103 protein-coding genes and 2 tRNA genes (1 of these 105 only partly in view) are annotated in these 115,343 nt (G+C 54.0%); 56 read left to right on the plus strand and 49 right to left on the minus strand.

All coding sequences use genetic code 11. The features are described 5' to 3' along the window. The 6 genes from vorB to HY913_16370 all read left to right on the plus strand — a co-directional run. On the plus strand, window positions 1-362 hold the 3' end of the coding sequence (gene vorB / locus HY913_16345; protein MBI4964846.1) for a 3-methyl-2-oxobutanoate dehydrogenase subunit VorB. It extends 769 nt beyond the left edge of the window; the window shows 362 of its 1,131 coding nt (coding positions 770-1,131); its start codon lies beyond the left edge, outside the window; its stop codon occupies window positions 360-362. A gap of 136 nt (window positions 363-498) precedes the next feature. Further along, window positions 499-1,236, plus strand: a complete 738-nt coding sequence (locus HY913_16350; GenBank protein ID MBI4964847.1) for a 2-oxoglutarate oxidoreductase — start codon at window positions 499-501, stop codon at window positions 1,234-1,236. Then, entirely contained in the window at window positions 1,226-1,771 is a 546-nt protein-coding gene (locus HY913_16355) for a 2-oxoacid:acceptor oxidoreductase family protein (GenBank protein ID MBI4964848.1), read from the plus strand. Before HY913_16350 ends, HY913_16355 begins: the two co-directional genes overlap by 11 nt. 71 nt (window positions 1,772-1,842) lie before the next feature. Next, window positions 1,843-2,280 carry an ACT domain-containing protein gene (locus tag HY913_16360; protein MBI4964849.1) on the plus strand — a complete coding sequence of 146 codons (438 nt, stop codon included), beginning with the start codon at window positions 1,843-1,845 and terminating at the stop codon, window positions 2,278-2,280. A gap of 225 nt (window positions 2,281-2,505) precedes the next feature. Further along, window positions 2,506-3,201, plus strand: a complete 696-nt coding sequence (locus HY913_16365; protein ID MBI4964850.1) for an amino acid racemase — start codon at window positions 2,506-2,508, stop codon at window positions 3,199-3,201. A 187-nt stretch (window positions 3,202-3,388) separates the two neighbouring features. Beyond that, a complete protein-coding gene (locus tag HY913_16370) occupies window positions 3,389-4,192 on the plus strand; it encodes an HNH endonuclease (GenBank protein MBI4964851.1) in 804 nt (267 codons plus the stop codon). A 454-nt stretch (window positions 4,193-4,646) separates the two neighbouring features. On the opposite strand, the gene HY913_16375 is transcribed toward HY913_16370, so the two are convergent. The 3 genes from HY913_16375 to HY913_16385 all read right to left on the minus strand — a co-directional run bounded on the left by HY913_16375 (window position 4,647) and on the right by HY913_16385 (window position 6,803). Then, complete coding sequence (locus tag HY913_16375; GenBank protein MBI4964852.1) at window positions 4,647-5,513, minus strand: dienelactone hydrolase family protein; 867 nt, start codon at window positions 5,511-5,513, stop codon at window positions 4,647-4,649. A gap of 76 nt (window positions 5,514-5,589) precedes the next feature. Then, complete coding sequence (locus HY913_16380) at window positions 5,590-6,429, minus strand: PIG-L family deacetylase (GenBank protein ID MBI4964853.1); 840 nt, start codon at window positions 6,427-6,429, stop codon at window positions 5,590-5,592. Window positions 6,430-6,524: 95 nt separating this feature from the next. After that, window positions 6,525-6,803, minus strand: coding sequence for a hypothetical protein (locus HY913_16385; protein MBI4964854.1), 279 nt, complete (start codon window positions 6,801-6,803; stop codon window positions 6,525-6,527). Window positions 6,804-6,913: 110 nt separating this feature from the next. Between HY913_16385 and hemB the strand changes: the two genes are divergently transcribed. From hemB to HY913_16400, 3 genes are read left to right on the plus strand one after another with little or no spacing between them, the layout of a single operon-like run. Beyond that, window positions 6,914-7,909, plus strand: coding sequence for a porphobilinogen synthase (gene hemB / locus HY913_16390; protein MBI4964855.1), 996 nt, complete (start codon window positions 6,914-6,916; stop codon window positions 7,907-7,909). Next, window positions 7,906-8,964 (plus strand): heme b synthase, encoded by a 1,059-nt coding sequence (ahbD, locus tag HY913_16395; protein ID MBI4964856.1) that lies wholly within the window; start codon window positions 7,906-7,908, stop codon window positions 8,962-8,964. The genes hemB and ahbD overlap by 4 nt, the downstream gene beginning before the upstream one ends. 60 nt (window positions 8,965-9,024) lie before the next feature. Then, window positions 9,025-9,654, plus strand: a complete 630-nt coding sequence (locus HY913_16400) for an MBL fold metallo-hydrolase (protein ID MBI4964857.1) — start codon at window positions 9,025-9,027, stop codon at window positions 9,652-9,654. A gap of 200 nt (window positions 9,655-9,854) precedes the next feature. Here HY913_16400 and murJ read toward each other — a convergent pair whose 3' ends face one another. Then, window positions 9,855-11,468 (minus strand): murein biosynthesis integral membrane protein MurJ, encoded by a 1,614-nt coding sequence (gene murJ, locus HY913_16405; GenBank protein MBI4964858.1) that lies wholly within the window; start codon window positions 11,466-11,468, stop codon window positions 9,855-9,857. A gap of 126 nt (window positions 11,469-11,594) precedes the next feature. Here murJ and rpsT point away from each other — a divergent pair, with 126 nt between their 5' ends. Then, window positions 11,595-11,852: a 30S ribosomal protein S20 gene (rpsT, locus tag HY913_16410; GenBank protein ID MBI4964859.1), complete on the plus strand. Its 258-nt coding sequence runs from the start codon at window positions 11,595-11,597 to the stop codon at window positions 11,850-11,852. Window positions 11,853-11,954: 102 nt separating this feature from the next. On the opposite strand, the gene HY913_16415 is transcribed toward rpsT, so the two are convergent. Next, window positions 11,955-13,946 carry a CHAT domain-containing protein gene (locus tag HY913_16415; protein ID MBI4964860.1) on the minus strand — a complete coding sequence of 664 codons (1,992 nt, stop codon included), beginning with the start codon at window positions 13,944-13,946 and terminating at the stop codon, window positions 11,955-11,957. Window positions 13,947-14,169: 223 nt separating this feature from the next. Then, entirely contained in the window at window positions 14,170-14,727 is a 558-nt protein-coding gene (locus HY913_16420) for an HD domain-containing protein (protein MBI4964861.1), read from the minus strand. A 767-nt stretch (window positions 14,728-15,494) separates the two neighbouring features. Between HY913_16420 and HY913_16425 the strand changes: the two genes are divergently transcribed. Further along, window positions 15,495-16,166 (plus strand): class I SAM-dependent methyltransferase, encoded by a 672-nt coding sequence (locus HY913_16425; GenBank protein ID MBI4964862.1) that lies wholly within the window; start codon window positions 15,495-15,497, stop codon window positions 16,164-16,166. A 95-nt stretch (window positions 16,167-16,261) separates the two neighbouring features. On the opposite strand, the gene HY913_16430 is transcribed toward HY913_16425, so the two are convergent. Continuing rightward, complete coding sequence (locus tag HY913_16430; GenBank protein ID MBI4964863.1) at window positions 16,262-17,200, minus strand: PilZ domain-containing protein; 939 nt, start codon at window positions 17,198-17,200, stop codon at window positions 16,262-16,264. A 546-nt stretch (window positions 17,201-17,746) separates the two neighbouring features. Between HY913_16430 and argB the strand changes: the two genes are divergently transcribed. The 15 genes from argB (at window position 17,747) to pgsA (ending at window position 32,413) form a co-directional block, all read left to right on the plus strand. After that, the gene (argB, locus tag HY913_16435) at window positions 17,747-18,655 is read left to right on the plus strand and encodes an acetylglutamate kinase (protein MBI4964864.1); all 909 of its coding nucleotides are present in this window, start codon (window positions 17,747-17,749) and stop codon (window positions 18,653-18,655) included. Between the two features lie 98 nt (window positions 18,656-18,753). Further along, window positions 18,754-19,953 (plus strand): acetylornithine transaminase, encoded by a 1,200-nt coding sequence (locus HY913_16440; protein MBI4964865.1) that lies wholly within the window; start codon window positions 18,754-18,756, stop codon window positions 19,951-19,953. A gap of 2 nt (window positions 19,954-19,955) precedes the next feature. After that, window positions 19,956-20,852: an ornithine carbamoyltransferase gene (argF, locus tag HY913_16445; GenBank protein ID MBI4964866.1), complete on the plus strand. Its 897-nt coding sequence runs from the start codon at window positions 19,956-19,958 to the stop codon at window positions 20,850-20,852. Between the two features lie 303 nt (window positions 20,853-21,155). Continuing rightward, window positions 21,156-22,370: an argininosuccinate synthase gene (locus tag HY913_16450; protein MBI4964867.1), complete on the plus strand. Its 1,215-nt coding sequence runs from the start codon at window positions 21,156-21,158 to the stop codon at window positions 22,368-22,370. A gap of 66 nt (window positions 22,371-22,436) precedes the next feature. Then, complete coding sequence (argH, locus tag HY913_16455) at window positions 22,437-23,870, plus strand: argininosuccinate lyase (protein ID MBI4964868.1); 1,434 nt, start codon at window positions 22,437-22,439, stop codon at window positions 23,868-23,870. Beyond that, window positions 23,867-24,910, plus strand: a complete 1,044-nt coding sequence (locus tag HY913_16460; GenBank protein MBI4964869.1) for a hypothetical protein — start codon at window positions 23,867-23,869, stop codon at window positions 24,908-24,910. The genes argH and HY913_16460 overlap by 4 nt, the downstream gene beginning before the upstream one ends. Window positions 24,911-24,922: 12 nt before the next feature. After that, window positions 24,923-26,194 carry a diaminopimelate decarboxylase gene (gene lysA / locus HY913_16465; protein ID MBI4964870.1) on the plus strand — a complete coding sequence of 424 codons (1,272 nt, stop codon included), beginning with the start codon at window positions 24,923-24,925 and terminating at the stop codon, window positions 26,192-26,194. A gap of 20 nt (window positions 26,195-26,214) precedes the next feature. Further along, complete coding sequence (locus tag HY913_16470; GenBank protein ID MBI4964871.1) at window positions 26,215-27,087, plus strand: 4-hydroxy-tetrahydrodipicolinate synthase; 873 nt, start codon at window positions 26,215-26,217, stop codon at window positions 27,085-27,087. A gap of 13 nt (window positions 27,088-27,100) precedes the next feature. Beyond that, on the plus strand, window positions 27,101-27,910 hold the full coding sequence (locus HY913_16475) for a 4-hydroxy-tetrahydrodipicolinate reductase (protein ID MBI4964872.1): 810 nt from the start codon (window positions 27,101-27,103) through the stop codon (window positions 27,908-27,910). Further along, on the plus strand, window positions 27,907-28,641 hold the full coding sequence (locus tag HY913_16480; protein ID MBI4964873.1) for a fumarylacetoacetate hydrolase family protein: 735 nt from the start codon (window positions 27,907-27,909) through the stop codon (window positions 28,639-28,641). The genes HY913_16475 and HY913_16480 overlap by 4 nt, the downstream gene beginning before the upstream one ends. Before the next feature lie 17 nt (window positions 28,642-28,658). Beyond that, window positions 28,659-29,183, plus strand: coding sequence for a 2-amino-4-hydroxy-6-hydroxymethyldihydropteridine diphosphokinase (folK, locus tag HY913_16485; GenBank protein MBI4964874.1), 525 nt, complete (start codon window positions 28,659-28,661; stop codon window positions 29,181-29,183). After that, a complete protein-coding gene (locus HY913_16490; protein MBI4964875.1) occupies window positions 29,180-29,446 on the plus strand; it encodes a hypothetical protein in 267 nt (88 codons plus the stop codon). Before folK ends, HY913_16490 begins: the two co-directional genes overlap by 4 nt. A 7-nt stretch (window positions 29,447-29,453) precedes the next feature. Then, window positions 29,454-30,986 (plus strand): response regulator, encoded by a 1,533-nt coding sequence (locus HY913_16495; protein ID MBI4964876.1) that lies wholly within the window; start codon window positions 29,454-29,456, stop codon window positions 30,984-30,986. Between the two features lie 371 nt (window positions 30,987-31,357). Then, window positions 31,358-31,819 (plus strand): lytic transglycosylase domain-containing protein, encoded by a 462-nt coding sequence (locus HY913_16500; GenBank protein ID MBI4964877.1) that lies wholly within the window; start codon window positions 31,358-31,360, stop codon window positions 31,817-31,819. A gap of 21 nt (window positions 31,820-31,840) precedes the next feature. Continuing rightward, window positions 31,841-32,413 (plus strand): CDP-diacylglycerol--glycerol-3-phosphate 3-phosphatidyltransferase, encoded by a 573-nt coding sequence (gene pgsA / locus HY913_16505; protein MBI4964878.1) that lies wholly within the window; start codon window positions 31,841-31,843, stop codon window positions 32,411-32,413. Window positions 32,414-32,908: 495 nt separating this feature from the next. On the opposite strand, the gene HY913_16510 is transcribed toward pgsA, so the two are convergent. The 4 genes from HY913_16510 to HY913_16525 all read right to left on the minus strand — a co-directional run bounded on the left by HY913_16510 (window position 32,909) and on the right by HY913_16525 (window position 34,968). After that, window positions 32,909-33,112 carry a type II toxin-antitoxin system Phd/YefM family antitoxin gene (locus HY913_16510; protein ID MBI4964879.1) on the minus strand — a complete coding sequence of 68 codons (204 nt, stop codon included), beginning with the start codon at window positions 33,110-33,112 and terminating at the stop codon, window positions 32,909-32,911. A gap of 8 nt (window positions 33,113-33,120) precedes the next feature. Further along, the gene (locus HY913_16515; GenBank protein MBI4964880.1) at window positions 33,121-33,369 is read right to left on the minus strand and encodes a type II toxin-antitoxin system RelE/ParE family toxin; all 249 of its coding nucleotides are present in this window, start codon (window positions 33,367-33,369) and stop codon (window positions 33,121-33,123) included. Window positions 33,370-33,675: 306 nt separating this feature from the next. Beyond that, window positions 33,676-34,338: a DUF4145 domain-containing protein gene (locus HY913_16520; GenBank protein ID MBI4964881.1), complete on the minus strand. Its 663-nt coding sequence runs from the start codon at window positions 34,336-34,338 to the stop codon at window positions 33,676-33,678. A 114-nt stretch (window positions 34,339-34,452) separates the two neighbouring features. Further along, window positions 34,453-34,968, minus strand: a complete 516-nt coding sequence (locus HY913_16525; GenBank protein MBI4964882.1) for a hypothetical protein — start codon at window positions 34,966-34,968, stop codon at window positions 34,453-34,455. Window positions 34,969-35,862: 894 nt separating this feature from the next. Here HY913_16525 and HY913_16530 point away from each other — a divergent pair. From HY913_16530 to HY913_16545, 4 genes are all read left to right on the plus strand, one after another. After that, window positions 35,863-37,263 carry a CoA-binding protein gene (locus HY913_16530; GenBank protein ID MBI4964883.1) on the plus strand — a complete coding sequence of 467 codons (1,401 nt, stop codon included), beginning with the start codon at window positions 35,863-35,865 and terminating at the stop codon, window positions 37,261-37,263. Window positions 37,264-37,513: 250 nt separating this feature from the next. Beyond that, window positions 37,514-38,551 (plus strand): (Fe-S)-binding protein, encoded by a 1,038-nt coding sequence (locus tag HY913_16535; protein MBI4964884.1) that lies wholly within the window; start codon window positions 37,514-37,516, stop codon window positions 38,549-38,551. Then, window positions 38,551-39,930, plus strand: a complete 1,380-nt coding sequence (locus HY913_16540; GenBank protein ID MBI4964885.1) for an FAD-binding oxidoreductase — start codon at window positions 38,551-38,553, stop codon at window positions 39,928-39,930. The genes HY913_16535 and HY913_16540 overlap by 1 nt, the downstream gene beginning before the upstream one ends. Next, window positions 39,930-41,093 (plus strand): (Fe-S)-binding protein, encoded by a 1,164-nt coding sequence (locus HY913_16545; GenBank protein ID MBI4964886.1) that lies wholly within the window; start codon window positions 39,930-39,932, stop codon window positions 41,091-41,093. Before HY913_16540 ends, HY913_16545 begins: the two co-directional genes overlap by 1 nt. 640 nt (window positions 41,094-41,733) lie before the next feature. Here HY913_16545 and HY913_16550 read toward each other — a convergent pair. From HY913_16550 to HY913_16560, 3 genes are read right to left on the minus strand one after another with little or no spacing between them, the layout of a single operon-like run. After that, complete coding sequence (locus HY913_16550; GenBank protein MBI4964887.1) at window positions 41,734-42,648, minus strand: hypothetical protein; 915 nt, start codon at window positions 42,646-42,648, stop codon at window positions 41,734-41,736. Then, the gene (locus tag HY913_16555) at window positions 42,645-43,361 is read right to left on the minus strand and encodes a hypothetical protein (GenBank protein MBI4964888.1); all 717 of its coding nucleotides are present in this window, start codon (window positions 43,359-43,361) and stop codon (window positions 42,645-42,647) included. Before HY913_16555 ends, HY913_16550 begins: the two co-directional genes overlap by 4 nt. Before the next feature lie 37 nt (window positions 43,362-43,398). Then, window positions 43,399-43,782, minus strand: a complete 384-nt coding sequence (locus HY913_16560) for a hypothetical protein (GenBank protein MBI4964889.1) — start codon at window positions 43,780-43,782, stop codon at window positions 43,399-43,401. Between the two features lie 448 nt (window positions 43,783-44,230). Here HY913_16560 and HY913_16565 point away from each other — a divergent pair, with 448 nt between their 5' ends. Genes HY913_16565 through HY913_16575 form a run of 3 tightly spaced genes read left to right on the plus strand, consistent with a single transcriptional unit; the run spans window position 44,231 to window position 46,336 of the window. Beyond that, window positions 44,231-45,160, plus strand: coding sequence for an AAA family ATPase (locus tag HY913_16565; protein MBI4964890.1), 930 nt, complete (start codon window positions 44,231-44,233; stop codon window positions 45,158-45,160). After that, window positions 45,157-45,855 (plus strand): hypothetical protein, encoded by a 699-nt coding sequence (locus tag HY913_16570; protein ID MBI4964891.1) that lies wholly within the window; start codon window positions 45,157-45,159, stop codon window positions 45,853-45,855. The genes HY913_16565 and HY913_16570 overlap by 4 nt, the downstream gene beginning before the upstream one ends. Window positions 45,856-45,868: 13 nt before the next feature. Continuing rightward, a complete protein-coding gene (locus HY913_16575) occupies window positions 45,869-46,336 on the plus strand; it encodes a hypothetical protein (GenBank protein MBI4964892.1) in 468 nt (155 codons plus the stop codon). Window positions 46,337-46,584: 248 nt separating this feature from the next. Here the strand turns inward: HY913_16575 and HY913_16580 are convergent. The 8 genes from HY913_16580 to HY913_16615 form a co-directional block, all read right to left on the minus strand. Next, a tRNA-Ser gene (locus HY913_16580) sits at window positions 46,585-46,670 on the minus strand. 243 nt (window positions 46,671-46,913) lie between these two features. Further along, window positions 46,914-48,710, minus strand: a complete 1,797-nt coding sequence (locus HY913_16585) for a PAS domain S-box protein (protein ID MBI4964893.1) — start codon at window positions 48,708-48,710, stop codon at window positions 46,914-46,916. Window positions 48,711-49,108: 398 nt separating this feature from the next. Then, entirely contained in the window at window positions 49,109-49,579 is a 471-nt protein-coding gene (locus HY913_16590; protein ID MBI4964894.1) for a DoxX family membrane protein, read from the minus strand. Window positions 49,580-49,688: 109 nt separating this feature from the next. Further along, window positions 49,689-50,297, minus strand: a complete 609-nt coding sequence (locus HY913_16595; GenBank protein ID MBI4964895.1) for an ankyrin repeat domain-containing protein — start codon at window positions 50,295-50,297, stop codon at window positions 49,689-49,691. A gap of 433 nt (window positions 50,298-50,730) precedes the next feature. Next, window positions 50,731-51,654 (minus strand): AMIN domain-containing protein, encoded by a 924-nt coding sequence (locus HY913_16600; GenBank protein MBI4964896.1) that lies wholly within the window; start codon window positions 51,652-51,654, stop codon window positions 50,731-50,733. A gap of 506 nt (window positions 51,655-52,160) precedes the next feature. After that, on the minus strand, window positions 52,161-52,556 hold the full coding sequence (locus tag HY913_16605; protein ID MBI4964897.1) for a class II SORL domain-containing protein: 396 nt from the start codon (window positions 52,554-52,556) through the stop codon (window positions 52,161-52,163). 419 nt (window positions 52,557-52,975) lie between these two features. Next, window positions 52,976-53,182: a hypothetical protein gene (locus tag HY913_16610; GenBank protein MBI4964898.1), complete on the minus strand. Its 207-nt coding sequence runs from the start codon at window positions 53,180-53,182 to the stop codon at window positions 52,976-52,978. Window positions 53,183-53,297: 115 nt separating this feature from the next. Next, window positions 53,298-53,936 (minus strand): methyltransferase domain-containing protein, encoded by a 639-nt coding sequence (locus HY913_16615; protein MBI4964899.1) that lies wholly within the window; start codon window positions 53,934-53,936, stop codon window positions 53,298-53,300. 82 nt (window positions 53,937-54,018) lie between these two features. Here HY913_16615 and ispE point away from each other — a divergent pair, with 82 nt between their 5' ends. Beyond that, window positions 54,019-54,876, plus strand: coding sequence for a 4-(cytidine 5'-diphospho)-2-C-methyl-D-erythritol kinase (gene ispE / locus HY913_16620; protein MBI4964900.1), 858 nt, complete (start codon window positions 54,019-54,021; stop codon window positions 54,874-54,876). A 44-nt stretch (window positions 54,877-54,920) separates the two neighbouring features. After that, window positions 54,921-54,995: transfer RNA gene (locus HY913_16625), tRNA-Gln, on the plus strand. Window positions 54,996-55,114: 119 nt separating this feature from the next. Here HY913_16625 and HY913_16630 read toward each other — a convergent pair. Then, a complete protein-coding gene (locus tag HY913_16630) occupies window positions 55,115-56,017 on the minus strand; it encodes a hypothetical protein (GenBank protein ID MBI4964901.1) in 903 nt (300 codons plus the stop codon). Window positions 56,018-56,083: 66 nt separating this feature from the next. After that, window positions 56,084-56,659, minus strand: a complete 576-nt coding sequence (locus tag HY913_16635) for a hypothetical protein (protein ID MBI4964902.1) — start codon at window positions 56,657-56,659, stop codon at window positions 56,084-56,086. 1,770 nt (window positions 56,660-58,429) lie between these two features. On the opposite strand from HY913_16635, the gene HY913_16640 reads away from it, so the two are divergent. The 3 genes from HY913_16640 to HY913_16650 all read left to right on the plus strand — a co-directional run bounded on the left by HY913_16640 (window position 58,430) and on the right by HY913_16650 (window position 60,565). Further along, a complete protein-coding gene (locus HY913_16640; protein MBI4964903.1) occupies window positions 58,430-58,825 on the plus strand; it encodes a hypothetical protein in 396 nt (131 codons plus the stop codon). A gap of 295 nt (window positions 58,826-59,120) precedes the next feature. After that, complete coding sequence (locus HY913_16645; protein ID MBI4964904.1) at window positions 59,121-59,780, plus strand: site-2 protease family protein; 660 nt, start codon at window positions 59,121-59,123, stop codon at window positions 59,778-59,780. A gap of 5 nt (window positions 59,781-59,785) precedes the next feature. Then, complete coding sequence (locus HY913_16650) at window positions 59,786-60,565, plus strand: segregation/condensation protein A (protein MBI4964905.1); 780 nt, start codon at window positions 59,786-59,788, stop codon at window positions 60,563-60,565. 347 nt (window positions 60,566-60,912) lie between these two features. Here HY913_16650 and HY913_16655 read toward each other — a convergent pair whose 3' ends face one another. Further along, the gene (locus tag HY913_16655) at window positions 60,913-61,098 is read right to left on the minus strand and encodes a 4Fe-4S binding protein (GenBank protein ID MBI4964906.1); all 186 of its coding nucleotides are present in this window, start codon (window positions 61,096-61,098) and stop codon (window positions 60,913-60,915) included. Window positions 61,099-61,455: 357 nt separating this feature from the next. Between HY913_16655 and HY913_16660 the strand changes: the two genes are divergently transcribed. The 7 genes from HY913_16660 to HY913_16690 all read left to right on the plus strand — a co-directional run bounded on the left by HY913_16660 (window position 61,456) and on the right by HY913_16690 (window position 69,519). Beyond that, window positions 61,456-61,989, plus strand: coding sequence for a bifunctional nuclease family protein (locus tag HY913_16660; GenBank protein MBI4964907.1), 534 nt, complete (start codon window positions 61,456-61,458; stop codon window positions 61,987-61,989). 343 nt (window positions 61,990-62,332) lie between these two features. Beyond that, entirely contained in the window at window positions 62,333-63,760 is a 1,428-nt protein-coding gene (locus tag HY913_16665; GenBank protein MBI4964908.1) for a hypothetical protein, read from the plus strand. A gap of 34 nt (window positions 63,761-63,794) precedes the next feature. Next, complete coding sequence (locus HY913_16670; GenBank protein ID MBI4964909.1) at window positions 63,795-65,156, plus strand: sigma-54-dependent Fis family transcriptional regulator; 1,362 nt, start codon at window positions 63,795-63,797, stop codon at window positions 65,154-65,156. Between the two features lie 236 nt (window positions 65,157-65,392). Beyond that, window positions 65,393-66,412 carry a L,D-transpeptidase gene (locus HY913_16675; GenBank protein MBI4964910.1) on the plus strand — a complete coding sequence of 340 codons (1,020 nt, stop codon included), beginning with the start codon at window positions 65,393-65,395 and terminating at the stop codon, window positions 66,410-66,412. Between the two features lie 67 nt (window positions 66,413-66,479). Continuing rightward, window positions 66,480-66,902, plus strand: a complete 423-nt coding sequence (locus HY913_16680) for a hypothetical protein (GenBank protein ID MBI4964911.1) — start codon at window positions 66,480-66,482, stop codon at window positions 66,900-66,902. 115 nt (window positions 66,903-67,017) lie between these two features. After that, entirely contained in the window at window positions 67,018-67,764 is a 747-nt protein-coding gene (locus tag HY913_16685) for a DUF3108 domain-containing protein (protein MBI4964912.1), read from the plus strand. A gap of 261 nt (window positions 67,765-68,025) precedes the next feature. Next, window positions 68,026-69,519, plus strand: coding sequence for a CCA tRNA nucleotidyltransferase (locus HY913_16690; protein MBI4964913.1), 1,494 nt, complete (start codon window positions 68,026-68,028; stop codon window positions 69,517-69,519). A gap of 43 nt (window positions 69,520-69,562) precedes the next feature. Here the strand turns inward: HY913_16690 and HY913_16695 are convergent, their stop codons facing one another. The 3 genes from HY913_16695 to HY913_16705 all read right to left on the minus strand — a co-directional run bounded on the left by HY913_16695 (window position 69,563) and on the right by HY913_16705 (window position 73,399). After that, complete coding sequence (locus HY913_16695) at window positions 69,563-71,302, minus strand: 30S ribosomal protein S1 (GenBank protein ID MBI4964914.1); 1,740 nt, start codon at window positions 71,300-71,302, stop codon at window positions 69,563-69,565. A 178-nt stretch (window positions 71,303-71,480) separates the two neighbouring features. Further along, window positions 71,481-72,218, minus strand: coding sequence for a (d)CMP kinase (locus HY913_16700; protein MBI4964915.1), 738 nt, complete (start codon window positions 72,216-72,218; stop codon window positions 71,481-71,483). A gap of 56 nt (window positions 72,219-72,274) precedes the next feature. Next, a complete protein-coding gene (locus tag HY913_16705; GenBank protein ID MBI4964916.1) occupies window positions 72,275-73,399 on the minus strand; it encodes a histidinol-phosphate transaminase in 1,125 nt (374 codons plus the stop codon). Between the two features lie 571 nt (window positions 73,400-73,970). On the opposite strand from HY913_16705, the gene HY913_16710 reads away from it, so the two are divergent. Next, entirely contained in the window at window positions 73,971-74,255 is a 285-nt protein-coding gene (locus HY913_16710) for a type II toxin-antitoxin system HicB family antitoxin (protein ID MBI4964917.1), read from the plus strand. 445 nt (window positions 74,256-74,700) lie between these two features. Here the strand turns inward: HY913_16710 and HY913_16715 are convergent, their stop codons facing one another. Continuing rightward, a complete protein-coding gene (locus HY913_16715; GenBank protein MBI4964918.1) occupies window positions 74,701-74,946 on the minus strand; it encodes a hypothetical protein in 246 nt (81 codons plus the stop codon). Window positions 74,947-75,104: 158 nt separating this feature from the next. On the opposite strand from HY913_16715, the gene HY913_16720 reads away from it, so the two are divergent. Beyond that, window positions 75,105-76,406 carry an inverse autotransporter beta domain-containing protein gene (locus HY913_16720; protein MBI4964919.1) on the plus strand — a complete coding sequence of 434 codons (1,302 nt, stop codon included), beginning with the start codon at window positions 75,105-75,107 and terminating at the stop codon, window positions 76,404-76,406. Between the two features lie 83 nt (window positions 76,407-76,489). On the opposite strand, the gene HY913_16725 is transcribed toward HY913_16720, so the two are convergent. The 5 genes from HY913_16725 to HY913_16745 form a co-directional block, all read right to left on the minus strand. Then, entirely contained in the window at window positions 76,490-77,779 is a 1,290-nt protein-coding gene (locus HY913_16725; protein MBI4964920.1) for a TRAP transporter large permease, read from the minus strand. Then, entirely contained in the window at window positions 77,780-78,265 is a 486-nt protein-coding gene (locus HY913_16730) for a TRAP transporter small permease (protein MBI4964921.1), read from the minus strand. Window positions 78,266-78,336: 71 nt separating this feature from the next. Next, complete coding sequence (dctP, locus tag HY913_16735) at window positions 78,337-79,371, minus strand: TRAP transporter substrate-binding protein DctP (GenBank protein ID MBI4964922.1); 1,035 nt, start codon at window positions 79,369-79,371, stop codon at window positions 78,337-78,339. 457 nt (window positions 79,372-79,828) lie between these two features. Beyond that, window positions 79,829-83,107 (minus strand): methylmalonyl-CoA mutase family protein, encoded by a 3,279-nt coding sequence (locus HY913_16740; GenBank protein MBI4964923.1) that lies wholly within the window; start codon window positions 83,105-83,107, stop codon window positions 79,829-79,831. A 15-nt stretch (window positions 83,108-83,122) separates the two neighbouring features. Then, on the minus strand, window positions 83,123-83,533 hold the full coding sequence (locus HY913_16745; protein MBI4964924.1) for a cobalamin B12-binding domain-containing protein: 411 nt from the start codon (window positions 83,531-83,533) through the stop codon (window positions 83,123-83,125). A gap of 390 nt (window positions 83,534-83,923) precedes the next feature. Here HY913_16745 and HY913_16750 point away from each other — a divergent pair, with 390 nt between their 5' ends. Further along, entirely contained in the window at window positions 83,924-84,811 is an 888-nt protein-coding gene (locus tag HY913_16750; GenBank protein MBI4964925.1) for a hypothetical protein, read from the plus strand. Between the two features lie 54 nt (window positions 84,812-84,865). Here the strand turns inward: HY913_16750 and HY913_16755 are convergent, their stop codons facing one another. From HY913_16755 to HY913_16815, 13 genes are all read right to left on the minus strand, one after another. Next, complete coding sequence (locus HY913_16755; protein ID MBI4964926.1) at window positions 84,866-87,529, minus strand: glutamate synthase; 2,664 nt, start codon at window positions 87,527-87,529, stop codon at window positions 84,866-84,868. Window positions 87,530-87,537: 8 nt separating this feature from the next. Further along, the gene (locus HY913_16760) at window positions 87,538-89,073 is read right to left on the minus strand and encodes an alpha-hydroxy-acid oxidizing protein (protein ID MBI4964927.1); all 1,536 of its coding nucleotides are present in this window, start codon (window positions 89,071-89,073) and stop codon (window positions 87,538-87,540) included. A gap of 15 nt (window positions 89,074-89,088) precedes the next feature. Further along, window positions 89,089-90,477 (minus strand): hypothetical protein, encoded by a 1,389-nt coding sequence (locus HY913_16765; GenBank protein ID MBI4964928.1) that lies wholly within the window; start codon window positions 90,475-90,477, stop codon window positions 89,089-89,091. Between the two features lie 77 nt (window positions 90,478-90,554). Next, window positions 90,555-91,478 (minus strand): methylenetetrahydrofolate reductase, encoded by a 924-nt coding sequence (locus HY913_16770; protein ID MBI4964929.1) that lies wholly within the window; start codon window positions 91,476-91,478, stop codon window positions 90,555-90,557. Further along, window positions 91,475-92,143: a methylenetetrahydrofolate reductase C-terminal domain-containing protein gene (locus HY913_16775; protein ID MBI4964930.1), complete on the minus strand. Its 669-nt coding sequence runs from the start codon at window positions 92,141-92,143 to the stop codon at window positions 91,475-91,477. The genes HY913_16770 and HY913_16775 overlap by 4 nt, the downstream gene beginning before the upstream one ends. Window positions 92,144-92,244: 101 nt before the next feature. Beyond that, a complete protein-coding gene (locus HY913_16780) occupies window positions 92,245-92,667 on the minus strand; it encodes a hydrogenase iron-sulfur subunit (GenBank protein ID MBI4964931.1) in 423 nt (140 codons plus the stop codon). Window positions 92,668-93,427: 760 nt separating this feature from the next. After that, the gene (gene gatB, locus HY913_16785) at window positions 93,428-94,864 is read right to left on the minus strand and encodes an Asp-tRNA(Asn)/Glu-tRNA(Gln) amidotransferase subunit GatB (GenBank protein ID MBI4964932.1); all 1,437 of its coding nucleotides are present in this window, start codon (window positions 94,862-94,864) and stop codon (window positions 93,428-93,430) included. A gap of 10 nt (window positions 94,865-94,874) precedes the next feature. Next, entirely contained in the window at window positions 94,875-96,335 is a 1,461-nt protein-coding gene (gatA, locus tag HY913_16790) for an Asp-tRNA(Asn)/Glu-tRNA(Gln) amidotransferase subunit GatA (protein MBI4964933.1), read from the minus strand. 39 nt (window positions 96,336-96,374) lie between these two features. Beyond that, complete coding sequence (gene gatC, locus HY913_16795) at window positions 96,375-96,662, minus strand: Asp-tRNA(Asn)/Glu-tRNA(Gln) amidotransferase subunit GatC (GenBank protein ID MBI4964934.1); 288 nt, start codon at window positions 96,660-96,662, stop codon at window positions 96,375-96,377. A gap of 87 nt (window positions 96,663-96,749) precedes the next feature. Then, window positions 96,750-98,600, minus strand: a complete 1,851-nt coding sequence (locus HY913_16800; protein MBI4964935.1) for a hypothetical protein — start codon at window positions 98,598-98,600, stop codon at window positions 96,750-96,752. A gap of 367 nt (window positions 98,601-98,967) precedes the next feature. Then, window positions 98,968-99,552: a hypothetical protein gene (locus tag HY913_16805; protein ID MBI4964936.1), complete on the minus strand. Its 585-nt coding sequence runs from the start codon at window positions 99,550-99,552 to the stop codon at window positions 98,968-98,970. A 207-nt stretch (window positions 99,553-99,759) separates the two neighbouring features. Further along, window positions 99,760-103,149 carry a PAS domain S-box protein gene (locus HY913_16810; GenBank protein ID MBI4964937.1) on the minus strand — a complete coding sequence of 1,130 codons (3,390 nt, stop codon included), beginning with the start codon at window positions 103,147-103,149 and terminating at the stop codon, window positions 99,760-99,762. 447 nt (window positions 103,150-103,596) lie between these two features. Then, window positions 103,597-104,391, minus strand: a complete 795-nt coding sequence (locus HY913_16815) for a hypothetical protein (protein ID MBI4964938.1) — start codon at window positions 104,389-104,391, stop codon at window positions 103,597-103,599. Window positions 104,392-104,776: 385 nt separating this feature from the next. On the opposite strand from HY913_16815, the gene HY913_16820 reads away from it, so the two are divergent. Beyond that, the gene (locus tag HY913_16820; GenBank protein ID MBI4964939.1) at window positions 104,777-106,582 is read left to right on the plus strand and encodes a phosphoenolpyruvate carboxykinase (GTP); all 1,806 of its coding nucleotides are present in this window, start codon (window positions 104,777-104,779) and stop codon (window positions 106,580-106,582) included. 405 nt (window positions 106,583-106,987) lie between these two features. Here the strand turns inward: HY913_16820 and HY913_16825 are convergent, their stop codons facing one another. Further along, window positions 106,988-107,470 carry a hypothetical protein gene (locus tag HY913_16825; protein ID MBI4964940.1) on the minus strand — a complete coding sequence of 161 codons (483 nt, stop codon included), beginning with the start codon at window positions 107,468-107,470 and terminating at the stop codon, window positions 106,988-106,990. Between the two features lie 71 nt (window positions 107,471-107,541). Continuing rightward, window positions 107,542-109,071 carry a signal recognition particle protein gene (ffh, locus tag HY913_16830; GenBank protein MBI4964941.1) on the minus strand — a complete coding sequence of 510 codons (1,530 nt, stop codon included), beginning with the start codon at window positions 109,069-109,071 and terminating at the stop codon, window positions 107,542-107,544. A 402-nt stretch (window positions 109,072-109,473) separates the two neighbouring features. On the opposite strand from ffh, the gene HY913_16835 reads away from it, so the two are divergent. The 7 genes from HY913_16835 to HY913_16865 all read left to right on the plus strand — a co-directional run bounded on the left by HY913_16835 (window position 109,474) and on the right by HY913_16865 (window position 115,288). Next, window positions 109,474-110,637, plus strand: coding sequence for an iron-containing alcohol dehydrogenase (locus HY913_16835; GenBank protein ID MBI4964942.1), 1,164 nt, complete (start codon window positions 109,474-109,476; stop codon window positions 110,635-110,637). A 74-nt stretch (window positions 110,638-110,711) separates the two neighbouring features. Then, a complete protein-coding gene (locus HY913_16840; GenBank protein MBI4964943.1) occupies window positions 110,712-111,917 on the plus strand; it encodes a DegT/DnrJ/EryC1/StrS family aminotransferase in 1,206 nt (401 codons plus the stop codon). Between the two features lie 28 nt (window positions 111,918-111,945). Continuing rightward, window positions 111,946-112,686, plus strand: a complete 741-nt coding sequence (gene kdsB, locus HY913_16845; protein MBI4964944.1) for a 3-deoxy-manno-octulosonate cytidylyltransferase — start codon at window positions 111,946-111,948, stop codon at window positions 112,684-112,686. Window positions 112,687-112,828: 142 nt separating this feature from the next. After that, window positions 112,829-113,047, plus strand: coding sequence for a translation initiation factor IF-1 (gene infA / locus HY913_16850; protein MBI4964945.1), 219 nt, complete (start codon window positions 112,829-112,831; stop codon window positions 113,045-113,047). Between the two features lie 326 nt (window positions 113,048-113,373). Then, window positions 113,374-114,303 carry an MBL fold metallo-hydrolase gene (locus tag HY913_16855; GenBank protein ID MBI4964946.1) on the plus strand — a complete coding sequence of 310 codons (930 nt, stop codon included), beginning with the start codon at window positions 113,374-113,376 and terminating at the stop codon, window positions 114,301-114,303. Between the two features lie 29 nt (window positions 114,304-114,332). Then, window positions 114,333-114,857, plus strand: a complete 525-nt coding sequence (locus HY913_16860) for a gamma carbonic anhydrase family protein (GenBank protein MBI4964947.1) — start codon at window positions 114,333-114,335, stop codon at window positions 114,855-114,857. A 29-nt stretch (window positions 114,858-114,886) separates the two neighbouring features. Beyond that, entirely contained in the window at window positions 114,887-115,288 is a 402-nt protein-coding gene (locus HY913_16865; GenBank protein MBI4964948.1) for a carboxymuconolactone decarboxylase family protein, read from the plus strand. Window positions 115,289-115,343 lie beyond the last annotated feature (55 nt).

The following is a 115,343-nucleotide window of genomic DNA, read 5'->3' on the forward strand; positions in this document are numbered from 1 at the left end:
GCACAGCGGCTCGTGTAGCCAAGGGCGGTGTTCATCGCGCACGGGAAATGGGCCTGAAGGTCGGACTTTACAGACCCAAGACACTCTGGCCTTTTCCGTCCGGACCTCTTGCCAGACTCAGTCGAACCCTTGAACACATAGTGGTTTTTGAAATGAGTACGGGCCAAATGGTGGAAGACGTGCGCCTGGCTGTTGAAGGCAGATGTAACGTGTCGTTTTATGGCCGGCCGGGTGGATCGGTTGCCACCCCGGAGGAGATCGCAAGGGTCCTTTCAAGCACGTACCATCGAATGGGCTCCCGGAATCACAAGGGGAGTGAGGCGCACGCAGTTCGAGACCTTTCTCGAAGGGCCGCCGGTTAAGTACAGCATTGCCACGTGAGGTGGGACGGGCATCTTGCCCGTCATTCATGGACAGGCTGAAGCCTGTCCCACGGTCTCACCAAAGATCGCGAAATATGTCGCCGAACCTCATAATTCCCATACGGAGTGGATCAAAGTGAAAAAGATCTTTTCCAGACCTGAATCCCTCAAAGACGCACCATTTCATTACTGCCCCGGCTGCGGCCACAGTATCATTCATAGGCTGGTTGCCGAGGTCATAGATGAGCTGGGTATCAGGGAGCAGACTGTCGGTGTCCCACCGGCCGGGTGCGCGGTGCTTGCGTATAACTATTTTGATGTCGACATGGCGGAGGCGCCGCACGGTCGAGCAGCCGCGGTTGCAACAGGAATAAAAAGGATTCTCCCTGATAGAGTGGTCTTCACGTACCAGGGAGACGGCGACATTGCGGCTATAGGCACAGCCGAGACGATACACGCGGCCAACAGAGGGGAGAGAATAACCGCTATTTTCGTCAATAACGCGGTTTACGGGATGACCGGCGGACAAATGGCCCCCACCACCGTGCTTGGCCAGGTCACCACGACTTCTCCGGGCGGGAGAGTTCCCCTGAGAGACGGCCATCCCCTGGATCTGAGCGAAATGCTCGGTGTGGCTGCCGGGAGCGTGTACATAGAAAGGACCACCGTTTCCAATCCCAAAGGAATCATGCGCACCAAGAAAGCCATAAAGAAGGCTTTCATGGCCCAGCTTGAAAACCGCGGGTTCGCCCTGGTTGAGATCCTCTCGCCTTGCCCGACCAACTGGAAAATGACCCCTGAACAGGCTACCAAGTGGGTCGACGAAACCATGACCAAGTTTTTCCCTTTAAAGGTGATTAAGGATGTTGCTTAAAATAGTTTTCTCTGGCTTCGGCGGCCAGGGAGTTCTGATGATGGGTTATGTTCTGGCTGTTGCCGGAATGCAGGAGGATAAGCACGTCACCTTTCTCCCCGCGTATGGCGCTGAAGTCCGGGGAGGAACCGCCAATTGCACGGTCGTCATTTCGGATGAGGAAATAGCATCGCCTATTGCATCTTCTCCGGAGTATGTGGTCGCGATGAACTACCCGTCCATGATGAAGTATCAGAACATGGTCAAAAGCGGCGGAACGATGTTTCTAAACAGCGATTTGATTTCTGAAGTTCCGGCCAGGTCGGATCTGAAAGTGGTCAACGTGCCTGCCAATACCCTCGCTCACGACATGGGGAACGATAGGGTATTGAATATGATCATGTTGGGTGCGGTGGCCAGGGTGACGGGCATCGTCTCCGATAAGGCCCTTGCCCAGGCAGTGGAGACCGTGTTGGAGGGCAAGAAGCGATCGCTTATCGATTTCAACCAAAAAGCCTTGTCAAAGGGCTCTCGTTTCATGTCACCCAAAAAATGAGGTTGGTCTTTTTTTGATCCCGATGCAATAGCAGTCTACGCAATACTGCGAGGACGCTCTGGAGGCTTTTGATGAAAACCGTTCAAGAGGTCTCGGTAAAGCTGGAAAACAAGCCTGGCAAACTCTCGGAGGTAAGCGACCTCCTGGCGGCCAATGGCATTAACATTCTAGGGTTGACTGTAAGAACTGACCGCACCACCGGAAAGCTCAACTTAGTAGCAACAGACCCTGCCCGTGTGGTCAATATACTGGAGAGCGCAGGGTATTCCACCAAAACTCAGGACATTCTCGCGGCTGAAGTCCCGCATCATCCGGGGGGATTGAACGCAGTCTTGAAGCCTCTCAAGCTCGCCGGAGTCAACGTCGAGTATCTGTATACGTGCATAAGCTGCCACGGCGCGGGTGACGCACATATAGTCCTCCTGGCGGTCGACAACGTTTCCGCTGCCTATGATGCCCTCTCGAAGGAATGGATCAAGCTATACGGCGAAGAGCTTTACGATTTTTGAGTTCCGACGAACAAGCACAATTATTGGAAAAACCGTCAGTTGCGGGCAGGGTTTTCGCGGGGCCGAAAGGTAGGCCGCCAGTCTGTCTACAATTCTGTGCCAGCCCTTGCCTCCCCAGGGGCAAGGGCTGCAAATCATAGGAGTTTTTGGGGTGGGGTCCGGGGAGGCCGAACAAAAAGGGCCCTCCCCGGCCACTCTTCAACAAACTCATAGGTTTTGCCGACCATGCCGAAACATGTGGGAATAGTCGCTTGCAGCGCGGAGGGAGCGGCTCTCTGCTATCGGACGTTGTGCGCGGAAGCCCCCGCAATCATGGGTGAACACATGCACCCGGAAGTTTCTATGCACACTCATCCGTTGGGCGAGTATATGAAGCACATTCGGCCGGGCAATTGGGAAGGCGTGGCCGAATTGATGCTATCGTCCGTGCGGAAACTGGCTCAAATCGGAGCACAATTCGCGATCTGTCCTGACAACACGATTCACGAGGCATTCGACATCGTGGTGTCAAAATCCCCGATACCTTGGCTTCACATAGCGGAGTGCGTGGCAAAGGAGGCGAAAAGGCAGGGATTCACGAAGCTCGCGGTCCTGGGAACCAAATACCTAATGACCGGCCCGGTGTATCCTCTGGCCCTCGAGAATCATGGACTTGCTTACCAGATCCCGGAGGAATACGACCGAGAAGCCATTGACACAATTATTTTCAACGAGCTTGTCAACGGCCTGTTTCACGAGAAATCCCGCCTGTATTTCAATTCGGTCATTCAAAAGATCAAAGATCAAGGATGCGATGCCGTGGTCTTGGGATGCACCGAAATTCCATTGCTGATCGATCCCAACGACTGCCCGTTGTCGACGCTCGATTCCACGCGCTTACTTGCAAAGGCCGCTTTAGAAGAGGCATTGAATGACGAGTGACCGAACCAATTCTCGCGACAAGGGAGCACCGGCCTCTTAGCCTCTCTCTGCCTTAACCAGTCGGTTCCTGTACTGTCGGAAGCAGAGCTTGACTATGTTCGTTGAGGCGGTAGAAAGCAATTGACTTGAGTCAGGTATATTGTTAGTTGGGATCTTGACCACTGGTCAGGATTTAGGCCGGTCCATCATGCCATTTACCCCCAACGTCAAGCAGAAAGCCCTGGTCAAATCAGGGAGGCGTTGTTGTGTCTGCCATGTTTTTGCAGGTCGAGAAGCCGAGGTTCATCATATCGTACCTGAATCCGAGAGTGGCCCCAGCACCTTGGACAACGCCATTGTTCTTTGTCAGAGATGCCATGGTGAGGCAGGGCACTATAATGCGCAGCACCCGCTAGGGAATAAGTACAGCAGAGATGAATTAAGAAAACATAGAGATCTGTGGTGGAATGCTTGTGAACGTGTTTCCGAGATTTCTTTCCCAGAAGATCCAATATGTATTAGGCCAGGTAGAATAGCCTTGTTTGATTCTGGTCGGCAAAGACACGGGGAGTTTGTAGTTTCCAACCGTACCAATGACCCATATTGGCAGGTGTGGATTCACTTTTCACTGCAGCCCTCGACTGTCGACATTGCGCACCTGGACATTGGCATCACTGAAGGAAGCCCTCACGAGACCAGAGCCAAGCGTGTGGGCGATTTATCGCTGGATTCTCTCCACCTAATAACTCACGACGACGCAGGTCGGAAGTTAAGGTTCTTTATGATTGACCGTCTACGTCCAGCTCAGTACATCTATTTTATCGCAAGATTGCCACCGACCACTGGATTTTGTGGATCGCTCGAGTTGTGCCTAGACCTGTGGACTTTTGGTACCACTCCGTTAATGTTAGGTTTCAAGGACGGTCACCGAGTTCTTGACCTGCAGTTTCCATTACCGCTTAAAGGTGAGTTTCGGATTTGGTGTTGTGGCAGCTATCCGATCCAAGAATGAGACGTCAATACCCTTTTCCCGATAAGAAAAGTCGTCAAACAGGAAATCCGAAAGTTCAAGTTTTGCTCTTGGCCCTCGGCTGAGCCTTGCCACATGGCGCTGCAGCTCTGTAGCAGTTCTCCCAACTAACCGCGAAAATAGCTATCCCACAAATCGTTCCCCTGGAGGGGGGTTATCCTGAGTAGCCACGGATGAAACCCGTCGTACGCGGAACCCATGATTAGCTTCATACGGCACTGAAGGGCCCGACCCCTCCAGAGTCGGTACCGTGATTGGCGGGGGCTCTTTCCCTGGTTTCACCAAGGGCTACTCACGGCATTCGCCTTCGGGGAATTTTGGATCCATGCGCGGTTTGCCGGAAGCAGGGTCTGATCGACCAGCGCGTGTCACTGCCTGTTCATCTAGCCACTGCCATTCGTTTCCGACAGAACTTTCGAGAATGGCTACAGCTTTTCTAACCGCGTTTTCGAGCCGGCCTGGGAGGGATGTGGAGGGTTCGTTCCAGGAAGCACACCAGTCGTTCGAACGATTCGAGTATGACCGGTTTCATGAAGCGGTTTTCGGTTCTCAAATCGTAGAACACATTGAACATATGTTTCTGGTGGGGGTAGATGTTTACTTCGTGAGGCCGCATGTTGGTCTGTAACTCAAACGCGAGTTTTCTCGCGTACTTGACATCGTAAACATCGTCGTCCTCGCCATGGAATATCTGCACAGGCGGCAGTCGTAGAGGTTCGTAAGGCATAACCCAGGGTGAGCCGCCATAATTCCAGATAACAGCTTTGATTCGAGGATCTTGGCAGGCATATGTGAGGGCCGCATTCGCGGGCTGGGAATGCCCGGAGAGCGCTATTCTGTGCGGATCCACCAGCGGCCAGCAAACCAGGTAATCCACAACGGCCTTGATGGAATTCAAGTACCATTTCGTGGTGACCGCCAGCCGTGCTGCCACCACCCCCTGATTTAGGCTGCCGACAACCCAACCGCCTCCTCTGTCCCAATCGTACGGCCCAGGGGCTAATTCCTCCGGGAAATTCGACGGATCGATAAGCACAACAGCAAAATAGCGATTCGCGAGATTCTGGCAGTGGTCATGATACTGGGCAATCTTGGTAGAACCGACTCCCACGCCTACAATCACCGCAGGTAGCGGATGCCTGGTTCCCTGTTGCGGCAGGAAGCAGTATGCGGGCAAGGTCCCGCCGTCGCGGAGCGGAATTTGAGTCTTGAAGCCTTGGGCGATGGTTTCGGAAGGGCAAAAGCAGAGGGCCAGAGCCGAAAGAAACCAACAGACCATACCTCTAAGCAAGAAAAGACGCAACAAGCGACTCCTCTAAAAAAAAATGCAACAGTAGCGAAAATTATCATTAACGAGGAATAAAGTCAATAAAAGAGAGCTAGTTCGCTGCTCTGGAGCGGGGAAGAGAGGGAAGATGGCTTCCCGAATTTGCAGTCAAGGGCCTTTGTTGAACGTGTGCAACCTCAGTGCTGAACCGAGCGAAGTTTGTCTTCATAAAGGAGTTGATCAGCCGCTCGTAGCTGAGGCGCCCGGCATGCGGGGGCACGGTATGGTCCCTATCCATTGGGCAAACGCGGTAGGGCTCTCCCAGACTGGTCATGCGTGATCTCGGGGTAGCGAGGCGGGCCGGAAACATGAACATCCACTGGCTGGAATACGTGCGAATAATCCTGTGCTTGCAGGTCACTGCATCGTCGCTCAGCCGGCTGTATTGTGTTGGAGGATCATCCGAGGGAAACCTGTTGACTCGCCAGCGACAGTGATAAAGATGCCCCGCGCCGTTGTACAACGGGAACTCGATGATTTGTGCATTAATTCCGGCCCTGAAAGAGGCTTCGTATGCGAGGAAATTTACGCAGTCATGATCCGGGTGACCGCCTTCAAAAGCGTTGGCGACTACAATGGAAGGTTGGATTTGACGCATCAGGTCGGCCACTCGATCAGCCGCGGGATCGAGATTTGCGAGCAACCCTAAATCCGGGAACTTGAGCAGGTGGACGCGGGATTCGTCGAGTCCAAGCAAAATTATGGCCTTGGAAAGCTCCCTTTCGCGGCGCTTTCCCAAACCGAAGTAGTCTCCTGACGTGAGCCACGCGGCCGTCAAGTCCGCGCCCTTGTCGAGCAGTAGTTTCATGGTTCCGGCAACGAACACGTCATCGTCCGGATGCGCGAACAGGCAAAGGAATTTTTCTCGATCGCTGAAAGTCATAGACACCATGGGTTCGACAGAAGTCCACAGCTACCGAGTGTTTCTCAGGACAACTTTTGTCGAGGTGATTTCTTTAGTCAAGTTCCGAGCCGCGCCTGGACCCCTCAATGTATCAAGTGGGCGCGACCGTTTTCCGGGGTGGCTTCAGGACGCACGCGGGAGTAAATATCTTTCATAAAAGCTTCTTTGCATTCAAGGCACATTATGAAAGTGTCATCTTCGTAAACTTGGCGGTTAAGTTCGGCCTCGCTGCAGGCATCGATCTCTTCAATCAGTTGCTCCAAACCAGGCTCACCCGTGTTGTTTCCCGCGTCGGGAATTGCCCCGTCGTAAAGAGAACGAATCCGAACAACCACTTGATATTTAAGGCTGCCTTCCTTCATCGGGCTTCCACATAGATGGCAACGAAGCTGGCTCATGAGATTGACAGAACCTCCGGTTGCGATTATAAAAAAATTGGACCGCCTACGCCAGTAAAATCATTGGAGACAACATGCAGTTCCCGGAATACAGGGCCAGACGGCTCAGACGGACGGAGACGCTGCGAAGTATGGTGCGGGAAGTTCGCCTGAATACTGAGGACTTCATCTTACCGTTCTTCGTGCGACATGGCAAAGATGTAAGGAACCCGATCGCAAGCATGCCCGGACAGTATCAGATCTCTCCGGACGTCCTTGTCCGGGAGCTGAAGGAGCCTGTGGACAGGGGCATCCCCGCCATCCTGCTGTTTGGCATTCCGCAAAAGAAGGATGCCGTGGGCTCGGAAGGCTATGCGAAAAACGGCATAGTCCAGCAGGCGATCCGCGAGGTCAAGAACGCCTTTCCGGACCTTGTTGTAATTACCGACGTATGCTTGTGCGAGTACACAGACCACGGGCACTGCGGCGTGATCAGGGATAATGACGTTGACAATGACCTAACGCTGGAACTACTTGCCAAGATGTCCGTGTCTCACGCCAGCGCGGGGGCTGACATGGTCGGACCCAGCGATATGATGGACGGCCGCGTGTCCGCCATCAGGGAAGCACTTGACGAAGGCGGATTTGATTGGCTTCCTATAATGTCGTACGCCGCGAAGTATGCATCCGCGTTCTATGGGCCTTTCCGGGATGCGGCCGAGTCACCGCCCAAATTCGGGGATCGGCGCTCCTACCAGATGGATCCGGCCAACTCTGATGAGGCCCTCCGTGAGGTCGCTATGGACGTGGACGAAGGCGCCGACCTCATCATGGTCAAACCGGCCTTGCCCTACCTCGATGTTATCTGGCGAGTCCGCAACACGTTTGACCTTCCGTTGGTGGCGTATAACGTGAGCGGCGAATTCGCGATGATCAAGGCCGCTGCCCAGAACGGCTGGTTAGACGGCGACAGGTGCATGATGGAGGCGCTAACCGCCATCAAAAGGGCCGGAGCGGACCTGATAATCACGTACCACGCGCTGGAAGCTGTGCGCATACTTCAAAAGGATTCCCGCCCGAGGAAAAAGTGAATCGGTTCGATCTGCGATTAGTGGCCTGGGAGATGACCCGGGCCTGTAATTTGGCGTGTGTACACTGCCGGGCAGGGGCTTGCCCGGACAGGAGCCCGGAAGAACTGACCTCTGAAGAAGGTCGCTCCCTCATAGATGGGATAAGCAGGGTAGGGAAGCCCATTCTTATTATGACAGGTGGAGAGCCCCTCATTCGTCCGGATTTCTTCGATCTGGCCCGATATGCCATGTCTGCCGGCTTGCGTGCGGTGCTTGCCACCAATGGCGTGCTGGTAACCCCTGAGGTTGCCCGCGAGGTCGCTGCTGTAGGCATTCCGCGGGTAAGTATCAGTCTCGATGGTCCCACCGCCGAGGAACACGACGCTTTCCGAATGATTCCCGGAGCGTTTGAGGCGTCCCTGGCCGGAATTGCCAACCTCAGGTCCGCCGGGGTGTCCGTGCAGATCAATACCACTCTGACCCGCCGCAATAGGCAACACTTGGGCCGGATCATGGCTCTAGCCGAGAAAATCGGGGCCGCGGCTTTTCATGTCTTCTTGCTGGTTCCGACCGGGCGAGCGCGAGACCTGGTAGGTGAAGAGATGGGGCCTGAGGAGTACGAGGAGACCTTGCTGGAGTTTTACAGCCTGGCCCGAAAAACCAAGTTGGAGACCAAAGCGACTTGCGCGCCCCAGTATTACCGAATTCTCAGGCAGCAGGCCAAAGCCGAGGGCGCCGAGGTCAACGAACAGACCTTCGGGCTCAACGCACGGACAAGAGGGTGTCTGGGAGGCCTCTCCTTTGTGTTTGTTTCGCACAAAGGCGAGTTGCAGCCTTGCGGATACTTTGACGTGCAAGCGGGTAGCGTTCGAGAGAAGCCCTTTGCAGACCTCTGGGAAAACGCCCCTTTGTTCAAGGACCTCAGGACGTTCTCCATGCTCGAAGGAAAATGCGGAAAGTGCGACTATCTTCGCTTTTGCGGCGGGTGCAGAGCCAGGGCCTACGAAGCCACGGGCCGGTACATGTCCGAGGAGCCGTATTGCGCATATCAACCACCCGCGATGACAAGAGGATAACATCGTTTTTCTAACCAATGTGACAAACCATAGACTGCCAATTCAGGTTCGGAGGTATTGATGATCATTGAGCAAATACAGATCGGCGGATTCGACATATTTTGCTACGTTCTCGGCGATGCGGAGACCGGTGAAGGAATTGTTGTGGATCCGGGCGGTGCGGCTGACTTGATTGTTCCTAGAGCTGAAAAGCGTGGCGTGTCTAAGATAAAGCTGATCGTAAATACTCACAACCACGTGGACCACATAGCGGGAAACAATGGCATGCAATTAGCCACCAGTGCGCCGATTGCGATCCATGAAGCGGACGCTCCGGGGCTGGCCAATCCGAACCGGGCAATGCTGGCGATGTTCGGGGCCGAGGCTTCTCCTGCTGCGGGCGTGCTCCTCAAAGATGGAGATACGATTACCTTTGGAAAACAGTCCGTAAAGGTCATTCATACTCCGGGCCACACTCCCGGCGGAATCTGCCTTTACTTCCCCGGCTATGTTATCACCGGCGACACACTCTTCGTGCAAGGGGTAGGCCGGACGGATTTACCGGGAGGGTCATTCCAGGTCTTGCAGGCCTCCATCCGGGACAAGCTCTTCACCTTGCCCGAAGACACCGTGGTGCTGCCGGGCCACAATTATGGCGCTACACCAACTTCCACCATAGGCCGAGAAAAGGCCGGCAACATGTTTGTGTAAATGAGTGTTTCCTCAACTCCGCAGATTTTGCCGATGCTTTGAAGATATGGTTCCCAGGCTTTGCTTCAGAGGGCGGCCCAGTATTGTCATTGCGAGGAGTGCAACGACGAAGCAATCTCATTTTCGGTGGGACGGGCATCTTGCCCGTCATTCAACAGACAGGCGAGACGCCTGTCCCACCAGGGGAGCATGTAAAGCAATTACTTGCCTTTCAGAAGTGAGAACATAGCCTTCAGTTCCCTCCCTCCGAGCAAGTACGAAGCGGCCCCGTAAATGACCAGCCCGCCAATGATGCAGCCTGCGAGTACGGGACCGTTTACGAAGTTGAGGCCTTGCTCCCATGTTCCGAAGCTCCTGGAGTAGAACAGGAACCCGCCCATCAAGAGTGATGCCACCGAAGTTCGTGCCAGGGAATCCAAAAGGTCGGCTGAGGGAAAACCGCCGAGGCGTTTTGCCAGAATAGCGAACAGTAACAAGAGGTTGAAGGCCGCTGCGAGCGACGTTGCAAGGGCCAACCCGCCCTGCGCCATCGGTCCCATGAGGAGCACTCCCGCGACCACATTAACTATCACTGCGCCAATCGACACCCACAGAGGTGTCCTGGTGTCCTTCAGTGAGAAAAAGGCCTGCGTAACGACCCTTAATCCGGAAAATGCCCACAAACCGACTGTGTACCACAACAGGGCATAGGCCGTTTCCCGCGTGTCAACGACCGTAAACAACCCCCTCTGGAAAAGCACCGCGACGATCGGTTCCCGAAGCAGAATCAAACCGATTGATGCAGGAATAATAAAGAACCCTATCAGTCTGAGAGAAAAGGTAACAGAATGCCTGAGAGCCGGAAGATCGCCGTTGCTCGCTTGCCGGCTCATCGAAGGCAACACAGCGGTCCCCAGCGCAATGGCGAAAACACCCAGCGGAAGCTCCACGATTCTATCCGCGTACCACAACCATGAGACACTTCCCTGGGCCAACAAGGAAGCCAGCACGGTACCCACAAGGACGTTTATCTGAGAAACCCCTCCACTAAAAGCTGCCGGCACGAATAAGCGGCCGATCCTTTTGAGCGTAGGGTCCTTGAAATGGAAATCAGGGCGAATCCGGACCCCAGTCGCATTCATGAAGGGGACCTGGAGCAAAAGTTGAAGTATCCCCCCTGCAATCACCCCCCAAGCCAGGGCCATATAGGGCTCGACATTGAAAAACCTGCAGAAGAAGGCTACACTGAAAATCATTGAGATGTTCAATACAACCGGAGCCGCAGCCGGTGCGGCAAAGTGGCGAAGGGAATTCAGTACCCCCGAGGCCAAAGCCACAAGAGAAATAAGGAAAATGTAGGGAAACATTATCCTGGTCAGGTCAACCGTCAGGTTGAACTTGACAGGATTCTCGAAGAACCCCGGAGCCGTGACCCTGACAAGCCACGGGCTGAAGATGATGCAGATCACCGTAACAATGGCCAGGACGATCGCAGCGAAGCTAATGGTGATTCTGGCCAGGCGTGCAGCCTCGGTAATACCCTTTCTTTGGAGGGTGTCAACAAAGGTCGGGATGAAGGCCGCGGACAAAGCCCCTTCAGCGAAAAGCCGCCGCAACAGGTTCGGGATACGGAAGGCTACAAAAAACGCGTCCGCTCCCAGACCTGCGCCGAGGAACAGAGCGATCACCATGTCCCGCACAAAGCCGAGCACTCTGCTCAGGGTAGTCCAGAAGCCGACTACCCCTGCGGCCTGCGTGATGGCCTTATGCTCGGAGACCGGTTGGTGGTCGGTCGTCGATGAAAGAGATTGACTTTCTATCCGTTCTTCTGCCATATAATAGAGTTTCCATCTGGGACGCGTCACAGGGTCATGGGGCCCCGACCGCGATCCTCGAAGTTGACATGAACAACCGCTTGAAAAAAGTAATTATAACTAGACCTATCGCTTAAGGAGCTATTAATGGCCAACCACCCCTCGGCACTCAAGAGGATGCAGCAAAACGAAAAGAAACGCATCCGAAACATGTCCTACAAATCCAAGGTGAAGACCGCAGTGAAAAGGTTCCTCCTGGCAAAGGAGGAGAATGCAGCCGACGCCCAAGCTCTCCTTGTTCGAGCCGAATCTCTGCTTCATAAGGGAGTGTCCAAAGGTATTTTTCACAGGAATACCGCTTCCCGTGCGATTTCTCGGCTGGCCAAGAAGCTCACCGCGGCTTGAACGGGGGCCCGGCTTCCCATATGACGACGAAAGGGTCTACCTCACAGGGTCGGCCCCTAATGTCTCCGGCTTCCGTGAGCTTCCTTTCTTTATTGATGGCCACTATCGCGGATCACCCGTCAGTATCCACCCTGCCCAAGCCGGCGGCCTTCCGCTGAAGGAAGAATCCAGGCCTGCCGGCATATCTTTGGCGTATTCAGCCAGGGCCTTATCCACAGGAACTTGCTCCGACAGCTTCTTCATCACGGCGAGCAAGAAAGGCTCTTCAGATCCCCAGTTCGCGTCGGAATAGTTCACCATGCCCGCTCGGACACCTGCGTAGATCATGGCAGTACCGAGCAAGAGCGGACCCTCGCCCACGGGGGTGTCTTTGTCCTGCACGTCGAACCACGATACAGGCATTATCAGCAACTTGGATCGGATAGGCGTTGAGAACAAAGCGTTTGCGCACAGGGTGCGCCGTCCCTGTTTGTCCGGCGAAAAGAAGAAACAAGGCTGCCGATCGGCTTCCACAGAGTCGGTCATTGCCAGCGGGACAGCCAGTAGAGCCACATCCTCTCGCGCGTCCCTGTTCTCCATAAGGCGGTCCGCAGTCGCGGCCTGTGCAGCCTGCACATCGAATTTCTTAAACATCTTCTGTATGCGGACCACAATTTCCGACGGCTTCGGGTACACGGGATTGGTCAGAATGAGCCGCTCAATTCGCTCGCTCTCCGAGAGCTTTTCACGCTTCTTTTTTGACGGCGCTTGAGGTGAAGCCGTTTCTCGCATCTCTTCTTCCGGGATCCAAGGGATGGATTCATATACGAGTAACGTGCCTGGACTATTGGGCTTTCCTTGCTCGGAGTTCCAAGACCTCACAAATTGCAGCATATCAGCCGACGGTATCGTTGAGACCAGCCTGTCGCGGCCGAAAGGCCTGTCCTCCGAGTCAAGCATGACCGAGAACGGTAGGTACCAAAGGGACCTGTCCGGGATCACGAACACGGTAGGTTTGTCGGTCGGCAGCGGGGGCAACTTCCCAAGCAAAGCCCTGTATATGCGTCTGCACGGTTCTTTCCAGGCATGTCCCATAAAAGTCGATTGAGCGCCGGAAGTGAATTCACGAAGCTTGTCCTGAAGATTAAACACCGTCCGGTCGATTTCCGGTCGATTGGCAGGGACCTGATGGTAAATGGCCTTCTCGTTGGTGATGATCCCGACCACTGTACGGTCCGAGAACATGTTGAAGTCGAGTATCATTTCGTCCTTGCCAAGAAGGTCCCGGCGGAGGTCACCCAGGGGCATGGGGACTCCTTTGCGAAACATGGCATACCGAGGGGAACTTTTGTGCAGGGACTTCCGGACTTCTCCAAGCTTTGTCTTGAGCGCTTCTTCCGCATTCCGATTGGCCGCGCTCAGAGGGTCTTCTCGTAGTTCAGCGAGCTTTTTCAGAAGAATCGCTTCCTCTTTCAACAAGGTGGCGGGAACATCGAAGAAATTCAGGACAACGGCTTTTTTTAAGGCGAGGTTCCTCCGACAGATGCGCCTTTTTTCCATCAAATGGAAGATCCTTGCCGATTGATCTTCGGCCGGTTCCAGGTGCATGGGACCGAGGATCTTTGTGGCGAGTTCGTCGTACAAAGACAACCGCTGTTCCAGTTCCTTCAGCAGCGCGTGTCCGGGCGGAGCGTCATCCACCAGAGACTCTAAGTAGTCGATAGCGCTGCGGTATTTTATGGTGGCGTTGTCGGTCTCTCCGGCAAGATAAAGACGACGGGCTTCCTTGACCTCCCTGTCCAGTTTTTGCAGGATCGACGCACTCTCCGGTTCTTGGGTGGACTTGTCGGGGCTCGGTTCCCTGAAAAGCCAGTGGTACTTCTTTGCTTTGTCAGCCTCGCCAGCCGCGAGACGTTTTGTTGCCGTCCGATCCGATCCACCGACGGATTCCTGCTCAACAGGCTGTGCCAAGGTCACGCAGGTATAAAGCCAGGAAACTGCCACCATTGCGATCATCAGTGGAAGTCGGCAGAACATGCAGCGACAAAATGGATTCGTTTTGCCTTCCTGATTTGTTGGGGGTTCGAGGTCCGTGATTGAGCTCTTAACCTTCATTGGATCGGTCATCTCCAAGCACTGAGCCTGTCGGCTGTTCGGAGGCGGCAATGGGTCCTTGCTATCGTCCTATGGTGATGGGCATCGAAAACGGCACTTCTCGGAAGGGCTTGCGCCGGTGTAAGGGCACGGCACGCCGTGCCCCTACCGGCTTAGATTCGCGGCATGTGCATGTCAATTCCGCGCAATTCCGATGCGTATCCGAAGAGATCGTCGCTCGCATCTACTTCTCGCTCTCTTCGGTGCGATCCGCGTTGACCCACCACTCGTCTTCCTTCTCTTTGAACCACCATGCGGAGAAATCGGTGTTCAGAATGCTCCTGGCCAGGCGCTTGCCGTTATCGGTCCGAAGCCGTTTAATGGCAGCGGAAATCCATTCCGGCGAATACCTGTTCCCGAGATCCGCAAGCTCCTTTAGTTGAAGGATCATTTCCAGCTGGTCCGCGTCGTGAGCAGCCTCTGATTCGGGGGTTTTCCGATTGTTGAATTCATCTGCCAAATTGCGTATTTCTTCACCGAAAAACAGATCTGCCGTCATGTCCCGTGCAGCGGCATCCTCGTCGGCCTTCACGTACTTCTTGTTAACGTAATTCAAATCCCCGGTTCGCGCCTCGACCAGATCATGGAAGAGACACATCAGAACCACGCGTTCTGTCGCCAGGTCGCCGGAAACGCGACCTAAAACGTACCCGATCACCGCACTTCGAAAGCTATGTTCGGCAACGGTTTCGCTGCCTGATCCCAGGAACTGAAATCCCGATCGAGGTGTGTGCTTCAGCATGCCAACCTCGAACAGGAAATTCGCTATGGCTTTTAAGTCCACTTTTTGCCTCTCTCAATATTCACGATCCTGGCTTCACTATCACGATTCCGCTTCGCTATCAAGGGTCATGCCCTCGTACCGGCCGCCACTAATTCGCGGATGGCAAAGGAATCTCATTGAGAGGCGGCAAGGTCGAAGCAATCTCCAGTGGTGGGACAGGCGTCCCGCCTGTCTACTGGAAAGACGGGAAAAATGAAACTGTCTCAGAATTCATCGGGTGCGGGGAATCGTGCCAGTCGGGCTGGCCCGGACGCCACTGCGTCCGGGTTCCGAAGGAACAAGAGGGACTGCTCGAAGTCACTCACCTATCCGATGGCCTCGGAGGACTATTTGCAGGCTGCAAATCACCTCCTGTCGCTGCGCGACCCGCTGGTGGGACCGGCATCTTGCCGGTCATCCCAATAGACAGGCTGGAAGCCCGTCCCACCACACCTCCGGGCCACCCGGCGTGATGGCTGTTGATGCCAGGCCATTCCCCCAATTCGCTTTCCGAAAGCTTTTGCTCTATAATCTCGAACTAGTGCGAATTCCGTGTATATGGGTGACCTTTGGAGCCGGCAGCTGAGTTGATAACATCGTGTGATCTTTGCGGAAGCGAGGACCACGTTCTCCTTTTCGTGAAGGAAGGCTTTCGTCACGTGAGATGCCGCGGGTGCGGGCTTGTCTTTGTTAATCCAAGGCTGGCTGGACATTTGGAATCTCAGAGGCACTCCGGAACAGGAACTATGGGCGAAGACCAGTTGACCCCGGCTCAGATCAGGAGGTTGCAGAAGGAACTGGCTTCTGTAGAGCCTTTCAGACGGCTAAACCGCATTTTGGAAATCGGAGCGGGAAGGGGTTGGTTTCTATCGGAAGCGAGCAAGGCAGGATGGGAAACCTGGGCCGTCGAAATAAACAATGAAGCCGTAGAGCATCTCCGGGCCAAAGGCATCGCACAAATATTAGTTGAACCTGCTGAAGAGTTTCATGCCGAGCCCGAATCCGTGGATGCTGTAAGAATCTGGGACGTTATCGAGCACCTTCCGTCCCCAAAAAAGGCCATGACCAGGATTTACAGCGTATTGAGGCCGAGCGGACTTTTGCGCCTGTCCACAACGAACTTCGCTTCTTTGTCCCGCTGGGTCAATGGCCCCGAATGGGTTTACCTTAACGGCGCGGACCACATTTTTCTTTTTGAACCCGCCACCATAACTCATCTTTTGGAGAAAACAGGTTTTTCGGACGTTCGCATCAGAACAAGATCCTTCAACATGAGGAGAAAACTCTACCATCCCGAAAGAGAACTACCCACCACCATTCCTCCCTTGGTTCCCTTCAGGAAGCTGATCGACGAAACCGTACGCTTCACCAAGTACGGACACCAAATGATCGTCACCGCCACAAAGCCGGAGCGGTGACTAGTTTCGACGGAAAAACAATGTAACGTCTTGGCCAAGAGCCACATATGGTGGCCGGAAAATTGGGAATCAAGTGGAAACACTCTTCGTCCGGGCTAGCCTTCGGCGCAGGCTCGAACCAATCTTTGGAGTTCCTTGTAATTCTTGGTCGTTCGATCGGTAATCTGAAAACCGCAGAGGTAGCCACCCGACTCTTTTCGCTTCACCCAGCGACATTTCGCGATGAGAACCATTGAGTCAAAGCGTTGGCGACCGTAATGGTATGCGGGGATCACGAGTGTAATTTCCACGCCTTTCTCGCAAGTCATTCCATCGACCGCGAAGCCTTCCTCAGTAATATCGACGAGCTTGCCTCTGTTCTCGCGGCGGATAGCGTCATGAATTGGGATTTGAAAGGGGACGGCGTGTCTTACTAAGCTGCGGTGTTCCGCGCCGGTGGCAGACTCTTCAGATACATCCACTTCCTCAAATCCATCGGCTTCCACAGCTTCATCGAATTCCTCCGCTTCATCGACTTCCTGGCAATAGAAAGAGTCAGACAAATCGATCAATTTTTTCAATTCCAGTGAATCGTTGGAGGAAAGTTCTCCTATTTCGAAACCGGCAAGGTGTTCGCCATCGGAAGGATCTCTGGCCGCCCACCGGCAGTACGCAAGAACTCTCAAACGACCGACATCGAAATACTCGTCAGCCGGAATGACTAGGGTTTTCAAGTCATTAACTCGTGCCCTAATGCCACGAGTTCCTATACCGTTTTCCGTGAGGTCCAGAACCGTACCCACGACCTGCGATTCATCTTCCGAGTAGACAGGCAAGACAAAGTCCACCGTGTGCCTGGAAGATCGGCGTTGGCCCTCGGATTGTTTGGAGGATTGTTGACGAACTCGGTCCAGGAGGTTGGCACTTGCCAGCTGTCTGAAGAGGTCCTCCAGTCCTTTGGGCGAGAGCTTGTACTTCTCCATCAGCGTCGAATCATCGACACCTTCCTTGATATCTGCAAGGACTTCCTTTACCCGTATTTCCCGTCCGGACATCACGTTCCCCCCAAGCTCATTTAAGGCTCTGCTTCAGTCGCGGATGCGGTAAAGAACCGAGCTACTTCTCGGAAGGATTATATGTGCTGTTTCAGGCAGATCAACAAAAAAAGGTGTTATAGTGCAACCATCAGTTACCAGCGCGAGAGCACGGGTGGGCAAACCTTCACTTACGCGGGGGAATTGTCGGTTTCCTGTCATTGCGAGGAGTGAAGTGCCGCGGTTCGCGGGAAAGCAATCTCAGCTTCGGTAGGACCGGCATCCTGCCGGTCATTCAAATTTGCAGGCGAGACGCCTGTCCCATCAATGGAGATTGCTTCCCCCGCTTTTCAGCGGGGTCGCAATGACATGTTTCGCGCAAGTCGTCTCTTCCGCAAGACCGAATGGTTACACGGGTGTTTTTTCTTCTGTGGAGTGGACATCCTATTCCGTGTTATTATGAAGTTTTTCCCGAAATGAAGTCATCCGGCTAATAAGCTTGACTTGATGGGATGTTTGTCATATTTAATCAATATGTTGTTTAGATAACTTGAAGCGAGTTATCACATGACGGAACAAATCGAAGCTCTCCACATCCCCCCCGCTCAGCGAGCCAGAATGCTCGTTGAGGCCCTCCCATACATAAGGGCGTTCCGGGGAAAGCGCATCGTGATCAAATACGGCGGCAGCGCCATGACCGACAGGCGCTTGAAGCGGGATTTTGCGGAAGATATAGCCCTTATCAGTTTCATCGGCATGAAACCGATCATAGTTCATGGCGGCGGGCCTCAAATCGGCGAGCTTCTGAAAAAGATCGGAAAAGAGAGCCGTTTCGTGAAAGGCCTGCGAGTCACAGACCCCGAAACTATGGATGTTGTGGAGATGGTGCTGGTGGCTAAAGTGAACAAGGATGTGGTTTCTCTGATAAATTCTTATGGCGGGAAGGCTGTCGGCATCTCCGGCCGCGATGGCGGGCTGATCAGAGCCAAGAAAGCCAAACCCGCAAGATTGGCCGGAATAGACGAAGACCTCGGACTTGTGGGAGAGGTGGAAAAAATCAATCCCGAGTTGATCGCGTGTCTCGAAGAGAGCGGGTTTATCCCGGTGATAGCTCCCGTGGGAGCGGGACCTGATGAGAAGCCTTTCAACATCAACGCCGACACCGCGGCAGGCGCTCTGTCAGCCGCGCTGCGAGCGGAGAAGTTCCTCTTGCTGACGGATGTTCCCGGTGTCTTGGACGAAAACGGGAGATTGATCTCCAGTCTTTCTGAAGAAAAGGCTGAGGATCTGATGCGGACCGGCGTCGCGTCCGGAGGGATGATACCGAAGATCAAGTGCTGTCTTAGCGCTCTCAGGGGTGGAGTCCCAAAGGCACACGTCATTGACGGAAGAGTGCCCCACGCTCTGCTGCTGGAGATGTTGACGGATGAAGGAATCGGGACCGAAATCGTGCGCGACCTTGCTCCAGGGCTATAAAATGATTTCAAAACCTGCGTGATTTTGGGAAAATCTCGTTATTTCTGTTGGAAGGTTTGGGACTTCACATAACTGACAAGGACCCCCAGGGAGTTGTTATGGAATCGGACGATTTCATGGATATGAACAAGGAATACGTTTTCAATACTTACGGACGAGCGCCCATCATGCTGGTCCAAGGGACCGGATGCAGGGTGCGTGACAGTCTTGGCAGGGAATATCTGGATTTCGTAGCCGGCCTGGCAGCTTGTCCGCTGGGGCATGGACATCCGGGGCTCGCGGCTGCAATAGCCGAACAAGCTGCCAAGCTCATTCACGTATCCAATTTGTTTCACATAGAGCCACAGATTCTGCTGGCCAAGCTACTGACCGAGAACTCGTTCGCGGGCAAGGCGTTTTTCTGCAATTCGGGTGCAGAGGCTAATGAGGGAGCTATCAAGCTGGCCAGAAAGTACTTTCACGACCGAGGCCACCACGAGCGATACCACATCGTGACCATGGAGAACTCGTTCCACGGCCGAACCCTGGCCACTTTGGCCGCCACCGGCCAGACCAAATACCGCAACGGGTTCGAGCCACACATGCCCGGATTTTCCCACGTGCCCTTCGGTGACATTAGGGCGCTCCAGGATGCCGTTTCGGACAGCACGGCAGCAGTGTTGATCGAGCCCATTCAGGGCGAAGGCGGAGTGCGAATGCCCCCTGAAGGCTACCTCGCGGAGGTGAGGGACCTGTGCAACCGGTTAGGGTGTCTGCTAATGTTTGATGAAGTCCAGACCGGTATGGGTCGTACCGGAAAGCTCTTTGCGTACGAGCACTTCGGCGTAGAGCCTGATGTCATGACCCTTGCCAAAGGAATAGCGGGGGGAGTTCCCATGGGTGCGCTCCTGGCAACGGATGAGGTTGCCCAAGCTTTTGTGCCGGGCACCCACGCGTCCACGTTTGGAGGTAATCCCCTGGCATGTGCTGCGGCCCTGGCTGTTGTGCGAGAAATCCTCTCGGAGGGGTTCCTGGCCAAAGTGCAGCGGAGAGGTGATTATCTGCGGTCCAGGCTTGAACAGTTGGCGTTGCGACGCGACATCATTGCCGAGGTCCGCGGGGTAGGGCTGATGCAAGCCATTGACCTGAAAGTGCCGGGAGCGGATCTCTCTGTTAAGATGCGTGAGGCCGGCATCCTGGTGAATTGCACGTCTGAGACGGTTCTGAGATTCTTGCCGCCGCTAATCGTCACCGAAGCGGAGATAGATGAAATGGTCGAGGTCTTGGATTCGGTATTGAGCATGGAAGGGGGTAACTGAGCGTGAAAGGGGTTCGTCACTTCCTGAGCCTTGAGGATTACTCTCGGGAAGAGATCTTTTCCTTGATCACTCGGTCTCAAGAGATGAAATGCGGGACACCCGGGCCGGGTCCTGCTATGCCGCTTCGAGGCCGTACTATAGGGATGATCTTTGAAAAGCCTTCCACGCGGACGAGAGTATCCTTTGATGTGGGCGTGCATCAATTGGGCGGCCATTCGGTCTTCATGAATCCGAGGGACATTCAGATCGGGCGAGGGGAACCGATACGCGATACCGCCAGAGTCCTTTCCCGGTACCTGGATGCTATAGTGATTCGAACTTTCGGCCATGATGTGCTCGAAAAGTTCGCGAAATGGGCGTCCGTGCCGGTGATCAACGCTCTGTCGGACCTCCTGCATCCCTGCCAAGTCCTCGGGGACCTGTTTACGCTTCAGGAAGCGGGGCTCGATATCACGTCAATGAAGGCCGCTTGGATCGGAGACGGCAACAACATGGCCAATTCCTGGATCACCGCTGCCGAGAAGATTGGTTTTCAGCTCATTTTGGCCTGTCCGGACGGGTACGAGCCTGGCGTGAATTACGCTATTCCAAATGTGTTTCTCACCCGTGACCCGCTGGAGGCGGCCGAAGGTGCGGACGTGGTTTCGACTGACGTGTGGGCATCCATGGGCCAGGAGGACGAGGTCGGTGTGAGGCGAGAGGTGTTCGCGGGGTTTCAGGTCAACCGGGAGTTGCTCAAAAACGCGTCTGAGGGCGCATATGTGCTGCACTGCCTGCCTGCGCATCGAGGGGAAGAAATCACAGACGAGGTCATGGAATCAGATCGCTCGCTCGTTTGGGAACAGGCCGAGAACAGGCTTCACGTGCAGAAGGCGATATTGGAAATGCTGGTGGCCTAGTACTCCGTTGCAGAACAGCGGTGCCATGACGGCTTGGCCACGGGAGACACAGAAATAGGTGGGACAGGCATCTTGCCTGTCGTGATTTTGAGATTTGGATCACCCAGTCGACAGGCGAGACGCCTGTCCCACCGCATGGCCTCGCTGCTGAGGGGCTTGTCTGCAGATTCGTCGGCCATCATGTATGGCACCCGTTTCGAGGAAGTCATGTAATATAGGCTTGTTGCCACTGGCTGTGGTTATATTCTTAGGCAGTCCGACTTCAGGTTTGGTGGTCCTTGCGGGTCACAAAGTGGAGGATTCGTGAACAAGAAACAGGTTCGCAAAATCGTTTTGGCTTATTCCGGGGGACTAGACACCTCGGTGATACTCAGATGGCTCGTGGATACGTACGACTGTCCGGTGGTGGCGTTTGCCGCGGACCTTGGTCAGGGGGAAGAACTCGCTCCCCTGGAAGAGAAAGCCAAGGCCACCGGCGCGACTTCTGTTCAGATTTTCGATCTCAAAGAGGAATTCGTTCGTGACTACGTGTTCCCCATGCTTCGCGCCAATGCGGTTTACGAGGGCTCCTACCTGTTGGGGACATCTATAGCCCGGCCGTGCATCGCGAAGGGCCAGATGGAAGTAGCCAAGAAGGAAAACGCCGACGCGGTCAGCCACGGCGCTACCGGAAAGGGCAACGACCAGGTGAGGTTCGAACTGGCCTATTTATCATTCGATCCGAGCATTGTGGTCATCGCGCCGTGGAGAATTTGGGACATGCGATCCAGGTCGGACCTGGTCGAATACGCGAAAAGGAAAGGCATACCGATTACATCTACGGTTGAAAAGCCGTACAGCATGGACAGGAACATGCTTCACTTGAGCTTTGAAGGCGGGATTCTGGAGGACCCGTGGGCGGAGCCTCCGAAAGACATGTTCCTGCTCACCGTAGATCCGGAGGATGCGCCGGACAAGCCCGAGGAAATAGTCATTGCCTTCGAAGCCGGCGATCCCGTGGCCATAGACGGCAAGCGACTGTCCCCGGCCAACTTGCTGGCGGCATTGAACTCCGTCGCAGGTCTCAACGGCGTGGGGCGGGTTGATATGGTTGAGAATCGGTACGTGGGAATGAAGAGCCGTGGTGTATATGAAACCCCTGGCGGCACAGTTCTTCATAAGGCGAGGAGGGCTTTGGAATCCATAACCTTGGACCGTGAAGTCACGCACTTGAAGGATGAATGGATTGCCCGGTACGCCTCGCTCGTCTACAACGGGTACTGGTTTTCTCCGGAACGAAAGATGCTGCAAGCAGCGATCGACGAGGCCGCGAAAGTGGTTTCAGGAGATGTGAGGCTGAAGCTTTACAAAGGGAACGTCACTGTGACAGGAAGGCGCTCTGATAATTCCCTGTACGATCCGAGGTTCGCTACTTTCGAAGCGGACGAGGTCTACTCCCAAGCGGACGCGGAAGGTTTTATCAGATTGAATGCTCTTCGCCTACGGATCCGTTCCATGATAGAGGCACGGAGCAAGTAGAGTCGTTGGCCGTTACCGGTCACATCGGCATGACGGCTGCCGGTACGCACGCAGCCGGAGGTTGTAATGCCCAAGTTGTTGAAAAAAGCCAACCAAAGGGTCTCGGTAAAATCGGACGGAATTCGTAAAGGCCGTTTCGCGCGTGCAATGGACCCGCTGTTTGCTCGATTCAACGCCTCGGTTTCATTTGACAAACGTCTATTTGCGGAAGACGTGACGGGCAGCATCGCCCATGTCCGAATGTTGGGCCGTCAAGGCATTGTATCAGCACAAGAAGCTCGTAAGATCGAGAAGGGCTTGAGATCCGTTCTTGATGATTTCGAGAAAGGACGGTTCGAGTTTCGCGAGGAGCTGGAAGACGTCCACATCAACATAGAAGAGGCCCTGAGAGAGAAGATCGGTGAACTTGCAGGCAAGCTGCATACCGCGAGGAGTCGAAACGACCAGGTGGCGCTCGATCTAAGGCTGTATCTGAAGGGCCGGATCGACATGCTGAGTGAGGACCTGCGTTCCCTGATGGCCGCGCTGGTGGATAAGTCAGAAGCCACTATCGACCTGCTGATTCCCGGGTACACTCATCTTCAAAGGGCTCAACCGGTGCGCCTCGCACATCATCTGATGGCTTATTTCCAGATGTTCAAGCGCGACTTCGGGCGCTTCCAAGATTCGCAAAGTCGTATGGACGAGATGCCCCTCGGCGCGGCCGCGCTCGCCGGCGCCACCTTTCCCATTGACAGAAAACGCGTGGCCGATGAATTGGGCTTCTCCGGCATCAGCGCCAATTCAATGGATGCGGTTTCCGACAGGGACTTCGCTCTCGAGTTTCTGTTTAACTCCTCGGTGGCAATGATGCATCTTTCGCGTCTCGCTGAGGAACTCATACTGTGGTCATCCGCCGAATTCGGCTTTTGTACCCTTCCGGATGCGTTCTGTTCGGGGTCCAGCATCATGCCTCAGAAGAAGAATCCGGACGCGTGTGAGCTGATCAGAGGCAAGACCGGTCGGGTTTACGGTGATCTCATAGCTTTGCTGACAACCTTGAAGGCATTGCCGCTGACGTACAACAAGGATTTGCAGGAGGACAAAGAGCCTGTTTTCGACGCGGTTGACACTCTGCAAGGTTCCCTCAGGATAATGGGCTCGCTGATTCCCGGTATCGAATTTCGCGGCGACCGAATGATCGAGGCCGCATCGGACCCATCGCTAGCGGCCACTGATCTTGCCGACAAGCTTGTCAGGGATGGCATGGCTTTCAGGGATGCACATTCGAGAGTGGGCGCCATGATTCGTGAACGCTCCGGCCCGCGAGGAAAGAAAAAGGCGGGGACGTTGCCGAGCCCCGGAGAGATGGTAGAGGCACGAAGCCACGAAGGGGGCACCGCCAGGAAGAGAGTGCTGGATCAGATCCGGGCGGCCGGATCGTTCCTGCAGGAGCTACAAAAGGCCGGCCGTGTTAAGAAGGCAAAGCGTAAAACCAGAGAGGGCGAGAGGAAGGCTTGAGAAAAGCGCGTGCTGGAGTGTGGGTTGTCATAGTCTCGTGCTTTCTCGTCGGTTGCGGTTACAAGACGAGTCCGCGTCCTGCCACTGCCAGCATTCCCGGTGACATCGGTCTAGTAGACGCCCAAGCGTACGCTGACCGAATAGTGCTCAAATGGAGCGTGCCTCCTTCGAACGTAGATGGCTCTGCCTTACGTGACCTCTCGGGGTTCAAGATTTACCGTTTTGCCCAACCTCTGGGAGAGGAGTGCGACAACTGCGAAGAAAAGAAAAGCCTCCACGCTAACGTGGATTTTCAGAATCCTTCCAACGCCGTGATCAGTGCTGGGGAAGTAACCTATGCCGACAAGGATGTCTCACCCGGAAATGTTTACTCTTATTGGCTCTCGCCTTACAATCTAAGGGCCAGAGAAGGACGGGTGAGCCAGATCGTGACCGTAGACTACGGCGAACCTCCACCCGCGCCTGAGCAATTGAGGGCAGGCCCCGAGCCCAAAGGCATCATGCTGGAATGGGACGTTCCCGCACGAGCGGAGGGAATCAGTGGATACCGCGTGTACAGGGGAGCAACAGACGACCCCGAAGAGATGAAGTACATTGGCGGCGCTCAATCCAGGGACACGTCCTTTCTGGACCGGGAAGCTGAGAAGGAAAAGCGTTATTTTTACCAGGTGCGGTCTTTCAAAATGAACAGAGGGATCTCGCTGGAGTCCTCGCCATCGTCTACGGTCAAAGCGCTAATGCCGGCCGTGCAATTCCAGCCGCCGGAAAACGTGAATAGGACTGCTACACGTCGCGGTATAAGCCTCTATTGGGACCCTGTGAAGATAGAAAAAGAGGAAACCCGATACAACGTTTATCGGTCGGAAACAGGAAAGATGTTTGAAAAGATCAACGCCCAGCCCCTCGTCAACCCAAAGTACTTCGACTCGAAAGTGCTCAGAGGAAGGACGTATCGTTATGGCGTGACAGCGTTTCCCAAGGATAAACCAGAGTACGAGTCCAAACGCGCTGGCTCGGAAGAGGTCAAATTTATCCCCTGATCAGGAAATTAGATGCATTTTTTCAACTACATAGATGGTGAGCTTTATTGCGAGAATGTTCCCGTGCAGCGTATCTGCGATGAGGTAGGAACACCTGTCTTCGTTTACAGCAGGGAAACCCTGGAACGACACTACAGGGTCTTTGAGGAACCCTTTGCCTCCGTCGATCATTTGATCTGCTATTCGATGAAAGCCTGCTCCAATCTGGCAGTTTTGAGGCTCTTCGGGAATCTGGGAGGAGGGGTGGACATTGTTTCCGGCGGTGAGCTATACCGCGCTCTAACGGCCGGAATAGACGCATCAAAAATCGTCTACTCCGGAGTCGGGAAAAAAGCTTCCGAAATGGATGAAGCGCTGGCCGCGGGAATCCTGATGTTCAATGTGGAGTCCGAAGCCGAATTGGATCTCCTTGACCAGCGAGCGCAGGCCCTCGGCAAACGAGCGGCAATAGCGTTACGGGTGAATCCCGACGTCGATCCTCAGACCCATCCGTACATATCCACGGGGCTGAAAAGAAACAAATTCGGAATCGACTCGGAGCGTTCTGTCGAACTGTATCGCAAAGCGCGAAAGATGAAAGGGGTGGAACCCGTCGGAGTCGATTGCCATATCGGCAGCCAACTCACCGAGCTTTCCCCGTTTCTCGAAGCAGTTGACCTGCTTCAAGATCTGATCGAGACCCTCCGGTCGGAGGGCTTCAACATAAGATATCTGGATTTAGGCGGGGGCTTGGGCATCCCGTATGACGAGGAAAACCCACCTCTGCCGGCAGCTTACGGAAAAGCGATCGTGGATCGCGTGGCCGACCTCAACGTTACACTCATTCTGGAACCGGGCCGCCTCCTGGTAGGCAATGCCGGCATTTTGGGCGCCAGAGTGCTTTACGAGAAGCATGGACCAGAAAAAAGCTTCGTAATTGTGGACGCGGCGATGAACGATTTGATCCGGCCCAGCCTTTACAAAGCACATCATTCAGTGTGGAAGGTGATCCCGGGGAAGAATAAAGAGATCTCAGAGGCCAGGATAATCGCAGACGTTGTGGGCCCGATATGCGAATCCGGAGATTTCTTGGCCCAGTCCCGTGAGATGGAGCCCGTGGAATCGGGCGAGCTGATTGCGATCATGAGCGCAGGTGCGTATGGTTTTTCAATGTCCTCGAACTACAATTCTCGGCCCAGAGCAGCGGAAGTCCTCGTGGATGGTTCCCGGTACCACATTATCCGCAGCCGCGAAACTTACGAGGATCTTATACGGGGGGAGCGGATACCGCCCGAAATGCTCTAACTAAAGTGATGGAGGAGACGATGTTATCAGGAGCCCTTACTGCAATAGTGACGCCTTTCCGAAACGGTCAAGTGGACGAGGGCGCGCTCAAGGGATTGATCCGCTTCGGTATTGACGGGGGAATCAGCGGACTGGTTCCCTGCGGGACCACTGGCGAGTCACCAACCCTGAGCCACGAAGAGCACAATCGCGTTGTGGAAATCACTGTCAAGGAAGTGGCAGGTCAGGTCAAGGTGATCGCTGGAACGGGTTCCAACAGTACGGAAGAAGCGATCAGCCTCACAAAGCATGCAAAGGCCGTAGGCGCTGATGGGGCCCTACTTGTCTCTCCTTACTACAACAAGCCGACCCAGGAAGGACTGTACCAGCACTTCAAGACTGTGGCCGAGACCGTAGACCTCCCTATCGTGCTGTACAACATTCAGGGCCGGACAGGTGTCAACATTGAGAATTCCACCGTCCAGAGGCTGTCGCGGGTCCCTAATATCGTCGGGGTGAAAGAGGCGTCCGGTTCGATACTCCAGATGAGCGAGGTCCTCAGGCTTTGCGGCCCGGATTTCGACGTGCTCTCGGGCGATGACCAGATGACGTTTCCCCTGATGGCGCTGGGCGGAAAGGGTGTCATCTCGGTGGTGACCAACATCGTCCCTGACAGAATGTCAAAGCTGGTGGCGGCCATGCTCAACGGTGAAGTGGAAAAGGCGCGATCCATGCACTTTGATATATATGAGCTTTGCCAGGCCATGTTCCTTGAGACCAACCCGATTCCGGTCAAGGCCGCGCTCGGTCTCATGGGTAAACTAGAACCGGAATTCAGACTCCCGTTATGCTCACCCTCAGAGGCCAACATGGCCAAGCTGAGGACGGTCCTGGAGAAATACGGAATCCTTTGAGAGGGGGTTTGATATGAAAGTAGCTGTCAGCGGCGCCGCAGGGCGCATGGGAAAAAGAATTCTTGCTCTGGCGCATGACCATCCCGAAATGGAAATCGTCGGCGCTTTGGACTCGGCTCAGAATCAGGCTCTGGGAAAGGACGCGGGAGAAAATGCGGGCTTAGGCAAAATAGGGGTGCCCATTACCAGCGACGTCCAAGACGTGCTGGAGAATTGTGATGTCTTGATAGACTTCTCTTTTCCCGGTGCCTCGGTCGAACACATCAAGACAGCCGCGGAAATGGGTAAAGCCATCGTTGTCGGCACCACCGGGTTCTCTGTCGAGCAACGCAAAGAGATTGAGGAAGTAGGACCTCGCACAAGATGCTTGGTCGCTCCGAATATGAGCATGGGGGTAAATCTCCTGTTCAGCCTGGCCGGTAGCGTGGCGCAGACCTTGGGCGGCGACTACGATGTAGAAATCATTGAGGCGCATCACAGGATGAAGAAGGATGCCCCGAGCGGCACAGCAAACAAGCTCGCGGAAGTGATCTCCGAGGCCCTTGGAAGAGACCTGCAAACCGCGGGTGTGTACGGGCGCCACGGCCTTGTCGGTGAACGCAAGGCCTCCGAGATCGGCGTAATGGCAGTGAGGGGCGGCGATATTGTTGGGGACCATACGGTGATGTTCGTCACCAACGGTGAGCGCATCGAGCTTGTCCACAGGGCGCACACTCGCGGTGCTTTTGCCAAAGGAGCGATTCGGGCGGCTCTGTGGTTGGTTTCTCAACCGAACGGTCTGTATGACATGATGGACGTTCTTGGATTAAAGGAAAAGAAATGAAGATTGCCAGATTCAAAATTGACGATCGGGTTCTCGATGGGAAGGTGGAGGGTGACACGCTCGTGCCCCTCGCAACTGACACTTCAGCGTGGGCGCACCAAATCGGCAAAGTGCAATTGCTCGCTCCATGCCAACCTACCAAGATAGTTGCAGTTGGACTCAATTACAGGGATCATGCGGAAGAGGTGAATTTGCCCCTACCTGAAGAGCCGCTCCTCTTCTTGAAACCTGCCTCAAGTGTGATCGGTAACGGGGACGGGATCATTTTGCCTCCTCAGAGCAAGAGGGTGGACTACGAAGCCGAGCTGGCCATCGTGATAGACAAGACAGCCAGGAATGTAACCCTGGAGCAAGCCCGGAACTACATAAGAGGCTATACATGCCTCAATGACGTGACCGCGCGAGACCTGCAAGGCAAGGACGGACAATGGACCCGGGCTAAAGGTTTCGACACCTTCTGTCCCATAGGCCCTTGGATAGAAACGGAAATCGATCCGTCGGATTTGAAGATAGAGTTGTTCCTGAACGGCGATCGCAAACAGGCGTCCAGGACTTCCAACCTCATATTCAACCCTTTCCGGTTGGTGGAATTCATATCGGGGATCATGACGCTGCTGCCGGGCGATGTTATCGCCACCGGCACCACCTCGGGGATAGGGCCCATGAAAGATGGGGACAAGGTGGAGGTCAGAATCGAAGGCATAGGTTCCTTGATCAACAAGGTTTTCTGAGTGTAGAGATGGGTCAAATGGCGTACATCGGATTCGGGGCCAACTTGGGCGACAGAAGAGCCAAGTTTGACGCAGCGCTCGAAGCGCTCAATTTGATGCCCGCGACAACGGTCAGGGGACATTCGCGCCTTTACGAGACTGAACCTGAGGGTCTCACGGACGGCGGCCAGAATTTCCTGAATGCAGCTATAGCTGTCGAGACTGACCTGGCGCCGGCGGACTTGATGTCGGCCATCAGAGACGTTGAGTTACGGCTGGGGAAATCACGCGGACATCGCAGTGATTTGTCGCGCGTGATCGACTTGGACCTGCTTCTGTACGCGAACAAGCAAGTGAAGGAAGGATCGTTGGAGGTACCCCATCCGCGGATGCACCGCAGGGCCTTTGTGCTGGCGCCGTTGGCCGAGATCGCACCCGAGGCTGTGCATCCGGTACTGGGTTCTACTGTGCGTGACTTGTTGGGTCTCCTCTCTCGGGAGGACACCGAAAAAGCGCAACCGATCGTGGACTGTCCAAGTGGGCCGGAGCGGCGCACGAAATGATTCTGAGAATAATCCTAATCGCGCTGTTGATTTACGTGCTTTTCAAGGCTACCTCCTTGGCGATCCGTTCCTTCAAGGATCGGTCGGTTGAGACGAGAGATCAGGCCCCATTGTTCAGTCGCGAAGTAAGCGAAATGGTGCGTGACCCCGTTTGCGGGGTCTACACAGCACCTAATGAGGCACTGAGCGTAATGAACGAGGGGCGGAGGATTCATTTCTGTTCCGCGGAATGTCGCCAGAAGTATATCGATCAACAGGCCTGAAAGTAGCATGAAAACCAGCGTGGAAAACGCAACCATACTCATTGCGGACGATTCCGAGATCTTGAACAACATGCTGAAGGATGTGTTCGAGGAGAACGGGTTTGAAGTTGTTCAGGCTTTCGACGGGGAGGAATGCAGGAGCATCTTTCTCAGGAAGCACCCGGATCTGGCTTTTGTTGACATTCACATGCCCAAGATCGATGGCATTGAAATGCTCCGTTACATCAAAGAAAGAGACCGCCGAACCCTTGTTGTCATGATGACGGGCGTAGGCTCGGAGCAGACCGCGGTCAGGGCGATGAAACTCGGAGCGGATGACTACCTGACCAAGCCTTTCGGGATAGACGAAGTAGTGGCCTTAGCCACGAAATTGTTGGAGCGGCGGCAAGCGGCCGATGAAAATGTGCGACTGAAAAAGGAGATCCACCGCGCTGAAAGGTACCTGGCACACCTTGCTACGATCATCAACGAAGCAATCATCACCACGGATCAGCAAGGGAGAATCCAGTTTACCAACAGGGCGGTCTCGGACCTGTGGGGGTACTCGAGCGACGAGTTGAAGGACCAGGATATACATTTCCTCATACGGGGGCAAGCGAGAACGCTCCTTTCCCGTGACATTGTGAAAGAGACCATTCGAGAAGGAAAGCTGGAAGGTGAATTCCATTTCAGAAAGAAAGATAAGGGGACCTTTCCCGGCTACCTGTCATCATCGGTAATAAAGGAAAAAGGACAGGTTCGCGGAATTGTGACGGTTGTGGCGGATTTGACGAGGCTTTACGAGGTTGAAAGGCGGCTTAAACAATCCGAAAAACTGGCTGCTCTCGGCAAGGTTGTGGAAGGGATCGCACATGAAGTGAGGAACTCCCTGACATCGTTGGGCGGGTTTGCCCTCCGCTTGCGCAAGATTACAACCGGCGATCCTCAATGTGCTCAATACACCGGTATCATTCTCGACGACGTTTCCCGCCTGGAGAAGATGGTTGCGGATATCGAGGAATACGTCCGCTTCTCCAAGTTCTACACCTTCCGTTACGAAAAGACAGACCTTTTACCCGTGGTTGAGAGCGCCAGGGACAGGGCGGTCCGAGAGCTTCCTTCGCGGTTGGTGGAGAGAGTGTCTTTTAGCCTGGTTGCCGACGAGAATCTTCCGCATGTCCTCGCGGATTCCGTTGCCATCGAGGAGGTTTTTTTCAATCTGATTCTGAACGCGTACGAGGCCATGCCTCGCGGGGGGAGAGTGAAGGCAACACTGCGGAACATCAACTCCGCGGTTTCCGTCGCGTTTACGGATACGGGCGCGGGTATCCGCGACGAAGACCTGACGGACATATTCAACCCCTTCTTCACCTCCAAGACCACCGGCGCAGGAATGGGGTTGAGCAAAGCCTATCTTCTGGTGGAAGAGCACAGGGGCGCGATAAACGTGCGATCCGAACCCGGAAAGGGGACCACCGTGGAGGTTCTTTTGCCTGTGGACAGGTTAATGACCGGGCTATTTTCCTGGGAAACGGAATCGCACGGCGGACCCTTCAGATAGGAACCGCCACTTATTCAGGGTGGAGACACATTGAAATTGCGACAAACACGTCGCTGAAATAGACGGGCAGTGGCACGGTCCCCCGATAGAACGGGATGCCCATTTGAGCGAGCGCAAGGCTCCCTGACAAAGTGTCTTTTGCAATGCGGATTAGTCGAGTTGGTAAGTCGCCATGAGATCCAAGGTCCAAGATTCAACCTGCACGGAGCAACACTATGCCATTTCGGCTTTCAATTCTTATTTGGTTTTGCACGGCTATCGCAACGGCTGTTTGCCCACACGAGGCGTATTCGGATATATTCATCAGGATTCACCAGGACGGGCAGAAGGAATTCACCAATAGGCCTTCAGGACCGGGCTGGATGTTCCATATGAGTGAAGACGGCTCACAGCCGATGGTACAGTTTGCAATACAGGGCAAACCGAAAAGCCTCGATGAAATCGTTTCGGAAATCGCCTCGAAATTCCAGATTGAGGCCAGCCTGGTCAAGGCGATCATCGTCGCGGAATCCAATTGCAACCCATCGGCTGTCTCCCGCAAAGGGGCCCAGGGGCTGATGCAACTCATGCCCTCGACGGCCAAGGTTTTGAAAGTGGACAAACCGCTCGACCCGCGCGAAAACATCATCGGCGGCGTCAAATACATAAAGGGCCTATTGGCTTCGTACGGAGACCTTCGCCTGGCCCTGGCGGCATATAACGCCGGACCGGGAACAGTTCAGAAATATGCAGGAATCCCGCCATACAGGGAGACCATAGACTATGTGAAGAGGGTCATCGCGCATTACAAGAAATTCAAGAAGGATCCCACTCTTCGTCTGGCGGAGAATTGATTGAAGCAGGTTTAATATTTAATGAAAAGACATTTGCCTAACTTTCTTACTCTAGGGAGGATGGTTCTGGTTCCTCCGATCGTCGCGTTGCTGTTTTTTCCCGGCAGGGTCCCGTCGGCAATCGCGGGGTGCCTATTCCTGCTGGCCTCCCTTACCGATTTCTTTGACGGCTTCATTGCGCGGCGTTTCGAGGTGGAATCCTCATTCGGCCGCTTCCTCGATCCCATTGCCGATAAAGTTCTGGTCACCTCCGCGCTGATCATGCTCATATCATTGGGGCGAGTGGAAGCCTGGATCGTAATGCTCATCATTTCGAGGGAAATTGCCGTGAGTGCGCTGAGGGCGATTACCAAGGCGTGGGATACTACGCTCAAACCCAGCCCGGTGGGCAAGCTCAAAGCAGTATTTCAATTCTCGGCCGTTGTCCCGTTGATCGTTCATTACGAATACGACCTGGTCATACCTATCAATTTCCACCTGATCGGGACTGTGCTCCTATACGTGGCTTTGGTGCTCACAATATGGTCGGGTCTGGATTATTTCTTCCGATTTTACAGGGAATACCAAGTTAGAGAAGGCGGGGACGAATTCTGAAGCAACCTCCTAGTAGCGCCGGCATCTTGCCGGTCCCGGAGCGTCCTCTTCTTAGGGAGGCGTCTTCTTGCCCACTGGTTCCCAGGCTCCACCTAAGAACTAGCAGAAAGCAGTCACTTACAGGCGGGAACTGCATCTGTGCACCGAAGGTGCAACCCAACGGTAGCCGTGGGTGCAAACCCACGGAAAGCAAACCGGAGGCTCTGAAGACCCTGGAGGGGTCTCCCGAAAATGCAATAATTCGTTGAGGGAACTGGGGCGACCCCTTCAGGGTCTCCGGTTCATGGTTAAGGGATTCTCCTTGCTCCACGGGTTTACATCCCGCGTCCCGCTGGACTACTCATGGTCTGCCCCTTCAGGGCAATAGATCTACTGTCCGCGGTCGTAAACTGAATGAAAGCGGTCAGCAGCGAGTCCTCAGTCAAGCAGAAGAAGGCCCGCTGCCGGGGATTGCTTCGGTGCGTTCGCTGATGATGGGTCAGGAGCAGAACTGAACTATTCCGGCTCAAAACCGAGTTCCTTCCCGATTTCTCTAAGACTTCTGGAGGGCTTGTCTATCGATTCTTCTCGTTCCCTTCTCAATTCACGAAGGTCCTCAAAGTCCTCCAAAGTCTCCTGGATTTTCAGAAACTCTTCGTAAGGCAGAACGACAAATTCCTTTTTCCCTTCCTTTTCGATTATTTGTGGATGCAACAGCATAGCTCCTTCTATCTGTGGGCTTCCCTACGATGGCGAATACGACAAACAACTATTTTGTCTCCTTCTATATCGAAGAGAGCCCGCCAATTGCCTATCCGCAGCCGGTATTCCGGCCAATGATCCGTCAGTTTCTTGACGTCGCCCAGCAGCCCGCTCTCAAGAGCTAACAAGGGGTCGTACATACCGCGAGACTCGTCCTTTGGCATAGCCTTCAGGTCCTTCTCAGCCTTAGGCTTCAGTTCGACAGTATATCTCATCTCAATCTACTCAGGAATGCTGAATGCCGCCGCCGCGATCCATCCGCGCGTTGTGGGTGCCCTACCTTTCCTGTTCCCAGCTTCCATCTAGGCGCTTTCTCAATTTCGCCGACTAACGCGTCGGTGTCAAACAGAAGAAGGCCCGCTGCCGCGGATTGCCTCGCCGGGTAATGTGATGCGGTCGGCCTGCAACAATTACCCCCGCAGGCTGTCCAATAACCCTCCCAGGCATCAAGGCCATTTCTGGTCAGCAATTGCGGATGTGTACCGCGAATTCCGGGAATGCTGCCCCAGGAGAGGGGTTTATTATTCCTTTGCGCGCTCTCTGTACTGCTTGATTCGATGGGGAAGCGAGTACAAATACTCGAGTAAGAAGTCGAGAAATTTAACGATGTCGCGCACATCTTCTGGATCGGCGGGGCCTTGTGAGGGTCCCGGATGGGCAGCATCGTTGCCAAGATCCCGCACGTGATCAGACCAATCTTTCATGATGGGGGGCAAAATCCCTTTCGCGGCTAAATCATCAATTTCTTGCTTCAGGTTCTTGCCCTGCGCCTTGCAATCCCTAAGTGCCAGCTGAAGAGCACTCCGCGCCATCACAGAGGCGGCGTCCCAGTTTTCGTCACGAACGTTCCGCTTCGCTTGTAACCAATAGCGTCCAATTTGTTCTGGCCAGTGTTCAGGATACCTTTCCAGTTTCAACGGCCAAGGAAGAACCCGGTATTCGTGGTAAGCATGATCAAGCGAGTGCTGCGTAGCCGACCACAAAACCATTACATAGCCTTTGCAGTTTCCGCACTCAATGGTGTCAAAATTTAGTCTTTTGTAGGAATTGGGCTTCTTCTTCTCCGCGTGAAAGACCTGGGTGAAATTACCTCTCTCCATGCAGAAGGGGCAAGTGATGTTGTCCACGTTCAATGTTCCGCCGGAATTGCCTGCCCTCTCTCCTAATTGCCACCAACTGTCCATTGATAACCTTCCTGCCTTTCATGATCAGGCCCAATCGAATTCCGGGAAAACACCATACCCAATCCGCGCATCGGATCGGAAATCCAGCACTGTGTCCGCATATTCCCGAAGCTCCTACCTGTTCCCGGCATGATCCTTCTTGGCGAGTCGCCCAAGCGCCTCACTGAGGCTCTGTTCGATAAGTTCCTCGTCCATATGATCCGTATGACCCACGCGAAGGACCACTTCTTCACTGAATTCGCCTTCACGGTCAACGCGGCGAACAATCAACTCCAATGGAGCGGATCGTGTATCTCCAGTCTTTATCCCCTCTGCTCTCGCCCTAATGATAGTAGTGACGAGGTCCACAACGCTTTTGGCCAGAGTTATGCCAGCAGTAACCACGGCCAAATAGACTAAGAGTTCTGGGCCGCTTTCGTGTTCTTCAAAAGCCATTTCCTCGGAGGTGCCGGATAACTTCCTGAGACTCGCGTCGATAATGCGGTACGCGTTCGGAGAATGCTCTCGATGGAAACAACCCATCTTAACACGGATCTTTATGGCGACCGCAATTTCATCCTCGCGGGGTGGCCGCCGCGCCTCGAAGCGACGCCTACGGCCGCGAAAGGTTTTCTGCCACTCATCGTCCATTGTGTCCTCCATGGACAAGGGAAATCGGGAGTCACCATACCCAGTTTCCTCCTCGAATCGAGAATCGGGTAAGGCGTCCACAGATTCTAGGGGCTTACAGACTATATAATGGACTGCAACGGCGAAGGCAACTCCATTTTTTCCTTATTGTGAACCACAGAGATGGAGCGGATGGCTTTGCACGGGCACGGCACGCCGTGCCCCTACATCCCTGCGCGCTCTGCGGTGAGGTTCTTGTGCATTTCCGGCACAGCCCGCCCATGACTAAACGGATACACAAAGAAATCAATATTCCTTGAGCCAACCATCTGATATTGTGCAGAAGGGAAACTGCACGGTGGCTTTCCATTCAGTTTGGATCTTGGAATAGTTTCAAGAACCCCGTAACGGGAAGGAAACATTGTGAAGGACACCGTTGGCGTCGCGACGGAACGCGCGGGCTTCGTAGGGGCGGACCCCCGCGTCCGCCCTAGGCTGTTGGCATGACCTCGGCCAGGGCAGGCGCGGGGGCCTGCCCCTACATTCGGCTGTACCTGCGTTCCAGGCGGGATTTGGCTTAAGGTCCCTAGCGCGAAAAAAACGACTGTCAGTCCGCGTAGTGGCGGCTTATAGCCCGCCCTACGTTGGCTCTTTATGAAAACGCACGGATAGCTACCGGCAAGATGCCGGCGCTACTGGCGTTTTCATGATTCGTTGTGATGATCTTCGCCGTGAGAGTTGGTATAGAAGCCTCGTGGCGTGAAAAGAGGCATCGGGCCTGCGTGCACCACACCATTGGCGGCCCTGTCGACAATGGTGCAATATATGGGAGTTTTTGGGGAGGGGTCCGGGGAGGGCGTTTTTGCAAAAACGTCCTCCCCGGAAAATCTCCCCGAAACTTGCAGGTTTTGAAACATGTTGGAAAAACGCCCCATCAAATCACTTTTTCTGTCTCCTCGGTCTGTGGTCTTTGTTGGTGTTCCGCGCAAAAGCGGTCCGGGCGCTTTGAATCCTGTAGATAATCTCAGGAACTGGGGTTACCAGGGACGGATCAGTATTGTTCATCCGCACGCAAAAGAAATAGCAGGCATTTCCGTTCTATCAAATGTTTCCCGCTTGAATGATGAAGTGGATCTGGCAGTAATTTCCACCCCGAGAGAAACCATTCCGGGCATCGTGAGACAATGTGGCGCGAAGGGCATCAGAGCTGTGATTGTCACCAATCAAGGTTTTGCTGAAGCTGATGAGCGGGGAGAGGAATTGCAGAGAGAAATGCTTGCGGCTGCCGGGAAGTTCGAGATGCGCATTCTAGGGCCGAATACACTCGGGGTCTCGAACGCATTCAACGGATTCAATTCCTCTTTCATGCCGCTGCCTCGGGAAGAGGTGCCTGTCGGACTCGTCTGCCAGTCCGGGGTTTTCTTTGTGGGTGTGAATCATCTTGTCAGCGGTATGGGCATCGGAATAGACGTTGGAAACGCGTGCGATTTGAACATCGTTGACGCTCTCGAATGGCTGGGAGAAGAGCAGCGAATAAAGGTCATTGCGCTGCATGCCGAGGAAATTCCTGATGGGAAACGTTTCCTCGAAGTTGCCGAAAGAATCGGACGCCGAATTCCCATAGTGGCCTTGAAGACGGGGAGGTCTCAAGAAGGGGCCAGGGCGGCTGCTTCGCACAGTGGTTCGCTGGCGGCTGATGACAGAGTAGTTGCTGCCGCTTTCCAAAAGGCCGGAGTGATTCGGATTGATGAGACTCAAGACCAGTTGGACCTAGTTCGAGGTTTCCTTCGGCTCCCTCCAATAAAAGGCCCCAGAATAGCCGTGGTCACCCTGACCGGCGCGGGTGGAATTATCCTCCTGGACTCCATGGAAAGACACGGCCTTGAATCGGCAAAGCTGTCCAAGGGGACCATTGACGCCATTCAGAGCTTATCACCTGATTGGATGGGGCTTACAAATCCGATAGACATCTGGCCCGCAGTGATGAAACATGGGATGCGCAAGGCCTATACCACAGCCCTACGAGACGCCTTGGCCGATCCCGGCGTTGACGGGGTGCTCTGCTTTGCGCTTGCACTTGGCGATGCGGAACAGAAGCATCTGGGCGCCGAAGAGGTGATCCAGCAATTGTCCGATAAGTTCGCCAAGCCGGTTGTAGTCTGGACCTACGGGCCACAGCGTGAGGACGCGGCGAGGAGGGTAGAGCAACATGGCCGAGCCCTGGCAGTGCCGAGCCTGGAAAGAGGCGTCAGATTGTTGGCTTCAATGGTCCGGTACGAAAACTGGAAAAACAATGGAACGTGCCTTGTCCCGTGAATGACCCAAGATAACCGGCCATCCAAGCGGAGAGGGATCGGCTATGTCATTGCGAGCGGAGCGAAGCAATCTCAGTGGGTAGCAGAGGCGCCGGAGATTGCTTCGTCGCTCCGCTCCTCGCAATGACATTAATTTGCATGATGGCCATGTAAAGGACATGGAAGTCAATTGTGGGACCCAAACGATGAACCAGTTTCTTCCGCGCATTACTTCGTAATTGAAGATGATTCGCAGAAGGGGAGGCAGCGCCTTGTATGAACTGAAATACGATGAGGCTGTTTGCGAGAAGTGCGAAACCGTGGACTGTCTGACGAAGTGCCGGTACATGGCGCTCGATTTGAAATCGGCCAAGGAAGAGAGGCTGCGGCTGATTCGAGGCGAGGACAGCAGGGTCCTCAGGGACTGCATAACCTGTTATGCATGTGAGGAATACTGCCCCCACGGCAATCATCCTTTCTACCTGCTCGTGGACCGTCAAGAGCAATCCGGAGCTTGGCCGGTTCCCATCCCGTTGACCAAGCAACAGATCAAAATGATGGCTCCGAAGGGGAGAATAGTACCGGAGAAGGTTCACGCTCCGGTTTTGAACATGTGCTACTTTCCCATGCTCAAGGGATGCATCCAAGGGAAGCTTTTCGATGGTGTCTCCACAATGGTCGGCAGCGACATCTTCTGCAACATAATGTGGCTGCATTTTGCCAAGAACTCGACTATTCGAGAGCGCCTGCCTCAAATGATCGCCAACATCTGGCAATATTATCTGAAAGACAGCGACACCAATGAATTGATCTGCTATCACGACGAGTGCTACGGCACATACACGCAACTCGCGCCTGCATTCGGCATTGACGTGCCGTTCAAATCGATTCATCTGTTCGAGTTTCTTACAAAGAGGCTGGACGAGTTAAAGGACCAGATCCGGCCTCTGGCCATGAAGGCCGCTTATCAGAGGCCATGTTCCAACAGGCTTGTCCCGGAGACTCAGCACTGGGTGGACGAGATTTTCAAGCGTGTCGGTGTTGAGAGGGTCGAACGTGAATACGACCGGGAGAACGCTCTCTGCTGCGGAGGAGTGCTCAGGCTTCAACAGCGGGAGGAACTGGCCGATGATCTGGTCAAAAGAAATATCGACGACATGTTGGCTGCCGGAGCAAATATTTGTGTGTTCAACTGTCCTGCTTGCTTTTTCACGATGGGTCAGACCGTCGCGGAACGTGGGCTGATGCCCATACTCATGAGCGACCTATGCCGCGCGGCCCTTGGTGAAAAATGGACAGGGGTGTTCTGATGGAAGAGATCTACAAAGAACTCGTGGCAATCGTAGGGGAACGGTACGTTTCAAATCAGCCTGAAGAGAAGTTCATCTATTCCAGAGACCCTGGGACAATGGAGCCGTCCGAACCGGATTTCGCGGTCATGCCGGCTAGCACGGAAGAGGTTCGGGAGCTAATGCTCCTGGCCAACCGCAAGAAAATTCCAGTCGTGCCAATGGGCGGAGGTCTTGTTCTTTCGGGCCTTTCCCGGCCTTTGAAGGGCGGGATCGTCGTTGACATGAAAAGGATGAACCACGTCCTTGAGGTCAACGAGAAGAGTCGGTACGCAATCGTCGAGGCCGGAACATCTCAGGGCATGCTCCAGGCATACTTGAAGAAACATCATCCGAGCCTCAAGCATTCTGTGCCGGACGCACCGCCCATTGCCACCGTTGGCGGAAACGTGCTCATTCACGGCTCGGGGCATCTGTCCCACGCGGCCGGTTTTCACTCGGAAATGCTCAACGGAATTGAAGCCGTCCTACCCACGGGAGAAATTGTCCGGGTAGGCTCGTGCTCCACGAGCCCTTACTGGTTTTCGCGAGCTCCACTCCCGGACCTGGCTGGGCTGTTCCTGGGTTGGGCAGGGACAACGGGGATTGCGACCAAACTTGCAATAAAGCTCTTTCCCAACCGAGCTTTGAATGATGTTGCTATTTTTGTGGTCGAAGATGCTGAACTGGCCCCGGATATAATCCATCGGATTACAGGCGTGGGCCTTGCCGAGGACGTGACCGCTTGGATGGCGCCCAAGCCGGACTGGGCTGAAGGTTTTATTCATGTGAACATCAACTACTCTGCGGATAGTAAAGATGAACTCGCCTGGAAGAAGAACCTTCTTCGCTCTCCCCTTAAGAAATATATGGACGCGAAGACCGGAGGCTTCATGATGCTTCCGCCGCCGATGAAGAAGCCCTTTCTTGAAGCGCCGGCGTCTCAACTTACCCGCTTCGCGGACGTCAGAAAAGGAGGGGGATTCGAGTATGTTGGGGCTATCATGCCTGTTGAGCTTTTTCCGAAAGCCCATCAAGCGGGCCTGGACATCGCCGCACGATGTGGAACAACGTATTCCACGGGCGCCAGGATTTTGGGCATGGGTCACTGCATGATGTTCTTTTATGCTTATCCTTTCAACCGAGCTGACGCCGCGGATGTAAAGCGAGCCCAGACGGCCCTGGAAGAAACGAACCGAGCTGCACTCGATATGGGAGGAATTCCTTGGAAAGCGGAAGCTCCAGCCCAGAAACATATCATCAAGAGGATGGACAAGCACACCTTTGAACTCATGAACCGCATTCGAGGAATCCTGGATCCCAATGGAATCATGAACCCCGGCAACTGGGAGGCGGACTGATGGAACACTCTGAAATTCTCCACAGATGCTTTCGGTGCGGATATTGCAAATTACCGAGCAGTTACGCGGACCTGAACTGTCCATCCTACTTGAACTTCCGCTTCGAGACCTATTCGCCGGGAGGACGTATGTGGCTCCTGCGCGCGTGGCTGGACGGAGAAATCAAGACTAGTCCGCGATTTGCCGAAATCCTCTATTCGTGTGCTACGTGCGCAAACTGTGTTGAACAGTGTGTGTTTCCCAAATTCAAAGACGACATCTTGAACGCTTTTATCGCAGGTCGAGAAGAACTTGTTGCGACAGGGGCTGTGCCTCCGGCTGTCAGAGACTACTTCAAGAGCATCCATTTGTACGGCAATCCTTACAAGATGCCCGAGGCCGACCGTGGAAAATGGGCCGACGGTCTTGGCCTGGAGCCGTATTCACGGCACGAGTATTTGTTCTATGTCGGGTGCGTCGGGTCTTTCGACGAACGCGGCCAACGCATGGCTCGGTCCGTTGCCGGCCTCTTGAAAAACATGGGGATATCATTCGGGATATTAGGCGCTGAAGAGTTTTGCGACGGCAATGATGTCAAAGCCATGGGAGAAATGGGGTTGTTTGACCACATCGCGCAAAAGAACATCCGCAAGTATCAAGATCTGGGGGTCCAGAAGATCGTCACCCTTTCTCCGCATGCCTATCATGCCTTCAGGAACGAATACCCGGAACTTGGCGGCAATTTTGACGTGTGCCACTATAGCCAACTCCTGGCGCCATTGATCAAAAAGGCGCGGTTCAAGAAATCTGAAAGCCCGATAAGAGTCACTCTCCACGACCCCTGTTACCTGGGAAGACACAACAAGGAATACAGAGCCCCCAGAAAGATTCTGGCGGCAGTCCCCGGCGTGCAGTTGAAAGAAATGGACCGGGCCGAAAAAGATGCCCTCTGCTGCGGTGGAGGAGGCGGCAACCTGTTTACTGAAATGTTGGGTGGAGGTCCTGACAGTCCGGCACGAGTACGAGCCCGGGAAGCTGCCGCGACGGGCGCTCAGGTCTTGGCCGTGGCTTGTCCGGGATGCTCGAGGATGCTCGACGACGCGGTCAAGGCGGAGGCCTTGCAGGATGATCTCGAAGTAATGGACCTGGCTGAGTTCGTAAACAGACGGCTCGCTGTTGATTGAAGCCGCGTTTGCGTAGGGTCCTCTCGGCCACCAGGGGGACAGCGCCGGCAGTATAACCCGTACCTGACGTAAGCAGAGTCTTCGGAAAATTCTTCATGTACGCAATCGTGGCGGCGTTGGTTATGGGCAAGCTGCCGAGCGGCTTCAAACCGATTGCCCAAAATAATGTCCGATTAGCTATGAAAAGATGGTTTTCGGCAATACGGCTATTTCAGGCGATTTCATTGTAGCGAGTGCCACTGCCGGACCAGCCCGAAGTGGCACCATCAAACCAGGCTCGGGATATGCTCCGAATAATGTCGGGGTGTTAGTGGTGGAAGGAGAGGGATTCGAACCCCCGGTACGTTCCAAAATATAGCCTGATTCTAGTCTGTTATGAGAGTGATTTTCTGATTGCATATACGTTGCATACAAACCACCTGTGGAGGGTGGGGGCCCTGCCCACCACAGGAAATGCTATCCGATGTAATACACCATGCCGAACCGCGCAGCCCCTGCACTTCATGTATTACAACTTCGCCTGGATTCATCGCATTTTGCGAGGTGCACCCGCGATGGAAGCCGGAATATAGACCATCTGTGAACACAGGAAGAAATTGCGAGGTTGATAGCCTGAGGCAGGAAATGGTTGGGCTTGACATCATTGTACAACACAATTGGGACTTAGTGCTTTGAGATTATGTTGAGATTTTCTCCTGATCTCGCAGAAACGATAGAGGTCAAGCGGATTTGCCATGTAATAACAGGTATCCAATAACTTCTTGGCCTCCGTAGTTGAGACGGCCAGGCGATGCAACTTGCGTATAAACGAATCCGCAGTACGATAGTGTCTCTCGTGACCACCATGTTGCTGGCCTTCCATCAAGAAAATCAAGTATGCTTTGCGCTTTCTTGCGGCATGCCAGTTTTTGCCCATGACCTGCTCGGAGTCAAGGTCTAGAAGCCTAATCAATGGACTATCATCTGGAAGCGATGTTTCGCAATCCAATACCGTGTGTACGTCATTTCTTGCGCCGTAATAGTTGGCATCTGCGTCAAGACATCCACACGCATGGTAAAACCGAGCCATCCGCAAAGTGTGCCCTTCCAGAGAAATTGAAGCAAGAAACTTTACCAATACTTCTTTTCCCTTAAAGGAAGGACATTCTCCTCTTTTACATTTTCCCAAGTAACGATCAAAGAGGAAATGACTAAGAGTTCTTCTTGCACTATGATAACTGCTTTTTCTAAGGTCATTCCTGATGTGACCGGGAAGCGCGACGAAATCTGGAAGGCAACGTTCAATTGCGCTTTGAAGTGTTGTTCGGTAATTATCAGCGATATGCTTATTGGTGGCTCCAATGTCGTCCAATGCGAGTTCTATAGAATGAAGGGACGACTTTAGTTCGTCACCACCTTCTCCTTTCAGTTCAATTATTTTCTTCAGCTGTCTATCGAAACTATTAAGCTTTTCCTCAACATAACGGCGCCGTTTGAAAAGATCTCGCTCCTTCTCAGCTTGAATATCGGACTCATTCCTTTGTGCGATCCTGCTTTCGAACGCTTCATCCGTCATGGTTCCTGCCCCTTCGTGTCGTCGTCCTTACGGGCTGACTTTTCTTTGATTTCCTTTATCTCTTCCTGCATCGCTTTGGCTATGCTTCTCTCTTCGCCCTTTTCTATGGATGGAGCCTGTCCTATTTGTTTGATTATCTCCATCTGGCTCTCAGAATCATCAACGAAATTGGTGAGGGCTTTAGCGACGTTAGTCTCCGCACTGAGTTCAAATTGCCCCACCAGTTTCTCCCTCATTATAAACGGGCCAATGAAACCCAGAAAAATAGCCAAGTCCAGCTTCAAACCTCCACTATGCATATGAATCGCTGCCGCAGCCAGCAAACCGGCAGCAGCAGCATAGCGCAGAGTAAAACAGAAGAGGTCATATCTAACGCCCTTCTTAGCTTCCTTGAATCTCAAGAGCATCGATAATAAGTCTATATTATCCTTTCTTAGGGATTCCTTTTTCAGATTGAAGAATTGGAAGAGAGGAAAAGAGATGAAGGCCGCTACGAATGAACCGGCAAAGTTTATCGACCAACGGCCAAACGATAGGGACGCCAGCACATCGAAAAAATGCTGGATGTTATGGAAAAGACGATCTAAGGAAACGAGCAGTGATGGGCAGCAAAACCATAAGACTACTGCAAATAACACCAAAGAAACTGCCACCACCCATCCAACGATGGCAATAACATTCCAACGGGCAGTCTGCAGTGCCGGGAACGCCATCCCCCTCGCCTCTTCGGAAAACCAGTAATAAATTGCATCAGCAAACGCAAACGGACGGAGTCTCCGGCTGGGCAGTCTGCCTGAAACTTGACGAAGGAGCAATCGACTGAACATCGGCTTTCAATCGGAGTAATCTGTCCTTTGCTTCTTTCAGCAATACTGTTCTTTTATCGATGAGATGCGGGCCAAACTTCGCCATCATTTTGGTCTTAATCTCCTCCCTCGTCTCATCCGGCTTTTCTTGGCTTTCAATTAAGTCAGTGTACTTGTCCAACAACGCAGTTAATTCTTTTTCTACAGCACTTTCTAGCTCTTTGGTCTCAAGCTGCCTGTTGATATCTGCGAGTTCACCGTCGATTCTTCGGAGGATGTCTGCGAACTTGGTGGCATATGGTTCCAAGAGATTGCTGGATAGGCTCATCTTTCTTCCTCACATCGGCGTTGGGTCATTTCTTACCGACTTGGCAGTGCCCCCTAGCCTTCCTTACTAAAAGCCACCGAATTGAATGGCCATAATGATAAGTGGCTTTTTTTAGCCTGTCAATCATTTTCGGCACTTCAATAACCTTTATTATTTAAGACTTATTTATGTTTCAGATGTTTCATGGCAGAAACAGGATCGCTTGACGCTTGAACCGCTCCTTTGTCCGTGTCCTCATCTCCCATGAGTTTCTGCGATACCAAAAAACTTCTGTACAACGCGCTGTTGGCCAAGGACGATGTAGTGACAGAGGAAGAAATTCAGACTCACCCACAGTCCAATATTTTGCAGCCTGGACAATTGACCTTTCGATGGCTTATAATCTGCCCAGCTTTCTCGATGGTTGCGAAATCTGTCCCTCAAAACTCCGCTTTCCCTGGAGGCTTTCATGCCGGGAAAGATTATCAGCATAATCAACTTCAAAGGTGGGGTGGGTAAGACGACCCTTGCCGCAAATTTCGGCTCGTGTCTCGCACAAGAGTACGCCAAGAAGGTGCTTCTCGCTGACCTAGATCCGCAGTGCAATGCGTCAATCTGGCTGCTCGGCGAGCCTCGATGGAAGCTTATCAACAATCAAGCGGCCCTGAATGAGACCACGCGTAGCTTGTTCAACAAGCATTTCAGACTACGCTTCTGCCTCCGGCCGTATCTCGATCATGAATCGGACAACTGGCTCCCGCTGTTCCACCTTCTTCCTGCAAGCTTTCATCTGATTACTCTGGAGGACAGGATCTTCAAAAGGGAGGGTATGCGCCGGCTTCGTGATTCATATCAGCAATGTGATGAGTGGAGGTATCTTGAAAAATACCGTGACCGGCTGAAGGGTCTCTTTGATTACACGATTCTCGATTGTCCGCCCAACCTATATAATGTCGCCAAGAATGCCCTTTTTGCGGCAGACTATGTGATCATTCCTTGCACTCCGGATTCCCTGTCAACTGTTGGTCTTAGGCTGCTCATCCACGAACTCGAAGAAGCGATCAGGCGACGCCTGAAGTATGAAACGGCGCTGCGGTTACCAACCATTCTTGGAGTTGCACTCACCCGGTACAGAGCCACTGTCGGAGACCATCAGGCTGGGGTAGACAGCATCGTTTCCACAGTTTCGCAGCTGCGGACCAGTGGGAGCATGGTTGTGGACAGTCAGACGGCAGTATTCACCAGCCAACCATTGCGAGAATACATCGCGCACTCAGAGACAGTCCAGCACTCACAACCGCTCTGCCTCTATGATGCCAAATGTAAGGCTTATGGTGATGTCAAAGCTTTGACGCAAGCCCTAGTTGAGGCGCTTGGGGCGCGGGAGATACCAGCATGACTCCACGTGAAGAAATCATAATGATCACGAAGGAGCTGAAAGGCTTATTTGATGGCAAAGCCAAACTGCCCGCCTCAATGATTCCTGACACCATTGCAGAGGTTCTAAGCCATCTGAGAGCCGCCTGGTCGGAACTTCAGCCCTGGCTACCCATGTCGGAGGCCCAGAAGCGGAAAGCCTTGAGTCATCCCGTCAGTGCACAAATCAGGAACCTCGTTACCATGGAGCCTACACGAACAAAATTCTTCACTGCCGCTTACCTAAAAGCGAAGTTTCAGGCCCTTTCAGCAGACAAGAGACTCGTGATTCCCAAGGCACCAAGATCAGGGACCGAAGCACTTGACGCTCTCATCTGCTACTACTGGAAACAGGAGACTGAAGGCGAGCACCCGTATCTCAAGGCCTTCCGCGAAGAGTTGGAATGCGATTTCCAGAACTATCCGCCGGTCAAACAGCTTAACGAAGCGCGAGAGTTGTTCAGAAAGCTTATGACCATGCGCGACATTGAGGCTATCACCATGGCTTTAGAAAACCAGTTTCCTGATGACACGTCGCTCAGTGCCTTTGCCAAGGCTATCAAGATCAAGCCTGTTACGCAATCACGATCCAAAACCGCTCTTAGAAAATCGCCTCACGAGCGTATGGCCATAGCGATTTCTCAGCACGGACAGATAGCACGGATGGTCCTAAAGTGATGGTCAGTTCGACATGAAGCGAAAAGAACGCAATCTGAGGGACGTTGTCCGCAACTTCCCAAATCTGATTGATCCTATGCTGAGGCCCATGCCTCTCGGAAGGGTAGGAGACATCAATGTATGCTTGCAAGAAGAGCCGCTTCCGGAGTGTGGGGGAAGGCTGGATATCGCCTTTGTCACCAATAAAACAGTCTATTTGGTGGAACTGAAGAAGAGAGACGTCGGTCCGGCCGCTGCGAAGCAAATTCTCAGCTATCTTGCCGCTCTGTCCATTCGTTATCCGTTGCATGAAGTCCGTGGCTTTCTCGTGGGCACGAGATTGAAAAATGAGGAGGGAGTGGCGTCGGTCCTTGAAGGCCAGGGGGTACAGATGCTCTTGTTCGGCCGCGAACTCCCTGCGCTCAACCGGATCACTGCGTGTCCGGCCTGTCGGGCCGGTATGGACGTAGCCAGAAATGTGTGTCCGGTTTGCGGTGGTTAGTTTTTTCTCCGCTAAGACTGGTAAAAGGGCGGAGGCCGGAATACCCCGAATCACTCTCAGAAACCCGCTTTTCCCCCGTTGGCTGATTTGTTTGGCGCCGCAGGCCTCCGCACTACAATAATGGCCGCGTAGGATAGACAACGCAGAGGGCCTCAGCGCCTTAGGCCCTGGAGAATTTGCATACACTCTGCATACACATTTCCAAGGGGGCGACAAGGAAGATAGTCCAATGATATAGAGGCGTTAACTGGCGGAGGGAGAGGGATTCGAACCCCCGGATCTTTCGATCAACGGTTTTCAAGACCGCCGCCTTAAACCACTCGGCCATCCCTCCGAGAGCGAATCCTAGCCGATGCTACCTCGGCATGTCAAGGCGCATCGCGAGCGATACCAATGTGCTTTCATTTCAGCAACACTGAAAAGATGCCTAATACAACCTCGCTTTCAAACTGTGAAGCCGACTTTGCCGCAAAAGCAGCACTGACCTGGTGCCTGGGCAAGCGGCCGATTCAACGCAGGATCCCTTGCTTGCACGCGCATTGGCACTACGGGTTCCTCCTGAACCATGATCTCACCTTCAACCGACAGAATGCGTGTCTTTGTACGCATTGTCAGACTCCTGGTTTTGTTTAGCGTCAGCCCTGTGAAATCGCACAGACACTGTTGTGCCTCCATCATTGGCAATCTTAAGTTCGCCGCGGAGTTGTTGGGCAAAAATTCTCACCAGACGTAGCCCCAAGGAATCGTATTCGGACTCGGCCATTTTTTCTGAAAACCCTATGCCGCTGTCACAGACCTTCAGCTCAACCTGACCATCATTCAGAGAATGAAGCAGTATTTCAATCCTTCCGCTAGGACGGTGAGGAAATGCGTGTTTCAAGCAATTGGAAACCAGCTCCGTGGCTATTAATCCCAGAGAAATTGCAGAATCCACGGTAAGCGTAAGGTCTTCAAATTTCGTCCTCATCTCTATCCCTGTTGCCGCGGTTTCGTACGAACTGTGAACGTGCCTCACAAGCGAGCCCAGATAGTCCGCGGCGTTAAGCTCAGAGATATTTGGAGACTGGTAAAGCTTTTCGTAAGCGGAGGCCATAGTTACTATTCGGTTTTCCGACTCTTTCAGTATGGAAGCAAACTGCCCATCGTCGAGGGTCCTTCGCTGCACTCGAAGTAGACTGCAAACCACCTGAAGGTTATTTTTTACGCGGTGGTGAATTTCGCGCATTAGGACTTCTTTCTCCTCCAAGGAAGAGATCAATCGATTCTGAGTGGCTTTCAGCTCCGACACATCGACGCCCACACCGCGAACTCCGACTATTTTGCCGTGCCGTGTGAACGGGTTTGCATAAACAATGACAGGCACATCAACACCCTGAACCGTTTTCAGGTTGTACTCCACTGCTGCCATTTTCATTCCCGCGAAAACGCCTCCGAATTCCCGATGGGCCCGGTCCCAATCCTCCGGGGCCCAGATCTCCGAAGGGGCCAATCCGCCGGCGAGGTCGCGCGCAGAGCGACCCATCATGTCGAGACCGGCGCGATTAACAAACGTGAAATTGCCGTTCAAGTCGAGTTCGAATATCAACTGGGGCAGCAATTCGGCCAATTCTCGGTACCTGGCTTCGCTCTCCGTAAAAGCCTGTTGTGCTCTATTCCGTTCTTGAATTTCCGATAGAAGTTCTTCGTTAAGCTTGGCGGCCTCTTGTTGCTTTTCCATAACTGATAGCAGCAGATCGTTTTTCTCGAATCCTAGTCTCAAGGACTCCTCGTTCTTCTTGCGAACGCGATCACCGGCAAGAACAAGTCCGGCACAGTACACCAACATCAGAATCCCGACTACCAAGTGTATGAAATCGAATTCGTAAAAGCATCTCAGAGCCACAGGAATGCACTCTGCACAAATGGTGGGAAGGTAGCAGGCCTTCAGTGGTGAATATGCCGCGAGAGCCGCCGCGCCGACCCCAGCCATAAAAAAGGTCAGAAGAAGCTGATGCGGAATGGAATTGTCCGGAAATAGAAAAATGCCTGCCATTCCCCAACTGAGACCGTATACGAAGATTATCCTCGCGAAGCGGACGCCCCAAGGAATGGTGTCTGCAGGGGAGGGCGAAGACCTTTGGAATCGTCGCACCAGACGAAATCGCACTATCTGAATGCTGAAATAGACTGCCAGCCAGGCCAGCAAGCGCCGCGGGGAGACGACGTCCCACAGGGCGATGGTCAACGCGAGCGCAGTGATCTGCGCCCCAACCATTCCGGGTACGGACACGGAATAAAGCTGCCGGATTTGTGCGGAGCGTAGTTCGACGAGCCGGTCATGGAAGGTGCCGGGGTTTGGGGGCCAGTTTTCGAGCGGCTTCAACGCTTGTTCCATGCTCCCCGCCTTCGTGGGTTCCGGATCCAAAGCCGGCGCCCCCCGGATGCTGCATCGACCAGTCAAGCCATGGCGATGGTTGTCAACAAGAAAGAAGGCCAATAGTGCAGCATTACTCTCTCGAGTTGGTGGGAGTCAAGCCTTTCTTCTTTAGAATTCGCGGGGCTTGACAGGCGGATTGCGCAGGACGCGACTCCTTTGATAATGTCGCCATTCATCGACCCGTTGGCAACGGACCTGACGCGCGTGTGGGGCAGTGTGGGGCAAACCGCCCTCCGACGACCTTCACCCTGGTGGGGCGCACACGCAACGGTTCCCTATTTTTGATGCGCGATATTAAATGTGGTCGGATCTGTCAAAAGAGGCGGGCGAACCGGGGCTTGAACCCGATTCGGCCATCAAACCGTTTTTAGGTCTTTACGGCCCCGGAAATATGAAAACAAACCAGAAATCCCAAGCTCCGCGCTGTCTGCCACGAGAATAAATAAGGATACTGCAAAAAGGGCTGTGTCACGCAGAATATGGTACATGCTTACCCGGCCTGGAGACGCCGCCGCGGAGCTGAAACATCCGCAGTCTATGTCCAACCCGATGGAAAAGGCATAAACAAGGGCCCCCAGAAAGACGGCCAGCATACCTGTGGTCAACAAAGCAGAGGGTTTCGTCTGAAAACCGATGATGAGAAAGATACCGGCCAGCATCTCAATCCACGGGAGCGTCAGGGCAACTGCATTGCTCCATTCCTGTGGTAATAGGCCGTAGTTCCTGATTGACACCGCGAAATCCAGTGGATCAAGAATCTTGTACACACTGGCATAGATGAACAGGCCGCCGATGATGAGTCTCGCGGTCAATGTCAGGTACTTCACTTCTTATCCCTCGTATTCGACCGACCCGCAGGGTGGCTCGCACCTCCGTTCCACTTTGCGGCTGAGCCGTTAGGCTAGGAGAACCATACGCCTCCCTTGAACAAAAGGCCTACCTGTATTTTGAGTCACGCTCTTGCCTGTCACAGACGGTCAAAATCGGCCTTCTCTCCAGAATCTCTTCGACTATGTCTTTATAGCCCTGGTCGGAAGCCAGACTCAACGCGGTAAAACCCTTTCTGGTTTTTACATTGACATCAGCTCCTCTTTCAAGGAGCAGGCGGACCGTCGGACTATGGCCCCGCACAGACGCGCACACTAAAGCAGTCTGATCGTATTTGTCCCTGGCATTGACGTCCGCGTGATTGTCGAGAAGCAGAGAAACCACCGAGAGGTGACCCTTTGACGCCGCGGCCATCAAAGCAGTCTTGGCGAACTTACTCGTCGCGTCGACGTTCGCTCCGTTCTGCAAGAGCAATTTCGCCGCGTCTTCATGGCCCATAAGCGAGGCACGGTTAAGGGCCGTGTTTCCTTCCCGGTCGACGGAATCCACATGCGCCCCTCGGTCCAGGACTTGTCTCAACTTGTCAATGTTGCCCGATGTTGCCGCTTGCACAAGGCTTGCCGACGACTCACTTCGATGACCGGCAAATACCGCAAAAAAAAGAACGCCTGTTACCATAAAGGGCAATATAATTGCTAGCTTATAACCTATCTTCAATGCCATGCACTCCTTGTTTATCCAAATATTTTAACCTCCGCAGCCCGCTCGGGTATGCTGTCTGTGATTTCCGCAGAGGCTTTTTGTTCCCGTGCCGTGCTGATTCTTTCTTCTTATCGGTCTCCCGAATTGAAGGGCTAATTGACTACTCGCACGGATTGGAGCGTCTCTCGCCTCCAGGTCCTCCGCACGGCTCCGCACTGTTGCGAAGTCTGGCAGGCTGCCGTGAGCCACGGCCGGGCGACCAACATCTATAATCCGAGAGAGCGGGGAAATCAAGAGCAGAGAGGACGTCCTGTAACACCGCAGTCATCCCGTGGAAATGGGGGAACTCGGCAGGACCCACAGTAGGACTGCGTTTGTTGGCGGCCTATCCTGTACCGCGAAGATGAACCGGCAGGTCGTCTCGGCAAAGGCAGCCATTATTTACTGCTCATCGGGCTGAGACGCGGGTCTCCACCGACCGATCGCCGACCTGGAAGGGGCTTCGCGAGCTTACTTGCTGATCGTAAGGCTCTTTTGGCTCAACACTGGGCAGGCCCCAGTGGTATTTGATCCTCTTCGTGGCGTCAGTGGTTTGGGACAATCCTTCCCGACGCGGTCCCGCGGCACTTTTGGCCTTTTCTTCCTGCCCGCCTGGTATCGGCTTGTCAGCCCCAGGTGCAAACCGTTGAACGTTGCCGGAATTGTCACTTAAGGTGGCATGCTGGATTCGGCTCGCGGCCGAGTCCAGGTCTATGGAGAGGCGGTAAACGCGTTTGGGGTCGCCCCGATCCGCCAGTTCAACGAAGATTAGGCCGTCTTTGACCCCTGATGTCTTGATCGCCATCCCTGAGGGCTTCTCAACCTTTGGAGGCGAGGGTGCTTTGGTGGAGCGAGCTACTGTCTCGGCCTTTTGGGAAACTCTTAATGCAACAGGTGCCGGCGTAGACCCCGTTCCCGTGCGAGGAATGGAAGCCGTTCGGTTGTCCAGGGCAACTACCACGAGGTTGCCCTGACGGTGGACCTTGAAGGCTGGAACCGGGTTTTCACCGAAATCCGCAACCACTCGGATGCGTGAATTGACCTTTCCAAGGCGTATCTCATTTATGAGATCTCCGCCGATTTTGGTCCTGGCCGGGACTTCGCGGCCAATTCCAGCGTCGTCGAAATCCACTACAAGTCTGTAAGGCTGATTAATGACAAATGCTGTGTGCTTCCCAAGTGGCCCGTCACCTTTGATCATTATTTGCCTGAAGTCGGGTGACACCTGCACGCCTGTAACATTCGCGGGGTTCGCGGCCGGGGCCTCGCTCCAAAACGCAGCCAGCAGTATGCAGGCAAACATGGTGACGGTCCGTCGCGATAAGTTGGTCATTGTCCTATCCTCTCCTGATTGCCGCGGTTCAGGGCCCGGACCCGCGCGGGCCACACGCGGCCGGCGCGGGAAGTCTCTCTTGGAAAGAAGAAGCCGCGGAAGAAATTTCCGAGTAGAGGATAGCATACGGAGCCATTTATGTCAAAATAAATACCGTAAAATTAAATCATTGATAAATTAACTTAAAGTATAGTGTCATGGCAGGTGGAGGTCTGTTGGCCAGGAAGGTTCGCATGAATGGGAAATATGCCAGCAAGTACAGGGAAGGACACGATGGTAATGGCCGGAATTAATGTTCGATCGCTCTTGGGGTGCCCCGGAATGATCTCAGTGGATCGAATCGCCGCTAGCGCGGTGTTTCAGCGGACGCCACTGCCGAAACTGTCTCAGAATAAGTGACCGGAGGATTTCTTATGTAGGGGCGCTTCGAGAAGCGCCCTAATTTCGGGCGGTTCACGAACCGCCCCTACCGGCACAATGGGTACTACGGTGAAGCGGTATTTGCGCTACTTCACCTTGATCGCCTTGGCGTTCTCCCAGAGCCCGTGAATATTACATAGAGAAGTGGCAAACAGCTCACCTGATTTCTTGATCTTGAGTTTGGTAACCACCGAATGATTCGTGTACACAGGCCCTGTGTTGGGGCCTTCTACAGACTCGCCGTGCGCGGTGAACTCGTAATTTCCGATCTGATAAGCAAATTTGTCGCCGTCCGGCTTGAAGAATAGCTGAATCCACCTTATGTGGTGCTCGGTAGTGTTTGGATGGGCCACTTCCTTGCCCAAGGAGACAGTCACGTCAAACATTGTGTCCGCTGTGACTTCATCAGGACACTCGATGACCGGCACGTGCTTCTCGGTTTTCCAATCCGCGGTCTGGTACAATTCGCCAACCTTACCCATTTTGTCCCTCCCTATGCAGCATTTAGTTTGTGTGTCAACCTGACGGCAAATTTTAGCAGTTGCCGTCGAGTCCTGCAAGATAACACCCAGTCAGGTAGTGGGCCAGCTTGAGTTCTTCTATCTCCAGCGAAAACAACTCCTTTCGTCACCCCGTTGAAGAACGGGGTCCAGTCTGCTTTTCCTGGATTCCGGCCCCGGTTTTCACCGGGGTAAACTTGGGGATCGCCGGAATGACGGTAGGGCTACGTCCACCGAATCCGAATTTTCAAACTGACCCGCTTCCACACCATTCGGAAGGTCTGGACAAGGCCGCCAATTCCAGGCACATCTCCAAAAAAAAAAGGCCCCTTCGCGCCGCGCGAAGGGGCCTGTGGTCAATTACACCCATGATGAACTGTCTCGACACTTCTCACGCAAAACTAATGGTAGCCTACGCCGCAGAATGGTGTGTCCATGAACTCCGGTGTGTTGCAGATTATATGTCTAGACCCGTCCTGATGTTGGGAGACCCAAAAACCGAATTCGTCATCGGGCCAGACTTCCACCATCGGACGATGATCGCGGTCGTTAAATCTTGATTCTTCGGTTTCTTTCAGAGCGTTCATGAAATCGCTCTTGATCGACATGGCAGCACCTCCTCTCTTCGTTCATTTAATATATAGATGCAATGCATGAGAATTGGATTCGAAATTGTTTTGGGCAGGAACAAAGCAAAGAATCGCTGAGTGTCTCGGCACGGGCTCAACCGGGCCTGCTGCGCGTTATTTCGAAGATGCTGATTTCCCTGTCGGGGAACCCGTCCAACCGGATGACCGTTTCAGTTTCAATGCAATCAAATCCCTTGCCTATCAGACGCCCCAAGAACCGGCTGACAACCAGTCTCTTTCTGTCGGCAAGGATCAAGCGTCCGTTAGAGGCTAGAATCCGGTCAATGAGCTTGATCAGAGAGCCATGAAAGAAATAATCATAGACAATCTCCGAACCAAGGATCAGGTCAAACTGGCCGACATCATCGGGTCCTTCCCAGTCCAGGAGGCGAAAATCGGTTTCATCTTCTCTAAGACGGTTCAGTCGGCAGTTTTCCTCGGCAAAATGAAGGGCTTCGGGAACGTAATCCGTAAATAGGACCCGGGCGCCCGACAACTCGGCGGTTATCCCCACCAGGCCCAGACCGCATCCCAATTCGATGGCCTTGTGGCCGGCCAAGCTGTCCAGTGCGGCGATGTGCCGAGATAGGGCCACTGACGCAGAGGTTATTCCCCACCAGCAAGATAGCCGCAGGCCGTGCTCCTCTTGTTCGGCCGGAACGCGCATGCGAACCTCGAACCTTCCTATTGGAAGAGAAATGACTTCGGCCTTGGATTCGATCCTAGGGTCCAATGTTTCTCCGGTCCTCCTGTTGACTTTTATTACCACCACTATATGTTGATCCTCAAGCCGGACTGCGTGGAGTTAATGCCCAATGAAGGCGCTGAGGGTCAGATCGCCGGCCAAGGTTAATCTTCATCTGAAAGTACTTGGCCGACGACCTGACGGATATCATGACATCGAAACGCTCTTTCAGGCAATCGATCTGGAAGATGAGCTGATTATCGAGGCCGGTCAGGGCAGCAGTGTCCTCGAAGTCCCTGGTCATGCGGATTTGGAGACTGCGAGCAACCTCGTAATGCGTGCCATCGGCTGGATTGAGAGCGAAACAGGGAGAAGCATTTCGGTCAAAATCCGATTGAGCAAGAAAATACCGGTGGCTGGAGGCCTGGGCGGTGGCAGCTCGAACGCAGCAGCGACCCTCATGGGACTAAGGGATCTGTTCGATTTGCCTCTCTCTGATGAACGCCTCGCGGTGGGAGCTTTGAGCATCGGTGCCGATGTTCCTTTCTTCCTGAAAGGAGGCACCGCGATTGGAGAGGGAATAGGGGAGCGCTTAACCCAAGTGGCTGTGCCAAGCGACTATAGCATGATTCTGGTCAATCCGGGCTTTTCTGTCTCCACTGCTCTGGTTTACGGTGGGTTTTCCGGAACCTTGACAGCCAATGCCGGCAAAGGTAAATTACGAAATGTGCTCAGGGAATGGCCTGGGTGGGAAAGCATATTACACAACGACCTTCAACCCGTGGCAGCGGGCCTGCATCCCGAGATCGCGGCAATTCGTAAGGCCCTGAGGGATGCCGGGCTGAACAAGGCCCTCATGAGCGGAAGCGGTCCCACTGTGTTCGGTTTGGGCGAGCCCGAGGAATTGAAACAGGTTGCAACGCGGCTTTCCGCGACTTGGAACTGTATATTGGCTCGGCCCTTGGATCGAGGCATATTAGTCGATTAGATCATCCACCACCCTCCCTTTGCTTTGACAGGGAGCGGACCTGCTGGGGCGTCGTCAAGCGGTAAGACACGGGAATTTGGATCCCGCATTCGGAGGTTCGAATCCTCCCGCCCCAGCCAATAACTGATTGATATCATTGAAGTTAACCCCTCCAAATTCCTTCAATGAGTCGTCAGTAAAGTCTCACCATTTATTCTTCGATGAATGCCCCCAGCCGTGACAAAGAAACTGGTTTGTCCTACAAACCATAGTATTTCGTTATCGTCTCACGCAAGAGCTTACCAGCTGCCTCTAAGCCGATGTTCCACACCCCCTCTGCTGCCTTACTCATCATCTTGCCAATCCAGCCGGAAACTTTTGGCCCAAAACCCTCCTTCATTGTTTTTTCTGACTCCAGAGCCATTCGCAATTCTTCAGTGTCCTCTTCCAACACACCGTTTTCGAGAAGAACGCACTCCAAGGAAGAGAAATCTCCAGTGGCTACATTGAACACGATTTTGGATGAATTTGAGGTTCCAACCAAATTTGCCGAGCCGCCATTAACAATAGTATTGAAGATTTGAGTCACCCTTGCCTCCTCTAGCGTTGTAGGGGCAGTGCTTGCCAATTCACCTGCCTCCGGCGCTTCTTTCAACACAGCGAGCGCAAAATCCAAGATACGATTCCGGACAGCGTTGAGCAATTCGACAAGCTGGCCTGTCGGAAATATTGCCCACGCCTCAATACAGTTCTGGTGCTCGTAAACGTCCTCTCCAAGGGTCAAGGCCAGATCTCCAGTGTCTACTTTTATCCTTCCGTCACCAACCTTCGCCAGCATGGCCTCAACAAATGCGATGCTCTGCCTACACTCGTACCGCTGAAAGTGCTCTCTGGATCTCTCAGGAATACACGCCAGTGGGACAGGAAGGGTTTTCAGTCCTGAACCCAGTGGCCCGACGAAAGTTCCCTTAACCTGAAGGCTCCAAACACGGTAATCAGGGACTGTAACATGATCGGGGTAGCCATTTGATTCCCAGACGAGCCAATCCTCCAGGGGCTGGCTACCGAGTCGTGCTCCCAGGAGTTTGCATTTCCGCAAAAGCGTTCCTAGATCGCTCTTTGCATCAACCGCAGCGCTCTGAATATCTTCCAAGAGTGTCATTATTAGCTCCTAACCATAGCCGATACCGCATCTAAAGGTGACTGAAACTTCTCGCATTTCACGCCCTCACGGAATCTTCAATTCTCCCTTCCCTATGGTCACGCGTGAACACGTGAACTTGTACGAAAGAAAAGCGTCATCATGGCTCATCCTGTATCGCTTAGTACCTACGCAACCAACCAAGACACCATTCCCCTTCTCGATCATTTCATAAAAAGTAGTACGAGGCTCTGCCCTTGTTGCACGCATCTTGTTATTCGATTTCTTAGGGTCTAAGGCCAGTATTCCTGGAAGAGGCATAAAGGTTTGTTGGTCGGTGAACTCAATGATCTCTAAGTACACATTATCTCCAGGAACCTCTTCATTTTCTGCTCGGACGTCATAAAAAGACGCATATTGCTTTATGGTTCCCGACACGAGAGTACGGGCTAGAGGGAACACTCGTGCTTGACCCAGCTTTAGACTGTAGTTGGGTTTAACAAAACCCAGTTTCAATCGAAGCCAACACAACTGCTTGTCGGTCATAAGGCGTAAAGTAATACCACCAACAAACCCCAGGATAGATCCCACAAAGGCAGCAAATAACAGCTTTACGATTTCCCACATAAGCGGGGCTTGCGGGGGCGAGGGGCTAACGTCCATGTGCTGCTCCTGGTTCACTCTTTAGGAAGAAAGGGCCGGGAGACTTCCCGTGTAGGGAACACTCCGCGACCCGTTGGTTACAAGATTGCGAGACTAGGATCTTCCTATGACGATTGCGATCTGTAGATCGACGCCTTCAGGAAGAAACCACGTCCGACCGAGTCGAAGCCAAAAGTGAGCCGTCCAGGGACCTGCCCTGCTGCTTATGGTTTCCATAGGACCCCCTTTCCGCTCCCATCTCGTAAAAAAGATTTGACTCTGGCCGGTGATGTAGACTAAGAGGAAATTGCCAAATTACGACTTAGTCGTCACGGGACAGAGCCTCCATTACAATATGGGGGCTGTGTCGTTTCCAGGGGCAATGCCCCTTGCGGGGCCAATGGATACCGCCACAACATCTAGTGTGTCAAGGGGAAAAAACAGGGGGGCTTGACCGCGGACCTTAGGCATTCGAAATTGTGGGTTATATTTTTTAACAGAATGAAATCACCGAATAATCGCTAAACCCGCGATTTGTTAGGAGCGTAGGGCCATAACTCCTTACCGCCTGGAACGCGCCGATAACCATAACCTGGGGGGACCGGCTATTAGGTCGCTTTCAGAGCCATACTAATATATAGTGGTGTAATTACTCAAGTTTGGGGTGTTTGTGCGAACTTTAATGAGTGATTTCCGCATCGCGATTTGGCAGGTGGGCGCAACTCATGTCAATATTTTTAAATCCCTGAGATTTCACCGGTTACCACCAAACTCCACTTTGATAATGGATTCTATTCGGATAGATTTGGAAGAATAATCGGCTGGAGAGAATGGATAATTTAACCTTTGCTTAAATGAAGGGCCCTTTTCCATGTACCATACAAGCTGCGGCCATCCCATAAATTTGTGAACACCCACGATACCCCATTCGACAACCCGTCACGTCAAGTGGTTTTGGATCATCTACACTGATCGTGGAGACCCCTATGGCCGAAGTGACACCGCGGATCTATAGAGCCGTTGCCCCCGTGAGTTACTGGGATCGAATACCCGGCGGGAGAAGTGGAGGGGAAGGGGCAGCGGAGCCGGGAGATCCAACACCGCGCCTATTCCACCGGCAAGAGTAACCATTCAGTCTTGCGGGGCTAGAAGGGATTCTGAGCCCTGAAGGGGCGTACCAATGGTAGTCCCGCGGGACGCGGGATGTAACCCGTGGACCGGATGCACTGCCACAGCCCTGGATCACCGACCCTGGAGGGGCATAAGCGTTAACTTTAGTTCCTAATCTCTTTCGTCCCAGAGGGACGAGACGAAAGTAGCCCGGCGATTCATCGCCGGGAAAGCGGCCAAAAACGACCCGTAGTCCCGGCAGGGACGGCCGAGCCAATGGCTGGAAGGCGTGGCCACCAGCCGTCCCTGCCGGGACTAAAAAACCTTCTAATTTGCCGAGTAACCGGCGATAAATCGCCGGCCTACTACCATGTGTTCCTCCGGAACACGGGGGAATATGACTCTTTACTTAACGCCTAGGCCCTGGAGGGGTCGACCATGAATGTGAGTTGGACTTCGGGATTGGTCGACCCCTCCAGGGTCGGTGATCCAAATGATTGTGTGGACCATTGTCCACGGGTTACGCCCGTGGCTACTGTTGGGCTGCCCCTTCGGGGCATGGGCGCCGCTCCCGCACGTAAGTGAATGATTAGTGGTTACTACCAGGCAAGCTTGACTTGCAAAGGGCGTGACTTTAGTATAAGGAGTTTTCCTCATTAGGTACGTCGTAAGAGGTGGTTCATGGCATCCAAGCATATGGAGACAAAGGTCAACCAGAAGACCCGGTACGCAGGGCAGATGGAATCCCGGACGAGTCTCTTGCAAGAGAAGGGTCTGAAGGATAAAGAGATCGCAAAAGATCCGAAGATCAAACAGTATAAGGCCAAGATCAAACAAATCGATGGGGCCATAGCTCGAATCCTGTTCCTGGAAAATCAGACCAAACAACTTCAGGAAAAGAAAGAACAGCGCATAGCCGAGGCCGCGGCCGCCAAAGCCGAAGCCGTCGCCAGCGGGAAGAAAGTTAAAGCCAAAAAAGAAGCCGAACCCGAGAAAAAAGCTCCCGCGAAAAAGAAAGCCCCGGCAGCCGCAAAAGGACAGGCTAAAGGAAAACCGGAAGCCAAGAAAAAGGGATAGAAACGGCTGCAAAACCCTGAAAGCATTTGAAGACATGCCGGGGGAAACTTTTTGCAAAAAGTTTCCCCCGGCACCCCCTTCAAAAACTCTCAATTATTGCAGACATGTTCAGCTACAGTTAGGCATGCGGCGCGCCTGATACGCAGACTGCCAACTAGCCACTCGTTCAGCCCCAACCCCTGCCTCGTTAGAGGCAGGGGTTGCAAATCATAGGAGTTTTTGGGGAGGGGTCCGGGGAGGCCCTTTTTGCAAAAAGGGCCTCCCCGGGCGCTCTCCAAGAACACTTGCTCAAGCCATGGACACAAACTACATATTAGCTGTTTTGCAGAAACTTGCTCTGATTGCTCCAGGGTTCCTTCTCGCGATAACCGTTCACGAGTTCACCCACGGGTACGTGGCGTACAGGCTGGGTGATCCGACAGCAAAGATGGCCGGAAGGCTGACCTTCAACCCGATCAGTCATTTGGACCTCTTTGGAACGCTCGTTCTGGTGCTCACGCAGATGATAGGGTGGGCCAAGCCTGTTCCGGTTGATCCGCGTTATCTCCAAAACCCCAGAAAAGACATGATCTGGATTAGCTTGGGCGGTCCCGCGGCCAATATGATCACCGCCACGCTGCTGGCCGTGCTGCTCCACATCCTCGTGGGAGTCTGGGGAGGGCCTCGAAGCGGCCCAGGCGGAGCGTTTTTTCTCCGGCCGCTCTTCCTCATCCTGGCTTACGGCGTACAGATTAATGTGGTCCTGGCCATATTCAACCTCATACCGGTTCCCCCGCTGGACGGATCCAGCATACTTGCCGGACTGCTCCCGCGGGCCCAGGCGTATGAATATGAGAAGCTTCAACCATACGGATTCATCATTCTGATGCTCTTGATCTTCACCGGCGTGATCAACTACGTGATCATGCCTCCTATCGAGTTCGTGACGAGGCTGTTGCTTTCCGGCCTGGGTTGAGCGCCATGTCTTATGAGGTAAAACTAGAGATCTTCGAAGGCCCGCTGGATCTCCTGCTTCACTTGATCCATCGCAATGAAGTCAGTATTACCGACATTCCCATCGCATTGATCGCGCAGCAGTACCTCCAGACTATAGAGCTGATGAAGTCACTCAACCTGGACGTGGCGGGGGAGTACCTCGTCATGGCCGCTTACCTTACCCACATCAAATCCCAGATGCTTCTGCCCGTAAATGAAGATAGAGCGAACGAAGAGGCCGGGCCCGATCCCAGAGAGGAGCTGGTCGCGCACCTTCTTGAATACAAGCGTTATAGGGAAGCCGCCGAGACCCTTGCCTCGGTGCCGATGTTGGAACGGGACATCTTTGTGAGAGAGGCCGGAGACGAAGATGTAGACCTGCCCAAATCGAGACAGCCGCTTGAGGTAGGACTGCCTGAACTACTGGAGGCCCTCCGAGGCCTCCTGGCCCGCACGTCACGCCGCGACTTAATCGAATTGGAACCCGATCGCCTCCTTGTCAAGGACAAGATCAACCACATCCTGGGACGGATCGGGTCTCAGGATTGGATCACCTTTGCTTCCCTTTTCGAAGACGATCTGTCGCGGCTCAGCGTAGTGACAACGCTTCTGGCATTGCTCGAAATAGTAAAACTGCAATTAGTGAGGATATATCAGGACGTTCCCTTTGGGACGATACTGATTTCGAGGCGTGTGGCCGTGGACTCGGAAACCGATTCCGGGTCGGATTCCGTGCAGACGGTTACAGCGTACGCTGGCGAATGAAATCTCGTAATATTTCGCATTGAAGGAGATGGCCTAGTCACGCGAGGGGTATGACGCTCGAATCCGGTTAGGCTAAACGTTAGAGTGCATCGCTTGGTCTTTTGCCGACCCAGAGTGAAGGTTTCCAGCATCGTCGTGACCTTTCAGCCCTTCGAGGGTAGGAATGTTTTTGTGGGGCAGGCTTTCCAGCCTGCCAGCTCTCAGATGTCAATAATGGCAGGCTGGAAAGCCTGCCCCACAGTCCTCCGGCATCGGCACGATGTGAAGCCCCCATCCATAGCTGAATGGTCAGCGTCGTCGGGGAATTTCGTAGATACCCCCATTGCTTTCATCCAGTTCCCGCCAGCTCAGATTTCTTCCACCGTGATAGCTTCTTCGGGGCAAACGGAGACGCAAGATTCACATCCCAAGCAGTCCTGAGGATTGACTACCGTGGTTGAATTTTCCTCAACAGAGAGGACATCCGCAGGACAAACGTCCACACATTCACCGCACTGTTTGCATTTTTCTTCACTGATTCTCGGTAAGTACATCGTCTAACTCCTGGTATCCGGAATGGTTGCACGCACAGCCAGAGGCATCGTGCGCGGCACAGCTCAATGGTTGGTTGGGCAGCCAATAATACAATTGCAGGCATCTCTGCGTCAAGGCGGGGCAAGGCTCCGGTCCCATTGACAAGACACCGCGCGGGTGTTAACTTGCTTCATATGGTATCAGGCCCATTAGAAGAGGCCTATGTAAAAGCTAAGGATGCTCCGGAAGCGTTCAGTGGTCCTCTGGCCCTTCCAGGCCTTCGATCCCACCCATGAAAATGATGACGGACAGCCGGGCATGTCTGCGCCGCGCGTGCCCTCCTTCTCGGAATCCCGTCACGCTTCAGAGGTTCCCAAATGAAAAGTGAAAAGAAATTCAAAGAAATGACCATCACGGCCATCGCATCCGATACTAGAAATATGCAGCCGGTTGTGGTGCTAAAGGAAAAGGCAGGCGAGAGAGAACTTTACATATGGATCGGACCCGTAGAAGCCATGGCCTTGCAGCGTGCCATTACCAAGGAGATATTTCAAAGGCCGCTGACACACGAATTGCTGAGGACCATAATGGAGAAATCGGGTATCCGTATCGAGCACATTGAGATCGACGACCTGCGAGATCACACTTATTACGCCACAATATACCTGAAAAGCCCGGACGCGAAGCTGATAACCGTGGATGCACGCCCTTCGGACTCTCTGGTGTTGGCCACGTGGACCGGCGCACCCATTTTCGTGAGCGAGCAGGTGATCGAGGGAATGACGCAGGCCGACCAGGTTGAAACATCAAAACAGAAGGTTATCTTGACCCAGGAAGATATTGATAGAACCGACGAGGAGTTGACCAAAATCCTGGAAAGGATGAATCCCGACGATTTGGGCAATGCCTAGCCCCTAAGCTAACCCCCGTCCTGTCGCATTCTTCACGATCCCCTCTTGGTAAGGCCTGTGTTGGCCCCGGCCGGCAAGGTAGTCACTAAATTATCGGTGTACAAGGAGTGTCATTGCGAGCGCAGCGAAGCAATCCCCAATTTCTCTGAGGCCGAGATTGCTTCGCTGCGCTCGCAATGACAAATTCCAGCGTCTCATTCCAAAGCCACCGTAGCAATTTCCAATGAAGAATGCCTTTCATTCTCATGATCGGCGCTCACGTCCGTTTCTTGTTCCACTTTACTACTCAAGCGCCTGATGATAGATTGCTTCTGGTGGGATGAATTTTGAGCAGGTGAGGTCGATGCGAAAGGATCAGTTTCCCGCCGCTCCCGGCGGTGGTCCCTTCAGGCTCCTGAAATACTTTATAATATCCGGTTTTGTAGTAATTGCCGTCGTCACCTTCCTGCTCGGGGCATTTCTTTACACCACCAGTGTGGACACGCTCCTTAAAAGTTCGGGGAATTACGCGCGGCTGCTGGCGGAAAACCTAAATTATAACATCTACATAGGATTCTATGCACCGTTGAAGGGCAGAGGCCTTTCTATGGACCTGCGCAAGTGGGATCAGTTCGGCACTTTGGATTCTCTGATAAAAGATTTTACCTATGGGTTGAAGATTCAGCGAATCAAGATCATCGACCGCCAGAGGAAAATAGTCTACAGCACCGAATACGATCTTATAGGAAAACCGGAAGCCAAGAGCGCTTACGTAGAAGAGGCGCTGGCGGGCAAGGACTTGACTGCAATCGGCGAGGAAAAACGCTCTCCGTGGCGCTGGTACGGCAATTGGTACGTGGACACGTACTACCCCTTGCGTGAAGGAGCGGGCAACTACTGGATGCTTGGAAACATCTACGGCGTTATCCAAATAACGCAAGACGTTTCGGATCAGTACGCAGTGGTGCACAGGTCGATACTTGTTATCATCGTTGTGGCCGCGGGTTTGATGGTGTTTCTTTTCATAACGCTGACCCTCATTGTGCGTCGAGGCGAGAGGATCGTATTGGAGAGGGCCAGGGAGCAGAAGAGGCTGGAAGAACAGCTTCAACAATCGGAAAAGCTGGCTTCCATCGGCCAGATGGTGGCGACTCTGGCCCACGAGATTCGCAACCCGTTAGGCATCATCCGCTCGTCAGCCGAGGTCCTGACAAAAAAGTCAAATCCTGACCCGGCACGAATACAGAAGCTTTGCGGTGTGATTGTGGAAGAGGCGAGTCGATTGAGCAGCATTCTCAAGGACTTCCTGGATTTCGCAAAACCCAGGTCTCCGTCGGTCAGGGCTATTGACGTTCGCGATGTGATCGCTAGAGTAAGAGATAATCTGGAGCACGAAATCCGGGCCAGGGACATCAGATGGTCCCAGCCGGAAACCAACGGCGCTCCGGGAATGGTCATGGGAGACCCCGACCTGTTGTACCAAGCTTTTCTGAATGTTACCATGAACGCATTCGAGGCGATGGAGAACGGAGGCAGTTTCGACATCGATGTGGCACCCGAGCCTTCCGGGGTTCGGATTGATTTCGCGGACGACGGCCACGGGATCAAAGAAGAGGATGTGGCCAAGATTTTCACGCCTTTTTTCACGACTCATGAGATGGGAACCGGACTGGGGCTTTCCGTGGTACACAATATCATAACCGCTCACGGAGGAGAGGTCTCTGTGGACAGTAGAGAAGGTCATGGAGCCGTCTTTAGTATCCTGCTTCCGGCAGGGAGGCCGAGGGCCTGAACCGAGAGGCACTACTAAAGAGCAAAGGATCAACATGCCAACCGTGCTGGTTGTAGACGACGAAAAGAACTATTTGGTGGTACTGGAGGACCTGCTGCAGGACGCGGGCTACGAAGTCGCGACCGCCTCTTCTGGAGCGCAAGCCATTGAAATCATACAGAACACCCCTGTAGACACGGTCCTTTCGGACATCAAAATGCCCGGCCTTTCCGGGATAGAGCTTTTGGAGGCAGTCAAAGCGGTAGACAGCGATCTTCCCGTGATCCTGATGACCGCATACGCGGAGGTTGATCAGGCGGTCAACGCGATGAAAAACGGCGCCTTGGATCACATCCAGAAGCCGTTTGACAACCACGACATAAGAAGGGCGGTGGCGCGAGGTGTCGAGCGCCGGTCGCTCATAAAGAACATCAGGCGTCTCGAGGCCGAACTGGGGACAATCTGGGGAAATATCGTAGGCAAGTCCAGAGCAATGGAGACGGTCTTTTCGTTAATGAAACGCGTGGCAGACACTCCGACAACGGTTTTGATCACAGGCGAATCGGGTACGGGCAAGGAACTCATAGCACGAGGGATTCATAAGGCGTCTTCCAGGAGCCAGGCGCCGTTTGTGTCAATCAACTGCGCTGCTGTCCCTGAGAATCTACTGGAATCAGAGCTGTTCGGGTACGAGAAGGGGGCTTTTACCGGAGCTGTGAGCCTCAAGCAAGGCAAATTCGAGTTCGCTGACAGTGGGTCGCTTTTCCTGGACGAAGTCGGGGAGATGTCCTTGAACCTGCAAGTGAAGCTTTTGCGGGTCTTGCAGGAGCAAGAATTCCAGCGGGTAGGGGGGAATAAGGACATAAAAGTGGATGTGCGAATAATCGCCGCCACCAATAAAGATTTGAGAGAGGAAGTGGATGCCGGCCGGTTCAGAGCAGACCTCTTCTTCAGGCTTAACGTGGTGGCGATCAATGTGCCTCCGCTTAGAGAGCGCCGTCAAGATATCCCTGTCCTGGTGGCCCATTTTCTGAACAAGTTCGGCGAGCGGTTGGGAAGGTCAATTCGAGACGTGGACCCTGACGTAATGAGCGCCCTGTATAGCTACTCCTGGCCGGGAAACGTCAGAGAGCTGGAAAACGTGATCGAACGCGGGCTCGTATTGTCCAGGAGTTCGACCCTGACGCCTGACGATCTCCCACCGGAGATCCGCGAATCCCATGAGATTGAAGAAGGCATCGACACATTGATTTCATGGGAACGAGGGCTGGCGGAAACCCTGGATGCCATAGAAGAGAGGATGATCCGGCATGCCCTCAAAAAGGCCGGCAACGTGCAAGCACAAGCTGCTAAAACCCTGGGGGTCTCTCGCAGCAACTTGCAGTACAAGATGAAGAAGTATGGGCTGCTCACCTGATGCGCCGGGCCGTTGCGCGTGGGAGATAGGCCTGCCGGATGATGCCACATGTGCCATTGAGGTGAATCTCCGGGAACCATCGGGGAAGTAAAGTGACAAATACTTAATTTACATTGGTCGATAGCAATCAACGGTGATCGCGGGGAAGTGCCGTTTCGAGTGGAGTTGTTGACACCGACTTTGATTTAATCTATAGACAGAAGTGATTTCAAAAGAATGAAGGAGTTTTCGCAGTGATGTGGAAGAAGAGGGTATTAATCATGCGAAATGTCATAGCATATCTGGGTTTCGCTCTCTCCCTAATTCTTGCAACCCCATCGGTTCATGCCCAGATGTACTATCCGAACAGTTACCCGCAGCATCAATATCCTTACGGGACGAACCAGGAGGCGGATGCTCAGACCTGGGGCGGCCCGATGGAGCAAGCCCCTAATCAGCAGCAGGCTTATGGCAACCCCGCTGTCAATCTCCAGTACGACCCAAGGGATGCCGAGATGATCTTGAGAGATCAGCTTTCTCGCTCCCGACAACAGCAAACACAGCCGGCGCCGACTCCTCAACCCGCTCCGAGTCAAGAGAACATGTACGATAATTATTACGGCCACCGGATCCAGGACGAAGGGCAGGTGCAGCAAGTCATGGCGGAAGCCCGACGTGTCGGCAGCTTGATAAGAAATAAAAACGGGAAGTCGTTTCTCGTCATTGACAAGCGCAATTTTCAGTTCTACTTGTATGATCAAGCAGGAAGACTCCTCAGAATAGGGCCCGTGGCCATCGGCAAAGGCAAGACCGATGTTGGGGCTTTTGAGACCCCGGTGGGTGTGTTCCCGATAAGAACCAAGATCCCTGTTGACGATTGGATCAGACCCGACTGGTATTTCATTGAGGAGGGAGAGCCCATACCCAGACGATGGGAGGATCGGAGAGTCCCCGGCTTCTTTCGATACAAGCTCGTATTTGATGGGTCGCGCTACGTGCATTACGCCGAAGCCACCGGTGGCCGGCTGACTCACGGCTGCCTGGGACTTGATTGGCAAGATGCCGAAGCCGTGTTTCATACCATGCAGGTCGGTTCATACTGTGTAATTATAGATCACGGATTTCTGACCCGTCTGGCCAGAGGAGAATTCCCGATTCAGAAGCCGCCGGCAAAACCGGTCAAACCGGAAGAAGGCACCGTGCCTGTTCCCGCCAGGGTAGAGCCGGATCGGAACTCTGTCCGTGCGGGAGAAAAAGCGCTAAACAACCTGTGGTAGGGTCAGGCCGACAAAAACACCGAACTTGTTCGAGACGTAGTGAAACCACAACATGAGGATGGGCTGAATGTCCTTCATCCTTAAGCACAGCGCCGGGGTTGTAATTTGCCTCGGTACACTCTTGTTTGCCGCCTGCGTCAGCATGTCGACGCGTCCCCAGGGTTCCATAGACAAAAGACTGTTAGACACCTGGGAACTTCTTTACCAGGAAAACGATAAGGGCGACCAAGAGCGGCCCAACGAGGCGACCAGAACTCTCATTGAGTTTACCGACAGAGGTCAAGTTATTTTCAACAGAATGGACAAAGACTCGGACAAGATGAAGAAACGCTCAGGGCGCTATTCGGCCGAAAACGAAGAGATTAGCATCACGGACGATGGCGCTGGGGGCAACACAGTGAGATGGCCCTATCAGGTGGCGGGAGACACGCTGGTCCTGCAAATGCCTGAGGTGAAGAAGAAATTCTATTGGCGCCGATATAAGAATTAGAGTGTTTTTTTACGATCTGGGCCTGGCGACGGGTCGGCAGGGACAAGGGTAGCGGAAAAGGGACCGCCTGAAAGAGAGGCCATCCCCCCTTCCACGTTCGAGTTGGAGAAACGGATTGGGCGCGTACTGCAAGAATAAACGGCTTCTGATCGCGATTGTGGCGGGTTTCTCGTCATTGTTCGTCTGGGTTCACTGCACCTTGGCCGCTGAACGGTCGGAAGTGCTCCGGTACGAGGTGACATGGAATGGGAACAAGGCCGGCCACGGGGACATTACGACAAAGGCCAACGCCAAGGAAGTCACTGTGGTAGCACAAGCAGTTTCGGACGGCGTCCTCAAGGCCGTGATTGAACTCTGGAGCCAAATTCACGCCAAATTTACTCCCAAAAACTTCAAGCCTCAAACCTACAAATTCCACCTGAAGTCCAGCTTGTCCAACCCGGAATCGGTCGATCTGGCCTTCGATCACAAGACTCAGCTGGTTCAAGTAAACAAGCAAAAGGGCAGCGAGAGGGAAAGTCATTGCGAGAAGTTCTCCGGGGTTTACGATCCGATTACCGCCATATACTTATTGAGGCATCAGGCTGACTTATCCAAACCGATGTTCGTGGACATTTATGATGGCAAAGATCGGTCGCGACTCCTGGTCAACCCGGCAGGAAACCAGCATGTCAAAGTCAAGACGGGCATGCATCAGGCGGTTTGTCTCGACCTTCGCCTGGTGAAATTGACCGGAGATAAGAAAGAGGTTGCAACTGGAAAGCTTTGGATCTCCAATGACGAACACCGCATCCCACTTTTGTTGACCTCGTCCCCGATCGTGGGGACCATCCGCTTTGAATTGGTTCAAGCTCAACTCTGATCCGTGCGGTGGGCATCATCGGCTTCACTGTTCCGGACAACAAATCCCAATGAACCGCTTATAGCATTTTTCTGAAGTTCTTTTCGAACGGCCCTCTCCCCGTGTCGGGGAGCACCCCGAGTCGGTGTTCGGGACGCAGGCCGAGGAGTTCAACACCTCCGGATTACGCTTTTGCAGGAATGACCGGAACACAGATAGGGAATTACCTTCGAGAATCGCTGGATCGGCATGTTGGGGCACGCCAGGCTGAGGGCAATGGAAATGGGCGACATTTCCCGGGCAAGGGAAATACTTGAATCCATACACAGAGAGGCCCCGGAATCCTACCTGGTCGGAGGCGCTGTGCGAGATCGCCTGATGGGCCGGCCTTGGCCGACGGACCTTGATCTTGCAGTGCCGTGCAACGGATTTGAATTAGCCAGGCGCCTCGCTGGAACCGGACGGTTCAAGGCCACCTTTGTCCCTTTGGATTCAGTATCCGGCACCGGTAGAATCGTATTGCACGGGGACCCGTCGACCGTCCTGGACATTTCCTCCTACAAGGGTCAGGACATCCGTGACGACCTCCGACATCGTGATTTCACCATAAACGCAATAGCAATGACCATCCCCGATTTCTTGGAGGGAGAGGACGAACGAGTTGTTGACTCCACGTCGGGAATCAGGGACCTTCAGACGAAGACCATCCGAGCCTGCTCCGGGGCTGCGTTTGAAGAGGACCCGCTTCGAATCATCAGGGCATTTCGGTTCAAGGCTTCCATGGACTTCACCATTAACGCCGATACGCTCGACCTGATGCCGCGGAGCCTTAAAGGACTGGCTGCTGCATCGCCTGAAAGAATACGAGACGAGTTGATCGCTACCCTCTCTGCCTCAGCCGCTTTTCTTGTGCTGGTTGAAATGGATTCTATGGGAATAATCGATTTACTGCTTCCGGAGATCGTCCCTATGAAAGGATGCCTACAGAATGAATACCACCACCTGGATGTTTGGGACCATACCCTGGAAGCCGTAAAGCAGTTGGAGCAAGTGCTGAGGACTCCGGCAGACTACTTCGCAGATTTGAGCCCTACCGTGGAGCAATACTGCAACGAGGAGCCGGTTAAAGGACGGCAGCGAAGCTCTCTCTTGAAGCTGGCTACGATCTTTCACGACTCAGGTAAGCCTCAGACGGTGTCGAGTAATTCTCACGGGAGAATTCATTTCTTCGGACACGAGAAGATCTCCACCCGACTTTTTGAACAAGCCGGTCTCCGCCTGAAACTGGCCGGCCGAGAGATCAAATCCGTGTCAGAAATAATAGCGGGTCATATGCGCACATTAATCTTTACCAGAGGCCCGGTGACCGGCCGTGCCGTGCATCGCCTGTGCAGGCATTTCAAGAGGGACGTTACGGGCTTGCTCGTGCTTTTCCTTGCCGATCTCAGCGCATCTCGAGGGCCTGCCAGACCACACGGGCTGGAAAGCACGACCCTGGAAAGAGTTCATGAGGCGTTACGGATGTGTCTGGAAGCCGAACGAGAACGACAACCGCCTTTCTTGAACGGCAGAGAGGTGATGGCGATTTTTGGCCTGACTCCAGGGCCCTATCTGGGGAAGATCTTGAAGAAGTTGGACGAATTGCAGGGAGAAGGGGAGGTCAGGACACGGGATGAGGCTGTCGCGGCCACAAGGGCCATTTTGAATGGCCAAACTCAACCGGGAAGAACAAAAGAACCGCAAAAGGAAACAAGAACCCAAAGGAAACACGACTAAGCTTTGAGGCTCTTCGTCCCTCTCGCGGCTATAGCAAACAGGTCTACTGGTCTTTCCCGAAGGTGCTTCCGAGGTTCTCCTTGAGCAAGTCTCCCAGGTTGGAAGCAACCACTTCCTGGCTGTGCATGTACCCCTTCACCTGGTCATAGTCCCCGGTTCTTTCCAGACTCTTGATCGACAGCGCGATCTTTTTGTCCTTCTTATTGACCTTGAGGACCATGGCAGTCAACTCCTCGCCTTCATGAGTGAAGTCAGCGGGTGAATTGACTCTCTCCTTGGAGAGTTCGGAGACGTGTATCATGCCCTCGATGCCTTCCTCTATTTCGAGAAAGACACCAAAGTCCGTTACTGAAGTAACCTTTCCCTTAACCTTGGCCCCGGGAGGATACCGGTCGGGGATGGTTTCCCACGGATCTTCGTGAATCTGCTTGATGCCCAGGGAGAATCGTTCGTTTTCTTTGTCGATGTTGAGGACCACCGCCTGAACGGTTTGGCCTTTCTTGTAAACCTCACCAGGGTGCTTGATCCTTTGTGTCCAGGAGATGTCCGAAATGTGGACCAGTCCGTCAATGCCCTCGTCGATACCCACAAAGATCCCGAAATCAGTAACGTTTCTTATTTTGCCTTCGATCTTGGTCCCCTCGGGGTATTTTTCAGCGATCACATCCCAGGGGTTCGGCCTAAGTTGTTTCATGCCCAAGGATATCCGCTTCTGGTCCTTATCGACGTTAAGAACCACGACATCCACTTCCTCGCCTACCTGGACTATCTTGGACGGGTGGCGAGGCTTCTTGGTCCAGGTCATCTCCGACACGTGAACCAGACCTTCCACGCCTCTCTCCAACTCAACGAATGCACCGTAGTCGGTGATGCTGACAATCTTCCCGCTCCATTTGGAGCCGCCGGGGTACCTTTCCTCGACATTTCCCCACGGGTCCGGCTGGATCTGTTTGAGTCCGAGAGATACCCGCTCCTTGTCCTGGTCAAACTTCAATATCTTAACCTGGATCTCGTCACCCACCTTAAGCACGTCCGATGGGTGGTTGATCCGACCCCAAGACATGTCGGTTATGTGGAGCAGCCCGTCAATGCCGCCAAGATCTATAAACGCACCGTAATCGGTTATGTTTTTCACTGTTCCGGTAAAAAGGCCGGCCCCTTCCATGGCCCCCATGATGAGATTTTTCTTCGCATCCTTGGTCTTTTCAAGCAGCGGCCTTCTCGAAAGCACAATGTTGCCCCGTTTGCGATTGTACTTGAGAACATTAAATTCGAAAGTCTCACCTATATATTTCTCGAAATTCCGCACGGGTCGCAGATCGACCTGGGAGCCGGGTAAAAAAGCGGAGACCCCTATGTCCACCTGAAGGCCTCCCTTTACCCGGGATACGACCTTGCCCATGATTGTCTTCTCAGTCTCGCATATTTCCGCTATCTGGTCCCAAATGCGGATCTTGTCCGCCTTGCTCTTGGACAGTCTCACTTGGCCCGAGGATTCTTCCGTATCTTCCAGGAAGACTCTTACTTCGTCCCCGACGCTGACCGTCAGATCTCCGTTTTCGTCAAGGAATTGCTCAAGAGGAATTTGCCCTTCGGATTTGGAGCCGACATCAATCATCACGAATTCAGGTGTGACTTGCACCACCATCCCCGTGACAACTTCACCCTCTTGAACTCTATGGAAGCTGCTTTCTACAAGTTCCGCGAAATCTTCTTCTCTTGAATTCTCCTGTTCATTTTGCTCGGCAGGAAGGTTGTTGTTTTGGGTTTCCACGTTTTCCATCCAGTTGACACCCCCAGACTCTTTTGTCCCACGTTTGGTTATTCACCGACCCAGGATATCCTATTATATATATACATTTCTCGTTCCTGTGACAAGAAAAAGTTTGGCCTGGCCTACATTTTTGAAGCCTTTCAGCGCAGGATGTGCCACCGGAGAATTGCGAATTCTGATCCGCCCTTTAGCTTGGGGCGCTGCGGCCACGCAACACGCTTTTCGCCTCGATATCCTGTAACATCCGCTCCAAGACCTGTTGAGGTGTCAAGTGTGTAGTGTCGATGACGATGGCATCGCGAGCCTGGACAAGAGGTGAATGGTCGCGGGATTCGTCCCTGTGATCGCGGGCGCGCATTTCTTCTCTGACCTGGTCGAGTGGCGTCGAATTCCCTCGCTGTAGGATTTCCAAGTGACGGCGCTTCGAACGTTCAACCAAATCAGCCGTCACGAAAAATTTCACCGAGGCGTCAGGGAACACGACCGTTCCCATGTCCCTTCCTTCCGCGACCAGGTCCCACCTTGAACCTGCGGCACGCTGGAGGCCAAGAAGGGCCCTTCTCACTTCCGGCCTGGTCGAGAATCGGGACGCCTGCATCCCAAGCCACTCGTCTCTGATCATCTGCGTGACCTCTTCCGGACCGAGGAACAGCCTCATAGAAGCTATCTCCGGTTCTATGCGCAAGTCCAAAGACTCAAGGGCGCTTTCCGGAATGTCCTGGGAATCGGGCACGATGCCGTTACGAATCAGGTGCAAAGCCATCACGCGATAAAGTGCCCCGGTGTCCAGCAGAAAGAACCCCAAACGCTCGGCCAAAAGCTTCGCCGCAGTGGATTTCCCCGCTCCAGCCGGTCCATCAATGGCTATCACGACGGTTCCATGCAAGGGTTCAGGCGTTGTTTTCGAGAGTTTGTCTCTGAACATTACAGTTTCAATTCCTCAGCAACAGGGCTCATGCCGATTCGCACTTCACGGCCTCACTATGACAACGCGGACAGCGTTTCTTTCAAAGCGCTCATAAAACGCCTATTCTCATCTTCTCTTCCAATAGTCACCCTTATCCAGTCCGCCATCCCGAAGGACGCGAGATGCCTCACGATAACTCCCTTGTGCAGCAGAGCTTCATAGCATTCCCTTGCCCCGTTTCCCCAGCGGAAACTAATGAAATTCGACTGGGATGGAATTATCTCCAGGCCCAGGGAAGTTAGTTCCGAGGACAAATAATCCATTCCGTCGCGTGCAAGCTTCAAGGACCTCTGGACGTGTTCAATGTCATCCAGTGCCGCCAGGGCCCCGACTTGGGCGAGGGAATTCACGTTAAACGGGGGTCTAACGCGATTCAGTAGCTCAATGAGCCAGGGCTGAGCGATCCCGTACCCGACCCGCAGGCCGGCCAGCCCGTGAATTTTGGAGAAGGTCCTCAAGACAAGGATCGGCAGCTCGCTGGAGATGTATTCCGCCCCATTGGGGCAGTCGGGATCTTGCACGTATTCGCGGTATGCCTCGTCAAGCACCAGCACAAGTTGCTTCGAGGACAGATCCCTCACGAAAGATTCGAACTCTCCACGAGACACGATGGTTCCCGTGGGGCTGTTGGGCACGGCCAGGAAGATCAGCTTGGTCCGTGGCGTCACTGCTTTGGCTATAGCCGGGAGGTCGGCCCTGTGGTCTTTCAAGGGAACAAGGATCGGTGTACCGCCAAAGGCGCGCACGCAGATACTGTACATGGAAAACGCGTGCTCGCCCATTATTGCTTCATCATCAGGTTGAATGAAGACATGGCCGGCCATCTGCATGATTTCGTCGGAACCGTTCCCGAGAATGATACAGTCCGGGACTACTCCAAAGCGCGAAGCCAGAGCCGATCGGAGATCCGGTCCCGAGGACTCCGGATAAATGTGTGCATCTCCGAGGTGCTCTTCCATGGCCCGGACAGCCAGGGGTGACGGCCCGAGCGGGTTCTCGTTGGAGGCCATTTTTACGGCCTGGGACAAACCCAGCTCTCTCTGTAGCTCGGCCACGGGCTTGCCCGGAACGTAGGGTGGAATGGACAGTATGTGGGAAGGTATTGCCCGCTCCACCCAGGTAGGTTTGGTTTGTTGCATCTGAAGCTCCTGAAAACCCTGCGTTACACCAATTTCCTGACGTTGCGTGCTCTTGACCAGCCGGCTCTACTCCTGGCTCGGCCAATCCTGTAGAGTAGGCGGTGCCGACGGGAACTTGGATTTGACGGCCAATAGGCCAGCCAACGTATGCCAACTTCAGCAGACTCGCCACAATAGATCTCGTCGCGCTTCTTCCGGCGTTCTTGTAGGGCGGGCCGTGCCCGCCATCCTCAAAAGAGCAGCAGGGCCAGTGCCGAACAAAGATTTATACTCCGCGCACAGCGGTCAAGTCAACGCCTGCATCGCGACGAGAGGCCCGGCCGCTGTTACTCTGGATGTTGCAGAACGCGATTTCGCCGCGGGGAACGCGCTAAGCCCAGGGAACAAATATTACTTCTCAGCGGTCTTTGTGCTGAAAGCTGTGTGGATTTCTGGGGTCAAACGGCCCTGTATAGGTGAATGATTATCTTGGGTCAGACCTTTTCCTTGCAGGCCGGCAACCCCTGGTGTACGCTGTAGACCTGAAGCATACGTTGCGGGACAGTTTGATAAGCTTCCGGAGCAGTGCGGTATGTTGACATACAAAGCGATTTACAAGTCTCTCGATGAAGGCGTGCATGCCGAAGTTGTGGATTTCCCCGGGGTCATTACCTGTGGGGAAACTTTACAGGAAGCCCGCCGGCTGTTAGCGAGCGCCTTGGTGGATATGGCGGAGACGGCCTTGCTTCACGGCGAACCCCTCCCACAGCCCGATCCATCCTGCACCGATCCGGAGGCCGATTTAGAGGAGCCCATCCATTTGCTGCTGACTGCGGCGTCGCATGTCACTGTTGAACCCCAGACGGCCATAGTATGAAAAGGCGTGACCTGCTTCAACACTTGCGGCAGGACGGCTGTCAGCTTGTTCGGGAAGGGGCGGAACACTCGATTTGAGAAAATCCCGCGACCAAACGCCGTGCGTCAGTCCCGCGGCATCGTGAGATCCCTAAATTCACCGCGGCACGCATCCTCAAGCAACTGGGTGTACCTGAAGATTCTTGATATCCGCGGCCAATAGGCGCCTCCCTACGGGACCAAAGCTCCACCAGGCACGATACATTAGCCCCTGCTAGGTTTCTCCAAGCAGGCTTTCACGGCGTCGCGGCTGATACGGAGGCTTTGTTCGTCCACCTTTCCGTGTATGTCCCCCTTCTCAGTTTCCTCCACAGCTCGCTCAAACAAGGGGAGCGCTCGTTCGAACCCGCCAAGCTCCGCATGACAACGCCCCGCTGCGTGAAGGCTTGCTCCTACCCTAACGTGGTTCACCCTTCCATGTGAGGCCAGTTCCTGTGGGGCAGGCTTCCCGAAACTGTCTCAGAATGGCAGCGATGTGAATTCATCTGTAGGGGCGCTTCGAGAAGCGCCCTGATTCCGGGCGGTTCACGAACCGCCCCTACGGCGGACGCGTGAAATCCCTTATTTTGAGACAGTTTCTCCCAGCCTGCCTGTGCTGAATTGCCAACCGTGGCAGGCTGGAAAGCCTGCTCCACAAAGACTTTCCATCTCACTCAAAATGATGTCCCTCCTTCCTTTCGCTCCTCGGAATGACGGAGAACGGGAAATTTGCGGGAGGAAGTGAATGCTTTCTTGGCGGCGTCTCAATTTTCTTGACAGGGGAACCGAAAGGTTATAAGGTCGAAAAAGCCCGGTTAATTGGAATGTTATAATGATTTGCTCAACAAACATATTAAATAAAAGGTTGCTTCTTCTGCTCGTAATACTAGCTTCATATATCCATGGCGCCGGCGGGATCTCCTGCGCCTATCAGCTTGGGCCCTCGCATTCCTCTACGGACCGTGACAAATCATTCCTCAGCTCCCTGGTCCCTTTGCCTCCACAGGTGAGCAGATCGAAAGAGAAATCCCCGGAACACTACATTGATCCTGCGCTCAACCACGGGCTGAAACTGGTTCTACCGCAAACTATCCGCCAGGGCCTTAGATTCGATGCGGGCTACGACAAATGGGAAGGGCTTCCCACAATGCAGGCCGATTATTTCCTGCCCGTCAAGGGATGGACAGACAAGAGCGTGTTTTTTTCTCCCAGGATTTCCCTGAACGGGACCAAGGAGAGCTATTCGATCGGCGCGGGGTTCCGGAATCTGATTACGTCGGAAATGCTCGTGGGTTTCCACGCGTTTCACGATTGGACCCGCGGTAGGCGCACTCGGGGAGAGTTCTTGAAGGAGACGGGTGTGGGGCTGGAGTTTACGGCTCTGCCCGGCTACAATTCGGATATCACTCTTTCTGTCAACGCCTACTTCCCGACGAACGAGAAACTAACGTTCACGAATGACGGCGAGAAACTGATCAGGGAGAAATTTTCCTCCGGGGCCGACGCCCGGCTGAAGCTTCTGTTGCCGCCTGTGGTGAACTTCCTCGACATGAAGGTTGATGCACAAGTTCATTCATATCGCGGCGAGCGAACCGATTTGACCGGGTACAACGCCGGCTTGTCGGTGAACACCCGTGATGGGATGCTTCGAGGTTCGGTGGAACGCGGCAGGGATGCTTTTCGGGGGGAATACTACAAAGTCGAGGGCAACGTGACCCTCGCGTTCGACTGGGTGGACCTGTTGAAAGGCGAGAATCCTTTTTCAGCCCCGTACAAGCCTTCTGCAACGAGATTCAGCCGCAAGATTCGGGATAGTCTGTACGATCGGGCGGTCAGAAAGCACGACTTACCTACTGACCGTACTGAAAGCCGTATCACCTTGGCGGCGAACGTAGTGGACGACACCGTGTCGTTTAACGGTGGTTTTCCCGAGCTGCCCAACACACGCATTACCGTTCAGACTTCCCAGAGCCCATGGCAAGACACCGAGGAAGTGGTCACCGATTCCTCGGGGCGCTATTCGGGAAGCTTGACACTCCCGCCTGGCCAATACCGGATGCGGCTGGTACACAAACCTTCAGGCCGCGCATCGGCAATTAAGACCATAGTAATAGCAGGGACGAATAAGGAATAGCCAACCTGCGGGCAGCATTTGGCTGTTTTCAAGCGGATGTATATAGCCGTAATCCGTCGCGGCGTGATGGGGGCCGAGAGCGATTACGGTTTATAAAGACCGAACCAACGGGGTGGAGCGAGGGACAACTCGGGCCACAGTATCACAATAATCAGGCCGGCCAACATTGCCGCGATGAATGGAATAACAGCCACCGCTACCCTGTCAAGCTTGGTTTCGGCCAAAGATGTAGTGACGTAAAGATTGACGGCCACTGGAGGTGTCGCCTGGCCGATAGCGAGATTGAACGTCATTACCACTCCGAACCACAGCGGGTCCCAACCGAAACGGGCCATCAAGGGCATGAAAATGGGCAGAAAAACGTAATAAATGGAAATTGCATCCAATAACATGCCGGCCACGAACAAAAGCAAATTGATCACGAAAATCATGACCAACCCGTTCTGAGAGATGCTCAAAATCGCGTTGGTGAGACGGTCGATGGTCCCCAGAGCGTCGGCCGTCCATGCGAAAAGACCTGCAAATGCTACGATGAACATCACCACGGCAGAAGCGATTGACGCATCCAACATGCAGTTGTAAAGGCCTTTCAGGCCTATAGTGCGGTACAAAACCGTGCCGACGAAAATGCCGTAGACAACCGCTACAATGGCCGCTTCAGTGGCCGTAAAGATGCCGCCATAAAGCCCTCCTAGAATCACAACCGGAGCCATCAGGCCCCAGAAGGCCTCTTTGAGGGCTATAAGAATTTCCCACGGGGTGCCCCATCGCTCTCCACCCCAGCCATTGCGTTTTGAAATAAAATATGCCGGAACAGTGAGAGAAAGGCCCGCAATCAACCCTGGGAAAATGCCGCCGGCAAAGATCGCGGGCACCGAAACCTGGGTGAATACTGCGTAAATGATAAAAGCTATGGACGGTGGAATAATGATGGCGGTCGAGCCCCCTGTCGCTATCAGAGCCGCTGCGAAATTACGGTCATAGCCCTTGGCGATCATGGCGGGAATCATGATGGCTCCAATGGCGGCCGCGTCGGCCGGGCCGGAGCCCGAAATCCCGCCGAAGAATACGCAAACCAGTACTCCAACAATGGCCAGCCCACCGGGGATCGGCCCGACAATAAGGTTTGCCAGATGAATCAAGCGCTTGGAAATGCCGCAGCGTTCAAGGATAAAGCCGGCCAAAATGAAAAACGGTATCGCCAGGAGTGGAAACTTGGCGATATTGGAATAGAAGGTCGGTGAAATACCCAATAGGCTTTGGCCCGCAAGCCACAGGACAATGCAGGCCACCGAGCCCAACGCGATCGCTATGGGGAAACCTGCTATGAGAAGGATAAAGAACAGCAGGAAAAGAATTATGCCCGGGTCCATCTAGGGCCTCCTGGCCGTTTCCCGGGCAATTCGCCAGGAAGTCTGAACGACCCTTATGATCACGGCCGCGCCGCCTATTGGAATTGCGAGGGTATAGTACGCCTGCGGGATGTCGAGAGCTGGGGTGCTGGTGCGCATAGCGATTTCGTCAGGTATCTGGTAGACAACGCACAAGTAGACAACCAGGCCCACGGTTCCCACGGTGAAAGACGCGGCCGCGATGTCAAAGATCTTCTGAAGAGGAGCGGGCAAGGCTTCTTTGAAGAAACCCAAGCCGAGGTGAGCGCCGCGTTTGAATCCTACTGCCGCACCAAACAGCGTCAGCCATACCATTGCCATGACCAGCAACTCCTCCGTAAAGGCCAGGGAGTAGCCTGCGTAACGGGCAACCACGTTGGCAAAACCGAGCAGAGTCATAAAGACCATAATGGCGGCGCAAAAAATCTCTTCGGCATTGTTGAAAAACGATCGGAGTAATCCACTCATAGTGCAGGTCCTCTTCCTGAAGAACACTGGAAAGCCTGAACGACGTGGACCGAATGAGCCATCAATTCAGGCTACCGGACCGCGTCTATGATCTTGAGCGCGCTTTTTACCAGATCGTCACCGATTTCCTTGGTCCACTTCTCCCACACCGGCTTGGTCACATCTTTGAATGCCTTCTTCTGGTCCGGTGTAAGCACCGTCACTTGCATGCCGGAGGCTTCGGCTTCTTTTAGGGCCTTCATGTCGCCGGTAAGACCGGTGCGGGCATCTTCAATTTCCCATTTTCCCGCCTTCTCAGCGGCATCTCTCAAAATCTTTCGATCCTCCTCGGAAAACTGATTCCAAAGCTTCTGATTTACTCCGAATATCAGAGGATCAATTGTGTAGTGCCATACAGTCATGTATTTCTGGAACTGAAAGAGTTTGTACGGAAGGATAATGGAGGTTACGGGGTTTTCCTGACCGTCAACGGTGCCTTGTTGAAAGGCGGTCAGAGCGTCGGCCCAGTTCATTAAAATGGGGTTAGTCCCAAACGCCTGAAAAATGTCCTTGAAGATAGGGCTGCCCACGACTCGTATCTTCATTCCTTTCATGTCTTCCGGCTTTGCCACCGGCCGCACGGAGTTGGTAAGCTCTCTGAACCCGTTTTCGCCCCATCCCAGAAACGTTACGCCGTTCTTTTCCATTTCTTCGATGAGTTTCTTGCCTGGCTCGCCGGCCTTCACGGCATCCAACTGTTTGTAGTTTTCGAACATGAAAGGCAGAGAGAATAGGTTAAGCTGCCTGATTTGCGGGCACCAGTTTATGGTGGAGGCCAGCGCAAAGTCAGCCACGCCCTGCCTCAGAAGCATGAATTCATTCGTCTGTTGGCCGGCAAACAGTTTTCCTGCGAAATAGACCTTGATCTTTATTTTGTCTCGTGAAGCCTCTTTCACCAGATCAGCGAACATCTGCGCGCCTTTGCCCCAACTTGAACCCGGCCCCACGACCACGGTCATCTTGTACTCGTCTAAATATTGCGCTGCAGGGGTTACAGTGGCTGTTCCAATGAGCAGTCCAATTAAGCCCACGCAAACCAAAATCGCCTTCTTCGTGCGTGTATCCATGGTTTATCCTCCGATCAAGGGGTTGTTGAGTGATCCCGTTGCCCAGGTCATGGCCTGAATTCGCTCCGAAGGCACATTAGAGGCGCTACAGGTCACTCGTTTTATGGCAGAATCGTATTAATCGTATATTGGAAAGACAGCAAAGGTGTAATGACAAGCAAGCAAGCAGAGGGACATACTATCGACAAAGCCCGGTGTATAAGTTCTTCCGGCTACTTTCCCATGACTCTCCTCCCGCACTTTTTTATCTCGGCTTCAGGACGCCGCTGTTCTTTACCCTTTGTTTCGATCGGAGAATAGCAAATGGGCAATGGATGAGCAGAGCGTCCGCGATTTTATCGAAACAGGAGTAGCAGCTCCGTTGGTTGTCTGTCGTTCAAAAACAGAGTCTGCCGCGAGTGGTGTCGAGAGGCCTTCCTTTCAATGCATCCTCCACCACTACCGAGTCAACAGTTTTTCACATGTTTCGTCTGTACTGCCCACCGGCCCGGAAAAGGGTATCGGTGATCTGGCCGAGCGAGCATGTTTTCACGGTCTCCATAAGCTCTTCAAATATGTTCTGCCCTGATTGCGCGATCCGGTACAGTCGGTCAAGAGCGCGATCACATTCATGCTTGTGCCGGTCCTTGAACTCCTGAAGACGTGTGAGCTGCGAGGCCTTTTCCTCCTCGGTCCCTCTTACCAGCTCCACAGCGCATTGCTCCATATAAGTCCCATGCGGGTTCAAAAAGGTGTTCACCCCGATAATAGGGTATTCGCCCGAGACTTTCAGCATCTCATAGTACAGGGATTCGTCTTGTATTTTTGTCCGTTGGTATCCGGTTTCCATCGAGCCCAATACACCGCCCCTTTGCGAAAGTCGGTCGAATTCGGCAAGGACAGCTTCTTCCACAAGGTCGGTGAGTTCCTCCAGGATGAAGCTGCCTTGGTTCACGTTGTCTATTTTGCTCATTCCCCATTCTTTGTTGATGATCAACTGGATTGCCAGGGCCCTGCGAACCGACTCCTCGCTCGGCGTGGTAATGGCTTCGTCATACGAGTTCGTGTGGAGAGAATTGCAGTTGTCGTAAATCGCGATCAGGGCCTGAAGGGTCGTCCGTATGTCGTTGAACTGGATGTCCTGCGCGTGAAGAGAACGCCCACTGGTCTGGATATGGTACTTCAGCTTCTGCGAGCGCTCGCTGCCATGGTATTTGTCTCTGATTGCTACGGCCCAGAGGCGCCGCGCCACGCGGCCGATGACGCTGTACTCGGCTTCAAGACCATTGGAGAAAAAGAAGGACAGGTTTGGAGCGAAATCGTCAATGCCCATTCCCCTTGATAAGTAATACTCCACGTAAGTAAAGCCGTTTGCGAGCGTGAAGGCCAGTTGAGTCACAGGGTTGGCCCCGGCTTCGGCAATATGGTACCCGGAAATGGATACCGAGTAGAAATTCCTTACGTCGTTCTTTATGAAGTAATCCTGCACGTCGCCCATCATCTTCAGGGAGAAATCCGTGGCGAATATGCAGGTATTTTGTCCCTGGTCCTCCTTGAGGATGTCCGCCTGGACCGTGCCTCGAACGTTCTTCAGGACTTCCGCCTTTATCCTGGCCGCCTGATTGGGTGTGGGGTCCGCTCCGTTTTCTTCTCTAAATTTGTCCAACTGCTGATCTATAGCGGCATTGAAGAACATAGCCAGCATAATCGGGGCCGGACCGTTGATGGTCATGGACACGGAGTTGTTCGGGGCGGAAAGATCGAACCCGCTGTACAAGACCTTCACATCATCCAGAGTGCAAATTGATACTCCCGAGGTACCCACTTTGCCATACACGTCGGGTCGTTCTTCCGGATCTCTTCCATAAAGGGTGACGGAATCAAAAGCCGTCGAAAGGCGTTTGGCCTCGCTGTTGGCGGAAAGGTACTTGAACCGTCTGTTCGTACGAAACGGATCGCCCTCTCCTGCGAACATGCGGGTGGGGTCTTCATCCTGCCTCTTGAAGGGGAAAACTCCTGCTGTATAAGGGAACATTCCCGGCAAGTTCTCTTTCAGCCGCCACCTGAGGATTTCACCGGGGTCCTGGTACCCCGGCAGCACTATTCGTGGAAGAACTGTCCCGCTCAAGGTGCGTCTTTTCAGGTCTGAGCGAATCTCTCGCCCTCTGACCTCGAACACCATGTCGTCGCGGGAATAGGTTTCCTTGATGTCGTCCCACTCGCCGACCAGCCTCAAGGCTCGGGGATCGAGCTGTTTTTCTATTTCTTCCTGCAAGTGCTTTATGCGGCGAACAGCTTCGGAATCGTCATGGAGGCCATCCTCTTTCAAGGCCCGGACCGTCTCGTCCATTTGCCAGAGTCGGCGCACCAATCTCCCTTGATCCGCCCCCCACGCATGGTATCGGCGAACGACAGAGGCGATCTCCGAAAGATACCTGGTTCTCTCCGGTGGGATTATTATTGTTTGGGAAGACGGCTTCTTGTCCGGTCTTGCCTTCATTTGCGTGGACCAGCCAACCCCCGTCTTGGCGTTCAAGGCCTCTATTATGCCTGCGTACAGGCCGGTTACCCCGTCGTCGTTGAAACGAGAGGCAATGGTCCCGTAAACGGGAAATTCATCAAGGCTCTTGTGGAATTCAGCTCTGTTCCGCTGAATCTGTTTGCGAACGTCATGAATCGCGTCTTCGGAACCTTGGCGATCGTACTTGTTCACTGCCACAAGATCCGCGAAATCCAGCATGTCAATCTTTTCCAACTGACTTTGGGAACCGAATTCCGAGGTCATCACGTAGAGCGATACGTCCGCGAGGGGGACCACTGCTGCATCTCCCTGGCCGATGCCTGCGGTTTCCACAATTATCAAGTCAAAACCTGCGGCCCTGAGTACCGCAATAGTTTCGTCCATGTGTTCCGGGACCTCAGCGGTCCGCGACCGCGTTGCCAAGGACCGATAGTAGACTCTGTCGTTGTAAATACAGTTCATCCTGATACGGTCGCCCAGAAGGGCGCCGCCGGTCTTTCGGCGGGTCGGGTCCACAGAGACTATTCCTACTGTCCTGCCGGGTTGATCGTTAAGAAACCTGAGGACGATCTCATCCGTGAGCGAAGATTTTCCTGCTCCGCCTGTTCCCGTTATCCCCAGAACTGGGGTTTTGGGGTCGCCCATCTTGTCACGGAGGGCGCTCTGAATCCGAGCCAGGTTACCGTCTCCTGCTTCCTTGGCCGTCTCAACCGCGGTGATGGCGCGTGCAATCAACTTCCAACTGGAAGGTTCGATGTCGGCCAAATCGCCATCCAAACTCGCTGCGTCAACCGTGGAGAAGTCGCTTGTCTCCATAAAATGGTTGATAATGCCCTGCAAACCCCATTTTGCCCCGTCTTCAGGGCTATAGATCTTGGTCACGCCATAGCTTTCGAGTTCCGAGATCTCTTCCGGGACTATGACGCCCCCGCCCCCGCCAAAGACCTTGATGTGTCCGGCGCCGTATTCTTTAAGAAGATCAACAATATACTTGAAGAATTCCATGTGGCCGCCCTGGTAACAGCTCACGCCGATCGCCTGAACGTCCTCCTGCACCGCGGCCATCACAACCTCGGAAACCGATCGGTTGTGCCCCAGATGGATGACCTCGGCCCCTGAGGCTTGAAGAATCCGCCTCATAATGTTGATGGCAGCATCATGCCCATCAAACAAGGAAGCGGCGGTAACCACTCGAATGTGATGCTTCGGCTGGTAAGGTGGAACAGATTCGGGCATTTCTAGGCCTCTTGTTTAAGATCGGGGGGTGGGGGAGCCGAGCCTTTGGCTGATAAACTCAGCCGGCGCGTCTATGTCCGATCCGCCCGGGAACACGGCGGCCACTCCCATTTCCTTCAGCAAAGGGATGTCCGGCCCCGGAATAACTCCGCCCACAACGACCATGATGTCGTCGGCCCCCTTTTCCTTGAGGAGGCCCAGCAGTTTTCGGCAAATCGGCAAATGGGCGCCGGACATGATCGATAGTCCGATCACATCCACGTCTTCCTGGATTGCGGCGTGTACGATCATTTCTACAGTTTGGTGAAGTCCGGTGTAGATAACTTCTAATCCTGCATCTTTCAGGGCATGGGCTATGACCTTTGCCCCCCGGTCATGACCGTCCAGGCCTGGTTTGGCAAGAAGTATACGCGGTGTACTTCTCACAGGCGACTCGACCTCCGCTATGTGCAGGTTCAGGGATAAGAATTTGCAGTATTATTTCGAGGACACTATACCACGGGACCGGGATCTCAACAATATTCAGTCTGATCTTTGTCGAACTAAAATCACAATCGCACCCGTGGATAGGCGGGGGGGCGGGGCGGCTGCGGTTCGAGCTGACACAAAGAGGCGGATGGCAGGGAAAGGGGTGTGCCTGCCTATTCTCATTGAGGAAAGTCGAATCATTGCAGTTTCATGCCTATGCCCTGACGGATAGGAGGGGCCTGCCCCTAGAGTAATTGCTTGACACCAACATTTCTTGTGATATATATTTGCCTGTAATCATATGCTGTTATGTTTGTTTAATGTTTTGCCTCCTTGAAGAGGTATGGATTGAAGTTGCTTAAACATATTCCGAAGGCCCTTGCACCGCTCCTGATTCTGGCGGTCTTTGGAGTTCTTTTCTCTGCGAACGTCTGTGGAGCCGGGGATTATCCCTCGTGGTGGGGGTCCTCCGCGTGGTGGGACTGGTCCGACTACCGAGGGGGTGTGGGGATTCGTGGCTTCCTGGCGCGACTGACTTCAGGCAGCATCGAAGAAGGCAACCTCAGCCGTGACCTGAGGACGGACTTCGGCATGATCAGCGACCCTGACCCCTTCGGGGAGTTCTGGGGAGAATTGTATATCGACAGACTGGGACTGCGGCTTCGTGTCGAGGAGGACAACACCTTCCAAGGCCGCGTGGGCACAGGCCCCGAAACGGATGTAATCAGGTCGTCGGAGTTAGAAACCAGCTCAGGAAGTTTTGGAGTGGATTTGGACCTGATCCGCTATCCGTTCCTCAGGCTGGGCATTGATTACGATGTGTACTTTGGGAAAATAAAATTATTGGACAGGACACACCCGTACCAGTGGACCGTGTTTGAGGTGGCCGGCCGTCAGCCTATGACTATAGGCGTTCACGGACTGGCTATACCCACAAGGATTCGAGGCGTTCCCGTCACAGTTCAGGCGCGTGCGCGCTTCCCCGTCCCCCTCTTGACATCAGGCAGCGATGCCAAGGTAACGGAATGGGAGGTTTCGGCCGGTCTGCGCCCGGCAATTTGGGACACCAGCATTTATGCTCACAGCACGTTTTCGGTGGGGCTAAGCGGTGGTTTTCGATGGGTAAATCTCGAGACTGATCTTGTCGCCACCGATCTTGTCACCGGGGGCGAACGCAACGCGAAGCTCAAGGCCCGCTGGCAAGGCGCTTTCATCGAGCTTGGGCTCGCTTTCTAACTCCCACTCTCGTCTGCATTCTCACAGATAATCTATTCCGCCATAAAACCCGCACTAAACAGCCACTTTAGCCGAATTTGAGGCCCACACGGAATCGTCGGTGTCCGGAACCTGCGTCAAAACCGCTAGAGGCACGGCCTCCACTTTGCGGTAGACCTCCGCGGGGGAGCGGCGCACGCCGTCCACCGTCAACAGGTCCTCCACTTTGATTCCAAAATGCTTTTCGTTTTCCACGAGGTACGGGTGGATGAGATGCCAATCCTCATCCGACAAGTCCGCGAATCTGCCCCCGTTAAGTTGCTCCTCAACCATCTGTCTATGCGGATCACGAATGTAAAGCGCGCCTCCCGACGCCAGGGAGAAGAGGTTCGAACCGGGGTACGGTCGTTCCAGAAAGATGATGTCACCATCTTCGTTCCTGGTCAGCCCGTTGACAATCACGAATCCTCCACCGTTCAGCGGGTCTCCGGCCATGAAACTTTCAGCCAGGAAATCCAAAGCGGTACCGTTGATTACGACTCGCGGATGGCCCGCGGCGTTGATCAAAGGTCTGCCTGCCGCGTTTCCAAGGACAAAGGTATTGCCACCTTTCGCTCCATACATGAAGCACTGGCCCGCATCCCCATGTATGACCAGCAGGCCTTGTTTCATTATCTGGCCTATCTGATCCTGGGCATTGCCGTGAATGTGGATTTCCATTCCATCAATTCCGCTTGCCTCGTAATCTCCGGACGAGCCGTACAGATCCATTCTGACACCTGAAGTCAAAGGCCCGAATCCGCAACCGTGAAATCTCTGGCCTCGCAGATCGAACACAACAAACTTCCGCCAGCCCAGCCGGTATGCATCAGCCAAGAGGACCGCGTCGCATTCATCCCCCTCCGGTTCAAAGTCACTGGCATCCACCACCAAGGCGCGTTCCACTGCTATGGGTGGCCGAAGCTGTTTCCGGGTTGCGAAATTGATTAGGCTGTAGAAGCCGATGTTGTTCACGTCCGTGATCACAGGGAGAGCGTTGAAGATGGCATTAAGTTCGTCAGTGACTACACGGATCAGAGCGGACCGTTTCTTGTCGCCGAGAGGAAAACCTCGGTCCAAAACCAAGGTAAGGCCCTCAATTACTACGTTCAAAGCCTCTTTCCGGGAACGAGCACGGCGGCCGAGTTGGGCGACAACCCATCTCAACGTATTGTAGTCCCATAGAGCGGCATTTGTCGCAAAAAGCGTCAGTATCTCCGAAGACTTTCCGGTCTTTATTGCCTGGTCCAGGAGGGCCTCTATTTCCCCCCGGGAATCGGACGGACTACCTATCGGCGTAGCAATGTCCAACGGTTTTCGGGTCTCAACTGTGACGGCATGGCCAAATTTGTCATTACACGTAAGCGCCAGGTCCCCGTTCCTCCCAGGTTTTACGTCGAACATGAACGCTCCACCATCTGAAGACGAACCTCCTCTGGCGTTCCAGTACTTGTCAGCCACAGGGCTGAATCGAGGGTCTTCCAGAGCGAGCGATCTCAGCGTCGCGTCAATGGCCTGTTTTTCCGAACAGATCAGGCCGACTTGCACGTCCCCGTCATATAAAGAAAAAACTTGGGGCCTCAACATGGAGGTGTCTGTGATACCAAGCAACTGAAAGGTCTGCTGTTCCGGGATGTTTCTGGCGATAATGAAAAACCAGGGGCCGTCCGGTGACGCATGGATATGCGTGGATTGGACCCTCTCATAGAGTTCCTGTTTTTCCGAGGGGAGCAGGTCAAAATCCAGCTCTCCGGTGGGCGCAAGCGCTTCTATGATCACTTCCAGGGGATATCCGTAGACCCTGTTCCAGAGGTCAAACAACATTATGCTGACCTCGGTATCGGTCATAAACTGGGGCTCGAGCCCTCTCTGTTTCAGGTAGTCACATGTGGCGTGGTAGTTGGCGAAGTCGCCATTGTGAACCAGGGCCTCATTCAGCCCTGTGAAGGGGTGCGCTCCTCCGGGATGCCATACTCGCCCCCGAGTGGGATAGCGCTGGTGCGCGATCCAGACATGTGCTTTAAAATCGTCCAGCTTGTAGTACCGCACGACATTTTCAGCGTACCCGACTATTTTCAGGATCATGACATTTCGGCCGTGGGATAACACAAACGCCTGCTTCTCACCGAGGGAGCTGTAAAATTGCTTGTTCAGGCGCACGCTGTTGCGGCTGATGAACTCATCCTCTGCATATCGTTCCGGCATCCCCTGAAGACCGTTGTCCTCCATGAACCTTTTGAGGACCGGGGGCTTAACCCTTACAAACGCTCGCCACACATCGGGAGGCTGGACTTCAAGCCCCTCTAATTCCCTGTAATCCGGCAAATGGTCAAGAATTTCCTCTTTCGCCACATCGAAAAACGGGGTTACGCAACCATCTTTGAGAGCGTTCAGGCAACCGGGCTCGAGCAATGCCACGTTAAGCATATAATGGGAGTCGAGCACCTCACGTGATATGCCCAGGGCGTCGGGATCGAAACCAACCGCAGCTATGCCGCCCCCCTTACCGTTTCCACGATTGTGCATCCGGCAAGAAGGCTCAAAGATGTGCCGGCCCGCCAGCGGTATGTTGGAGGCAAAACCGGTTACTCCGCAGCCACCCTCATCGGCGGCTTTGAAGTTCGAGGAAAAGTCGGCTCGCCCAAATTCCTTGATACGCGATGACAGTATCTTTTCAGCATAGGAACCGGAATATCTCATCTCGAACCTCATTTCCCCAAATCTCGAATGTCGTCGTCAGGGACATCGGAGTTATAGTCCAAATGGGCCAGGACATCGGTCCTGCCCACGAGTTGTCGGATACTGTCCAAACCGAGGCGGTAAAGTATCTCGCGGAGTTGCTCTCGCCAGCAGTGCAGCATGTTGACGATCCTTTGAGTGCCCCATGCGAGATCCATCAGTCCCACCAATTCCAAATCGGTGGTGGCAATTCCCCTGGCGCAGCCGCGTCCGCTCTCGCAATTGTGACACCTCACGCATTCCAGCGCGACCAGCTCGGACGTTCCTGTAACAACTCCGTCTGCTCCAAGCGCGATGGCCTTGGCTATGTCGTAGGCGCTTCGGATGCCGCCTGAAGCTATCAGCGTGATCTCGTCGCGAACGCCTTCATTCACGAGAAAATTGTGAACCTTGGGTATCGCGTATTCTATCGGCATGGCGATGTTTTTCTTTGCTACGTCGGGAGCGGCCCCTGTCCCGCCGTACGACCCGTCCAGATGAACTATGTGAGCACCGGCGTAGTACGAACCGACCGCAACCATATCTACATCGGAAGGCGTTGACACTTTTACCGAGACCAAAGCTCTGCTATTGATCGCCTTGATCCAGTCGATATGTTTCTTGTGATCTTCCACGGAGTAAACCGAGTGGAACGGGAAGGGGCTGAACAGCGACGATCCGGGGACAGTCTCTCGAATCCTTGCCACAGCCTCGGTGACCTTGGGTCCGAGGAGATGACCTCCCAGCCCTGGTTTCGCTCCCTGAGCGTACTTGAATTCCACTATCTTGACACGCTGAATGGTCTCTTCCCTCACGCCGAAGAGCCCCGTAGCGACCTGGGTTATGATGTGATCGTCAAAAGGGAACAAGGCTTCAGGGTAACCGCCTTCTCCTGTGCAAGTGAAGGATCCCCAAGCTGCAAACGCTCGGATACGGCTCAGCATCGTGATCTGGCTGATTGACCCGAAGGACATGCCTCCACCGTAAACCGGTATGGGTATTTCGATCCCGAGTCGTCCGTCGTTTCTCTTGTTGAGTCTGATGGAGGTGTCTATTTGCTCTATGTCAAGATCCGGTTTGGGGACGCGTTTCGGAAACACAAAGCGCAATTTGTCGAAGCCGCCGTTGGAGTCGCCGATCCGAAATTCAAGGTCGTGCTTGGGCAGCCGTCCGGTTTCCGCCATGTACCACGTGCTCATGAGCAGATCCCCGGTCCACCTTTTATCTCCCAGAGCCTTTATGGAGGGGTTCAAGCCGACACGGATGGCGTTGACAGGGCAAGTCAGGACGCAACGGTTCGACTTTTTCGAACACTCGATTCCGAGGCACAGGTGGTCCCGGGGTGGCTGAAGCTTCCCGCCCTGAGCTTGAAACACTTTTTCCGGACAGATTGCCACGCATTTGAGGCAATCATTACAGGCATCCGAAACCACGGCCGTGTATTTGCCTATGGCACGGCCGAACCTTGAAGGAGTCTCGACCACTCTAGTCGAAGGAACCTCACTCCATATATTCTTGTAATGCATGAAGACCGTTCCTTTTTACGAATTGCGATCGGCGAAAATCTGAAAAAACGTATCGTTCTCCAAATCTTCCATGAACATGACTCGGCCCTGCTCGCCCCTCAGTCGCCGGGCCTCGCGTATGCCCATAGCGCCCATCATCTCCAACAGCTGGTTATGCCAGGCCCCTATGAGATTGACTATCCGACGGGAAGCCCAGCCGGGATCAACGTCCTTGATGTGGACAGGGCATTCGCCGCCGTCCCTGCAGTTGCGGCACACGCGGCACTCCAAGGCGATGAGCATCGGCACGTCCACACCGACAAGATTCGCTCCGCAAAGTATGGCTTTGATCACATGTTCAGCCATGGCAAGCCCGCCGGACGCGAGGAAGGTTATTTCATCCCTCAAACCCTCATGAAGGAGGGCCGCGTTAACCTCTTTAATGAGGTCCTTTATGTGAAGGCCGTTCGTTACGCCGGGTTCGTAACCTCTTTCGTCTGCAACGTAGTGAATGAGGTCCATTCCGCCTTTGGTATAGTCGACCACGTTCTTCACATGCCCCGGCAGCGACAAGGCTTGCATCCTAACTGAAACAAGAAGGTCGGGCTTTATCCTCTTCAACTCTGCCATCGTGCTGAGAGCGTTTTCCGAGTCCGGGATCTCTACCATTTGGAATTCCGCAACACGGGAAAGGTCGGCAGGACCGGTGTCCAATAGTGGAACAAGATAAGGAGTAAATTCAGCGAGTTCGTTAAGAACCGATTGAGGTGTCACCATCAGGGTGTTGAGTTCCGCGGCTGCTCGGGCCATGGCGCGCCAAACGTTGGGCGACATGTCCCCAAAGGGGAGTACATCCAGGACAATAGGGATCGGAATCCTAATCGAAGGCCGCGGTTCAGTCAGAAGTTTGTCGCCCGGGCCGAATTCCAGGCACGAAGGTCTGCGCCCAATATCCACCACCGTGGATATATACTCTCGACCGTGTATGCCGTCTCTGGTCGGGCGTACGATTTCACTCATATCGGTCCACATGGAATCGAACCCCGGTCCGGAAAATGCGCCTCCGTATCCTGCCCCCGAAACCGGGATCTTGCCCGATTCCGCCTGATTCCATGTGGCAGAGATGATCTCCGGGCTGTACACGTCATCTCCCAGGGCTTCCCATTCGGGGTTGATGGTCTTGTGAATCAGTCGTTTAGGGCACCCCTGCACGCAGCGAAAGCAGCTCTTGCACAATTCGTCTACGGTATCGGCCAATATGTCGGAGGAAAACGATCTCTGATGGTACACATCGTAAACGCATTCGTACTTGACGCATTTCGCGCACTTCAGACAACCCTCTCCCCAGTCGACAATTCCTGACCGACCCACAACCGGATAACGGTTGGGGGCATTCTGAACGTGAATGTGATACTTCTTGGGCATCTTCCAAACTCTCCACCGGAATCAACGTGTTGCGGAAAGGACCTTATCCACACAAAAGAAGTTTCCTTCGAATCTGCTCAAACCTCCGGTCTCTTGTCCAGACCAGCGGCTTTCAGGATCTCAGGCACCTTATGCTCCCACTCGATGGCCATGAGGTGTACACCGGCTACGCCTTTTATTTCTCTGACTTTCCGGATTGTCTCGACCGCGATCTTGATCCCTTCATCGGCCTGTTTCTCTTTGGGCACTCCGGAAAGTCGCTTTATCAAGTCTTCAGGGACGTCCATACCCGCGACTTTGTTGGCCATATATCGGGCCATTCCGACGCCCTTCAGAGGAGTAATTCCCGCAAGAATGCTGACCTTTTCGGTGAGGCCCATGTCCACAGCCTGCCTCATGAATTCGGCAAATCGATCCAGGTTGTAAATGCACTGGGTCTGAATAAAATCCACTCCCGCCTCGACCTTCTTGGCGAGCCGCACCACGCGCCAGCCGACAGGGTCGGCGAAAGGGTTTTCTGCCGCGCCGATGAACATCTTGGGCGGAACTTGAATTGGTTCACCGCCTATAATCTGTCCTTTGTCGCGCATGGAGCGCACGGTATGGACGAGCTGTATGGAATCGAGGTCAAAAACTCCCACAGCCTCCTTTTGGTTGCCAAAGCAGTGATGGTCACCGGTCAGACACAGGACGTTGCGTATGCCAAGCGCGTAAGCGCCGAAAAGGTCGCTCTGAAGCGCGATTCGGTTACGGTCCCGGGTAACCATCTGGAGCACAGGCTCGTGGCCCAAACCCTTGAGTATTGTGGAGGCTGCCAGAGAAGACATTCTGACAATTGCGGTCTGATTGTCCGTGACGTTGACAGCGTCAACGCGGCCCAGAAGGAATTTCCCCTTCTCTTCCAGAACAGCAGCGTCCGCGCCTTTGGGAGGGCCGCATTCGGCTGTGACGGCAAAATGCCCGGACTTGAGTACTTTTTCTAGACGGCTTTCGGTCTTCACGGTTTTTGATCCTCCCTGATTACTCGACGCGGCCCGCCGGAATGGGATGTCGACCAATCGACCGGCGGAACAAATTCGTTGAGTCTGTCCAGTTCTCCAAGGGTATCCAGGCGCTTGATTATCATGTCCCAGCCGCATGGGATGTCGGGACGAACCTCGCAACGGCCATCTTTGGAACCGCCGCATGGGCCGTTCATCAACTTCTTTGAACATCGAGTGACAGGACAGACGGCCCCGAAGTGTCCCAGCTTGCACTTGCCGCAGCCCAGGCAATTCTCCTGCCATACGCCGCGCATTTCCGTTTCACCGATGAACAGCGTGTCCAGCGCGGGAATGATCGGCTTGTCCTGATAGACTCTCGCAAGGGCCTGAACGCCGGCTCCGCAACCCAGCGAAAGCATCACTTCGTGGTCCGGGACCAGGTTGGCTATGCGGTCGATGAAATCATCCACGCACTGCCGGTCCAAGCAAGTGTCGGTTATGACCGGGTTCAAATTGTCCTTGGCGTAGGAAAGTCTCAGGGCCGCAGCGAGAAGCATGGTCTCCCGTTGCCCGCCTGCTGCACATTCGGCCACGCATGAATCGCACCCGACCACCAAAATGGACGAGTACCGGTCGATCATCTTCCTGATTTCAGGTATCTCTTTTAGCTCCGCAACAATCACAGGTGTCCTCCTTGGTAGGCTGAGCCAGGCGGATTCTTGCACTTTCCTTCAAGGCGCGCCGGGCCTTGCCAGCCGGAACCACTTAATTTTTCACGGGTCGTTCAGCCGGATTTGGTTTTCGCGACGGGGGGTATTTGGTCGAAGGATTCCAGTCTAATAGAGAAGTCCTTCAAGATCTTGTCCAAAGCCGCCTGGTCCATTGGCGGCAAGTGAACAAACTCAATCCTCCCGGACTCGATGCCCAGCCGATCGAGCCAAGAGCGCGCATAATCTGCCCGTTTATGGGATCGCATGGATCCCTCTAAGTACTGGCAGGCCTTCTCGGCACACGCGAGCACCAGCACTCCTTGGGCGCCTCCTGCCATTGTTTTCAACAGGTGATGCGCCTCGATCTTGCCGGAGCATGGTATCGCGACAAGGCTGACGCCCGGACGAGACCGGGCAAAGTTTTTCTGTGCGCCGTCCTTGAATAGCTTCAGGTTACGGCAGTGATACACTACTATTTTAATGGGCTTTGTCTCCATTGTCTACCCAGTGGAACCTCTTCATGAAAAATGCCACAATTTTTAAGTATGCCACTCATAGCTACTCGATTTCAAGCTTTTTGTGAAGAAGAGAGCGAACTTTCAGTAACGTGGACAAAAGGAGAAGCCCTACTGAAAAACAACCTTCACGCATTTTCTCCAAGTTCCCCCTAACTCCCATTTCTAGAAGGGGGAATGCAAAGCACCCTCAGACATCTCTTTTTTTCAGGGGGGCGTCGGGCAAGAGTTTTTCGGAACAATTATAGTGGTTCTCGAAAGTAATCACGGATTGGCTTATGGGTGCCACTGCTGGCTTGCCCAGCAGTGCGGTTCCATTCGGAAAAAACTTTGGAAATCACTATATAGTAGCCACTTCTGTCAACCGCCTTCTGTATTGGGTGCCACGGACCTGGGCCTTCCAGGTCCGTGGCACCCAATACAGAGCTATCGCCACGATAACTCGGAAGATTCCCAGCCTTCCTGTACCATCGGCTCGCTTTTCAATTTGGTGTTCAATGCGGGAGACAACCTTGGTGTTTTCCAAAAACGCCGGCACGGACCTGGCGGAGCCCAGGTCCGTGGCACCCGGGAGTCAATTCGAGATAACTTTCGAGAACTGGTATAATAGACAGGGAGGAAGCCTGTCCCACCGAACGTCCGGGCTTCCTGCTTTAGGGGCAGAAAATGCTTCGCTGCGCTCGCAATGACGGTCTTCTTGCGCCAGTAACTGAAGGCTTAAGCGGTGATCTCCACAAATTCATCAGCCGAGCTTTTTCAATTCTTCGGCCAGTATCTGGTTGACCACAGCCGGGTTGGCCTTGCCCTTGGTGGCTTTCATTACCTGCCCGACAAAGAACCCAACCATCGCGGTCTTTCCTTTGAGGTACTTGGCGACCTCACCGGGATTATCGTCCAGTACTTGCCGGACCAAGGAGCTGAGCTGCGCGGTGTCCGAAACCTGGACGAGCCCCTTTTCTTCTATGATTGCCGTCGCGTCTCGACCGGTTTTGTACATTTCCTCGAAAACGGTTTTGGCTATCTTGCCTGAAATGGTTCCGTCCTCGACCAGTCTAAGCAATTCGGCAAGTTGTTTGGGGGTCGTTGGACAGCAGGTGATCCCTGCTTCTTCGCCCTTCAGCTCTCTCATTAACTCGGTCATGATCCAATTGCTGACGATTTTCGGCTGCGGAAACAATGCCACCGTCTGTTCAAAGTAGGTGGCCAGATCCCGAGACGCGGTCAGGACCGCTGCGTCGTAAACCGGGATGCCGAAATCCTTAACGAAGCGGTCCTTTTTCTGCATCGGGAGTTCCGGCAGTTCGTTCCGGACCTTTTCTACCAATTGTGGGCTCACACGCAGGGGCAACAGGTCCGGATCGGGGAAGTATCGGTAGTCGTGGGCCTGCTCTTTGCTGCGCATGGACGCGGTCGAACCTGTGGCTGGGTCGAACAGCCGCGTCTCCTGAGTTATTTTTCCTCCGTCGGTCAGGACCTGCGTCTGCCGGTCGATCTCATATTGCAGCGCTCGCTGGACATTCCGAAATGAGTTCATGTTCTTCAGTTCGGTTTTCACTCCCAACGGGGTTTCCCCGCGAGGTCTTATGGACACGTTGGCGTCACAGCGGAAGCTGCCTTCCTCCATATTGCCGTCGCATATCTCCAGGTAGACCAGAATGGATCTGAGGGCTCTCAAATAGGCGGCGGCTTCTTCCGGGCTCCGAATTTCCGGTTCCGAGACTATCTCGATCAGCGGCACTCCTGTTCTGTTGAGATCGACGTATGATAAGGGCTTGCGCTCGTCGTGAATGAGCTTGCCCGCGTCCTCTTCCATGTGAATTCGGGTCAGACCGATGCGCCGGAGACTGCCGTCCGTCTCAATTTCGACCCAGCCGTGTTCTGCCACAGGCAGTTCGTACTGGGATATTTGATAATTCTTGGGGAGGTCCGGATAATAGTAGTTCTTGCGAGCGAACCTGCTGATTTCATTGATCTCACAGTTGCACGCCAGGGCCATGCGGACGGTAAACTCAAGGGCCTTACGGTTCAACACGGGAAGGACGCCCGGCATTCCCAAGCAGATAGGGCAGGTATTCATGTTGGGTTCAGCCCCGAAACGAGTGCTGCAAGAACAAAATGCCTTTGATTTTGTCAGCAGCTGGGCGTGAATTTCCAGTCCTATGACAGCCTCGTATTCCATTGGATTCATCCTATAGTGGGGGTCTTTTCAGGTGAAAATCGGTCTCTTTCTGGTACGCCGCTCCCAGTTGCACAAGCCGCGCTTCCTCGAAGTGAGGGGCGATTAGCTGCAAGCCGACAGGGAGACCGTCTTCGGAAAACTTCCCGGGTATTGCCATGCCCGGGAGGCCGGCCATGTTCACTGGTATGGTAAAAACGTCTGTCAGGTACATCTGGATGGGATCGTCGATCTTTTCTCCGATCTTGAAAGCAGGTGACGGCGCGGTCGGGCAGAGGATAGCGTCACATTCCTCGAATGCCCGTTTGAAGTCTTTTGTGATCAGTGTCCTGACTTTGGCCGCCTTGAGATAATAAGCGTCGTAATACCCGGAGGATAGAGCATAAGTTCCTAACATTATTCTGCGTTTGACTTCAGGGCCGAACCCTTCCGCTCTTGTTTGGCAATACATGTCGATCATTCCGCTGAAGTTCTCAGCCCGGTGGCCGTACTTCACCCCGTCGTATCGGGCCAAATTGGAAGAAGCCTCGCTCGGAGCGATGATGTAGTAAGCTGCAATGCCGTAGTCGAGATAGGGTAGGGAAAGCTCCACGAATTTCACGCCAAGCCCCTCGAACACTGATCGGGCTTCGGCGATTGCTCGCTCTACGTCCGGGCTTTCCAGCTTCCCGAAGAACTCCCGAGGCAGCCCCAACGTCATGCCCTTAACCGGCAGATCAAGGAAGTCAGTGAAATCAGGGTACTCCCTCGGCACCGAGGTGGAATCGCTCGGGTCGTGACCGCAGAGGAGATTCAGGAGTAAAGCCATGTCGGGAACGTCTCTGGTGATGGGTCCAATCTGGTCGAGACTGGAAGCATAGGCTACCAGTCCGTAACGAGATACCGCACCGTAGGTCGGTTTTATCCCGGTGACACCGCAGAAGGCCGCGGGCAAGCGAATGGAGCCGCCGGTATCCGATCCGAGCGAAACAATGGCTTCCCCGGCAGCAACAGCCGCAGCAGACCCGCCGCTTGACCCGCCCGGAATCAGTTCGAGGTCCCATGGATTGCGAGTCGTACCCCAATGCGAGGTTTCCGTAGAGGACCCCATGGCAAACTCGTCCATGTTTGCGCTTCCCAGGATGACCATCCCGGCCTCACGCAAAAGCCGCACCACCGTGGCGTCGTAGGGAGGAATGAAATTGGCCAGAACACCTGACGCGCAGGTTGTCCTGTGACCCTTGACGCACATATTATCCTTTACGGCAATGGGAATTCCGGTGAGAGGTCCCGCGGGTCCCGAGGCCAAACGGAAGTCGGCCTCCTTGGCCATTTCCAGCGCCAGGTCCGGGTTCACGGTGACGTAGGAGCGAACCTTGTCTTCAACCGCTTTTATGCGACCTAACACGGATTGGGTGATCTCCACCGAACTCGTTTGTTTTTTCCGGAGAATCTCTGCAAGCTCCCACGCGGTCTTTTCGTACAGCTCAGACAATTGCTAATTCCTTCTTGGTAAGGTAGGGCCCGGTCGGGGCTATTCGATTACTTTCGGCACCCTGAAAGAGGTTCCTGTTCTAGCCGGGGCGTTGGCTAGCGCCTCTTCAACCGGCAAGGACGGTTTGACCTCATCCTCGCGTAACGGCGTGTACAGCTCGACCGGACCGGCCATGGGTTCCACGTTGTCGGTGTCGACCTCAGCGAGCATGTCCATGTATTTTAGAATGTCGTCCAGTTGGCCCATGTATTTCTTTTTCTCTTCCGGCTCGAGTGTGAGCCGGCCCAAGAGTGCCACATAGTCGACCTGTTCGGGCGTAATCTTCATTTGTATCCCTTTCGCAGGGTGCGGTGCTGATCAGGCGTCAGGCCCCGAAATTAGGCCTTATAAGATACTCTTGGGCCGAGTCCGGTGTCAAGGTTGGCCGGACGGGCCCCATTTCAAATATTTGTACGACATCGCCCGATGAAATTCCGACGGGCTTATGAGCCGTTTCACCAATTCAGCGTTCAATGGGCCGGCTTCGGGATGCGTGCTTCTCTGCAAAGGGTTTCCGTTCGCATCTACAAGGGCATCCCACCTAAAATTGCGGCCGGGGACCTTGTCTTCGTCTTTCCAGACCGCGTAAAAGCCGGGTTTCTCGATTCCCTTCATTCCTTCGCCCAGTCCGATCGCTTTGGGGTCGCCGTGGCATTCGTGGCATGCTCGCCCTTTGGACGCAATAGTGTGCGGTTCGTAGGGGTTGAATACCAGTGCAAACCATCCCGCCCCTGTGTTCGGAATTTGCCTGTCCACGAGCAGGTTGCTGTCGCTGTCCACGTGAGAAACCACGTACTGGTACATGGGGCGCATCACGGAAACCTTCCCGCTCCGATCCAATCCCAGAGGCGGGCGGGACCACCGCCGGACCGTGTACCCGCGGAACCAGGCACCGGGACGAACTTCTCCTGTGAGCCAGTCTGCCGCTGTCGGTGGCTCCCACTTTTCTTCGGGTTTTGGAGGTACCGGACCGGTTGCGGGCGGGACAATGTCAGCCTCGGTTCCGACGTTTCGCGTCAGAATTTCCTGCACCTGGGGGTCGTTCTGACCTGCGTTGGGGGCCCACTTCCAGTAATCCGGCCTCTCTTCAAGCATGAGATGGAACCCATAGTCCTGAAAAGACCACGAGGCATGGCAGGCGGAGCAGCGCAATTTCTCTCTATGGGCCAGGACTTTGTGAGGAATAGCCTCCGCGTTCCACGCTGGGACCTTGCGGCCCTGACCCCTCAACAGGGTCATAGTTCCATCTTCGCTTTTCAGAATCGCTGAATGATCGCCCGTGACATGGCACTTTTCACAGGAAATCGTGACCCTGTTTCCGGGTGAACGATTGACCTCACCATCGCCGTGAATCTCATCCAGGGAATGACAGTCCGCGCAGCCCATACCGGCACGAAAGTGAACATCCGCTGCCAATCGATGTTGCTCTGAGCCGTAAATCCTTTGTGGTTGCCGTCCCCCCTGAAAGGGCGAGGCAAAACCCCGTGTGGAATCTTTCTCAAATAACCCAACATAGTCGGAGCCCACGTGGTTGGAGTTGTGGCACTTAAGGCACGCGGTGATGCCTGCGTTCCGGACGAGACGGTGTTCAGGCCGAGCGTCGGCGCTGTTTGAATACGGCACATGGCAGGCTGAGCACCCCTGGCCTCGGTGCTCGCCCCAACGTGTAGAACCCTTTGTATAGAGGTGACACCGCAGGCAGGAGCGTCGAAGAAGATCGTCGCCCAGGTTTGTCGACGAAGAAGGATGGGGGACCTGTTTCAGGCCTTCGGTCTCGACAGTGGCGTAATGGGCTGAAGGGGTCTGCTGGCCTCCAAAAGCGAACCTGGTGTGATTGATCGTCCTCGGCGCCAGGGCCATTGCCGAATTCTTCACCCTTCTGGCTTCTTCGGGGTGACAGCGGCCACAGGTCCTCTCTACGGTCCTCAGATCGCCCGGATCACGAATCAGCCCTTTATGAGCCTCCTCCGCGTCGTCGGCCGCGGGGTCTCCCGAATGGCAGCGGACGCACGCCAGCGCATGGGAAGGGTCCATTGCAGCCGCGGAATCATGACAATTGACGCATTTGCCCGGGTCCTTGGATGGCACGCGTTCGGCTGCCTCGGGGGGCGCACCCCACCATGCAGGATAGATCGGCTCTGAAGGTCCTCCATTTTCCTTCGGAGAAGGGACCAATTCAATCGGCACGGGAGCTATTCCCTGTTTGTCGGCTGCTTGTGAAATCATGGGGATTCCAAGCCACAAGGAAGTCATTGCCAGAATGACTACAATGATTTTACGAAGTGAAGTTATAGAGCTGCTCAAGGGCAATGTCCGATTGTGGAGACTTTCTTTCAAAACCGGCAGCCGACGGCTTCCGTGCAAGTGGACCGGCCGCAAATAAGTCATTCATACTGGGGGCCTGGGCCGTCACGGAGAAACTGTCTCAAAACTCTTAAGAGTAGGGGGACCGTGTAGGGGCGCTTCGAGAAGCGCCCTGATTGCGGGCGGTTCACGAACCGCCCCTACAATGGGAACGCCGTTTGCAAGGGATCTTCCAGTTTCGCGACCGCCTCGGGACGTCGGCCTCTGCTGACTTGTTTGAATGCCACGGCTACTGCCTGAATTGCCTTATGGCTCTCTCCAACTGGGCTGTGGGAAGGCGCCCGCCCGTCGGGTTGGCCCTGGCGAATTCCACCAGGATGCTCTGAACAGCAGCCAATGCCGCGGGAAAGTTAGGGTGCTGAGGCGGAATGCCGTTCAGTGCGAGGATCTGTCCGGCGGCCTCTTGCTCTCTGCCGGGAACAAGGCTCAGCGAGTCCGGGAATCTGAACGCTGCTTTGGGTTGAGCGGGCGGCCCCGGAGGTGTGGCCCCCGGCTGAGCAGGAGGCGGGACAGCAGCTTTGGGCTGAGCGGAAGGAGGTGCAATGGTCCGCGGCGAAGGAGCACCTTCGGGGGCCGGGGATTGAGCGGCTTTGCCGCCGGAACAGTGGTCAGAATTACGGAAACACTTCAACTTACACTGTTCCATGAAGTATTCATCGTGGCCCGCCTTCTCGCAGCAACGATCGCACTGTTCCCTGGTTTGAGCGGCAATTGCGCGGGGAGTTGAAACGTGAACAAGAAACAAGGTCCCGAGGAGGCCTAACAAAATCGCCGCAAGCGCCGTGCTGTTTACTTTGTGGAATAGGTGTCTCACGATCTCATCCTCCCTGGTATATTAACTGCTGCAAGACTGACCAAATGTGTCTGGTGCGGTTTCGGACATTCTAAGGTGAACTGATCGGTGCCTGGTACAAAAGAATGCGGACACACGGGTGTCCTTCAAATTGTCATCGGGCTTCGAGGTCCCGGGGCGTTCCGGGACGGACCCGGGTTGCACGGAAATCGAGCCACAACCGCATTTTCAGGAGTCCAGAACATTCCTCACCATTTCGAGCAGCTGCCGCACGTCATAGGGCTTAGCCACGAACCCCGCGGCGCCGATTTCCATGGTTTCTTTGGTCCTGCCATTTGCTGAATAGCCACTGGCAATCAGCACCTTGCCCGCAGGGTTGAGCCTTAGGATCTCTTCAAGACATTGTCTGCCGCCCATCTCGGGCATGATGAGATCGAGGACCACCAGCGCAATACGGTTTTGTTCCTTTTGGTAGACTTCTAACGCGTCCTTACCGTTACCCGCGGTAAGCACTGTGTACCCCGCCTTTGTTAGAATTCGCGCTCCCAGCTCCCTGACAAGGTCTTCGTCGTCTACCATAAGAATGGTCTCCGTACCTCCGGCAGGCATACTTCTCTGACTCGTCTCCTCAGAGAGAAGCGGCCCCTCCAAAGCCGGCAAGTAGATCCTGAAAGCGGTTCCTTCACCCGGTTCGCTGTAACACGCAATCCGGCCACCGTGTTGCTTCACAATCCCGTATACCACAGCCAACCCCAACCCTGTACCCCCCGAGACCCCTTTTGTGGTGAAGAAGGGCTCGAAGATCCGGCTGACCGTCGTCCGATCCATTCCCTTGCCGGTATCCGTTATCTTTAAGAGAACGTATTGTCCCGGAGCGACGTCGATGTGAGTCCGGCAGTAGTCTTCATCCAGGACCACGTTTTCCGTTTGAATTGTCAGTTTGCCGCCGTCCGGCATAGCATCCCTCGCGTTTACCGCAAGATTCAGCAGGATTTGCTCGATCTGAGTCGGGTCCCCATTTATTACTGCCAACTCGTCCTCAAGATGCCATTCAATACTGATCATCTTGGGAATCGTCCTGGAGAGCATTTTCCGGACCCGCTGGATTTCATGATTCAGATTGAGGGCACGCGGTTTGGGTTCGGCCTTTCGGCTGAACATCAGGAGTTGTTGGACCAGGTCCGCGCCGCTTCGCGCGGCTCTGTTGATTTTCATCAGGTCATCGCGCGTAGCCGGGGTCAGGCTCTCATCGGTCAGAGCGAAATCCGAGTATCCGAGAACGACCTGCAATAGGTTGTTGAAGTCGTGAGCAACACCGCCGGCTAATGTTCCAACGGCCTCCATCTTGTGGGCCTGCTGCAGTTGGGACTCCAGCTCCTGTCGTTCCTTGCCGGCTCGCTTGAGTTCAGTGACATCCTGATTCACTCCATAAGTCTTCACCGTCGTGCCAAGGTCGTCCTTAACGATGAAATGACGGACACTGATATGGCCTATCTCTCCGTCCGCGTAGAGGAAGCGGTGTTCCAATTGGCCACTGAAGTGGGGATCGGTAGCTTCAATGGCCTTTCGTATTTCTCCGCCGACCACAGATATGTCGTCAGGATGGACAAAACGTCTAGCATACTCAGCCGACGACATTGTATATCCACCCACTTGCTCGGCTGTGGTACGAAATATTTTGTAGAAATGATCGTTGAAGATGAACAAATCCTTAGTGACGTCGTATTCCCAGTGGCCGAGGTGAGCTATGTCCAATGCGTTGGACAGTTGAGCTTCACTCGTGCGAAGCGCTGCTTCCGCCGTTTTGAGGTCGCTGATATCCCTGATGGATTCGATTGCGCCGACCACCTTGCCGTCCTGGTCATAGAGGGGAGTTGCGGTGTTCCATAACCAGGTGGGGCCACGGCCTCTGAAGTCCGCGAGGTACGTCTCGGAAACCAGCCTATCCGCTTCTTGTCGAAAGGAAACATACTGATTGGCGATTGCGAGGTCAGGGGTCATCACCAGGTCGATCAGGACCGGTCGTCGGTAGCCGTAAAAGGGCAGGGCATATTCGTAATTGCCTTTGCCGACAATGTCGTCAACCTTTACGCCGGTCATTTCCGTAATGGCACGGTTCCAACCTATGACCTTGCCCTGACTATCAACCACAAAGGTCGCGTCGGGAAGGAACTGAATGATCTGTGCCAAACGGCGCTCGCTCTCTCTCAGCGAGTTCTGCGCCTCTTGCTCGCGTGTCTGGTCGCGGAAAACCAAAACTACACCACTGATAGCTCCACCGTCTTCGCGAATGGGGGCGCCGCTGTCCGCGATGAGGTGCTCGGTCCCGTCCCTGGCGATGAGCAAAGTATGGTTGGCCAGCCCGACCACGGTCCCTTCGCGCAGTACTCGCCGCACAGGGTTTTCTACCTTGGTACGGGAGTCTTCGTTGACAATGCGGAAGATTTCGTCGAGGAGCCTGCCCTTGGCTTCAGCCTCCAGCCAGCCGGTGAGCTTCTCTGCAACGGGATTCATCTGCTTCACCAACCCCGCGGTGTCCGTGGTGATCACCGCGTCGCCAATACTGTACAGGGTGGTCCGGAATTCTTGATGGGCCACCCTTGTTTCGCGTTCCGACCGGTAGAGGTCTCGATAGAGTCGAACCTGTCGATACCTGTACGTGTGGGCGGTCACGCCTGCCGCGATCAGGATGAAGAGCGCTGCAAAGAGTGCGATCACTCCCCCGCGATACCCGGCTTCAGCGAGGATCTCGCTCGCATCAACCTTGGCCACCATAAACCAGGGCGATTCAGGGATGGGGCGCAGGTCTGCCAGCACCTCCACTCCACGGTAGTCTTGTCCCTGGAATATCCCCTGCTTTCCGAGCACGGCCTGAACACTCGGAAGCGTGACCAGGGTGAGAGGTTTGCGTAGGGACAGCGCCGTATTAGGCCTGTGACGGAGATCGTTTAAGAAAAGAAGGTCTTCGCCCTCTCGGCGGACCAGAAGCGTTTCCGCTGTTCGGCTGAGGGTAGGCCAGGATTGAATCAATGGATACAGAAGGGATTCCGCGTTGCTTCTCAGAAGCAACACCCCAATCGGGCGCCCATCCTGACCCAGGATCGGCCCCACGGAATCCATGTGGACGATGCCTTTCGGACAACGGTACAGGTGGCCCAACAACGGAGTGCCTTTGGCGAGAGCCTCTTCAATGACCTGTTCAGCCGCCGGGTTCATGGGGTGTGGCTGAGGCGTACTGGAGAGCAGAACACGACCTTGCGGGTCCAGCAGGAGAACGTCGGAGTAGCCTTCCTCCTTCTGTTCGACTACTAACCTGTGCATCAAGTCAGCCTGGAGCACCGCATTGTCCGGGTTTTGGAGCCACTCCTCCACCGCCCTTTTGAAGAAAGGGGCCCTTACCGATCTCCACAGGTCCTTCAGCCGCTCCTGGCGCCAGTCCTGGATCTGTCCTGCCTTCAGTTTCCCAATGGCCGCGATTTCCTGGTATTTCTCTTGCCGGATTCGTTCAGTCTCAAACCGGTAATACGCGTAGCATCCAGCCAGGAGCGCGAGAGTTATCACTAGGAGCAAGGCCACCCAGAGACCGCGGGCCGGGCCGGTTCCGATGCTTTTTCCCATCAGGCCACCTCGCTGCGTTCCTGTCGGTATTATGTAATGCGCCCCCGTTTTGCGTTTCCCGGAACGCCTGACGGTTCAATCAAGGTTTCTCGTCGACCTTAGGAGCCAACCGTCCTGTCTTGAATGGACCCTTCCCCCACCAAAGACTGCTAACCATTCGATTGAAGTCAATTTTTCCCCCGATCTCAAGGATACCGGAATCCGGGCCGCGGGTCAAACATGGTCGCAGGGAAACCGTTCATTTGAGACAGGGAAGGCGGCAAGCCCGCTATGACCGAAAATCGGCACCGGCAAGATGCCGGTCCTAACGGATTGCCTCACCAGCGCGCCCGCTTTTCTCAGCGGGGCCTAACGGCAGTGTTTTCGGTGCTTACCCTGACGCATCGGCCCAGGGTCTCCGGGAATAATGGGGACACCATCCTCGCAGTTCCGCGATCGTATGGCCTCTCACGGTAACGTTCCCTTCAGCACTTGGCATTCCTTGCCCGCGGAGGAAAAGTCCAAATGGTGCTTCCAGCCGGAAATGGGTCGCGGACCCGAAGGAAGGGCTTCTTCCCATTTCCCGTCTATTTCATCCCATACATAACTGACAAAGGAGTAGGTTTTATCACGCTTTCGATAGATGACTAGGGACCACTCCTCGGTGGTGGTGTCTCTGCAAACCCTGGCCAGAGTAACGGCCTTCTCCCTGTTGAGCTGATCTATGGCCTTGCCGCGTATGGTAGAGATATATTTGGCGTGATCGTGTTTCTTGAAGGCGACGTCGTCGCTCTCCTTGTTCTTGTCGTCGGATCTGACAGGGGCCTGCTTTCCCCGGTCAGGTTTGGGACTCGGCTCTGACTCGACAACCACCCTTTTATCCGGCAGGGTCTCATCCGAGACCTGCCGGACAGGCTTGATGAGCGCGTTTGACTTTTTTTCAGCGGGAAGGTCCTTTGCCTCATCGCGCTTGCCGAGAGGGCCAGGGTTTCTTACTGCGGAAGCCACCTTTTCGCCTAATGGGTCCCCACCGGGTGCAGCCTTCTTCTCTTCAAGCTTGCCCTTGTCGGGGTTCCCGGAGGTCTTCGCAGTGCTCGTATCCTCTGCCGCAGCCAATCGAGGTTTGACGAGGCCGGCGGTTGCGCCTGTCTTTTTTTCGGAAGAAACGGCAACTTTACGGTCGGCTAGAATTGAGACACATCCGCACAGGGACAGCGAGCACAGGATCATGAGAAAAATATTTATAAAGCGCGGTCTTTCCAAGAACCGGCGCCTAGTCCGCGTGCAGGGCAAATTGGTCGGTGACAACGTATACAAACCAGCCTCTTGCCACAAAGGGTTTCCCGTGAGAAGGCTTCCGCCGGTCTCGACCGCCAGTGGCCATTCAATTCGTATCCGCTTTGCGAGAAAAACGCAACATGGCTTTAATTCCGCGTAACCCACCGAAAAACCATTGCGCTTGAGCTACAGTAAAGAATAGAATACTCCTTCGTCTCCTCTCCGGGACAACAAGAGGGCAGGGGGTATCCCTCACACTCGTACACATGCGACGGGAATTGCTCGAATTGGCGACGGTTGCAGTAATGCTTCGAGAATACATGACAAACTGCGCGTCTACCCTCCAGCCGCGCACTCAAAAGGAGTGATGATGGTCAATCACAAGAAGCTTGCACAGGTGGTTGAACAAATGGCGAGAATGTGCCAGCCGGACCAGGTTCACTGGTGCGATGGTTCAGAGGAAGAAAACCAGCTGATGCTCCGGCTGATGATTCATGCGGGCACGGCGATCCCAATGGATGACTCCCGGCGGCCCAACAGCCTCTACATCCGATCGGATCCTGCAGACGTGGCTCGCGTGGAAGACCGGACCTTCATCTGCTGCAAGCGCCAGGAAGACGCGGGGCCGACCAACAATTGGGCCGACCCGGCGGAAATGAAGGCCAAGCTCACAGGTCTTTTTTCCGGCTCCATGAAAGGCCGGACTATGTATGTCATCCCATACAGCATGGGTCCTACGGGCTCACACATAGCGAAAATAGGAGTCGAACTGACCGATTCGCCATATGTCGTGGCCAACATGTTTATCATGACCCGTATGGGGCAAGAAGTTCTCGACGTGCTGGGATCTGAAGGCGAGTTCGTGCTGGGATTGCACTCCGTTGGCGCGCCCATGGCCGACGGGGGGCCGGATTCCCCTTGGCCGTGCAACCCGGATCACAAGTATATTTGCCATTTCCCCGACACGCACGAGATCTGGTCTTACGGGTCCGGATATGGTGGAAATGCTCTTCTGGGAAAGAAATGTCACGCTCTGCGCATCGCATCGGTTCAGGCTCGCGACGAGGGCTGGATGGCCGAACATATGCTTATTCTCAAGCTGACCAACCCGGAAGGAGTGTCAAGATATATAACGGGCGCGTTTCCGTCCGCCTGCGGCAAGACCAACCTGGCCATGCTCATCCCAACCATACCGGGATGGAGAGTCGAGCCCATAGGCGACGACATCGCGTGGCTGAAATTCGGAGAGGATGGCAGGCTGTACGCGATCAACCCCGAGGCGGGTTTCTTCGGTGTAGCTCCCGGAACAAGCATGAAGACCAACGCGAACGCGGTGCTCACTGCGTCGAAGAACTCCATCTTCACGAATTGCGCGATTACCCCCGAGGGCGATGTTTGGTGGGAGGGGCTTACCGAAAAAGAGCCGCCGGAGCTTACTGACTGGCTCCGACGCCACTGGACCCCGGGCTGCGGCAGAAAGGCCGCGCATCCCAATGCGCGTTTCACCACACCCGCGAGGCAGTGCCCTGTCATCGCACCGGAGTGGGAAGAGCCCAACGGTGTTCCGATAGACGCTATCCTTTTCGGGGGCCGTCGGGCAACCGTAGTGCCTCTGGTAACGGAAGCCTTCGACTGGCGACATGGGACCTTCTTGGGTTCCATCATCAGTAGCGAGACTACGGCAGCGGCCGCGGGGAAGGTGGGTCAGCTTCGTCGCGATCCTATGGCGATGCTCCCGTTTTGCGGTTACCACATGGGAGACTATTTTGCCCATTGGCTGAGAATAGGCGCTGGAGCCGATCCTAACAAGCTGCCGAGAATATACTACGTGAACTGGTTCCGCCAGAACGCGAAGGGAGAATTTCTCTGGCCGGGATATGGTGAGAACAGCCGCGTGCTGGAGTGGATCTTCGAGCGCGTGAATGGCGGTGACAAATCCATCGACACCCCTATCGGGCGTTTACCTGCCCCCGGCACTTTGGACCTCGATGATTTGAATTTGTCTCAGGAAGCCTTGGAGGAGTTGCTGAACGTGGACGTTGAGGGCTGGTTGGCGGAAATCCCTTCAATCAAGGAGCACTACGCCAAATTCGGCGACCGATTGCCCCAAGGATTGAGAGACGAACTGGCAAAGCTCGAAGAAAGATTGCTGAAGGCCAAGACCAGTGGCCAATAGTTAGGGTTCTTTGAGAGAGGTTTGCGGGGGAGACCCTTTTGACCGGACGGGTTCCCGCAGCAACTCTAGAATAAGGGCATGCTCGCGCTTCCCTACAGTAGGGGCCGGCGTCCCTGCCGGCCCAATTGCAGGCTCACTCAGCAGCGAGAACCCCAATGCTGTTCCCTTTCCTTAAGATTCCCGCCTTCGTTAGCGATATTATTGAGACGACGGTTTGACTTCGGCACAAGTTCGCGTCCGAATCGGATAGCCAAAAGAGGACCGGCAGGGACGCCTGTCCCTACCGATGGACTGTCCGCCTCAGCGCTGCTGCCATTCCTGGTGTCAGGGCAATCACAATAATGAGTTTCTCTGCATAATTTTGACGCGTATAGAGAGTTCCCGTGATGTTGCCGGAACCTGTGGTCAGTCCTTTTTCTCAGTCTCCTGCTTCGTCTCGCCCGGAGCTTCAGAGCCGGTCGAAGGGGATGCCGTTTCTAAAGGGCCGGGTGAAGCCTGGACAGGCGGGGTTATCTCCGTGACCGGTTGCGGAGGAGTTGGCGCGCCTTTGAGGCCCAATTTGTCAAACAGGCCTATCAGTATATTCCCGAACCACTCGTGAGGCAGAAGCTTTTCGGTAACCCAGACCAGAACGAAAACTATGGCCGCGATGATACCGGCCGCGATCAAGAACATGATCAGGGCCACCAGGCCTGCGAGGATAAGCGAGAAGTAGACCGGGAAAAGGAAACCGTACAGGAAACCTCGGCCCACTCTTGCAGCCGGAGTCTCATGCTCGTCCCTGCCCAAAATATCGTTGAACACTCCAACATAGTAATTCTTTCCGTAATAGCTTAATGCCCCACTCAGGATACCCAGAAGAATCATTCCCAAAAGCTTCAGAATCATTGTGTCCTCCATTGTGATTAAGGGCGTTACCGGGAACCGGTTCCCTCATCAAATTAGGTAATTAGAAGCAGTTATCGTTTCTTGGCTTTCTTTCTCGCTTGTCGAGCGTCTTTGCCCTTCTTTCTTTTTTTCTCCAAAGCCTTTTTCGAGACCATTTTCCCCTTTTTCACTTCAGGCAGGCCGAAGGGGTTGGCCAGTCCCGGTCCATCCTCGCCGGTCAGCCCTCCCAAGCCACCCCCGAACATTTTCTTCAGCCCTTTCAGTCTCTTCCAAGGGCCGCGGAGCTTGCCTCCACCCATGGCCGTCATCAGGTCCCGCATGGCCTTGAACTTGCCAAGCAGTTCCTTTATTTCTCCAGGCTTACGTCCGGATCCCGTCGCTATGCGCTGCATCCGACTGTCATCTATAATGTCGGGCCGGCGTCGTTCCGCCTTTGTCATGGAGTTGATTATGGATTCGGTCCGAACCAATTCGTAGTCGTCCACTTGGGCTGAATTGGGAAGCCCGCCCGGGAAAAACGGGAGTTTTTCGACAATGTCTTGAAGCGGTCCCATCTTCTTTATGGTGCGGATCTGTTTCAGGAAATCGTCGAGGCTGAAGTCGCCTTGAAGCATGCGCATCGCATCTTCTTCGGCTTTTTTCTCATCGACGACTTCTTCAAAGTCCTTTACCAGGCCGACCACATCGCCGAATCCGAGGATACGGGAGGCCAAGCCGTCCGGGCGGAACTCCTCCAAACGGTCGAGCCCTTCACCCATACCCACGAACTTGATAGGGACCCCGGTAGCCTGCTTGATCGAAATAGCCGCGCCGCCACGTGCATCGCCGTCCAGCTTGGTGAGAATGAAACCCGTGAGAGGTATTCGCTCGTTGAAAGCTTTCGCGATGTTGACCGATTCCTGGCCTATCATCGCGTCACAGACGAGGAGCACGTGTTGTGGGGAAGTGAGTTCCCGTATCCGGTGCAATTCCTCCATGAGCGGTTCATCTATAGTGAGGCGCCCGGCCGTGTCGAAGATGGTAACATCACGGCCTGTTTCAAGTGCCTCTTTTACGGCTCCGGCGCAGATTTCCGGAGGACTGCCTCCGCCATCCGAAAACACCGGAATATTGAGGTCCGCTCCCAACTTGCGCAACTGCTCGACAGCCGCGGGACGGTATACGTCCGCGGCGACGAGCATGGGCTTCTTACCTTGTTTTTCGAGGAACCGAGCCAGCTTGGCGGCTGTGGTAGTTTTGCCGGAGCCCTGGAGCCCGACCATCATGATGGAACTTAGGGCCTTTGGTTTCAGCTCGAGAGCAGAGTCGGCAGGTCCCATAAGGCTTACCAGCTCATCGTGGCAGAGCCTGATGAAGTGATCGCCGGGAGCGATCGTGAGCTTTCTGTCCCTGTGCTTGATTCTTACTTGGATTATTTCGCCAAGGGCTTGCTCTTTGACCGTTTCCAGAAAGGATCGTGCCACCTCGAATTCTACGTCCGCTTCCAAAAGAGAGATTCGGACTATTCTCAGGGCTTCACCGAGGTTTTCCTCGGTAAGGGTGCGCATTCCCTGAAGGTATTGTCGGGCGTCGCGAAATCCTTTGGTCAAAATCTCTAGCACTGGTGAAGCCTCCTGGGCCTGAATTGTCCTGAAACTCTTTTCTATACCACATTAAAGGGTGAAACGTAAGGGCTTTGTTTGCTTGAGGGTGGCCCTTCACTTACGCTGCGAATTGTCGGTTCTCTGTCATTGGGAGGAGTGAAGTCCCGCGGTTCGCGGGAAAGCGATCTCATTCCCGGTAGGACCGGCATCCTGCCGGTCATTCAAATTGACAGGCTGGAAGCCTGTCCCACCAATGGCGATGGCTTCGCTGCGCTCGCACTGACCAAGACTGAACAGTTACGCTAGAGCGCCCCTGCATGAATGATTGCCGTAAATGAATGCTTACTCTTGCCCGCCCCAGGGTTTTCTGTTATAACTTCAACGTTTTCGCCGTTTATCTCTCGAATTCCCGAGGATTTCATGACAGATAAGCTGGGAACTTTTCACATCAAGACGAAGGTGTTTTTTGGGCTAGGCGGAATCTCGACCTTGGGAGAGTTGGCCCGAGAACTGGGCGTCGGACGATTCCTTCTCGTTGGAGATCCGGCTCTGGCAACCAACGGGCTGTTGGATGAGGCCGTGAAGAGTCTGAAGGCCGCGGGTCTGGAAGGGGAGACTTTCCGGAAGGTTGAACCTGAACCCTATCTGGACAACGCTGACGAGGCTGCCGGGCTCGGGAAAGGGGCGCAAGCAGACCTGGTGGTCGGAATGGGCGGCGGGTCGGCTATGGATACCGCCAAGGCCGCTTCCATATTGATAACCAACGGCGGGGTCGCCGAAGACTTTATCGGCCTGAATCGTGTTAACGCCCCCGGCACAAAGACCATAATGATTCCGACCACAGCCGGAACAGGAGCGGAGGTCACGTTCACAGCGGTGTTCACCAACAGGCAGACCAAGGCCAAGGGAGGGATCAACAGCCCGCATCTTTTTCCGGACGTGGCGCTTCTTGATCCCGAGCTGACCAGGTCCGTTCCGCCCGATGTTACCGCGGCCACGGGAATGGATGCCCTGACTCATGCAGTGGAATCGGTGACGAGCAGATCGTCTACCGTCTTCACCGAGGCTCTGGCTTTGGAAGCCATCAGACTGATAGGAGCCAACCTTCGTCGTGCGGTGTTTCACGGAGACGACATCGAGGCCAGGGAGCAGATGCTTCTTGGAAGCCTTTTGGGAGGCCTGGCTCTGGCGGATGCCGGTGTAGGTGCTGCTCATGCGCTCGCTTACCCCCTCGGCGGCTTCTACAGGATACCCCACGGCCTGGCCAATGCGATTCTGATTCCTCACGTCATGAAATTCAATCTTCCTGCCGCGGAGCGCCATTTGTCACTTATAGCCCGCAGCCTGGGAGAGCCCGTGGAGGGACTTCCACCCAGGCGTGCGGCAGCGGCCGCGGTGGAAGCAGTAAAAACGCTTTGTGCCGACATCGGAATTCCCGCGGTGCTTTCAGAGGTTGGTGTTCCAAAATCAGACATCCCCGCGCTCGTGGAAAGTGCCATGAAAGTGACACGCCCTGTAGAAAACAATCCAAGGACCCTCAGCGCAGAGGCTGCTCAGGGGATATACGAGCGAGCCTTCGAGTAAGGTCCTGAAACATTTCCCGGAAAACTTGAATGTCTTAAGATATTCCCGATCGCTTGGCGGCTCAGGAGGGCCTTATGCCTGGATACGAATGGATAGGGGAAACAGAAAAGGAACAGATTAACGAAGTCCTGGAAACAGGAATCTTCTTTCGATACGAATTCAAGAGCGAACGCAAAGGCATTTACAAGGTAAAAGAATTCGAGGAGCAGTTCGCTCAATATACGGGGGCGGTTTACTCCCATGCCGTCACATCGGGGAGTACCGCTCTCAAGGTGGCTCTGGCGGCTCTGGGAGTCGGGCCGGGTGATGAAGTAATCACTCAGGGATTCACCTTCATCGCCACCTTCGAAGCCATTATTGAAGCGGGAGCGGTCCCGGTGCCTGCGGAGATAGACGACACCCTCAACATGGACCCGGAGGACCTCGAAAGGAAGATTACGCCGAAGACTAAGGCTGTCATCCCTGTCCACATGCTCGGTTCGCCTGCTCGCATCCAGCAAATAATTGAAATAGCTCGCAAGCATGAAATCAAAGTGATCGAGGACAATGCTCAAGCAATCGGAGCGGCCGTAGGAGGCAAGAAACTCGGAACCTGGGGTGACATGGGGACCTTTTCGTTCGATTTTTACAAGACCATGACCACCGGAGAAGGTGGCATGGTGATCACGAACGACAGGGAACTCTATGTGAGAGCCTCGGAATACGCTGATCACGGCCACGACCATAACCCCGAAGTGGGGAGAGCCTTGGAGGGTCGGAACTTTCTAGGGTTCAACTACAGGATGAACGAGTTGCAGGGGGCCATTGGTTTGGCGCAACTAAGCAAACTCGATGACATTATCCAGCGCCAGCAACAGAATTCTGCCCTGATCCGGGAGGCCCTCGAAAGCATCGAAAGCGTCACCATGAGGGCTCTGCCCGAAAACGGCAAGGACAGTTGTAGCCATGTCTGTTTCTTCTTGCCTGATGCCGAGAAGGCCGTGGCGTTTCACAAGAGGTTTACGGAAAAAGGTTTTTCAGCCATCTATTTCAAGAACAACTTTTGGCATTGGCTCCCTAACTGGGAGCATATTCTAGAGAGAAAGACGGTCTGGCCCGGTCCTTTTCCATTTGCAGGCCCCCCGTACGGCGGGGATTTCAAGTATGCCAAGGATATGCTCCCCAAGAGCGCAGCGATAGTGGAAAAACTAGTCGTCATCCCTGTGTTTCTGCAAATGGACGAGGATACGATACGGCGTACCGTCGTAGAACTCCAGGCTACGGCAGAAGAAGTCCTGTGAACATGGCCCGCCAAGCTTGGGAAGCAGCGTGAAAGCAGTCGGATTCATACCTGCCCGTGCGGAATCCACGCGATTTCATGGAAAACCGCTGGCGGACATTCTTGGCAAACCAATGATAGTGCGCGTGATGGAAAGAGCGCTAAAGTCCGGATTGCTCGAAGACGTGTACGTGGCAACAGATTCCGACGAGATTATGGAAGCCGTCCGGCATCACGGAGGCAAAGCGCTGCTGACATCGAGGGACCACCGTTCCGGAACCGACCGGATCGCAGAAGCCGCCGGGGCAATCGGCCTTGGAAAAGACGATATAGCGGTCAACGTTCAGGGAGATCAGCCCCTTTTCGACCCTGTTATGGTTGACGAGGTTGTCCAACCGCTGCTGGATGACGAAACTATTCCTATGAGTACACTCATTTACAGAATCGTGAGGGATGAAGAGATCACCCATCCCAATGCCGTCAAGACCGTGATGGACCGAGAGGGATTCGCACTGTATTTCTCAAGGTCTACCATCCCGTTTTTCAGAGACAGGGGGACTACCCCCATCTACTTCAAACATCATGGCATATATGCCTATCGTAATGATTTCCTTCAGACATTCTTGCGTCTTCCTCAGGGGAGCCTGGAGCGGGCCGAGGGTCTCGAGCAGCTGCGCGCCCTTGAGAATGGGTTCCGAATCAAAGTGGTCCTTACCGACAAGGATTCCATCGAAGTGGACACCCCCGAGGATTTGGAACGTGTCAGGGAAACTTATCGAAAGATGATTTGACAAAGATGAAAGATGAGTGATATGCACCCGAGAGCCGCTAATTATGGTATGCTGGCAGCATCGGTCGCGTATCAGACTAAGATTAAAGGAGAGGAAACGATAAAGGGCCGTTTGAGGCCGTTTGTTAGGAAGGTGAAAACGCGTGAGTAGAGAAGACAACGTTAAAGTTGAAGGAACCGTGGTAAAGGTTCATTCAGGGGGCATGTACCAGGTTGAAACCGAAGATGGCAGGAGTATAAGAACTAAACTGTCCGGGCGGATGTCGCGATTCAGAATAAAAGTCCTGCTAGGCGATCGAGTCACGGTAGCATTGTCCCCATATGATCTGACCCACGGTTTGATTGTTTATCGAGGCAAGTGACATTCCGGAAGTTTGTAAAGGACTTGGGCAATTTGTCGGCCGCTGGATTTTCCGAGAGAAGTGAACCAAACCTAAGCTGAATCCGGTTACTTATTCCTTCAACGTCCCGCCTTTGGCAGTCGTAATCACATCCCACTATAGCAGGCTCTTTTTTCAAACCGTTAGAGGCCCTGTTGGGCTACAATGGTTCGGCCATATGTGACTGTGGCGACCGATAGAATGGTTCTGAAGAGTGGTTCCTCGACAGGCTTGTCTCGCTGCGGATGTCGCAGAAATTTCCACTTCGAGGGAGCGGGGCCAACGCATATTCACGAGGGGAGAGGCTGATGGAAATAGTTTTCCTCGGGACCGGCAGCGCATGGGGATTGCCCGAGTACTCATGTTCATGCGTAACGTGCAAAAAGATGTTGGAACGTGGCGAGACGCGCACTCGAACATCGTTTGTCACTAAAGGGATTGAAACCATCCTTGTTGACTGCGGGCCGGATCTGCGATCTCAGATGTGGAACTGTAACCTGCAGAAGCCCGACCTGATACTAATTACTCATGAACACGGGGACCACTTCCTGGGGATGGATGACTTGTTGGCTTTCCGGCGCTCCATCCCGAGAGAGGCCTGGAAAGCGATACCTGTTTATGCCACCGAGCAAACCTGGAAGGCGGTGGAAATCCGATTCGGTTATTTGCTGGGATCTCTCATAGAGAAGCGTGTTGCTGAGCCGGGCAAACCTTTGGAGGGCATCAGGACCCGGGTGACTCCGTTTAAGACGTTTCACGGGCCGACCGCGGCAGGTTCAGTCGGCTATGTACTGGAAGATCCGACAGGGAACGACTATTTCAAGCTCGTGTACACATCGGATTTCATGCATCTTGACGGCGAGCCGGGCATTGTGTCGGAACCTGACGTGCTGGTGATACAGTCCCACTGGCTTAACGAACCGGTGAACAATCGTCCGTACCACATGAGTTTCCAAAAGGCCATGGACTACATAAGAAGATGGAAACCGAAAAAGGCAACTTTTCTGGTTCACATTTCGGGTGGAGATCAGGTCTCAGGCGATGCGAGCAACGACACCGTCAAGAAGGCTGCGCCGCTCTCCCCACTGAAACAGCCCGGTTCCGATATTCCTTATCCCATACCTTGCTGTCAGGCTGAATGGCAGGATGTCATTGACAGGATTTGCCTGGACCATGGAATTCCAGGTCCGGTCATTGTAGCCTATGACAGTTATAAGAGAGGCTTTTACAAGGACTAGGAGCGAGCCCTGTTAGCAACGAGGTTACCATGATCTATAGATTTGACGGCAAGCAGCCTGTTCACGGTACAGGCACTTACATAAGCGAACTCGCACAAGTAATCGGTGATGTGCTTATCGGCAACGACTGCTATATCGGACATGGTGCAATTCTGAGGGGCGACTACGGCAGAATTGAGATCGGTGATGGAACAGCGGTGGAAGAGGGAGTCATCGTTCACGCTTTCCCCCAAAGCACCGGCCGAATAGGAAACCAGGTCACCATAGGCCACGGCGCCATAGTGCACGGAACAGATATAGGAGACCATTCCGTCATTGGCATGGGAGCCGTCCTCAGCATACGGTCCAAAATTGGAGAACGCTCGATCGTAGCGGAAGGAAGCGTGGTGACTCTGGGACAGATAATTCCATCAGGGGTGGTAGCAGCCGGTAATCCCGCGAAGATCATCCGAGAGTTAACGGCTAAGGATGAAGCATTCTGGGCTTGGGGCAAACAGCTTTATATTGACCTGGCAAAGAAGTACTTGCTGGAACCGATGGAACAAATCGGATGAGAAATGACCACTAATCTTGAGAGGCGATCATGGGGAAAGACTTGAAGGAAAAGACGAGTGAGACGGCCAGGCTCTATTTCGAAGGATATCGAGATGAGCGACCGTTTGATCTGTGGCGCGCGTTTGACAAGGAATTGGCAAAGGACCTGTCGATCTTTATAACCGGGCAGATGTATGCCCGAGAACGCATTCCTCATCCCACGCGTCAGCTTATCACAGTAGCTGCTCTAACGGTCCTGGAGAGGACCGAGGAGTTGAAACTGCATATTTACGCGGCGCTCAATGTGGGGTGTGCTCCCCGTGAAATCGCGGAAGTGATTTTCCAATGCGGAATCTATGGTGGAATGCCTATTGTCAATCAGGGATTGAAGGTGCTGCGGGAAGTCCTCCAGGAAAAGGGACAGTGGCCGCTGGAAACGCAAGAGGAATGAGCAAGCCGACGCCGGGCTGAATTCATACCTATTCCCTTTAAAACAGCGCCAGTAG

Origin of the sequence: Desulfomonile tiedjei, from assembly GCA_016212925.1 — a bacterium.
Taxonomy (GTDB): Bacteria; Desulfobacterota; Desulfomonilia; order Desulfomonilales; family Desulfomonilaceae; genus JACRDF01.

Coding starts and splice junctions, on each gene's coding strand:
- HY913_16675 (MBI4964910.1), top strand. CDS start 65,393: ATGTGGAAGAAGAGGGTATTAATCATGCGAAATGTCATAGCATATCTG.
- hemB (MBI4964855.1), top strand. CDS start 6,914: ATGCAGTTCCCGGAATACAGGGCCAGACGGCTCAGACGGACGGAGACG.
- HY913_16565 (MBI4964890.1), top strand. CDS start 44,231: ATGCCGGGAAAGATTATCAGCATAATCAACTTCAAAGGTGGGGTGGGT.
- HY913_16355 (MBI4964848.1), top strand. CDS start 1,226: ATGTTGCTTAAAATAGTTTTCTCTGGCTTCGGCGGCCAGGGAGTTCTG.
- folK (MBI4964874.1), top strand. CDS start 28,659: ATGGCGTACATCGGATTCGGGGCCAACTTGGGCGACAGAAGAGCCAAG.
- HY913_16755 (MBI4964926.1), bottom strand. CDS start 87,529: ATGAGATATTCCGGTTCCTATGCTGAAAAGATACTGTCATCGCGTATC.
- HY913_16560 (MBI4964889.1), bottom strand. CDS start 43,782: ATGAGCCTATCCAGCAATCTCTTGGAACCATATGCCACCAAGTTCGCA.
- HY913_16720 (MBI4964919.1), top strand. CDS start 75,105: ATGATTTGCTCAACAAACATATTAAATAAAAGGTTGCTTCTTCTGCTC.
- HY913_16585 (MBI4964893.1), bottom strand. CDS start 48,710: ATGGAACAAGCGTTGAAGCCGCTCGAAAACTGGCCCCCAAACCCCGGC.
- HY913_16495 (MBI4964876.1), top strand. CDS start 29,454: ATGAAAACCAGCGTGGAAAACGCAACCATACTCATTGCGGACGATTCC.
- pgsA (MBI4964878.1), top strand. CDS start 31,841: ATGAAAAGACATTTGCCTAACTTTCTTACTCTAGGGAGGATGGTTCTG.
- HY913_16480 (MBI4964873.1), top strand. CDS start 27,907: ATGAAGATTGCCAGATTCAAAATTGACGATCGGGTTCTCGATGGGAAG.
- HY913_16865 (MBI4964948.1), top strand. CDS start 114,887: ATGGGGAAAGACTTGAAGGAAAAGACGAGTGAGACGGCCAGGCTCTAT.
- HY913_16855 (MBI4964946.1), top strand. CDS start 113,374: ATGGAAATAGTTTTCCTCGGGACCGGCAGCGCATGGGGATTGCCCGAG.
- HY913_16400 (MBI4964857.1), top strand. CDS start 9,025: ATGATCATTGAGCAAATACAGATCGGCGGATTCGACATATTTTGCTAC.
- HY913_16415 (MBI4964860.1), bottom strand. CDS start 13,946: ATGAAGGTTAAGAGCTCAATCACGGACCTCGAACCCCCAACAAATCAG.
- HY913_16470 (MBI4964871.1), top strand. CDS start 26,215: ATGTTATCAGGAGCCCTTACTGCAATAGTGACGCCTTTCCGAAACGGT.
- gatC (MBI4964934.1), bottom strand. CDS start 96,662: ATGAAGATTACGCCCGAACAGGTCGACTATGTGGCACTCTTGGGCCGG.
- HY913_16665 (MBI4964908.1), top strand. CDS start 62,333: ATGCGAAAGGATCAGTTTCCCGCCGCTCCCGGCGGTGGTCCCTTCAGG.
- HY913_16515 (MBI4964880.1), bottom strand. CDS start 33,369: ATGAGATATACTGTCGAACTGAAGCCTAAGGCTGAGAAGGACCTGAAG.
- dctP (MBI4964922.1), bottom strand. CDS start 79,371: ATGGATACACGCACGAAGAAGGCGATTTTGGTTTGCGTGGGCTTAATT.
- HY913_16695 (MBI4964914.1), bottom strand. CDS start 71,302: ATGGAAAACGTGGAAACCCAAAACAACAACCTTCCTGCCGAGCAAAAT.
- gatB (MBI4964932.1), bottom strand. CDS start 94,864: ATGGAATACGAGGCTGTCATAGGACTGGAAATTCACGCCCAGCTGCTG.
- HY913_16690 (MBI4964913.1), top strand. CDS start 68,026: ATGGGCGACATTTCCCGGGCAAGGGAAATACTTGAATCCATACACAGA.
- HY913_16835 (MBI4964942.1), top strand. CDS start 109,474: ATGACAGATAAGCTGGGAACTTTTCACATCAAGACGAAGGTGTTTTTT.
- HY913_16530 (MBI4964883.1), top strand. CDS start 35,863: ATGTTGGAAAAACGCCCCATCAAATCACTTTTTCTGTCTCCTCGGTCT.
- HY913_16575 (MBI4964892.1), top strand. CDS start 45,869: ATGAAGCGAAAAGAACGCAATCTGAGGGACGTTGTCCGCAACTTCCCA.
- HY913_16640 (MBI4964903.1), top strand. CDS start 58,430: ATGGCATCCAAGCATATGGAGACAAAGGTCAACCAGAAGACCCGGTAC.
- HY913_16605 (MBI4964897.1), bottom strand. CDS start 52,556: ATGGGTAAGGTTGGCGAATTGTACCAGACCGCGGATTGGAAAACCGAG.
- HY913_16360 (MBI4964849.1), top strand. CDS start 1,843: ATGAAAACCGTTCAAGAGGTCTCGGTAAAGCTGGAAAACAAGCCTGGC.
- HY913_16555 (MBI4964888.1), bottom strand. CDS start 43,361: ATGGCGTTCCCGGCACTGCAGACTGCCCGTTGGAATGTTATTGCCATC.
- HY913_16540 (MBI4964885.1), top strand. CDS start 38,551: ATGGAAGAGATCTACAAAGAACTCGTGGCAATCGTAGGGGAACGGTAC.
- HY913_16545 (MBI4964886.1), top strand. CDS start 39,930: ATGGAACACTCTGAAATTCTCCACAGATGCTTTCGGTGCGGATATTGC.
- HY913_16700 (MBI4964915.1), bottom strand. CDS start 72,218: ATGTTCAGAGACAAACTCTCGAAAACAACGCCTGAACCCTTGCATGGA.
- HY913_16365 (MBI4964850.1), top strand. CDS start 2,506: ATGCCGAAACATGTGGGAATAGTCGCTTGCAGCGCGGAGGGAGCGGCT.
- HY913_16520 (MBI4964881.1), bottom strand. CDS start 34,338: ATGGACAGTTGGTGGCAATTAGGAGAGAGGGCAGGCAATTCCGGCGGA.
- HY913_16810 (MBI4964937.1), bottom strand. CDS start 103,149: ATGGGAAAAAGCATCGGAACCGGCCCGGCCCGCGGTCTCTGGGTGGCC.
- HY913_16680 (MBI4964911.1), top strand. CDS start 66,480: ATGTCCTTCATCCTTAAGCACAGCGCCGGGGTTGTAATTTGCCTCGGT.
- HY913_16765 (MBI4964928.1), bottom strand. CDS start 90,477: ATGCCCAAGAAGTATCACATTCACGTTCAGAATGCCCCCAACCGTTAT.
- HY913_16490 (MBI4964875.1), top strand. CDS start 29,180: ATGATTCTGAGAATAATCCTAATCGCGCTGTTGATTTACGTGCTTTTC.
- HY913_16440 (MBI4964865.1), top strand. CDS start 18,754: ATGGAATCGGACGATTTCATGGATATGAACAAGGAATACGTTTTCAAT.
- HY913_16570 (MBI4964891.1), top strand. CDS start 45,157: ATGACTCCACGTGAAGAAATCATAATGATCACGAAGGAGCTGAAAGGC.
- HY913_16635 (MBI4964902.1), bottom strand. CDS start 56,659: ATGGACGTTAGCCCCTCGCCCCCGCAAGCCCCGCTTATGTGGGAAATC.
- HY913_16780 (MBI4964931.1), bottom strand. CDS start 92,667: ATGGAGACAAAGCCCATTAAAATAGTAGTGTATCACTGCCGTAACCTG.
- HY913_16425 (MBI4964862.1), top strand. CDS start 15,495: ATGGGCGAAGACCAGTTGACCCCGGCTCAGATCAGGAGGTTGCAGAAG.
- HY913_16840 (MBI4964943.1), top strand. CDS start 110,712: ATGCCTGGATACGAATGGATAGGGGAAACAGAAAAGGAACAGATTAAC.
- ispE (MBI4964900.1), top strand. CDS start 54,019: ATGAAGGCGCTGAGGGTCAGATCGCCGGCCAAGGTTAATCTTCATCTG.
- lysA (MBI4964870.1), top strand. CDS start 24,923: ATGCATTTTTTCAACTACATAGATGGTGAGCTTTATTGCGAGAATGTT.
- HY913_16705 (MBI4964916.1), bottom strand. CDS start 73,399: ATGCAACAAACCAAACCTACCTGGGTGGAGCGGGCAATACCTTCCCAC.
- HY913_16860 (MBI4964947.1), top strand. CDS start 114,333: ATGATCTATAGATTTGACGGCAAGCAGCCTGTTCACGGTACAGGCACT.
- HY913_16645 (MBI4964904.1), top strand. CDS start 59,121: ATGGACACAAACTACATATTAGCTGTTTTGCAGAAACTTGCTCTGATT.
- HY913_16730 (MBI4964921.1), bottom strand. CDS start 78,265: ATGAGTGGATTACTCCGATCGTTTTTCAACAATGCCGAAGAGATTTTT.
- HY913_16820 (MBI4964939.1), top strand. CDS start 104,777: ATGGTCAATCACAAGAAGCTTGCACAGGTGGTTGAACAAATGGCGAGA.
- murJ (MBI4964858.1), bottom strand. CDS start 11,468: ATGGCAGAAGAACGGATAGAAAGTCAATCTCTTTCATCGACGACCGAC.
- argB (MBI4964864.1), top strand. CDS start 17,747: ATGACGGAACAAATCGAAGCTCTCCACATCCCCCCCGCTCAGCGAGCC.
- HY913_16825 (MBI4964940.1), bottom strand. CDS start 107,470: ATGATTCTGAAGCTTTTGGGAATGATTCTTCTGGGTATCCTGAGTGGG.
- HY913_16710 (MBI4964917.1), top strand. CDS start 73,971: ATGTTGACATACAAAGCGATTTACAAGTCTCTCGATGAAGGCGTGCAT.
- HY913_16655 (MBI4964906.1), bottom strand. CDS start 61,098: ATGTACTTACCGAGAATCAGTGAAGAAAAATGCAAACAGTGCGGTGAA.
- HY913_16650 (MBI4964905.1), top strand. CDS start 59,786: ATGTCTTATGAGGTAAAACTAGAGATCTTCGAAGGCCCGCTGGATCTC.
- HY913_16380 (MBI4964853.1), bottom strand. CDS start 6,429: ATGGTGTCTATGACTTTCAGCGATCGAGAAAAATTCCTTTGCCTGTTC.
- HY913_16760 (MBI4964927.1), bottom strand. CDS start 89,073: ATGCATTACAAGAATATATGGAGTGAGGTTCCTTCGACTAGAGTGGTC.
- HY913_16475 (MBI4964872.1), top strand. CDS start 27,101: ATGAAAGTAGCTGTCAGCGGCGCCGCAGGGCGCATGGGAAAAAGAATT.
- HY913_16510 (MBI4964879.1), bottom strand. CDS start 33,112: ATGCTGTTGCATCCACAAATAATCGAAAAGGAAGGGAAAAAGGAATTT.
- HY913_16630 (MBI4964901.1), bottom strand. CDS start 56,017: ATGACACTCTTGGAAGATATTCAGAGCGCTGCGGTTGATGCAAAGAGC.
- HY913_16420 (MBI4964861.1), bottom strand. CDS start 14,727: ATGCTGAAGCACACACCTCGATCGGGATTTCAGTTCCTGGGATCAGGC.
- HY913_16430 (MBI4964863.1), bottom strand. CDS start 17,200: ATGTCCGGACGGGAAATACGGGTAAAGGAAGTCCTTGCAGATATCAAG.
- argH (MBI4964868.1), top strand. CDS start 22,437: ATGCCCAAGTTGTTGAAAAAAGCCAACCAAAGGGTCTCGGTAAAATCG.
- rpsT (MBI4964859.1), top strand. CDS start 11,595: ATGGCCAACCACCCCTCGGCACTCAAGAGGATGCAGCAAAACGAAAAG.
- HY913_16740 (MBI4964923.1), bottom strand. CDS start 83,107: ATGCCCGAATCTGTTCCACCTTACCAGCCGAAGCATCACATTCGAGTG.
- HY913_16610 (MBI4964898.1), bottom strand. CDS start 53,182: ATGTCGATCAAGAGCGATTTCATGAACGCTCTGAAAGAAACCGAAGAA.
- HY913_16525 (MBI4964882.1), bottom strand. CDS start 34,968: ATGGACGATGAGTGGCAGAAAACCTTTCGCGGCCGTAGGCGTCGCTTC.
- HY913_16670 (MBI4964909.1), top strand. CDS start 63,795: ATGCCAACCGTGCTGGTTGTAGACGACGAAAAGAACTATTTGGTGGTA.
- HY913_16725 (MBI4964920.1), bottom strand. CDS start 77,779: ATGGACCCGGGCATAATTCTTTTCCTGCTGTTCTTTATCCTTCTCATA.
- HY913_16385 (MBI4964854.1), bottom strand. CDS start 6,803: ATGAAGGAAGGCAGCCTTAAATATCAAGTGGTTGTTCGGATTCGTTCT.
- HY913_16800 (MBI4964935.1), bottom strand. CDS start 98,600: ATGATTTCACAAGCAGCCGACAAACAGGGAATAGCTCCCGTGCCGATT.
- HY913_16550 (MBI4964887.1), bottom strand. CDS start 42,648: ATGACGGATGAAGCGTTCGAAAGCAGGATCGCACAAAGGAATGAGTCC.
- HY913_16600 (MBI4964896.1), bottom strand. CDS start 51,654: ATGACCAACTTATCGCGACGGACCGTCACCATGTTTGCCTGCATACTG.
- HY913_16660 (MBI4964907.1), top strand. CDS start 61,456: ATGAAAAGTGAAAAGAAATTCAAAGAAATGACCATCACGGCCATCGCA.
- HY913_16370 (MBI4964851.1), top strand. CDS start 3,389: ATGCCATTTACCCCCAACGTCAAGCAGAAAGCCCTGGTCAAATCAGGG.
- HY913_16500 (MBI4964877.1), top strand. CDS start 31,358: ATGAGTGAAGACGGCTCACAGCCGATGGTACAGTTTGCAATACAGGGC.